Raw genomic sequence first — 113,435 nt, forward strand, 5'->3', positions numbered from 1 at the left:
CCTCGCACTCGCGGTTCTTCTGGGGACTGCGGCTGCATCTGATCTGCACCCCGGCCGGCTTGCCGATCACCTGGGCCCTGGCGACACCGAAGGTCGACGAACGTCAGGTCCTGATGGCTGTCCTTGACCACGACCCCGACCTCATCGCCGAACGCCCGGGCCTGCTGATCGTCGCGGACAAGGGATACGTGTCCGCGGAGCTGGACCGGTGGCTGGCAGAGCGTGGCGTGCGATTGCTCAGACCGTCGTACCGCAACCGCACCCCACGCCCGGACGAGCACCTACTCAAGCCGATCCGCCAGCTCATCGAGTCCGTCAACGACACGCTGAAGGGGCAACTCGACCTCGAACTGCACGGCGGACGCAGCATCGAAGGCGTCGCGGCACGCATCGCGCAACGCCTCCTGGCGATGACCACCGCGATCTGGCACAACCGGGCCACCAACCAACCCGTGACCAGGTCCCTGATCGCCTACGACCACTGACCCAACTTCGGACTTACTCGTCTAGCCCCAACGGCTGGCTCGTCGGTGGTCCCCGGCTCGGCGCAGTGAGGGACAGCGGGGAGCTTCGACTTTCTGGCAGGCTGCGGTGGTGACCATTAGCTCGGACAACGTTGTGCGCATCACAGCCGCAGTGCTCGTCGTTATGCTATGTGGTGCCTGCGGAACAGGTCGCCGAGACGCCATAGCCGAACCTCCACAAGAGGCGACACCGTCCGCGTCAGCCGCATCGCAGCTTGAGAATCGAGCCTCGCCACCGGATGGTTCTGTCGTGCTGCCATGGGTCGCAGCGATCGTCGCTCGCGACGACACCTCGATCACCGTGGCCACCGGCATAGACAGTGCAATCTGCGGAGAGCCCACACGTCCTCCCGAGGCGACGATCACCCATCAGGACGAAACCCAGGTGGTTATTTCGGTGACCACGAGAATCGTGCGAGCAGAAGAGAACGATTGTGCCATCACCGGTGACGCCGCACCCGCTTTCGTATCGCTGCAAGAACCCCTCGGTGACAGAGTTCTGCACGACGCCGCCACCACCAGGCCGCATCCGACCTACTACCTGCGAGATGTACCGGACATCCTTGCAGACAAGCGGTGGGATCCTTCCGGAGAACACCTGAGGCCCGACGAACGCTGGTTTCAGAGCTTCCGCAATCCTGGCGGCACACTGCTGCTCCTCGAGGCGCAGCCCACAACCAGGGCGCAGCGGCCGGCCGCTATCGCCACGATCCCAATCCACTCACAGCAAGGCATCATCACTCGCTACGGCGCAGCAGGCTCTTGGACGGTCTGGTGGGAGGTCGGGCGGGTCGCCTACTCGCTGTCGCTCATACCTTCCGAGAGTCATGGCCTCACGCTGAAACAGTTCAAACAACAACTCGCCGGGCTTAGGTGGGTTTGATCGTGCCACGTTGACAACACCAAGCAGACATCCTCTCCGCCTAACGCCGTCGAACCTGTGCCATCCCGGTGCTCATCTGGAGTCAACTCCGTGACCCCTTCCCCCGGGCAACCAACACAACCGCACGACCTGTTCGGCGGCGACAGACGAGCTGCGAGAAGCGTCCTCCGGCGTCCACGGTTGTCCGCCAACGTCGGTCTCGGTCGTCACTCAGCTAGTCACCCAGTCCCGCTGGGACCTGGTAGTCCCCACCCAAGCCGGTGACCTCGCCATCCTGAGGGTCGTAGACGATCCGGCCGTGCAGCTCCGCCAGGCCCAAGACGACGTCAACCGCGACGCTGCCTCGCGGGAGTAGCTGACTGTCATGCAGGTCCTGAGACCCGACATCGCCGGTAGCCGGCACGCCGGCAGTCGGCCGGTTTCCCTCCGAGCGGGGCACTCCGATGGAGCCCACCAACCTCAGCCGCTCCTTCGCCCGGCTCCGAGAAACCGCCGGCCTGCCTGGTGTCCGCCTGCGCGACCTGCGGCACACGGTCGTGTCCCTGCTGATGGAGTTGGGCGTGCCACCGCACGTCGTCCAGGCCATCGCCCGGCACGCCGACGTGAAGATCACGCTCGAGGTCCACGCTCACGCCAACCTCCACGCGATGCGTCAGGCGCTCGGCAAGCTCGATGGGGAGCTCTCGTGAGTGCCGTTGCTGTCAACGTTGCTGTCACCCGTCGACTTGTGGCAGAGGCCGTCGGGAGACGCCCGGTGGATATGGAGCCCCCGGCCGGGATCGAACCGGCGACATCTCGCTTACAAGGCGAGTGCTCTGGCCAGCTGAGCTACAGGGGCGCGTGTGTCGAGGCCAGCATAGCGACTGACGTCCGGATATCCCGCTCGCGAGGGCTCCCGAGCACGGGAAACGTCAACAACCCGACGGCCGACGCCGCATCGTGATGTCGATTGATGCCTGCCCGTGCCCGACTGCCCGTAATGCGTAGGCATTGGGTCACTTCCGAGGGTCCCTCGCCTTGGCAGCGCGAGCAAAGCCAATTACGGTGCAGTGACACGGACGACGAGCCGGCCGCCCCCGCGACCGACCGCCGTCCGCTGACCGGCGCGGGCTCGCGCCGGTCGCTCCTTCACTCGGATCGTCCGGCACGTTCCTGCCGGTGAAAGGAAGCGCACCACCATGGCTACGGTCACCTATTCCAAGGCGTCCCGGATCTACCCGGGCACCGAGCGTCCCGCCGTCAACGAGCTGAACCTCGAGATCGGCGACGGTGAGTTCCTGGTCCTCGTCGGCCCGTCGGGTTGCGGCAAGTCCACCAGCCTGCGGATGCTCGCCGGCCTTGAGGACGTCGACGCCGGCTCGATCTACATCGACCAGCGCGACGTGACCCACCTTCCCCCGAAGGCCCGCGACATCGCGATGGTCTTCCAGAACTACGCCCTCTACCCGCACATGACGGTGTACGAGAACATGGCGTTCGCCCTGAAGCTCCGCAAGACCTCCAAGTCGGAGATCGACCGGCGGGTCAAGGAGGCGGCCGGGCTGCTCCAGCTCGAGGAGTTCCTCAGCCGCAAGCCGAAGGCGCTCTCCGGTGGTCAGCGTCAGCGTGTCGCCATGGGCCGCGCGATCGTCCGCGAGCCGCAGGTCTTCCTCATGGACGAGCCGCTGTCGAACCTCGACGCCAAGCTCCGCGTGCAGACCCGTACGCAGATCGCGTCGCTCCAGGCCAAGCTGGGCGTCACCACCGTGTACGTCACGCACGACCAGGTCGAGGCCATGACCATGGGTCACCGGGTCGCCGTGCTGCTCGACGGTGTGCTCCAGCAGGTCGACACCCCGCGTGCGCTCTACGACACCCCGGCGAATGTGTTCGTCGCCGGCTTCATGGGCTCCCCCGCCATGAACATCAAGACCGTTCCGCTCAACGAGCAGGGCGCCGAGTTCGCCGAGCTGCGTATCCCGCTGACCCGCGAGCAGGTCGAGGCGGCCCGCGCCGAGGGCGGCGACGGCAAGGTCACCGTCGGCTTCCGTCCGGAGGACTGCGACCTGGTCAGCCCGACCGAGGGTGGCATGCCGGTCGTCGTCGAGCTGGTCGAGGACCTCGGCTCGGACGCCAACGTGTACGGCCACGCCGCCCTGGGCGGCAACTCGGAGCGCTTCGTCGTCCGTACCGACCGGCGCAGCATGCCGAACATGGGCGACACCGTGTTCGTCAAGCCGCGCCCCGGCCGCAGCCACGTCTTCCACGCCGCCACGGGCAGCCGGATCTGACGTAACGCACCACCGGAAAGGGGCGGTCCGCTGCGGCGGGCCGCCCCTTTCGTCGTACTCCTGAGGGGTTGTCATCCCCGGGAGCCAGCGCGAGCGTGGCTCCCCGGGGTGACGCGGCGGGGTGTGCCGTGCGCCTAGCGTTCGCGGCACACCGAGCCCGAGGAGACGCCGTGTCCGCCATCGCCACCGCCACCGCTCACCGGAACCAGATCATCCGCCGGGCCGGCCGTAGCCTCGCCTACTGCGCGACGCTGGTGCCGGTCGCCCTGTTCACGCTGGTGACCGCCCCGGTGGGCGGGGCCGACGCCGCCGCCGCGCGCTGGCGGGGCCTGCGCACCGGCCTGCTCGCCGCGCCCCCGACGGCCACGCCCGGCCGGCGACCCGGCACGTTCGCGGTGCTCGGTCACGCGCTGCTCAGCCTGCTGCTCGGCCTCGTGGCGCTGCTGCCCATCGGCGTCGAGGTGTTGATGGTGCTGCGTGGCGTCCTGTACGGGGTGGTCGATCCCGGCCCGTACGACCATTCCTGGGGCGGTCCGAGCCGGGCCGGCGCGTGGCTGGCGCACTTCCTGGTCGGCCTGCCGATGGCGGCCGCCGGGCTGGCCGCGTTGATCGGCATCGCCGCCGTACACCAGCGACTGACCCGACGTCTCGACGGGGATCGGGGTCCGGCCTGGCTGCTGCCGACCACGCTGCTGATGGCGGTGGCCGGGGCGGTGTTCTTCGTCGCCTGGCTGCACCAGATCTGACGCCTGGTCTCTCCCGAGCTGACGGCGAAGCCCCCTACCGCACCGGGCGGTAGGGGGCCTCGTCGACGTCGTTACAGCTCGACCGAGCGGCGGCGGGCGACCTCGGCCAGGGTGACCGCGGCGGCCACGCTCGCGTTGAGCGACTCGACCTCGGAAATCATCGGGATGCTGACGGTCAGGTCGCAGGTCTCCCCGACCAGCCGGGACAGCCCGCGCCCCTCGGAGCCGACCACCACCACCAGCGGGCCGACGGCGGCTTCCAGGTCGTACAGGTCGGTCTCGCCGTCGGCGTCCAGGCCGATCACCATGAAGCCGGCGTCCCGGCACGCCTTCAGCGACCGGGTCAGGTTGGTGACCTGGGCCACCGGCACCCGCGCGGCCGCGCCGGCGCTGGTCCGCCAGGCGGTCGCGGTGATCCCGGCAGCACGCCGCTCGGGTACGAAGACACCCTGCGCGCCGAACGCGGCGGCCGAACGGATCACCGCGCCCAGGTTGCGCGGATCGGTGACCCCGTCCAGCGCGACCAGCAGCGGGGCCTGCTGCTCCAGCGACGCGGCGACCATGTCCTCGAAGGGCTGGTACGCGAACGGCGGCACCTGCAACCCGACACCCTGGTGCAGCACCCCGCCGGTCATCCGGTCCAGCTCGGCCCGGCTGATCTCCAGGTTGGCGATGCCCCGGTCGGCGGCCGTCCGGATGATCTCCTTGGTCCGCTCGTCCATGTCGATGCCCTGGGCGGTGTAGAGCGCCGTCGCCGGCACCTGGGCGCGCAGCGCCTCCAGCACCGGGTTGCGCCCGACCAGCAGCTCCGGGGAGTCCTTCGACGGGTTGGACTTGCGGCCCGGCGCGACCCGGGTACCGGTCCGGCCGGTGGGCTTGCCACCCCGGCCGGTGGTGGGACCCCGCCCGCCCGGTACGCCCCGACCGCCACCCTTGCCCCAGGTGGTGTCCTTGGTGCCGGGCTGCCCGATCTTCGGGGCGCGCCCCTCCTCGGCCGCCGCGCGGCGCTCCTTGTCCTGCTTCCAGGCGGTGCGCTGCGGCAGCTTCTCGGTGCCCGAGTAACCCTTGTGCCAGGGTCGCTCGTCGGCGGGCAGGGTGCGCCCCCGACCGGCCAGCGAGTCCTTGTTCTTACCGCCGGAGCCCTTGGGGGCGGTCGCCTTCGACGTCAGTCGCCGGCCACGGCGCTGCGAGTTGCCGGGCATCAGTCCTGCTCTCCAATAGTCCAACGGGGGCCCTGGGGGGTGTCCTCGACCACCACGCCGGCCAGCTTGAGCTGGTCACGTACCGCGTCGGCGGCAGCCCAGTCCTTGCGGCCCCGGGCCTGCGCGCGCTGCTCCAGGGCCAGCGCGATCAGGGAGTCAACCACGGCACGCAGATCGTCCGAGAGATCGCCGCCGGTCCACGCCTCGTCGAGGGGGTCGATGCCGAGGATATCCAGCATCGCGCGCACGACGGCCAGGGTGGTGCGGACGGTCACATCGTCGCCCGCGCTCAGCGCGGTGTTGCCGTCCCGCAGGTGCTGTTGCAGCACGGCCAGCGCGGCGGACGTGTTGAGGTCGTCGTCCATCGCCGCGACGAAACCGGCCGGCAGTTCGCCGAGCTGACCGGCGCCCACCCGCTCGACGGCCCGCTGCACGAAACCCTCGATCCGCCGGTACGCGGTGGCCGCCTCACGCAGCGAGTCCTCCGAGTAGTCGATCACCGAGCGGTAGTGCGCGGCGGCGTAGTAGTACCGCAGCTCCACCGGTCGCACCCCGAGCGAGTCGACGTACGCCAGGCCCAGGGCGTTCCCCGCCGACTTGCCCATCTTGGCCCCGCCGATGCTGAGCAGGCCGTGGTGCACCCAGTACCGGGCGAACGGCAGCCCGGCCGCGTTGGACTGGGCGATCTCGTTCTCGTGGTGCGGGAAGGTCAGGTCCAGCCCACCGCCGTGGATGTCGAACTCCGGGCCCAGGTAGCGCCAGCACATCGCGGAGCACTCGATGTGCCAGCCCGGACGGCCCAGCCCCCACGGGGACGGCCAGTACGCGTCCGCCGGCTCGTCGGGCTTGGCACCCTTCCAGAGCGCGAAGTCACGCGGATCCCGCTTGCCCCGGTCCGGCGCGTCGCCGGCCGACTGCATGGCGTCCGGCGACTGACCCGACAGCGACCCGTACGCCGGCCAGGAGGCCACGTCGAAGTAGACGTCGCCGGAGCCGTCGGTGGCGGGGTACGCGTGCCCGTCCGTGATCAGCTTCGTGATCAGCTCGTGCATCTCCGGGATGTGCCCGGTGGCGCGCGGCTCGTAGGTGGGGGGCAGCACGTTCAACGCCCGGTACGACTCGGCAAGGATCAACTCGTTGGCGTACGCGATCGACCAGAACGGTCGGCCCTGCTCACCCGCCTTGACGAGGATCTTGTCGTCGATGTCGGTCAGGTTGCGGATGAACGTGACCTCGTAGCCGGCGGCCAGCAACCAGCGGCGCAGCACGTCGTAGTTGACGCCGGAGCGAAGGTGACCGATGTGCGGCGGCGCCTGGAGGGTGAGACCACACAGGTAGACCCCCACCTTGCCGGCTTCCCGCGGGACGAAGTCCCGCACCGATCGGGTGGCGGTGTCATACAGGCGTAGCGTCACCGTACAAGGGTAGCCGTCCACGCCTGTCCGGGTCCGCCGGTGCCGGGTCGTACGCTGCGTGCTGTGGATGCGACCGCACGCTCCGGTGAGCCAGCCGCCCGCACGAGCGCGATCGTCGGTACGGCCGGCGGCGAGGTGGGGCGGGGCGGCGAGACGTCGCAGACCCTCGACCGCGGACTACGTCTGCTGCACCTCGTCGCCGACGCATCGGGTGGCCTGACCGTCACCGAGGCCGCGACCCGGCTCGGCATCGGCCGGGCGGCCGTATACCGGCTGGTCGGCCCGTTGACCACGCACGGGATGCTGCGTCGCGACGCCGACGGGCGGCTCCGGATCGGCGCCGGGGTCCTGCACCTGGCCCGACGCGCCCAGCCGCTGCTCGCCGAGGGGGCGTTGCCGGCACTGCGCCGGCTCGCCGAGCAGGCCGGTGCGACCGCGCACCTGACGGTGGTGGACGGCGGTGAGGGTGTCGCCCTGGCCGTGGTCGAGCCGAGTTGGACGTCGTTCCACGTCGCGTACCGGACCGGGGCGCGGCATCCGCTGGACCGGGGCGCGGCGGGTCGGGCCATCCTGGCCGGCCGGAGCGGCGCAGCCGAGCCGGTGAGCAGCAGCGGGGAGTTGGAGTCCGGGGCGTACGGGGTGGCCGCGCCGGTGCTGGGCGTACCGGGCCTGGAGGCCAGCGTCGGCGTGGTCGCGCTCGCCCCGCTGGACGTCACCCTGGTCGGCCCCCAGGTGCTGGCCGCCGCGACAGCCGTGGCAGCCACCCTCCGCTGACCTCTCGGCTCGCTTGATCCACTCGGGTTCCCGGAAGTCGGGCTGTCCGGGTCGCCGCGACGCCCCGACTTTCAGGAAACGGAGTCGATCGAGGCACGCCATAGCAAGATCGACGAGCGCGTTCGTGGTTGTCCACAGGCACCGGCGAGGCCCTCGGCGGGGTTGTCCACAGGGGTTTCGGGCGGGTGGCGACGGGCCGCACGCTGCTCGGCATGCCACCACGTCCGTACCGACCAGACGCCCTGACCTGGCAGGTTTTCCGCGGCTCCGATGTCGTTCGGGATGGCCTGCTCACCGAGCATCAGCTACGCAGCAGCGCCTGGGTGCGACTTCGCCACGACATCTACGCCGACGCCCGGTTGGAACGTGACCACGCCCTGGCCTGCCGCGCGGCTCTCCTGCGGCTGCCGTCCGGGGTGGTCCTCGGTGGTCCGTCGGCCGCCTTCCTGCACGGCGTCGAGCACGCCGCTTCCTTCACTGACGACGTGCACATCGTCGCGCCCCGACCGATGCGGGTCGGCGCCCAACGCGGCCTTCAGGTGCATGTCCACACCAGGAGCGCCTTCGCGGAGTCGCCGCGCCTCTCGACCGGCTCGCTCCCCTGCTCGGGCCCCGCGCGGTCCGCCTGGGAGACGGCGGTCTGGCTCGACCCGGTCCGCGCGCTCGCCATCATCGACGCATTACTCGGGCAGGGGCTGACCGATGGTGCCGCGCTGGCCAAGGAGGCTGCCCTCAACACGGACCGACCCGGAGGTCGCCGGGCAGGTTGGCTCTTCGACCTGGCCGACGGTCGGGCCCAGTCCCCGCCGGAGTCCCAGCTACGGGTGCGGTTGGTCCTCGGCGGCCTGCCACGCCCCGAGGTCCAACACCCGGTACGGCTCCCCAACGGCGTGGTCCTGCACCCCGATCTGGCATGGCCGACATATCGGGTGGCGGTGGAGTACGACGGGCACTGGCACTCCGACATCGACCAGTTGCACCGTGATCGCCGACGGCTCAACCTGCTCGTGGGAGCGGGTTGGTTGGTGCTCCACGTGACCAGCCGACGGATGCACGCCGAATTCCCGGCGGTGCTGCGGGAAGTACGCGCCGCCCTGACCGCACGTGGCTGGCGGCGGTAAATGTCCGCGCCGCAGCGGTCAACGCCCACGCCGCAGCGGTCAACGCCCACGCCACGGCGCTGAACGCCCGTGATCCACTCGGCTTCTTGGAAACCGGGCGGTCCCGGGCACCGCGACGCCCCGCCTTCCAAGAAACCGAGTCGATCATGCGGGCACGCGGGCCGGACGCCGCGAGGCCCGGCCGACGGGTGTCGACCGGGCCCCTGGGGCGGTGCGTTACGGGCGGGCGTTGGGCTTGAGCGGAGTGGTCACCGCCGCGTACGCGTCGACGATTCCGTACCCGTAGAAGCCGTTGAAGTTGAGCCCACCGGCGCAGTACGCGTCGTAGGTCTCGTCACGGCCCTCGTTGCGGTACTGCTGGAGGCGCGGCTCCGGGCAGGCGTGCTCGGCGGCCGTGCGGTAGAGGTGCTGCTCGACCTGGTCCGGCGACATGCCGAAGCCGCCCCGGCCCTGCGGCTTGCCGTACCGGCTGACGATCAGCGCGGCCACACCGGCGGCGTGCGGCGACGCCATCGAGGTGCCCTGGAGGTAGGTGTAGTAGCCGCACTCACCGTTGCGCTTGCACTGCTTGAAGACGGACTCCTCGAATCCGGCGACGATGTTGCCGTCGGCGTCGACCGAGCCCTCCTCCTGGAGCACGTGCTTCGGGTAGGACGACAGGATCATGTTGGCGTCGGTGCGGAAGGTGTCCGTGCCGAAGCCGTCGCGGAACCAGCCGCCCGGCGCGGCGACCGAGATCTGCTCGGTGCCGTAGTTGGAGTAGTCCGCCTTCTTGCCGGACGGGCCGACCGACGACACACCGATGACGTGCGGGCCCTCGGTGGGCAGATCCCAGCAGCTGTTGTTGTCGATCGGACGCGGGTACGGGTCGGCGCCGTAGTCCGGGCTGGACGTGTCGGTACGCGGCGCGCCCAGATCCTCGTTGTTGTTGCCGAGTGCGCCGACCAGGGTGACGCCCTTGTTGTGGGCGAAGACCAACGCCCGCTTCATGGCCTTGATGATGGCCCGCTGCTCGGCCTGCGCCTCCGGCGAGTCGGCCGGGTTGGCGGTGCAGTTGTAGAGCCACGGGTCGACGTAGAACGACATGTTGACCACGTCGATCCCGTTCCGGCCGGCGTAGACCAGGGCGTTGACGACCGGGTCGAGGAAGAAGTAGCCGGAGTCCTGGCCGCCCTTGAGCTCGACCAGCGACACGTTCGGGGCGACACCGGAGAGGCCGAAGCCGTTGGCGGCGGCGCCGATGGTGCCGGCCACGTGGGTGCCGTGCCCGCCGTCGTCGGTGCCGACCGGGTCGAGGCAGCTCGGCACCTCGCAGGGGCCGTCCACGTCGGTCAGGTCGGGTGCGAAGTTGCGCGACAACGCCCAGTTGAAGTTGGGCGCGATGTCCGGGTTGCTGGCGTCGACGCCGGTGTCCAGCACGCCGACGGTCACCCGACGGTCACCGGGCTCGACCTTGCGGGCCTTGTCGGCCCGGATCATGTCCAGGCCCCAGAGCTTGTCGTCGAGCGGGTCCATCTTGGCCCCGCGCCGGGCGGCAGCGCCGGCGGCGGCCTTGGTGGCGGCCGTCAGGTGCTCCTGCTCGACCCGGTCCAGCTTCGGCTTGCGGCCGATGGCCTTCTGCTCGGCGGCGCCGACCAGGGTCGGCGCGGCAGCCGCCCGGGCAGCGAAGTCGGCCCGGTCACTGGTGACCTGGAACATGCCGACCTCGTCGGACGAGGACACCACCGTGCCACCGGCGGCCCGGATGGCGGCGACGGCCGTCGCGGCGGCGACCCCGTCCTCGGCCACGACCGTGAAGGTGCGGGACGTGCTCGGCGCGGCGCTGGCCGGTACACCCAGGCTCGCTGCCGTAAGTGCCAGTACCGCCGCGGTCGCGACGGCACCAGCGGTGAAGCGCTTGCTCACCACATCGAATCCTCTCGTTGAGGGACGTGGCGTCATCACACAACACCCGGCGACTTCCCGCCAGGTGAACGTCCGTTATGCCGGTGAATCTCTTCTTCATCCGCCCGGGCCGATGCCCAGATCCACCCGGTCGGACGATGCCGCCGGCAGATCCGACATGACCTTTGGCAGTTCGGCCAGGGTGGACACCTCCGCGTCGGGGACGAGACCGGCCGGCCGGGTCAGCCCGTGCCGGTTCAGCCACACCGAGCGCAGGCCGACCCGCCGAGGTCCCACCACGTCGTGCTCCCACGAGTCGCCGACGTACACGATCTGCTCGGCCGGCACTCCGGCCGCCTCGACCACCGCCGCGTAGAACTCCGGGGCGGGTTTCTTCGGCAGGCCGCCCTCGTGCGCGTACACCTCGAAGGCGAACTCGCCGGCGAGCCCGCAGCGTTCGGCGCGGCTGTTGCCGTTGGTGGCGAAGCCCAGCGTGTACCGGCGGCGCAGCGCCGCCAGCGCCGGAGGGACGTCCGGGAAGGGCCGGGTGAGAGCGAACCGGCGGGCGAAGAAGAGGGCGGCGACCTCGTCGAGGTGGTCGCCGAGGCCGGCGCGGGCCAGCGACCGGGCCAGCGCGGCGCGGCGGATCTCCATGACCGGGGCGGCGCTCAGCTCATCGAAGACCGCGCCCCAGTCGGACTCCAACTCGGCGAGCGTCACGCCGGCCGCCTCGGGTGTGCGACGCCGCATCTCGTCGAGGACGGCCGCCAGCCCGCCGGTCACCGCCGGCCGCAGGTCGAGCAGGGTCTCGTCGGCGTCGAACACCACGGTGGTCAGCACGGCACCCACTCTCTCACCGAGCGGCGACCGCACGGGGGGTGGCGACCTCACCGGCCGGTGGTCGCCAGGGCCGGCTCGGGCGCGGCGGGGGTGGGCACGCCGCGCAGTTCGTCGAGGCGTACCAGGGCGACTCCGGTGACGATCAGCAGACCGCCGAGGAGTTGCCAGGCGGTCGGCAGTTCGTCGAGGAACAGCCAGGCGATGAACACCGCGAACAGCACCTCGGTCAGTCCGACGAACGACGACAGCCGGGGGCCCAGGATCCGGCTGCCGGCGATGCCGGCCAGGTAGGCGATCACGGCGGCGACCAGGGTGAGCCCGACGATGGGCAGCAGCCAGGTGGTGCGGTGCCCGGCGAAGGTGACCTCGCCGAACGTGGCGCGCAGCGGCAGCAGCCCGGTCAGCCCGACGAGCAGCAGCACGGCGGCACCGACGGCCATCCCGCCGCTGGCCATGGCGACCGAGGGCAGGCGGGGGTCGACCCGGCCGGCGAGCACGAAGTAGCCGGCCAGGCCGAACGCGGCGCCCAGCCCCCACAGCACGCCGACCGGGTCGAAGCCGGCGTCACCGGTGAGGTCCAGGACGAACGCCAGCCCGCAGAGCGCGGCGGCGGAGCCGGCCGCGGTGAGCCGTCGGGGGCGCTGGCCGTGCCGCAGCCACATCCAGCCCACCACGAGGATGATGCCCAGGTATTCCAGCAGGAGCGCGATGCCGACCGGCAGGTAGCGCACGGCGTTGAAGAAGCACACCTGCGCCAGGGCCACCCCGAGCAGCCCGAACATCACCACCGCCGCGCTGTTGTCGCGCAGCACGTGCCACCTGCCGCGCAGCGACAGCAGGGCGGGGACCGCGAGCACCAGGGCGGCCACCCCGACCCGGGTGACGACGGCGGCCTCGGCCGACCACCCGGCCTCGATGAGCGAGCGCGCGAAGGTGCCCGAGGTGGCGAACGTGACGGCGGAGAGCAGCGCCAGCGCGGCGCCGACGGCGGGTCGTTGCGGCATCTCGCGCTCCTCGGGGGCGACCTGGGTGTCATGGGCAAACTATCCTTGTGCCCATGACGCTAGGTGGCCACTGTGACAGGAGTCAAGTTGCTATTCGCTCATGACACCGAGTGTTCGCTGACCGCCGCCGCCGCGCTGGTCAACACCGGCGGCAGCGACGGCGAGCTGCTGCCCGACGTCGCCGCGCTGGACGACTTCTTCACCCGGCACGCCTACAGCGGGCGGCACGAACACACCGAAACCGAACTCCGCGCGGTACGACAGTTGCGCCCTCAGCTGCGCCGGATCTGGCACGCCGAAACGCCCGAGGTCGTCGCCATCATCAACGGTCTGCTCCGGGAACACCGAGCGTTGCCGCAGCTCATCGAGCACGACGACGAGCCGTACCACCTGCACGCCGTGCCCCGCGACGCGCCGCTGGCCACCCGGATGGCGGTGGAGGCGGCGATGGCCGTCGCCGACCTGGTCCGGATGGGCGAGCTGAGCCGACTGCGCACCTGCGAGCACCCGGACTGTGACAACGTGCTCGTCGACCTGTCCCGCAACCGGTCGCGGCGGTTCTGCGAGGCCGGCTGCGGCAACCGCGCCGCGGTGACCGCCTACCGGGCCCGCAAGGCCGCCGGCCGGTCCTGAGCGACGTCGGCGGCCCGCAGCTCGTACTCCACCTCGCCGTGCTCGGTCCCCGGAATCGGGTCGTCGAAGTCCAGGTGGAACGTGCGCACGTACCGCAGCCCGGCCTTCTCCATCACCCGCCGGGACCGCTCGTTGACCGCCATCGTCTGCGCCCACACCCGCCGCACGCCGACCACGTCGAGCGCGTACCGGACCAGCGCCCGGGACCCCTCCGTCGCCAGGCCACGCCCCCACGCCGCGCGGCGCAGCCGGTACCCCAACTCGGCCTCCGTGCCGTCCGCCGACGGATCGAGCGCGAACCAGCCCAGGAACTCACCGGACGCCCGGTCGAGCGCCGCCCACCGCCCCAGGCCGGGATGCCGCTCGTACTGCGCGAGCAGCTTCGGCAACTGCTCGTCCCGCACGGTGGCGCGCGGCGTGCCGACCCCGCCGGTGAGGAACCGCATCACCTCGGGATCGCCGTCCAGCTCCACGAACGCGTCCACGTCGGCCATGGTCAACCGGCGCATCCGCAGCCGCTCGGTCGACACGCTCTCGCCATCCCACACGCCCGCATCATCCCGCCGGTCCTCGCCGACCGTCGAGCCGATTACCCGCAAGATCCGCGCAACTTCGGGGAAACTGCTGCCTCAGTCCGCACGGAAGCAGCAGTTTCCCCGAAGTTGCGTATGAGATCCCGCGACCACCGTCGCGGGCCGGGCGGTCGCGTCAGCGCGGGGGCGCGACCACGAAGAGCCGCCAGGAGTACGCGTCGACCACCAACACGGGTCCGTCCGGGTCCTTGCTGTCCCGCACCCCGACCACGCCCCCCAGATCCGTAGCCACCTCGACGCAGTTGCCGTCCTGGTTGCTGCGGCTGCTCTTGCGCCATCGGGCGCCGGTCAACTCCATGATTCGGCCACCTCGCTCATCAACTCGATGGAAGCCTGCGGGGGCAGGGCTTCGCCCAACGTAGCCTCCCAGACCCGTTGGAGCCGCGCCAGATCATGCTCCTGGTCCAACTCCTGGCCGCGAACCTGACTGTCCAGGTAGGCCAGTTTCGTGCCGTCGGGCAGGGCAGCAAGCGCGAACGGCCCGCCGAGTCCCGGGTACTCCTCGGCGGATCGCGGCACGATATGCAGCCGGACGCGAGGGTGCCCAGTGGCGATGCTGGCCAGGTGCAGCGCCTGATCACGCATCACTTTCCGCTCGCCGACCCGCCGCCGCAGCACCGCTTCGTCCAATACGGCCACGATCTGCGGGGTTCGTTCGCTGTGCAGCACGTCTTGGCGGTCCATCCGCTCAGTCACGCGCCGGTCGACCTCGTCGGAGTCGAGCAGGTTGCCCGCCTCGAAGACCGCTCGGGCATAGGCCTCGGTCTGGAAGAGCCCCGGCACGTAGCGGGGTTCATACCAGCGGACCGTGCGCGCCTGTCCCAGGATCGTCTTCCAGCCGCGAAGCCACGGCTGGGTCCGGTCCAGGCTGACCAGTTCGGTGGACATGCGGCTGAACAGGCCGCCGGTGTCCAGGGCGCGGTCGAGGAGTTCCAGGTACTTCGCGGTGGGCGGCTGCTGGCCCAGCTCGACCGCGCTGACCATCGACGGCGAGTAGTTGACCGCCTTGGCCAACTCCTCCTGACTCCAGCCCCGGCGGGCCCGCGCCCGACGCAGCTCCGCGACCAGGAACGCCGCCGCTGTCATCTGCCCATCGGCCATGCCCGACCACTCTCCAACCCGCCGGCGATCAATTCCAGACGGCCACCAGAGCCGGCGCCGCCCGGGAATAGGGCAGCCACGACAGGTCGGCCGAACCCTTCCGACCGTAGTCGCCCGATCACCAGACTGTGAAGTGCGACGCCGCTCCCCGTCCCCCGGGCCAGCGGCATCGCCCGGGACCGCCCGAACCCCCGTGCCGGGCGGTCCCACCCCCTCAAGATCACACTCGAACATGGAAACAGTGGCCTCCGGACGCGCCGAGACCACTACATCCAGGTTCGAGCGCGATCTTGCGGGGTGCGGGAGCGATGTCCCGAACGATTCAGCTCGAAAGGACCCCCACCGCATGTGCCGGACCGTCCCGGATGGCCGCAAACCCGCACCCCGTCGACCGCACCTGCCGCTGCGTCCGCTGTGGCTCTGCCGGGTCTGCGCCGCGCCGTGGCCGTGCCCGGTGGCCCGACTCGCCCTCCGCCAGGAGTACGCGCACGACCGGATCGCCCTGAGCATCTACCTGTGCACGGTCCTGCACGACGCGGCGGCCGACCTGTACCGGCTCAACCCGCACGACGGCCCGGACCCGGCGGCGCTCTACGTCCGCTTCCTCGGCTGGGCGGCGCTGCCGGGACCCTGACGGTCGTCAACGGCAGCCCTGCCGTCGACGGAAGGGTCTAGCGCATGGCGAGCCGTTCCAGCAGGGCGGCGCTGCGGGCCAGCAGCGCCCGCTCCTCGTCCGTGAGTTCCGCCTCGATGGCCTGGGCGAGCCAACCCGCTCTGCGGCTGCGCTCCGCCTCCAGGGCGGCCCGACCCGCGTCCGACAGCTCGACGAGCGACTTGCGGCCGTCCGTGGGGTGCGCCCGTCGCGTGATCAGCTTCTGCTCCATGAGCAGTCCCACCGCCCGCGCCATCGACTGGGGGCGTACGCGCTGGTCGGCGGCGAGGTCGCTGGTGGTCATGGCGCCGTCGCGGTCGAGGGCACCGAGCACGGCGATCTGACCCAGCGGAATGCGGTCCTCGTGCTTGACGCGCCGGGTGAGCTTGCCCATCGCGGTACGTAGTTCGGCGGCGATGGCGGCGGCTTCCGAGGTGGGCACAGGGCACTTTACCCCGCTCGTCAGCGCCGTTGGGCAGCTGACCTGCACAGCAATGCTGTTCAGCGGGGCTGTTCAGCCTAACTGATCAGCATTGCTGTAGGGTTTGCCGCTGTCGGGCCCAGCGCCAGCGTTGTCGCAGCTGGGGCCACGGCAGGCGACAACGAAAGGGACCCTCCATGTCCGCACCGGCAGCCGGAACCGTCACCACCACCACCATCGAGACCGTCACCGCCCGCCGCATCATCGACAGCCGGGGCAACCCCACGGTCGAGGTCGACGTCACGCTGGCGGACGGCTCGTTCGGCCGGGCCGCCGTCCCCTCCGGCGCCTCCACCGGGGCCCGGGAGGCCGTGGAGCTGCGCGACGGAGACCCGACGCGCTGGCACGGCAAGGGCGTCGACCGCGCGGTGGCCAACGTCAACGGGGAGATCGCGGCGGCCGTGCGGGGCAGCGACGCGGCAGACCAGGCGGGTCTGGACGCCGCGCTGATCGCCCTCGACGGCACCGCCACGAAGTCCCGGCTCGGCGCCAACGCGATTCTCGGCGTCTCCCTCGCCGTCGCCAAGGCCGCCGCGGCGGCCCACCGCCAGCCCCTCTACCGCTACCTGGGCGGCGCCGACGCCCACCTACTGCCGCTGCCGATGATGAACATCGTCAACGGCGGCGCCCACGCCGACAACCCGCTCGATTTCCAGGAGTTCATGATCGTGCCCGTGGGCGCGGACACCTTCGCCGAAGCCGTCCGCATGGGCAGCGAGGTCTTCCACACCCTGCGCCGCGATCTGCTGGCCGCCGGGCACTCCACGGGCGTGGGCGACGAGGGTGGCTTCGCGCCCGAGCTGCGTACGGCCGAGGAGGCGCTCGACTTCGTGCTGACCGCGGTCGAGGGCGCGGGCTACCGCCCCGGCACGGACATCGGCCTCGTCATGGACCCGGCGTCATCCGAGTTCTTCCGCGACGGCGTGTACGACTACACGGGCGAGGGAGTACGCCGCACGTCCGCCGAGCACGCCGACTACCTCGCCCGGCTCATCGACGCCTACCCGGTCGTCTCCATCGAGGACCCGATGGCCGAGAACGACCTGGACGGCTGGCGGGAGCTGACCGCCCGCGTCGGTGACCGCTGCCAGCTCACCGGTGACGACGTGTTCTGCACCAACGAGACGCTGCTGAGCGAGGGCATCCGCACCGGCGTCGGCAACTCGGTCCTGGTCAAGGTCAATCAGATCGGCACCCTGACCGAGGCGCTGGCCACGGTGGCCACGGCCCAGCGGGCGGGTTGGACAGTCGTCATGTCGCACCGCTCCGGCGAGACGGAGGACACCACGATCGCGGATCTGGCCGTGGCCACCGGCTGCGGTCAGCTCAAGACCGGCGCGCTCTCCCGCTCGGACCGGACGGCGAAGTACAACCAGCTGATCCGGATCGAGGAGGAGCTGGGCGACTCGGCGCGCTTCGCGGGCCGCTCCGCCCTGCGCCGGGCGTGAGCGGCGCGCGGCGCGGGTCAGGGGTGGGTCATCCGGAGCAGGTCGAGCACCTCGTCGAGCTGGGTCTCGGTGAGCTTGCCGGAGTCGACGTGACCCCGGGAGATGACGACCTCCCGGATGGACGCCTGCTTCGCCAGCGCCTCCTTGGCGATGGAGGCGGCCTCGTCGTACCCGAGGTAGCGGTTCAGCGGGGTGACGATCGACGGTGAGCCCTCGGCGTACGCGAGACAGACCTCGGCGTCCGCGACCAGGCCGGCCACCAGGCGGTCGGCGAACAGCCGACTCGCGGCGGCCAGCAGCCGGATCGACTCCAGCAGGTTGCGGCCCATCACCGGGAGCATGACGTTCAGTTCGAAGTCGCCCTGCGAGCCGGCGAACCCGACTGTCGCGTCGTTGCCGATGACCTGGGCGCAGACCTGCCGCATCGCCTCGGCGACCACCGGGTTGACCTTGCCCGGCATGATCGACGAGCCGGGCTGAAGGTCGGGAATGCGCAGCTCCCGCAGGCCGGCCCGGGGGCCGGAGCCCATCCAGCGGATGTCGTTGGCGACCTTGTAGAGACCCACCGCGATGGTCCGGAGCTGCCCGGAGGTCTCCACCAGGGCGTCGCGGGCGCCCTGCGCCTCGAAGTGGTTGCGGGCCTCGGACAGCGGCAGCCCGGTCGACTCGCGCAGCTTGCCGATCACGGCGGCGGCGAAGCCGAGCGGGGTGTTGATCCCGGTGCCCACGGCGGTACCGCCCAGCGGCAGTTCGGCCAGCCGGGGCAGCGAGCCCTGCAACCGCTCGATGCCGTAGCGGACCTGGGCGGCGTACCCGCCGAACTCCTGCCCGAGGGTGACCGGCGTGGCGTCCATCAGGTGCGTACGCCCCGCCTTCACCACCGTCTCGAACTCGGCCGCCTTGGCCTCCAGCGCCTCGGCGAGGTGGGTCAGCGACGGCAGCAGGTCCTCCGCGATGAACTGGGTGGCGGCCAGGTGGATCGAGGACGGGAACACGTCGTTGCTGGACTGGGAGGCGTTGACGTGGTCGTTCGGGTGCACCGGCGCGCCCAGTTCCCGGCTGGCGAGGGTCGCGATCACCTCGTTGGCGTTCATGTTGGACGACGTCCCCGACCCGGTCTGGAAGACGTCGACCGGGAACTGGTCGTCGTACCCGCCGTCGGCAACGTGCGCGGCAGCGGCGGCGATCGCGGCGGCCACGTTGGCGTCGATCACGCCCAGCTCGCCGTTGACCTCGGCCGCCGCGCCCTTGATCTGGGCCAGGGCCTTGATCTGCGCGGGCTCGATGCCCCGCCCGGAGATCGGAAAGTTCTGCACCGCGCGCTGGGTCTGCGCCCGCCACAGCGCCTCGGCGGGCACCTCCACCTCGCCCATCGAGTCACGTTCGATCCGGTAACCGGTCGCCTCTGGAGTCGTCACGCGTACCATCCTGCCGCGCCCGCCGCCGAAGCGCAGATGATCCGTCAGCCCAACTCGGCCAGCAGCCGCTCCGCCTCGCGCTGGTCCGGCGACTCGATCTGGCGGAACAGGGCCAGGGCCCGGGTCGCGTGCTCACGTGCCACGGTCGGATCGGTGGAAGCCAGGCAGCGCGCGATGCCCTCCAACGCCCGGGCCGTCTCGTAGCGCGTGCTCAGTCTGGTGGCGTCGGCCAGGACGCGGCGGTAGAGATCGAGCGCGCTGGTCGCGTCCCCCTGATCGAGGATCGCTCGGGCCAGCAGGTTGCGCGAGCCGCACTGGCCAGCACGGTCCCCCACCTCGGTCATGGCCACGAGCGCCGCCCGGTGCAGCTCGGCAGCGCGTTCCGGGCGGCCGGCCTCCCGCTCCATCATCCCGATCTCGTTCAACACCTCGCCCTCACCGAACCGGGCTCCCACCTGCCGTTTGACGCGCAGAGCCACCCTCAGCAGCCGACTGGCCGGCCCCACGTCGCCCATCCGGTGACGGATCATTCCGAGGTGCCCGAGCGCGTTGCCGATCCGGCGCAGGTCGCCGACCTCGCGGGCGAGCCCCAGGTGTCGCCGAGCGGTGCGCAGCGCCTCGTCGGGTCGACCCCACAGCAACAGGGTCATCGACAAGTTGTTCAGCTCGTTCGCCAGCGCGCCCACGTCGCGCATCCGCGCCGCCAACTCCCGGGCGGCCTCGTAGCACTCCCGGGCCCGGCGGAACTGGAAGTTGATGGCGTACGCGGTGCCCAGATTGCCCAGGGTGTTGCGGAACTCGCGGCGCAGACCGAGCCTACGGAAGATTTCGAGGGACCTCTCCATCAGCCGGATCGACTCCTTGAAATCCCCAAGTCGGTAGTGGGCCGAGGCGAGGTAGTTCAGCATCGTCGCCACCGCGCTTTCGTCACCCAACTCCTCGGCGGAGCGCAGACCAGCGGAGTGGGTCTCGATCAACTCGTCCAGGCGACCGCCCTCGAACTGCGCGTGCCAGCACGCCCTCGCCAACTGCCAGCAGTAGCGCTGAAATCCCTCAGACTCCGCCAGCCGAACCAGGGCGGGCCACACGGCGAGGTTCTCCTCGAGCCAGGCGTGCCCCTGCTCGGCGACGATCGTGATCAGGTCGGCGCGGATCGGTAGCGCCGCCACGATCAGCGAATGCGCCGAGGAGGGCTCCCTCTTGCGTGCGATGGTCGCGGCCACGTGCAGGTGGTGGTTGAGCAGACGCTCGATGCCGTCCCGCCGCTCAACCGCCCGCTCCGGCTCGGCCACCAGGGTTCGCGCGTACTCGCGGACCAGGTCGTGCAGCCGGTACCGGCCCAGCTCCGCCTCCTCCACCAGGTGCGCGTCGACCAGCTCGTCCACCAGGTCCTGCGCGTCGACCAGGGGCAACTCGGCGATGACGGCCGCGACCGAGCTGTCGAACCGTACCCCCGGGTGCAGACCCAGCAGCCGAAACGCACGCTGCGCCGCCGGCGACACCTGGGCGTACGACAGAGCGAAGGCCCGACCGACGGAGCGATCGCCAGCTTCGAACTCGGCCAACGGATCGCGACGGGAGACCAGGCGCTCGGCGAGGTCGGCGATACGCCAATGAGGTCGGTGCGCCAGCCGGGCACCCGCCAGTCGGATGGCGAGTGGTAGGTGCCCGCAGCGGCGGACGACCTCGGCGGCCGCCTCCGGCTCGGCCGCCACCCGGTCCACACCGACCACGTGCCCCAACAGCTCGACGGCCTCGTCGGTGTCGAGCACGGGCAGCGACGAGGGCCGTCCCTCGTCCACACCGACGAGTCGGCGGCGGCTGGTGATCAGGATCAGGCACTGCGAGCCGTTGGGTAGCAGCGGGATCACCTGATCAGCGGTCGCAGCGTTGTCCAACAGCAGCAACGCACGGCGGCCCGCCAGCTCGCTGCGCCAGAGCGCCAACCTGTCGTCCTGGGTTGCCGGCACCCTCTCCGCAGGCACACCGACCTGCCGCAGCAGCGTGGCCACCGCAGCGGTCGGCGTCAACGGGGTGCGCTCGCTGTGCCCGTGCAGGTCGATGTAGAGCTGGGCGTCCGGATAGTCGCCAGCGAGGGCCGTGGCGATGTGTACCGCCAGGGTCGTCTTCCCGCTGCCGGCCATACCGTCGATGAGTTGGATCCGCGCGCCGGCCTCCACGTCCTTGATCAGGCGAGCCAGGGTCTGTTGCCGGCCGGTGAAGTCGCCGATCGCCCTGGGCAGCGAGCAGACCGGCGGGACCGACCGAGTCTCTCGGCCGCTCAGTGCCAGATCACCGGCGAGCACGCGTTGGTGCAGGTCCTGCAACTCGGTGCCCGGTTCGATGCCCAGCTCGTCGGCGTAGAACCGCCGGCCATCCCGGTAGACGGCAAGCGCGTCGGCCTGCCGTCCGACCGAGGACAGTGCCAGCATCAGTTGACCGCGCAGACGCTCCCGCAACGGATGCCTGTCGACGCTCTCAGTCAGCTCCTCGATCAGGTCGGTGGCCTGCCCGAGGCGCAGCTCGACGTCGACACACTCCTCCAGGGCGGTGAGGCGCTGCTCGTCCAGCGCCTGTGCACGGCGGCGGACGCTGCTGCTCGGGATGCCGCTGAGGGCCGGCCCCCGCCACAGCGCCAAGGCTACGCGGAACTCGCTCCGCGCCTCGACCAGGCGACCGGCCGCGACGGAGCTGCGGGCGACCTCCACACCCCGGGCGAAGACCTCGGCGTCCAGGTCGTCCGGTGCAATACGCACGCCGTACCCCGCCGGGTCGGTGATGATGAGGCCCGGCTCCAGCCCCAGCTCGACGAACCGGCGGCGCAACCGTGAGACGCAGGTCTGCAACTGGGCGCGGGCGGTGGCCGGAGGATTGTTCTCCCAGACCGCGTCGACCAGATCCTCGACGGGCACCAGGCGACCAGAGCGCAACAGCAGGATGGCGAGCACGATCCGGTCCCGGCCGGCGGTGACGGTGGACTCGCCACCGCCGACGCGCAGAGGCCCCAGGATTCCGAACCGCATCTGCTCCCCCGCGACGATGACACAACAAACAGCAGCGTAGTCCGACGGTCACAGCTCGACGTCGTCCGGTGATAGTGATCTGAGAGCGGATCGAGTGTGGCGCGGCGCAGACTCGATCCAGGTTGGCGGTCACGACATCCGACGGGGGCGGTGCGCCCGTCCCACCCCCAGCGGGCGGGCGTACCGATGTCGGTGGAGGTACCGACGCAAGAGGCGCCAGGCGGTATGCCTGGCGCCTCTTGACGTGGCGCAGCGGTCAGCGGCGGCCGATGGTCAGCACCGGCTTGGTGACCTCGGCGAAGAAGTCGTTGCCCTTGTCGTCGACCACGATGAAGGCGGGGAAGTCCTCCACCTCGATCTTCCAGACCGCCTCCATGCCCAGCTCCGGGTATTCGAGCACCTCGACGTGCTTGATGCAGTCCTGGGCGAGGCGGGCCGCGGGGCCGCCGATCGAGCCGAGGTAGAAGCCGCCGTACTGCTGGCAGGAACGGGTCACCTGACCCGACCGGTTGCCCTTGGCCAGCATCACCTGCGAGCCGCCGGCGGCCTGGAACTTCTCCACGTAGGCGTCCATCCGGCCGGCCGTGGTCGGACCGAACGAGCCGGACGCGTACCCCTCGGGGGTCTTCGCGGGGCCGGCGTAGTAGACGGCGTGGTCGCGCAGGTACTGCGGCATCGGCTCACCGGCGTCCAGCCGCTCGGCGATCTTGGCGTGGGCGATGTCCCGGGCCACCACGAGCGGGCCGGACAACGACAGCCGGGTCTTCACCGGGTACTTGGACAGTTCGGCGCGGATCTCGTCCATCGGTCGGTTGAGGTCGACCCGGACGACCATCTCGGCGTCGAGCGCGTCGTCGGTGACCTCGGGCAGGAACCGCGCCGGGTCGGTTTCGAGGCGCTCCAGCCACACGCCCGACGGGGTGATCTTGGCAACGGCCTGCCGGTCCGCCGAGCAGGAGACCGCGATCGCCACCGGGCAGGACGCGCCGTGCCGGGGCAGCCGCACCACCCGCACGTCGTGGCAGAAGTACCGCCCACCGAACTGCGCGCCGATGCCGAAGTTGCGGGTCAGCTCCAACACCTGGGCCTCCAGCTCCAGGTCGCGGAAGCCGTGCGCGCTCATCGAGCCCTGCGTCGGGAGGGCGTCCAGGTACTTCGCGGAGGCGTACTTCGCGGTCTTCAACGCGTACTCGGCCGAGGTGCCGCCGATGACGATGGCCAGGTGGTACGGCGGGCAGGCGGAGGTGCCGATCAGCCGCAGCTTCTCCTCCAGGAACTGCATCATCCGCGTCGGGTTGAGCAGCGCCTTGGTCTCCTGGTAGAGGTACGACTTGTTCGCCGAGCCACCACCCTTGGCCATGAACAGGAACTTGTACGCGTCCGGGTGCCCGTCCGGGTCCTCGGCGTACAGCTCCACCTGGGCCGGCAGGTTGCTGCCGGTGTTCCGCTCGTCCCACATGGTCAGCGGGGCGAGCTGGGAGTAGCGCAGGTTGAGCCGGGTGTACGCCTGGTAGACGCCCCGGGAGATGGCCTCGGCGTCCGCGCCGTCGGTCAGCACGTGCCGGCCACGCTTGCCCATCACGATCGCGGTGCCGGTGTCCTGGCACATCGGCAGCACCCCGCCGGCGGCGATGTTGGCGTTGCGCAGCAGGTCCAGCGCGACGAACCGGTCGTTCGGCGACGCGGCCGGGTCGTCGATGATCGCCCGGAGCTGCGCCAGGTGCGCGGGGCGCAGGAAGTGCGCGATGTCGTGCATCGCCTCGGCGGTCAGCGCGGTCAGCGCGGCCGGCTCCACGGTGAGGAAACGACGACCCCCCGGGCCGTGCACGACGTCCACGCCCTCGTCGGTGACCAGGCGATATTCCGTCTGGTCGGGGCCGGTCGGCAGCAGGGGGGCGTACGAGAATGCGGCGGCACTGCTCATGAGCGGCAAGCCTAGGGCAGACCGGTCGATCATTCCCACCCGCCGGGCTGGGTCTGGGACGCCGCTCTCATCCGCCGAGGTCGACAGCGCTCAGCGCGCCGGAATCCCACCCGTTCAGCCGTCCTTGCCGCCGTCCGGTTCGGTGCACAGTTCACCCTTGGGCCCGCAGTCGCCGGTGCCGTCGCCGCCCGGTCCGGGGCGGGTGCCGCCCGGCCCGGGGTTGCCTCCGTCGCCGGGCTGCGGGACGGGGGCGCCGGGCGTGCCGCCGAAGCGGACGTACCCGATCTCCCGCCCCTCACCGATGATCATGCCTTGCGGGCCGACCGCGAGGGCGTTCGCCGAGGTGCGCAGGACGGCCAGTTCCCGCCCGGTGCGCGGGTCGAGGGCGACCAGCCGCGACGGCTTCTCGTCGGCGAGCACCGCCGCGTACGGGGTGAGCGCCGCGCCCGCCTTGGCGCTGGCCGGCCTGGTCCAGCGCACCTTGTCGGCGCCGAGGTCACGGGAGACCACCGAGCGCTTGTCGGCGGAGCGGAACACCGCGTAGCGGTCGTCGACGGCGACGAGCTTGGTGCCGGGCTCGCCGACCCAGAGCAGCCGCCCGTCGTACCCGTCGATGACCGCCTCGCGGCCGTCCGGGCCGACGCCAATCAGCACGTTCCGCGCGCCCTGCGGGTCCTCGCGCTGCACGCAGCCGGCGGTGTCGGCGGTACGCAGGTTGACCCCGGCCCGCTGCCACGCCTCCTGCCCGGTCGCCGGGTCCCGCGCGGAGATGGCGAAGTAGCAGGTGCCGTCCTGGGAGCGGGCGGCGATCCGCAGCATCCGGCCGCCCACCACGGACAGCCGCTCGTCCCGGCCGGGCTCGACGTTCTGCAACACCCGTCCGGTGGCGGTGTCGACGACGTGCACCCGGCCGTCGACCGGGAAGCCGAGCAGCGGCGGCGCCGCCTCGGGCCCGGCCACCCCGTCGTCGATGCGGGTGGCGGTGAGCCGGCGGGTGCCGCGCAGGCCGGGGTTGTCGGCGAGCAGGCCGCTGTGCACGCCGGGCAGGAAGGCCGTCCACAGTGGCTGGGTGCCGCGCGGGTCCCACGCGCTCAGGGTGCAGTCGGTGGCGTCCGTGCAGCGGGCGTCCAGCAGCAGGTTCCGGTACGTCCACACGGCCACCGCGTCGTCGTCGCGCCGCCGGGTCGCCCCGGTGGTCGGGTCGAGCAGCTCGTACCCCTTGACCAGGAGCTTGCCCACGGCGACGACCGGGTCGCGGTCGCCGCCCGCGACCGCCGACCAGTCCGCCTTGCGTTCCCAGAGCTGGGCGCCGGTTGCCAGGCTGCGGGCCTCCACCCGGGTACGCTGCTCGACCACGACGGTGTCGCCGGCGATGGTCACGCTGCGCGGGGTGCCGCCGACCCGCTGCTGCCAGACCACGTCCGGCTCGGAGATGGGTTCGCTGCGGTCCACCCAGTCCCAGATGCCGGGGAACGGGTTCCACACGCCGGTGGCGGCGAGGGCGACGACCACGGCGAGGCCGGCCAGCAGCCCGACGCGCACGCTCCCCTTCGCCACCCGCACACCGTAGCCACGATCACGGATCTTCCGTACGCCCGCGCCGCCGTGTCGCCGCGCTTTCTGCGCCGGAAGGTGTTACGGCGCTGCGGACCAGTGGCAGCGTGCGGTAGGGAATCTGCTCCGCCAACGCGATGATCGTCGACGCGCGGGTGATGCCGGCGAACGAGACGATCTGGTCGATGACCCGTTGCAGATCCGTGTTGGAGCGGGCCACGATCCGGCAGAGCAGGTCGCTGGAGCCGGTGATGGTGTGCGCCTCCAACACCTCGGGGATCGCCGCCAGGTGCGCGGTGACCGGGTCGTGGCCCTGCCGTTGGCTGATCTCCAGGGTGACGAAGCTGGTCACCCCGAACCCGATCGCGGCCGGCGCGATCTCCGGGCCGAAGCCCCGGATGACCCCCCGCTCGATGAGCTTGTCCAGCCGCGCCTGCACGGTGCCCCGGGCCACGCCGAGTCGCCGGGAGCACTCCAGCACCCCGATCCGCGGCTCCTCGGCGAGCAGTTCGACCAAGCGGACATCGAGCGCGTCGAGCTGTACAGCCTGCTCACCTCTCACGGGTTCAGACCATACCGAATGCGCAACCTGACCAGCATTTACGTCGACAGTTGCCCACTCGACGCCCGCACGACGATCCTTCGGTCAAGAACCGGCCCACGAGGCCGGCCGGTACGCGAGGGAGGCCACCATGACCCAGGCGATCGACCGACCCCAGTCGACCGAGGACGTCGACGTCGACCGGCTCGTCGGCGCTGTCGACCACGACATCAGCCACGACCCGTTCCCCGTCCGTGGGCTCGACCACGTGCACTTCCTGGTCGGCAACGCCAAGCAGGCGGCGCACTACTACTCCACCGCGTTCGGCATGACCTGCGTGGCGTACCGGGGCCCGGAGCAGGGCTACCGGGACCACGCCCAGTACGTGCTCACCAGCGGCTCGGCCCGGTTCGTGCTGACCGGCGCGGTGCGTCCGGACGCCGACGGCGCGGAGCACGTGGCGAAGCACAGCGACGGCATCAGCGACATCGCGCTCGAGGTGCCGAACGTCGACGCCGCGTACGCGCACGCCGTCGGCCAGGGCGCCACCGGCGTGGTCGAGCCGCACGACGTGACCGACGAGCACGGCACCGTCCGGATGGCCGCCATCGCCGCGTACGGCGACACCCGGCACGCCCTGGTCGACCGGTCCCGCTACCGCGGCCCGTTCCTGCCCGGCTTCGTGGCCCGCGGCCCGATCGTCGACCGGCAGCCCATGATCGACGCCGGCCTCCAGCCGAAGCGGTTCTTCCAGGCCGTCGACCACGTGGTCGGCAACGTCGAGCTGGGCCGGATGGACGAGTGGGTGGAGTTCTACAAGCGGGTGATGGGCTTCTCCAACATGGCGGAGTTCGTCGGCGACGACATCGCCACCGACTACTCGGCGCTGATGAGCAAGGTCGTCGCCAACGGCACCCGCAAGGTGAAGTTCCCGCTCAACGAGCCGGCCATCGCCCGCAAGAAGTCGCAGATCGACGAGTACCTGGAGTTCTACCAGGGCCCGGGCGCCCAGCACATCGCCGTCGCCACCAACGACATCGTGGCCAGCGTCGACGCCATGCGCGCCGCCGGCGTGGAGTTCCTGGACACCCCGGACTCGTACTACGACGACCCGGAGCTGCGGGAGCGGATCGGCAAGGTCCGCGTGCCGATCGAGCAGCTCAAGGAGCGCAAGATCCTGGTCGACCGGGACGAGGACGGCTACCTGCTCCAGATCTTCACCAAGCCGGTGCAGGACCGCCCGACCGTCTTCTTCGAGCTGATCGAGCGGCACGGCTCGCTGGGCTTCGGCAAGGGCAACTTCAAGGCGCTCTTCCAGGCCATCGAGCGGGAGCAGGAAGCGCGCGGCAACCTGTAACACTGTCGAGCGTGACGCAGCCTCCGTCGTACCCGACGCCGCCGGCCGGTGGGCCTCCGCCCGCCGCCGGCGGCGTCGCGCCATCGCCCGGCCCACACCCCCAGGGGTACGCCGTGCCGCCGCAGTACGGTCCACCCGGATACCCTCCGCCGCACTGGTCGACCGCACCGCCCGCGCCCAGTCCGCCCGCACTCAGCCCGGCCGGGCAGCCGCTGGCCGGTTTCGGTGACCGGCTGCTGGCCTGGCTCATCGACACGGCCCTGGCGAGCATCGTGGCGATGGTGCTGTTCATGCCGATCTTCCTGGTCCTGTGGTGGCGCATGTTCCGCGAGATGACCCGGACCAACCCGGACGGCACGTTCGTGGAGCCCGACCCGGCCACCTTCCTCACCGACTTCTTCCTGCCGCTGGTACTGGTCGAGATCGGCATCTTCGTCGTGCTGCTCGGGCTCTACTGGCTGTACCACGTCGAATACCTCAAGCGTGGCGGCCAGACGCTCGGCAAGAAGATCATGAAGCTGCGCGTGGTGCCGCTCGATCCCAGCCGTACGCTCGACCGGCGGATGGCCGGTCGCCGCTGGCTCGTGCAGTACCTGGCCTGCTCGCTGGTCCCCGGCCTGAGCTACGCCGACGGGTTCTGGCAGCTCTGGGACAAGCCCTGGCAGCAGTGCCTCCACGACAAGTTCGCCGCGACGGTCGTCGTTAAGGTTGCCTCGTGAGCGAGCGAACCAGCAGGTACGACAGCGGAGCGTCAGCGTGAGTGTGGAGCCCGGCTGGTACGTGGACCCTGCCGATCGTGACACCCGCCGGTACTGGGACGGCGAGGGTTGGCTCGGCGCGCCCATCCCCGTCGACGCGACCCCGCCCGACGGCCCACCACCGCCCGAGCCGCCACCCGTACCGGTAGCCCCGGCCGCGCCGGCCGGCGCCCCGTCGGCGGAGACCGCGCCGGGCTGGCCGCCGCACCCCGGCCAGCCGGCGCAACCGGGACACGGCCCGGGCCCGGGCTGGGGCTCGCCGGGCACCCCACCCGGCTGGACGCCGCAGGGCACTCCGCCCGGTTACGGCCCGCCGGGCACTCCGCCGGGTTACGGCGCGCCTGGCACTCCGCCGGGCTGGGCACCGCAGGGCGTGCCGCCCGGGTGGGCCCCCGGCTGGGCCGGACGGCCACCCGAGCCGCGCCCGCACGGGCTGCGGCTGGCCGGTTACGGCCGACGGCTCGTCGCCCGGCTGATCGACATCGCCCTGGTGCTCGCGCTGAACGTGCTCGTCAACGGCTGGTTCGTCTGGCGGTGGCTGCAGGAGCTGGCGCCGTACTGGCGGGTGGCGTATCCGCGTGCGCTGGAGGGCAACACCTCCAGCGAGGGACTGCCGCAGATCGGCGAGCAGGCCGGGCTCCTCCAGGTGGCGATCCTGGTGATCGCCACCGCGCTCTGGCTGGCGTACGAGGTGCCCGCCATGGCCGGCAACGGGCAGACCATCGGCAAGCGGGTGATGCGGATCCGCGCCGTCCCCGTCGAGGCCGACCAGCCGTTGGGCTTCGGCCGGGCGCTGCGCCGATGGAGCACGCTGGGCATGCCCACCCTGCTGTGGCCCTGCTTCGGGATCGGCCTGCTGATTCAGTTCATCGACTCCGTGTCCCCGCTCGTCGACCACCCACTGCGCCGAGCACTGCACGACAGGCGTGCGCTGACGGTGGTCGTCGAGGTCCCCGCCACCACCGATCCCCCCGTCACCGACGATCACCCTCAGCCCTCGGGAGACACCCCATGACCGACTCCGGACGCCACCAGCCGACGGTGCGACTGACCCGCGCCGACCTGGACGCGCTGCCCAGCTACGTGCCCGGGCGCAGCCCCGCCGACCTGGCCCGCGAGCTGGGTCTGCCGGAGGCCATCAAGCTCGCCAGCAACGAGGTGCCGTACGGGCCGCTGCCGGGCGTGGTCGAGGCGGTCACCGAGGCGGTCAGCGGCTCGCACCGGTACCCCGACATGGGCGTGGTCGCGCTGCGCGAGACGTTGGCGCAGCGGTACGGCGTGGACGCGGACCGGATCGCCACCGGCTGCGGGTCGGTGGCGCTCGCCGAGCATCTGGTGCGGGCCACCTGCCTGCCGGGTGACGAGGTGCTGTACGCGTGGCGGTCGTTCGAGGCGTACCCGATCATCGCGGCGACCAGCGGCGCGACAAGCGTGCGGGTCGCCAACGACGCCGGGCACGGCCACGACCTGGCGGCCATGGCGGCGGCGGTGACCGACCGGACCCGGATGATCCTGGTCTGCAACCCGAACAACCCCACCGGCACGGCCGTCCGCCGGGCCGAGTTGGACCGGTTCCTCGATTCCGTGCCGGACGACGTGCTGGTGGTCATCGACGAGGCGTACCGGGAGTTCGTCACCGACCCCGAGGTGCCGGACGGCCTGGACTACCTCGGCCGGCCGAACGTCGCGGTGCTGCGCACGCTGTCCAAGGCGTGGGGCCTGGCCGGGCTGCGGATCGGCTGGCTGGTCGCGCAGCCCGCGGTGGCGGCGGCGGTCCGCAAGGTGGTGACGCCGTTCTCGACGAGCACGGCCGCCCAGGCCGGCGCGCTCGCGGCGCTGGCCCAGGCCGACGAGATGGAGCGTCGGTGCGCGCTCGTCGTCGCCGAGCGGGAGCGGGTCACCGAGGCGCTGCGCAAGTTCGTGCCCGACGTGCCGACCAGCCAGGCGAACTTCGTCTGGCTGCCGCTCGGCGAGCAGGCCGTGGCGTTCGGCAAGGCGTGCGAGTCGCGCGGGGTGATCGTCCGGCCGTTCGCCGGGGACGGCGTCCGGGTCACCATCGGCACCCCGGCCGAGAACGACGCGTTCCTCGCGGCCGCGGAGTCGGCGCTCGGCTGAGCGAGGTGTGCTGCCGGGGCCGGTCCGTCAACCCCCTACGGACCGGCCCCGGGCGTCTCAGCCGGCGGTTGCCGGTTGCCGGAACCGTCGGCGGTAGGTGTAGACCCCGAACAGCAGCAGGATCAGCACCGATCCGGCCACGCCGGAGCCGAGCACGAGTGCCCCGGTGTCGACCTTCCGCTCGGTGGTCGCGGCCGTGGCGGGACCGAAGTCGACCGAGCCGGTGGCGCTCCGCTTGGTCCACCCGCTGGCCAGGTCCAGCCGGGCCTTCCACGGCCCGTCCGGTAGCTGCCGGTCCAGTCGGACCCGGATGGTCGTCCGCCCGTTCAGCGGCAGCGTCCGGGCCTCGGCCCGCAGCGGACCGGCCGAGAGTCCGCTCGGTCCGTCGGTGAGCCGCAGCTCGCCGGCCAGGTCGAGCGCGCGTTGGCCGGTGTTGCGCACCTCGGTCGTGACGAACGGGGTGCCGTCCGTCTCCCGACCGCCGCTGAGCGGGCCCACCTCGAACCCGGAGGGTGGTTCCCCGCCCGGCCCGACCGACAGGTAGACGCGGATGCCCGCCCGTGCGATCTGCTCGACCATCCGCTCGTCGCCGCTTGTGGACTGGGCCCACACCACCGCGTACCGTTCGCCGGCCTCGGCCTTCTTCGGCACCCGGATGGTCACCCAGACGGTCGCCTCGTCCTCCGAGGCCAGCTTGACCTGCGTCGTGTCGACCTCGATCCAGCTGCTTAGCTCGTTCTGTGTCCGCTCGGGCGCGAGCACGAAGCCCTTCTCGGTCACGTCCGCCGCCGCCGGGTAGACGTCGACGGTCCGCTTCACCGGCGAGACGTTCTCCACCACGATGCGCCGCCGGATGGTGGTGCCGGGGTGCACGTGGTCGACGATGTACTTGTGCGCACGGGTGTCGTCGCGCCGGTTGACCGGCGCGTCGAGCAGCCGTACGCCGACCGCGGCCGGTGCGCCCTCGGGGCTGGCTGACGGCTTGGGCGTCCCCGCAGCCCGGTCCAGGCCCGGGACGTCCGCCTCCTCCACCATGTTCGGGTCCTCGGGCGCCGCGCCCGCGAAGGAGTGCACGCCGGCCGCCCTCGCGGGCAAGGCCGGCGCCCCGGCGGCGACCACGAGGGTCACCGCCAGGGCGAGGGTACGAGAAACGTCATGCCACCGAATGGGTGATCACCCCCGTGTAGGTGCCGCCGACCGCGCTGGGCGGGATCGTGATGCGGATGGTCGGGTTCCAGGTCGCGGAGTTGTTGCCGCTGCCGGAGGTCTTGCTGAACGCCACCCGGGGCAGGTTCAGGGTCACCGCGTCGGCGGAGGTCAGCTGCCCCGGGACGAAGGTGCCGGTACCGGTCGTGGAGATCGCCGGGCCGGACCAGTACTCGACCAGGTTCGGCAGGATCGTCTCGGAGCCGGTGCCGCCGCCGGTGGTGAACGCGGTGCTGCTGACCGTGGCGGTCCAGGTGGCGCTGAGCGCGGCCCGGCTGTCCGTGACGGTGACGTTGCCGAGTTGCCCCTGGATGGTGCTGCCGGCGAAGACCGCGCCCAGGTTGACCGACGGCGGCACCGAGATGTCCAGGTTCGCGGTCGAGATGGTGAACGTGACGACGGTGTCGCCGGACGGCGCTGCCGCGGCGGGCGCCGCCAGAGCGAGCACTGCGGCCCCGGCGGCAAACAGGGTAAGAAGTGGCTTCCTCATGGCAGCGACGCTACGGGCGCAGATGGGCACGAATAGCGTGATATCGGACGAATCACCCATTAGGCGACGGAGTGGGTGATAGTTCCGCTGTATACGCCGGCCACCACAGTGGACGGAACAGCGATGCGGATCGTCGGGATCCACGACACCCGGTTGTTGCCGTTACCGGCGGTCTTGCGGAACGCCTCGCGCGTCACGTTCAGGGTGACGGCCTGCGCCGCGGTGAGCTGCCCCGGGACGAGGGTGCCGCCGCCGGTGCTTTGGACGGCCGGGCCGGACCAGTACGAGATCTGCCCGTTCGAGATGGTCCGGTTGGTGCCACCACCTCCGGTGATGAAGACCGTCGCGCTCACCGTGGCGACCCAGAGGTTCGGATTCACGTTACCGCGCTGGTCACGCACCTCCACCGTGCCCAACTGCCCGGTCAGCACACCACCGACGAAGCCGGTGCCGAGATTCACGGCGGCGGGCACGGTGATGTCGACACCCGGCGTCAGGGCCAGCTCGACGGTACGAGTGGCCGGCGCCGCCTCGACGGGCAGCGCTCCACCGAGCGCCAGAAGCAGGCTGAGCGGGACAACGATCGCACGCACGACGGAGACTATATTACTCTTTGTCCGTTTTGTCGAATACTAAGCGTCTCAACTCACGTCGGTTCCCGCCAGCTCAGCCGGCGGCGCGTCAGCCTGGTTGGCGGCGCGTCAGCTCGGTCGGCGGCGCGTCAGCTCGGTCGGCGGCGGCGGGCGGCGAGCCAACCGATGGCCACCAGGGTCACGCCCAGCGCGAGGAGGAACAGCACCGACCCGCCGTCCGAGCCGGTGACCGGCAGCTTGCCACCGTGACTGGGTGTCGGCGTGTGCGGGCTGGGCTGCGGGGTCGACGGGGTGGGCTGGGGCGTCGCAGTGGCGGTCGGCGAGGCCGGCACCACCTCGAAGATCACCCGCGTGCCGTCCGACGGCGCGACCCGCACAGCGGCGGACGCGGTCGGCGGCGTCTCACCCGAGGCGAGAATCGGTGGCACCGTGATCACCAGGCCGGCGGTGGCGGCGGCCAACCACCTGGCTGCTCTGTTGCCCACGCGACGACCCCTTCCACCGGAACCTGAACCATGAAAAACCTACCCATTGCGGTCAGACCTGGTGGAAGTTTCAGGGTCGGGTGACCCGATCAGGTGGCGGCCAGGATCACCGCCTCCGAGGTCAGGTAGTAGCGCTGGTCGTCGCCGTCCGGATCGACCGGCACGCGCAGCCGTTCCACCGCGACGTAGCCCGCCTCGGCCCAGACCGCTCCGGGGGCCCAGCCCGTACCGTCCGAGCCGACGTTGAGCGTGCTGCGGGACAACAGACGCCCGGTCGCCGGGTCCAGCGTCACCAGGTCGTTCGCCTCGGTCAGCAGATGCACCCGGCCGGGCTGGGCGGCGAGCACCCGCGCCGGACCCAGGCCGGGGTAGCGCCACAGTTCGACGCCCGTACGCGCCGACCGGCCCACCGCCACCCCGTCGACGACATCGACGGCCTGTTCCCCGACCACGACGACACCGGCCGGGTCCAACGCGGGCGCGGCCACCGGCTCACCGCCACCCAGCACCCACCCCCGGCCACCGGCGTCACCCGGACCGGCCGTGCGCAGGGCCAGGCACCCCGACCGGCCGGTACGACATCCGAGCGGCGTGATTACCAGGTCGTCCGGGCCACCCGGTGGGCGCCAGCGCTCGCCCACCCGGCCCGTCGCGGCGTCCCGGAACTCGATCATGGCCGGCCCGGCACAGGTGTCCAGACCGATCACCTGCCCGGTCGCCGTGGTGCCGACGTCGCTGTGGCAGTCGCCGAGCAGATCGGTCCGCCACAACTCCCGGCCGCTGGCCACCTCCACCCCGCTGGCCTGCGTCTTCCCGCTGACGGTCAGCACGGTCCGGCCGTCCGGCAGGTCGGCGAGGAGGAGTCCGCTCGGGTTCCAGACGACGGCGGCGCCGGTGCGCCGGACCACCGCCGTGTCGGGGACGGGCTTCGGACCGTCGGCCCGCCAGCGCACCCGCCCGGTGGACGCGTCGAGCGCGACCAGCCGGCCGTCCGACCACTGGCTGACCACGACGGCGCCGCTCGCCACCACCCCGGTCAGCTCCGCCGGCCAGCGCCGGTACGACCAGTAAGGGCTGGTCCGGTAGCGCCAGTCGACCGGCCGATCGGCGTAGACCTGGCGGTGGGCGGCGTACACCCGGAGCCTCCCGTCCACGATCAACGGGGCGACCGGGAGGCGGCCGATCACACCGGGCGCGGGTCGGGGCGCGGCCGGATAGGCCGCTCGCGCCGGCGTACTCACCTCGGCCGGCGCGAGCACCCGGTGGACGACGACCGCGACGGCCGCCACGGCGAGTAGCACCGCCACCGCCAGCACGAGCCGTCGTCGGCCCCTCGGGAACCCCATGCCGCACCTCCGCCCGGCACCCTACCCAGCGCGGCGGGTCGGAGCCGGGTCAGGTTGTCCGGGCCGGTCTCCGGGCGGTGCGCTCAGGCCGCTTCGAGCGAGCCGGCGGCGCCGGCCAGGTCGGCGAGGTCACGCCGGAGCGCCACCTCGACCGCCCGGGCGGCGAGGCCGCCGAGCAGCAGCGCCACCACCCGGCCGTACGGATCGGTGGGCACCGCCTCCTGCGTGACGGTCACCGCGGTGCGTGGGCGACGGCGGCGTCGGTCCGGGCGCAGATGCCAGGTGATCCGGTAGTCCGCACCGGCGCCGGAGGAGCAGAGCACCAGCCGCTGCGGCGCGACCGCCTCCACCACCAGGAACTCCTCGGTGAGGGTGTCGCCGCCCGGCTGGGCGCGCGCCTCACGCCAGGCGGTGCCCGGTCCGAACGCGCCCGGGGTCAGCACGTCGACCGGGCCGGCTCCGGTCATCCGGGTGGCCCGGCCGGACAGGTCGGTCAGCAGGCACCAGACATCGACGGCGTCCGCCTCGATGAAACCGGTAACCGCGACCGTCGACATGCCACCCTCCCGTGCCACCGACGGTACGCGCGGTGCGGGCCGGACGAGGCCCCCGGACGGAATTTCCACCACCCGGAGGCCACGTTGTCCGTTTCGGCGGCTCGGTCGCACCGTTTCGCCGGTGCGACACCGCTCAGCGTTCGAAGCGACCGGACCTGATCGCGCCGACGAACGCTGTCCATCCCGGCGGGCTGACGGCCAGTGTGGGGCCGCTCTGGTCCTTGGAATCGCGGACCGCGACCAGGCCGATCACGTCGACCAGGTTGTCCGCCACCTCCACGCAGAGCCCTTGGTCGTTGGACCGGCTGCTGGTGCGCCAGAGCGCTCCGGTGAGATCGTGCATAGTTGTTACCTCCGTGTACGTCGGAATGCCCCACCACTCCCCAGGGGGGTGGCGGGGCGACTGATCCGCGTGATCAACGGGGAAACGGGGTGTGGTGATCGCACAGACGGTGCGACCAAGAGTCTCGTCGATGGGACGGCCGGACGGGCAGGCGTTCAGGCGGCTCCGAAGCGGGCCGAGGTGGACCCGGCGGGCCCTTTGCTCTGCTTCAACGGACGCAACAACGAGCGGCCCCAGGTGTTGCGTGGGGTGAAGCAGAGCAAAGGAAGCCGACGTCGGGCCAGGTGCCCGGCGGGCCGGGCGTGGGCACGCGCGATTGGCCTGCTCAGCGGGCCGGCTGGACCGTTCCGGTGACCTCGCCCAGGGCGATGGTGGTGCCGTCCGGCCCGGGCGCGGTGGCGGTGATGGTGACGGTGTCGCCGTCGGCGAGGAAGGTACGGCTCTCGGTGCCGACCTTCGCCGGCTCGGCCCCGCCCCACGTCAGCTCCAGGAACGAACCGACCTGGGAGCGGTCCGGGCCGGAGACGGTGCCCGAGGCGTACAGGTCGCCGGTGCGCAGGGACGCGCCGTTGACGGTCAGGTGCGCCAACTGCTGGGCCGGCGTCCAGTACATGCCGGCGAACGGCGGCTCGCTGACCCGCTCGCCGTTCCACTCGACCGCCAGCCGAAGGTCGAGCCCCAGGTGCGGTACGTCGCGCAGGTAGTCGACGACCGGTGGGTCCTGGTCCGGGGCCGGCACGAAGGCCGCGGCCAACGCTTCGAGGGGCGTCACCCAGGCCGAGATCGAGGTGGCGAAGGACTTGCCGAGGAACGGGCCGAGCGGCTGGTACTCCCAGGCCTGGATGTCGCGGGCCGACCAGTCGTTGACCAGCACCACTCCGAAGACGTGGTCGGCGAAGTCGTCCACCGCGACCCGGTCGCCCAACGCGCTGGGCACCCCCACCACGAAGCCCACCTCGGCCTCGATGTCCAGGCGTACCGACGGGCCGGTCACCGGACCCTCGGCGGACGCCCGCTGTCCGGTGGGCCGGACCACCGGCGTGCCGGAGACCACGACGGTCCCGGCGCGGCCGTGGTAGCCGATCGGCAGGTGCTTCCAGTTGGGCAGCAGCGGCGGCTGGCCCGGGCGGAAGATCTGCCCGACGTTCGACGCGTGGTGCTCCGAGGAGTAGAAGTCGACGTAGTCGGCCACCTCGAACGGCAGCAGCAGCTCCACGTCGGCCAGGGGCACCAGCAGCGGTTCGACCGCCGGCCGGTGCGCCGGGTCGGTGAGCAGCTCCACGATCCGCTGGCGAACCGCAGTCCACTGCGGACGCCCGAGCGCCATGAAGTCGTTGAGGGTGGGTCGGCCCAGCGCGCCGGCGGCGAGCACCAGGCCGGCGGCCTCCGCCCCGGCCAGGTCGAGAATCCAGGACCCGATGCGTACGCCGATCCGCGGCTCGTCCCCACCGGCGGAGAACACCCCGTACGGCAGGTTCGTCACGCCGTACGGCGAACCGTCAACGCCGCTCACCCAGGTCATCCGTCGTAGCCCCCGTTCACCAGCCCCAGCCGGATCAGATCGGTAAGTGGTTCCAGGATGCTGCACGAGCCGAAGCCGACCCAGAGTGGGCGCGGCGCGTCCAGCCGTCCGTTGATGCGTTCGAGCAGCGGACGTGGGTCGAGCGCGGCCAGCAGCTCGGCGACGACCCGCACGCTCTCCCCGTCGGCGGCGGCGAGTGTCGCGGCCAGCACGTTGGCGTAGCCGTGGTGGGTGAACCCGGTCTCCGGGTCGAGATGCCGCACCGCCTGGTGCAGTCCGGCGGTGAGCTTGAACGGCAGGGCGCGGTCGCGGCAGGCGCAGAGCACCGCCGCCAGCTCGGCCGGCGTGGGGAACAGCTCGGCGGCGAGGCCGCCGGTGCGGAACTTGGCGGCGATCGGCACCCCGTCGGCCCGGGCGGCGGCGAGCGCGTCCAGCGCGCCCATCAGTCCGAAGGTCAGCGGCAGTTCGGCGTAGACAGCCTCGACGCCCGGCATGGCCTCGGTCAGCCGCAGCAGCTCGGCGACGCCGGGGAGCGGGTCCTCGCCCCGCTTGGCGACGGCCACCTCGACCTGCCGGGCCGTGATGCCGTCCGGCGGCAGGAACGAGAGCGCGAACGGCAGCTGGCCGATCCCGGTGTTCCCGATCAGCCCGGTCACGAGGCCCTCAGCCGGGTCGACGAGGCCGCTCAGCTCGCCGCTCACGACGGTCGAGGCGGGGACGAGCAGCGGCCCGACCAGGTCGGCGTACCAGGCGACGCGATGTTGACGGTGGGCGGTCAGGGCGTCGGGCAGCGTGGCACTGCCCGGCGGGAAGACGGCGGCGTCGTCCACCAGGCTGTGAAGGAGCGCGGGCACCTGCGTTGACACGGAACAAGAATCTACGGGACGCTACGAGGAACGGACAACAGCGTCCGATTATCGGACGCCTTCGGCCGGTGAACGAGATATATCGGGAGGCGAGATGCCGTACTACCGCAGCGTCGGCGAGGTGCCGCGCAAGCGCCACACCCAGTTCCGCCAGCCCGACGGCAGCCTGTACGCCGAGGAGCTGATGGGCCAGGAGGGCTTCTCCTCCGACTCCTCCCTGCTCTACCACCGGCACGCACCCACCGCGATCCTGGCCGCCGACGAGTTCACCCCGCCCGCCTTCACCCGGACGCCGAACCTGCCGCTCAAGCCCCGCCACCTGCGCACCCACAAGCTCGACGCCGGCGCCGCCGACCCGATCCTCGGCCGGCAGTACCTGCTCGCCAACGACGACGTCCGCATCGGCTACGTGCTCGCCGACCGGCCCTCCCCGCTGTTCCGCGACGCCACCGGCGACCACTGCCTCTACGTCGAGGCGGGCACCCTGCGGGTCGAGTCGCCGTTCGGGGAGCTGGACGCGGTCGCCGGCGACTACGTGGTCATCCCCACCTCGACCATCCACCGCCTCGTTCCCACCGGCGACCAGCCGGTACGCCTGCTCACCGTCGAAGCGTCCGGGCACATCGGCCCGCCCAAGCGCTACCTCTCCGTACGCGGGCAGTTCCTGGAGCACTCGCCGTACTGCGAGCGCGACGTCCGCGGCCCGGACACACCCCTGCTCGTGGACGGCGAGGAGGTCGAGGTGCTGGTGAGACACCGGCGCGGCTGGACGAGGTACGTCTACGCGAACCATCCGTTCGACGTGGTGGGCTGGGACGGACACCTCTACCCGTGGGCGTTCTCCATCCACGACTTCGAGCCGATCACCGGCCGCATCCACCAGCCCCCGCCGGTGCACCAGACCTTCCAGGGGCCCAACTTCGTCATTTGCTCCTTCGTGCCCCGCAAGGTCGACTACCACCCGCAGTCGATCCCGGTGCCGTACAACCACCACAACGTCGACTCCGACGAGATGCTCTTCTACACCGGCGGCAACTACGAGGCCCGGCGCGGCTCCGGCATCGAGCAGGGCTCGATCTCGCTGCACCCCTCCGGGTTCACCCACGGCCCCCAGCCGGGCGCCGCCGAACGCTCCATCGGCGCGGACTACTTCGACGAGTTGGCCGTCATGGTCGACACCTTCCGCCCCCTCGACCTCTGCGACGCGGCACCCGCCTGCGAGGACGACGCGTACGCCTGGACGTGGGCGCGCCGCCCCTAGCGGAAAACCGTTCTTCTGAGGGCGGCGAACTCGGCTACCACCGTGGTGACGATGGCGAGCACCAGCGGCCACGGTGAGCCGACCACCGCGTACACCAGCAGCAGCAGCGGAGCGGCCGCCACCGCGTAGACCGCCAGGGCCATCGTCCGGTCGGCGTGCAGCATGGTGGGCAGGACGGTCCGGGTGAACCCGGGCAGCCGTGCCGCGAGCTGCCAGACCAGGACACCGCCGGTCAGGGCGGCGAGCACCGCCAGGACCCGGGAGAACCCGCCGCTCGTCGACGCCGCGAACGCCACCACCACCGCGGCGACCAGCGACCAGCCCGCGCCGTAGTGCACCAGCCGGTGCAGGCCGTCCACGAGCGTGCGTGGGGAGTCGATCCGGCTCGGACCGAACGTCACCGCCTCGGCCATCTGCTCCAGCGCCGCCGACCAGCGGCGCTGCTCCAGACGCAGCACGCCCACGTCGTGCCCGACCTCGGCGAGGCGGGGGTCGAGCCGCAGCGCCTCCCGGTAGGCCCGCTCGGCCAGGTCGAACAACTCCAGCCGAGCCGCGACCAGGCTGAGCACCAGATGCGCCTGCGGCTCCTGGGGAGCCAGCTCGACCCCGCGCCAGGCCGCGTTCAGCGCCGGCTGGCCGTTGCGCGCGTCAGCCAGGATCGCCGCCGCGCTGCGCTGGGCGTACGCGTCGGCCGGCCCGAGCGCCAGCAGCCGGTCGGCGGTGGCGGCCGCTTCGTCGTACCGACCCAGGTCGACCAGAGCCATCGCCCGTACGACGAGCGCCGGCAGGGCGTCCGGTGCGGCCGCCACGGCCGAATCGGCGGCGGTGAGCGCGTCGACCGGCCGGTCGGCGGCGAGCTGCACCCGGGCCAGCATGGTGAGGGCTTCCGGGTCGGCGGGCTTCAGCGCGAGCCCCTCGGTCAACTCGCCGGCGGCCTCGTCGTGGCGGCCCAACTCGGCGAGGAGTTGCGCGCGTTCGAGGTAACCGTCGGCGGCGAACCGGTCGGGGGCGGGATCGGTGGACATCGCGGCGAGCCTAGGCGGCCGGGGCGTCGTACACCAGCGCCACGGCGACGCCCGCCAGACCCTCCTCGCGGCCGGCGAAACCGAGCCCGTCGGTGGTCGCGGCGGAGACGGTCACGGGTGCGCCGACGGCCTCGGAGAGCACCCGCTGCGCCTCCTCCCGACGGCGGCCGATCTTGGGCCGGTTGCCGATGACCTGCACCGACACGTTGCCGATCGCCAGGCCGGCAGCGCGTACCCGGCGGGCCGTCTCGGTCAGCAACGCCACGCCGGACGCCCCGGCCCACTCCGGCTGGTCCACCCCGAACGCGGAGCCGAGATCACCGAGACCGGCGGCGGAGAGCAGCGCGTTGCAGGCGGCGTGTGCGACGACGTCGGCGTCCGAATGCCCGGCGAGACCATCCTGGTCCGGCCAGAGCAGGCCGGCCACCCAGCAGGGTCGGCCGGGCTCGAACGCATGCACGTCGGTGCCGATGGCCACCCGAGGAACGATCATGATCCGAGCGTACGCGTAACCGACCTCACGGTCCCGCCCGCGCCGAAGGTGCCGGCGCGTCAGTCGGCGGCGGCGAGCAGGTGCTCCGCCAGGGCCAGGTCGAACGGACGGGTGATCTTCAGCGCGTACTCCGAACCGGGCACACAGGCCACCGCCACGCCCTGCTTCTCGACCAGGCCGGCATCGTCGGTGAGCGGATCTCCCGCGGCGGCGTGCGCGGCGGCCAGTACGGACCGGCGGAAGCCCTGCGGGGTCTGCACCGCACGCAGGGCGGACCGGTCGACGGTGCCCAACACCACCTCGTCGGCGTCGACCTCCTTGATCGTGTCGACGACCGGCAGGACCGGGATCACCGCCGGCTGGCCGCCCCGGACCGCGGCGGCGACCGACTCGACCAGTTCGGGTGGGGTCAGCGCGCGGGCGGCGTCGTGCACCAGGATGATCGTCGGGCCTTCCGGCACGGCCGCGAGCGCGGCGGCGACCGACGCCTGACGCTCGGCGCCACCGGCCACCACGGTCACCGGCGCCACCGGGGCCAGCAGCGCACGGACGCCCGTCACCTCGGCCGCGGGCGCGGCCACCACGATCGTGTGGACCGACGCGGCGGCGGCGAGCCGGCGCACGGCGTGCACCAGCAGCGGTTCGCCGGCGAGCAGGCGCAGCGCCTTGGGTCGGCCGGGACCGAGACGTACGCCGGCACCGGCCGCAGGCACGAGGACCGCGACGTCACCGCGCGGGTTGAGCTGCGCGGTCACGTCGCGGTCCTCGGTGGTTTCTTCGCTACGAAGTGGGTACGACGATGCTGTGCGGACTAGGCCTCGGTGAGGACCTTGTCGAGCAGCGTCTCCGCCTCGTCCTTGGTGCTCTTCTCAGCCAGCGCGACCTCGCCGACGAGAATGTCGCGGGCCTTGGCCAGCATCCGCTTCTCGCCTGCGGACAGGCCCCGCTCCCGCTCACGACGCCAGAGGTCACGCACGACCTCGGCGACCTTCAATGGGTTGCCGGAGGCCAACTTTTCCAGGTTGGCCTTGTAACGCCGCGACCAGTTGGTCGGCTCCTCGGTGTGCGGAGCCCGGAGAACGTCGAAGACCTTACCGAGGCCCTCTTCGCCGACCACCTCACGAACGCCCACGATCTCGGCATTCTCAGCCGGCACCCGGACCGTCAGGTCACCCTGCGCGACCCTCAGGACGAGATATTGCTTAGGCTCGCCCTTGATGACCCGAGTCTCGATTGCCTCGATGAGTGCGGCCCCGTGGTGGGGGTAAACAACGGTCTCGCCGACACTGAAAACCATAGGTTCGAAACCCCTTTCGCTGTGTCTAGGGTAACACGCTCAGGCAACGATGTCTCACCGATGTCCTGACCGTTGGCGCAGCTCAGGGGCCCTGTGAGAGGTCTTTCTTCAGCTTGACAGGCGGTCAAACCGATGGTTCGAACACGCTCCGTGACGATCGGATGACTTCCCGATACGGGTGAACAGAACGTCGAGATCAAGGGCTATGCGCTCCTCCCATGGTATCCCGGCGTGCGGGACCGCGCCCAGATGTAGCGGGAGGTGCCCCCGGTGCGGGACCCTGGAGTCCGAGCCACACTCCGCTCTCGAGACGCTTCCTGGGGGGTCCGATGGGCAAGCCGGACGCAGAGGGCCACGGGCCACCCGACGGCCTGCCCGACCTACCGCCCGAGTGGGGCCGCATCGTCATCCCCGACGATGCCTCCGCCCTCGCCGGCGAGGCCGCCCAGGTGCGCCGTGAGCTACGCCGGGCCAACGGCCGGCAGCCCGCGCGCCGGGTGCTCGCGCTGCCGCTGCTCGTCCTGCTGGTGGCGGTGCTCACCACCCTGACCGGCCTGCTCGCCGTGACCTGGCCCCGCGCCGGCCGGAGCACCGACCGACCGACTCCGGCGCCCTCCCCGCCACCGGTGTCCCTGACCGGCCAGGCGCTGCCCGCGCTGGACCTGGTCGACGCCGAGCAGGCGCCCGTGCCGCTGCGCGGCCTGCTGCCCGCCATGATCATCCTGGTGGACGACTGCGGCTGCCCCGACGTCGTCGTCGAGGCCGTGACGGCGGCACCCGTCGGCGTCACGGTGGTCACCGTGACCGAAGGCCGAGCCGTCGCAACCGCACCGCCGGTCGCCGGCGTCCGTGCGCTGGCGGACCCCGCCGGCGGTCTGCGCTCGTTCCTGGGCCCGGGCGCTGCGAACGCGCTGCTGGTCGACCGCACCGGCGTGGTGACCCGGGTGCTGCCCGGTGTCGGGCCGGTCGACGCGTACCAGGACGACCTGACCGCCCTGGCCCGCTGAGCGGGCCGCCCTTACGACGGGGGCAGCGCGACGAGCTGCGCCGCCACGTCGATCGGCTGGTCGCCGACGGCCGACAGCGACACCCGGAACGGTCCGCCGCCGGGCAACACCCGGGCGGAGGCGAGCGTGCCGTCACAGTCGATGCGCGGTGGGCCGGCGATTTCGGCCCCGGTGCTCGTCACCGCCAGCGCGCCCGGTCGGGTGCACCGGTACTGGAGCAGAAAGCGCGAGCCGTCGTCGGACGCCTGCCGGGTCCGCTCCTCGCCGGGTGCCAGTTCCCGCTCCTCCCGCCAGATGGTGCCGCGGAACGAGGGCAGGTCGCTTCCGGGGACGAGAACCCCCACGTCGGCGTCGAGGTCGGCGACCGCGCCCCGCTCCGGGTCGGTGGCTGTCCGCGGATCGCTGTCCACCCGGACGGCCTCGCCCGTCTCCGAGTCGATCCGCACCGTCACCCGCGCCTCGGGCTCGAGACGGGCCAGGACGCGATCCAGTTCGGTGCTGACGCTGGGCGTGCTGGCGGGCGGGCTCACCGGCCCGGCCACCGGGGCGGGTGCGGCGGCATGCCACCACCAGCCGCCGACCGCCAGCGCGGCCAGGGCCGTACCGATCAGCACCACCGACCGCGCCCGGTCGTCCGCCGCCCTGTCCATGACAGGAGGATACCGGCCGGCTCGTATTCGTTTAATCCTGTCGATCGAGCAGGACCGCGTACAGGGTGAGGCCCGGACCGAACGCCAGCATGACCACCCGCCGGGGCGACGGCGTCGAACGAGCCAGCCGGTCCAGGATCAACAGCACCGTCGGCGACGAGCAGTTGCCGTGCTCGTCGAGCGTCGCCCGGGACGCGGCCAACGCCTGCGGCGGCAGGGCCAACTCCCGCTCCACCACGTTGAGGATCCGTGGCCCACCCGGGTGCACGGCCCAACCGTCCACCTCGGAGACGGTGCCGCCGTGCCGGGCCAACAGGTCGTCGACCAGACCGCGTACGTGCCGGGACAGCACCTGCGGGACCTTCGACGACAGCCCCATCCGGAACCCGGCGTCGGTGACGTCCCAGGTCATGTGGTCGGCCGTCGAGGTGTCGGTGACCGAGGCGACCTCGCGCAGCGCGTACCCCCGGCCGCCGGGCACCACCACGGCGGCGACGGCGGCGTCCGAGAAGAGCGCGTGCGAGATGATCTGCTGGGTGTCGACCCGGGCCGTGGACGGCTGGATGTGCAGGCTGGTCAGCTCCGCGCAGAGCAGCAACGCCGGCCGCCCCCGGGCGGTGACGAAGTCACTCGCCGCGCCCAGCCCGGGCAGCGCCGCGTAGCAGCCCATGTGGCCGACGAACATGCGCTGGGTGTCCGCCGCCATGCCCAGGTCGCGCGCGAGCAGGATGTCCAGCCCCGGGGTGGCGTACCCGGTGCAGGAACAGACGATGAACATCCCGACGTCGCCGGCGTCCAGACCGGCAGCGGTCAACGCGCGCCCCACCGCCTCCTTGCCCAGCGGCAGCGCCTCCACCTGGTACCGACGCATCCGGCGCTCGGTCGGCCAGTCCGAGACGTCCTCGAGCAACGGGTTGACCGCGGCCTGTCGTCGGGTCACCCCCGAGTTCGCGAAGATCCGCTCCGCCAACGCCCGGGTGCTGCCGGTGAAGTGCCGGGAGAAGAAGCCCTCCCACAACTCGTCCTGCGAAGCGGCCGGCGGCTGTGCTGTCCCGAGCCCCGCGATCACTGGTACGGACACGATCCCCACCTCTCGTCAGACGCTGTCCTCCCCCTGGCCGTCCCACCGGCCGGCTCGGCCGGCCCCTGCACCGTGCGCGTACCGCGACACCGGCTCACCAACGCGGTACCGATCCGTCGCGGTCCGGGTCCCCGCCCAGCGCGGCGATGCCCAGCCAGTCCGCGCAGACGTCCGAGGTCGCCGGGTGCAGTGAGCCGCACCGGGCATCCCGGTAGAGCCGTTCCAACGGATGGCCACGCCGGGTCGCCGACGTGCCCGCCGCCTCCAGCATCGACGCCGCCACCTCGGCGGCGGTCGTCCCGGCCAGCAGCTTCGCCCGCCACACCCAGCGGTTGGTCTCCGCGTCACCCGGCGCGTCGTCGACCCGGCGGGCCGCCTCGGCCACCGCCAGCTCGGCCGCCGCCGTCGCCGCGTCGGCCCGGCCCAGCCGCGAGCGCACCGCCGGCAGGCCGGCCAGGTTACGGGCGTTGAGATGCTCGGCCGCCGCGTCGATGGCCGCCCGGGCCACCCCCACGTAGACGGCCGCGTAGCTGGCCACCAGCCAGTGCGGCATGAGTTGGGCGATCACGAGCGCCAGTCCCTCGACCCCGCCGAGCAGGCGGTCGCCCGGCACGGTGACGTCCAGGTGCAGGTCGTGCGACGAGGTGGCGCGCATGCCGAGGGCGTCCCAGGTCGGCTCGACACTCAGACCGGCACCGGCCGGCACCAGGAACTGCGACACCACCGACTGGTCGGTGGAGCTGCGCGCGGCCACCAGGTAGCCGTCGGCGTGCCCGGCCCCGGAGCAGAAGGTCTTGCTGCCCTTGAGGTGCCAACCGTCGTCGGTCGGCTGGTAGACGGTGCTCAACTGCGACAGCCGGGCGCCGGTGCCCCGCTCGCTCATCGCCACGCCGTACCAGGCGCCCTGGGCGGCGGCGATGAGCAGCCGGTCCCGGGCGGCCAGCGCCTCCTCCGACACGCCCAGCGCCTCGGCCAACTCCTCGGTGACCGCGCCCAGCGCGCCGGTCACCGAGGCGTGCATGTTGAACACCAGCGCCGTCGCGCCGTTGCCCCGGGCCAGCTCGGTGGCGACCGCGGTGTACTCCGCGAAGCTCGCCCCGAGGCCACCGAGTTCGCGCGGGACCATCAGCCCGAACAGGCCGGCCTCCCGCAGGTCCCGGAAGTCGTCGGCCGGGAAGGAGCCGTCCCGGTCGTGCTCGGCCGCCCGCGCGGCGAACCGCGGCGTCAATCGGCGGGCCGCCGCAAGCGCGTGCACCGTCATATCGCTCCCTCCTCGGCGTCCCATACCCCGCCACGAGCCGACTATCCTCTGCGGACCCCCCGGCCCTGGTAGAGCACGGCGGTGGACCGGGTCGGCACGATGCGCGGCGCGCGGCCGGTCGACGGCGTACCGGGCGTCCGGGCCCCGCGGGCCCGCCGCACCAGCCAGGCGAGCAACCCGCCGACCTGCGGCCGTATCCCACGCAGGCGCAGCTCGACACCGTGCCGGGCGCACTCGGCCACCAGCGCCCGGGCGTCCACGAACAACCGTGGATCGTGGATGCCGCGCGGCACGGTCGGCAGCCGTTCGGCGATCCGCACCGCGACCAGCCGAGCCAGCGCCGTGTCGTTGAGCGTGTCCAGCACCAGCAGCCCGCCGGGGCGCAGCAGGCGACACGCCTCGGCCACCGCGCGCGGCCAGTCCGGCACATGTTCGAGCAGTTCACCGGCGGAGACCACGTCGGCGCACCCATCGGGCAGCGGCACCGCCGTGGCATCGCCCTGCACCACGCGTACGCCGTGCCCGGCGGCCTGGACCAGCGCCGACCGGGTCAGGTCCACCCCGACGTGCCGGTAGCCCTTGCCGGCCAGGTGCGGCGCGAGCAGCCCGGCGCCGCAGCCCAGATCGACCAGGACCGCGCCCGGACTCCTCGCCGGCGGTACGAGTGCCGCGCGGGCCTCGGCCAGCCAGTGCAGCATCGCGAACGCGCCGTCGGGTCGCCACCACTCGCCGGCCAGGTCGTCGTACTGGCGCGGGTCGTTGCGCGGCAGCACCCGCTGAGCGGTCGACGCCACGTCTCGCATGGCTCCGAGCGTGGCACGACTGCTCGGTAACGACCAGACTTCCCTTATGTCGTCGAGGGTGTTAGGGCTGGTCAGGGCGAGCCATCCGGAACCGGCCGCCGCGGTGACCACAGTGTCCGGTCTGCTGGCCTGGGGAGTGGGGCACCCACCGACGGGAATTGCCTCGGTGGTGCTCGCGGTGCTCGCCAGCCAGCTCGCGGTGGGCTGGACCAACGACGCGCTGGACGCCGAGCGGGACGCCACGGTGGGGCGTACCGACAAACCGGTCGCCGCCGGCGCGGTGGGCCGGCGCGGCACGGCCTGGGCCGCGGCGGTGGCCGCGCTGGCCTGCCCGCTGCTGGCGCTGACCACGAACCCCCGGGCGGCCCTCTGGCTCACGGTCGCCCTGGTCTCCGCGCTGCTCTACGACTGGCCGCTCAAGGCCACCGTGCTCTCGGTGGTGCCGTACGCCGTCTCCTTCGGCGCGCTGCCGGGCTTCATCGTGCTGGCGCTGCCCGGCGAGCCGACCCCGCCGCTCTGGCTGCTGACGGCGGCGGCCTGCCTCGGGGCCGGCGCGCACTTCGCCAACGTGCTGCCCGATCTCGCCGACGACGCCCGCACCGGCGTACGCGGCCTGCCGCACCGCCTCGGCGCGGCGGGCAGCCGGGCCGCCGCGGCCGGACTGCTACTCGCCGCGACCGCCGTCCTGGTGCTGGGACCGCCCGGGCCGCCGTCGATCCTCGGGCTCGCGGCGGTCGGCACGGCCGCGGTAGTGCCAGCGCTGAGCTGGTACGCCGGGCGCTCGGCGGCCCGGGCGGGCCGGCGGCCGGTGGCTGCCTTCCGGGCGGTGATGCTGGTGGCGCTCATCGACGTCGCGCTGCTGGTGGCGAGCGGTCGGGTGGTGTGAGGGCACCCCGGCGGGTGGCATTGCCGGGTCCCCGTGCGGGCCTCGATCAGCTCCAACTACCCTGGAGCGCGGTCTGCGCGGGTATGGCCACCTCGCCCGGCGTGCGCCCGGGTGGGGATCGTAACGAGGAGGACCGACGTGACGCGCTCGATCAGGGGATCCCGGCGGGCAGCCCTGCTGCTGTCCGGGATCGCGGCGGCCACCAGCCTGCTTGCCTCAGGCTGCGGCGCCGGTCAGGTCGCCGAGACCGCCGAGAAGGAGCCGTCGGTCCAGGGCGTCAACCTCACGACCCCCAACGGCGCCTACTCGGTGCGGGGCCTGCTGGTGGCCTACCCCGGCACCGAGGGATACCGGGCCGGTCAGGACGCCCCGCTCAACGCGGTGATCTACAACGACTCGAAGAGCACCGTGACGGTCACCGTCACCACCCAGAGCGCCCGCGAGGTGCTGATCTCGGGTGGCTCGGCCAGCCCGACGCCGTCGGAGTCGGCCTCGGAGTCGGCGTCCGCGACCCCGTCGGGTTCGGCCAGCCCGTCGACCCGCGAGTCCGGCTCGGCCAGCCCGTCGGCGACCCCGTCCGAGACCGGCTCGTCGTCGGCGACCCCGTCCGCCCCGGAGTCGGCGCGGGCCTCCGGTTCCGCCAGCCCGGCCGCGCCGGGTCAGCCCGCCCGCATCGAGCTGGCCCCGCTGAGCTACCTCCAGCTCAACTCGGAGGCCACCTCGCAGCTGCGGCTCGTCGGTCTGACCGAGGCGCTGCGTTCCGGCCAGAACGTCATGGTGACCTTCGACTTCGGCAACGGCAACACGGTCACCGGCCCGGCGCCGATCGCGGTGCCGCTCACCCCGGCGGCCCCCGCGTCGCCGATCATCGAGCGCGAGGGCGGCCACGAGGGCGACGAGGGCGGCACCACCCACGAGTGAGCCGATCCTGAGTACCGCGAACACCCCGGCGTGGGAACCACCACGCCGGGGTGTTTTCGTCGTACGAGAGGGCTAGCGTCCTGATGTGACCACCTCCCGATCGACCTCCGGCCGTGGCGGCGCGGCCGGTGCACCCCGTGCCCGGTCCGCCACCCGAGAGCCACGCCCGGCGTACGAGTGCGACGCCTGCGGGCACCAGCCGCCCAAGTGGGTGGGTCGCTGCCCGGAGTGCGGCGAGTGGGGTTCGGTGGTGGAGTCGACGCTGACCGGGCCGACCGTCTCCGGTCGGGTGGTCAGCTCGCGGATGCCGGCCGAACCGGCCCGACCGATCGCCACCATCAGCGCCGCCCCGGCCCGCGCCCGGCCGACCGGCGTGAGCGAACTGGACCGGGTGCTCGGTGGCGGCCTGGTGCCCGGGGCGGTCGTGCTGCTCGCCGGCGAGCCCGGCGTGGGCAAGTCGACCCTCCTGCTCGACGTGGCGCAGCAGTGGGCGGTGGGCGCCGGCAGCCCGTCCCTGGTCGTCAGCGGGGAAGAGTCAGTCAGTCAGGTCCGGCTGCGCGCCGAGCGGATGGGCACCCTGCACGACCAGCTCTACCTGGCGGCCGAGAGCGACCTGGCGGCGGTGCTCGGGCACCTCGACGCGGTCAAGCCGGGCCTGCTGGTCCTCGACTCGGTGCAGACCATCTCGACCACCGGCACCGAGGGGGTGCCGGGCGGCGTGACCCAGGTACGCGCGGTCACCGCCGCGCTGGTGTCGGTCGCCAAGGAGCGGGGCATCGCCACCGTGCTGGTCGGGCACGTCACCAAGGACGGCCAGGTCGCCGGGCCCCGCGTGCTGGAGCACCTGGTCGACGTGGTGCTGCACTTCGAGGGCGACAAGCACTCCTCGCTGCGGCTGGTACGCGGCGTCAAGAACCGGTTCGGGGCCGCCGACGAGGTGGGCTGCTTCGAGATGCACGAGGGCGGCATCAGCAGTCTGGCCGACCCGTCCGGGCTCTTCCTCACCCGCTACTCCGAACCCGTGCCCGGCACCTGCGTGACGGTGGCGATGGAGGGGCGACGGGCTCTGGTCACCGAGGTGCAGGCGCTGATCGGTGCGACGGTTGCCGGCTCGCCCCGCCGGACGGTCTCGGGCCTGGACTCGGCCCGCCTGGCCATGGTGCTCGCCGTCCTGCAACGGCGTACCGAGCGGTTGACCCTGCACGACCGGGAGGTCTTCGCGGCCACCGTGGGCGGCATCCGGGTGGTGGAGCCGGCGGCCGACCTGGCCGTCGCGCTGGCGGTCGCCTCGGGTGGGCTCAACCTGGCGATCGCGCCGCATCTCGTGGCGATCGGCGAGGTGGGGCTGACCGGCGAGGTGCGCCGGGTCGGGGCGGTGCCGCGACGGCTGGCCGAGGCCGCCCGCCTCGGGTTCAAGGTGGCACTGGTGCCGCCGGGTTGTGGCCCGGCCAGCACCGGCGCCGGGCCCGACCAGATGCGGGTGACGGAGGTCACTGACGTGCGCTCGGCCCTGCAACACGCGGCTCGCGCGTCCGCCGAGTGACTCAGCGTGCCGACGCCAACGGCGATAACGGACAGCATCGGCGCAAGTGGAAACGGTTCGAAGGGCGGCATCGTGACACATCACAGTAACCACGACAGCACCCACCGCACGGCAGTCCGTAGACTGTGCCCGTGCCGATCGACCGCGATACCACCAAGCCTGCCGGAGCGCCGCCCCAGGCCCGCACCGGCGCCGTGGGCTCGCCGGCCCGCCCGATCAGCGTGAGCGTAACCGCCGCTGCCGGGGGCGCCGGCGATCCGCTGCGGGCGAATCTCGCCCTGATGGCACCCGGCACCGCGCTCCGCGACGGTCTGGAGCGCATCCTGCGGGGCCGCACCGGCGCGCTCATCGTGCTCGGCTACGACAAGGTGGTCGAGGGGCTCTGCACCGGCGGCTTCCCGCTGGACGTCGAGTTCTCCGCAACCCGGGTCCGGGAGCTGTGCAAGATGGACGGCGCCGTGGTGCTGTCCAGCGACGGCACCCGCATCGTCCGGGCGGCCGTGCACCTGATGCCCGATCCGTCCATTCCGACGGAGGAGTCGGGCACCCGGCACCGCACCGCCGAGCGGGTCGCCCGGCAGACCGGCTACCCGGTGATCTCGGTCAGCCAGTCGATGCGGATCATCAGCCTCTACGTCAACGGTCAGCGACACGTCCTGGACGACTCGGCGGCGATCCTCTCCCGGGCCAACCAGGCGCTGGCCACCCTCGAGCGCTACAAGCTCCGGCTGGACGAGGTCTCCGGCACGCTCTCCGCGCTCGAGATCGAAGACCTGGTCACCGTGCGGGACGCGGTGGCGGTGGTGCAGCGACTGGAGATGGTCCGCCGGATCGCCGACGAGATCGCCGGCTACGTCGTGGAGCTGGGCACCGACGGTCGGCTGCTCGCTCTCCAACTCGACGAGCTGATGGCCGGCGTCGACGCCGACCGCACCCTCGTCATCCGGGACTACCTGCCCGTCGGCCGTAAGTCCCGCACGCTCGACGAGGCGCTGGTGGAGCTGGATCTGCTGGGTGCCACCGAGCTGATCGACCTGGTGTCGGTCGCCAAGGCGATCGGCTACCCGTCCGCGTCGGACGCGCTGGACGCCGCCGTCAGCCCGCGTGGCTTCCGGCTGCTGGCCAAGGTTCCGCGCCTGCCGGTGGCCGTGGTCGACCGCCTGGTGCTGCACTTCGGCAGCCTCCAGCGGCTGCTGGGCGCGACAGTGGAGGACCTGCAGGCCGTCGAGGGCGTGGGCGACGCCCGGGCCCGCGGCGTCCGCGAGGGCCTGTCCCGGCTCGCCGAGGCTTCCATCCTCGAGCGGTACGTCTGATCCGCCGCCGCCCCGGCGGCGTGAAGGGCCGACTCAGCCGGTGATGGTGATCTTCGCGGGCGCGCTGTACTTGGTGCCGACCCGGGCGAACACCTGGTACGTCCCCGCCGGCGCGAACGGCCCCGCCGCCAACCCCGCGCCATCGCACCGGCTGGTGTCCCGCCCGTTCCAGCCGACGGTGTAGGAGCGCTCGAACCCGGGTGTGAACGACTGCACGTCCGAGCCCTGGACCTTGCCGCAGGTGTCGGACGACCACACCTTCTCGGCACCGGCCTTGACGAAGATCTCCTGGAGGTCGGCACCGACGTTACGGCTGCACGTCCGGTCCGAGGTGTTCTTGATCTTCAGTTGCAGGTCGACCACCGCGCCGCGCTGCACCGAGGTGGGCCGCGCCACCGACGTCACGCTGATCTCCGCGTCGGTGCAGGTGCCGTCGTCGACCGAGCCCGCGGCCGAACCCGGCGGGGGGTCGTCGGTGGTGGCCCCGGACCCCGGATTCGTGTCGTTCGTACCCGTGGCATCCGGACCGCCGGACTCGGTGGCATTCGGTTCCGCGGACCCGGACGCTGGCGGGGCCCCCGACTGCGGGGTCAGGACCGGCCCCACCGCTCCCGGGCTCGCCGTCGAAGTGGGGGTCGACGTCGCCCCGGCCCGCGGTTGACCGCCGGAGCGATTCGAGCCGGTGCAGGAGTAGAGCAGGACAATCAGGAAAAGAAGCCCCGCTCCGAATACGACGGCGCGACGCCGCCAGTACACGGCGGGTGGCAGGGGGCCGACCGTCAGACGCATGATGCCCCCCACCGTAGTCGCGCCGCACCCACCGACGGGTCACGACGCGCCGGAGCGTCAGCGGGGCAGCGCGTCAGCCGTCCACTGAGGACTGACGGCCACCCGCTCAGAGATAGACCTTGCGCTGGTAGACCGCGTGCGCGCCGGCCACCCGGTCCAGGAAGAGCAGCCCCTCGCAGTGGTCGATCTCGTGCTGCAACGCCCGCGCCTCGAAACCGTCCGTCACCAACCGGACCGCCGCGCCCGTGCCCGGCAGGTCACCCTCCACCACGAGCCGACTCGCCCGCTTCACGTCGCCGGTCAGGTCCGGCACCGACATGCACCCCTCCCGGCCCGGCTTCCACCGGGTCGCCTCGACCACCCGGGCATTGCACAGCACGAACGTGCCGTGCACGGTGACCGCCTTCGGATGACCGGTCACGTCGACAGCGAAGACCCGGGCGCCCACGCCGACCTGCGGCGCCGCCAGACCCACACAGCCCGGCGACACCCGCATCGTGGCGACCAGGTCGGCGGCCAGCCGGACGGTCTCCTCGGCGGTGGGATCGACATCGCCGCCGGCCCGGCTCAGCACCGGGTGCGGGGCGGACACGACGGCCCGTACCTCACCCACCACCGCCAGCGAATCCGGCGTCCAGTCCCCCAGACCGGCGTACGCCTCGCCCCGCCCGTCGCTCACAGCAGATCCGGGTCTGCCGGCCGGAGGGTGACCTCGACCCCCACCTCGGTGGCCGTCCGGTGCAACCGTTCGGTCAGCGACTCGACGACCCCCGCCGGCAGCTCGACCTCGGCCAACACCACGTAGAGTGAACCGGCCAACCGCGTGCTCAGGTCGGTGACGTTGCCACCGGCGTCCACCAGCACCCGGGTCATCGCCGCCACGATGCCCATCCGGTCCGACCCGTGCACCGCCAGCACGTACGGCTCGCCGGCCGGCGTCACCGCACCGTCCGGCGTCACCGCGCGTACGGTCGCCAGCAGTTGCCCCTCGGCCGCGAGCGGCGCCAACGCCGCCTCCACCTCGGAGGCGGCCGGGCCGGTGCAGATGAGGGTCATCGCGAAATGCCCCCGCAGCCGCGTCATCGTGCTGTCGGTGAGGTTCGCGCCCAGCCGGGCCAGCACCTCGGCGACGTCGGCCACGATGCCCGGCCGGTCCCGGCCGATGACGGTGATCGCGAGCTCGTTCATCCGCGCATTCTGCCCGATCCGGCCACCGCCGCCACCACACCCCGCCCGAGCCGCCCAACCAGCGGGACCGGACCGCGTGACATCATCGACGACGCCATGACTCAACCCGATTTCGCCGCGCTGATCAGCCGATGGTTCCAGCAGCACGCCCGTGACCTGCCGTGGCGGGGACCCGACGTGAGCCCGTGGGCCATCCTGGTCAGCGAGGTCATGCTCCAGCAGACGCCGGTGGTCCGGGTGGTGCCGGCCTGGCACGCCTGGCTGGACCGCTGGCCCGACCCGGCGGCCCTGGCGGCCGACACCCCGGCCGAGGCGATCCGCATGTGGGGGCGTCTCGGCTATCCCCGCCGCGCCGTCCGGCTGCGGGAGTGCGCGTTGGCCATCGTGGACCGGCACGGCGGCCAGGTGCCCGACCGGCTGGAGCAGCTACTGGCGCTGCCCGGCGTGGGCACGTACACCGCGCGTGCGGTGGCGGCGTTCGCGTTCGGGCAGCGGCACCCGGTGGTCGACACCAACGTACGACGGGTGGTCTGTCGCGCCGTGGCCGGTGAGCCGGACGCCGGACCCGTCACCCGCCCCGCCGACCTGGTCGCCACCGAGGAGCTGCTGCCCCCGGAGCCGGCGGCCGCGGCGCTGGCCAGCGCCGCGTTCATGGAGTTGGGGGCGGTGCTCTGCACGGCCCGTACGCCGCGCTGCACGGCCTGCCCGGTCGAGTCGGTCTGCGCCTGGCGGGCCTCCGGGCAGGAGCCGCCGACCGGCCCGACCCGCCGACCGCAGCGGTACGCGGGCACCGACCGGCAGGTACGTGGACTGCTGCTCGGCGTGCTCCGGGAAAGCACCGGCCCGGTCCCGCACCAGCGACTCGACCAGGTGTGGACCGACGACGTACAGCGCGCCCGCGCCCTGGCCGGCCTGGTACAGGACGGCCTGGTGGAACCCGTCGGCGCCGACTCGTTCCGGCTGGCCGGCGACGGCCCGGCCACCCCCACCGCCGACCTCACCCACTGACCCGCCGGGTCTTTGGGCGGCCACGCGCTCTGCGCCCACGCGTTCGGGGCTCGGCGCTCGGCGCTCGGCGCTAGATCACGCTCGATCCTGGATGTAGTGGTCTCGGACGCGCCGGATGCCACTACATCCAGGATGCTGCGCGATCTTGCCAGCGTTCCCGGCCGGACCGCCGCACAACATCAGGGAAACTGCTGCCTCCGACCGCCGGGAGGCAGCAGTTTCCCTGATGTTGCGGGATAGGGATCGGGGGATACGCCGCTGAGGCAGCGCAGGCGTGGCGTTTGGCGCACGGCTGGACAGGCACGCCGGACCACCGGACGCCACTCCCGGAACCGGCAGCGCCGGACCACCGGACGCCACTCCCGGAACCGGCAGCGCCGGACCACCGGACGGCACCCCCGGGCAGGCACGCAGGACCGCCGAACGCCCCACCCCTGGGCAGGCAGCGCCGGGACGGCGGGCGCAGCCGCTGGGCGGGTGCGCAGAAAGAGGCGGGGCCCCGGTGGCTTGCGCCGCCGGAGCCCCGCCCCTTGTGCTGCTGGTTATGCCACCTCGTCCGTCGCCGCTGCCGCGGTGCCGGCGGCGGTGCCACCGAGGTCGGCCGGAACGGCGTCCGGAACCTCGACAGGCTTCTCCGCGCCCCGGAAGACGAGCTTGGACTTGTCGATGTCGTTCGGGTCGCCCTCGCAGTCCACCACGACGATCTGACCGGGGGTCAGCTCGTTGAACAGGATCCGCTCGGAGAGGTTGTCCTCGATGTCGCGCTGGATCGTGCGACGCAGCGGACGGGCACCGAGCACCGGGTCGAAGCCCTTCGCGGCCAGGTACTTCTTGGCGTTGTCGGTCAGCTCCAGACCCATGTCCTTGTTGCGCAGCTGCGTCTCGATCCGCTGGATCATGATGTCCACGATCGAGAGGATCTCGGTCTGGCGCAGCTGGTGGAAGACGATGGTGTCGTCGATCCGGTTGAGGAACTCAGGCCGGAAGTGCTGCTTGAGCTCGTCGTTGACCTTCTGCTTCATCCGGTCGTAGTTGGACTCGGAGTCCTCCGACGCCTGGAAGCCCAGCGACACCGCCTTGGCCACGTCGCGGGTGCCCAGGTTGGTGGTCAGGATGATGACCGTGTTCTTGAAGTCCACGATCCGGCCCTGACCGTCGGTGAGCCGACCGTCCTCGAGGATCTGCAGGAGCGTGTTGAACACGTCCGGGTGGGCCTTCTCGATCTCGTCGAAGAGGACCACCGAGAACGGACGACGACGCACCTTCTCGGTCAGCTGCCCGCCCTCGTCGTAACCGACGTAACCGGGAGGGGCACCCACGAGGCGGGACACCGTGTACCGGTCGTGGAACTCGGACATGTCCAGCTGGATGAGGGCGTCCTCGCTGCCGAAGAGGAACTCGGCGAGCGCCTTGGACAGCTCGGTCTTACCGACACCGGACGGACCGGCGAAGATGAACGAGCCGGACGGCCGCTTCGGGTCTTTCAGGCCGGCCCGGGTACGCCGGATCGCCTTCGAGACCGCCTTGACCGCGTCCTCCTGGCCGATGACGCGCTTGTGCAGCTCGTCCTCCATGCGCAGCAGGCGCGAGGTCTCCTCCTCGGTCAGCTTGTAGACCGGGATGCCGGTCCAGTTGCCGAGCACCTCGGCGATCTGCTCGTCGTCGACCTCGCTGACGACGTCCAGGTCACCGGCCTTCCACTCCTTCTCCCGCTGCGCCTTCTGACCGAGGAGCTGCTTCTCCTTGTCACGCAGCTGGGCGGCGCGCTCGAAGTCCTGCGCGTCGATCGCGGACTCCTTGTCGCGGCGCACCTGGGCGATGCGCTCGTCGAAGTCACGCAGGTCTGGCGGCGCGGTCATCCGACGGATACGCATCCGGGCACCGGCCTCGTCGATCAGGTCGATCGCCTTGTCCGGCAGGAAGCGGTCCGAGATGTACCGGTCGGCGAGCGTCGCGGCAGCCACCAGGGCGGCGTCCGTGATGCTGACCCGGTGGTGCGCCTCGTAACGGTCCCGCAGGCCCTTGAGGATCTCGATGGTGTGCGCCAGCGACGGCTCACCCACCTGGATCGGCTGGAAACGACGCTCGAGCGCGGCGTCCTTCTCCAGGTGCTTGCGGTACTCGTCGAGCGTGGTGGCGCCGATGGTCTGGAGCTCACCACGGGCCAGCATCGGCTTGAGGATGCTGGCGGCGTCGATCGCGCCCTCGGCGGCACCCGCACCCACCAGGGTGTGGATCTCGTCGATGAACAGGATGATGTCGCCCCGGGTGCGGATCTCCTTGAGCACCTTCTTGAGGCGCTCCTCGAAGTCACCGCGGTAGCGGGAGCCCGCGACCAGCGCACCGAGGTCGAGCGTGTAGAGCTGCTTGTCCTTCAGAGTCTCGGGCACCTCGCCCTTGATGATCTTCTGGGACAGCCCCTCCACCACGGCGGTCTTACCGACGCCGGGCTCACCGATCAGGACCGGGTTGTTCTTGGTACGGCGGGAGAGCACCTGCATGACCCGCTCGATTTCCTTCTCGCGCCCGATGACCGGGTCGAGCTTGCCCTCGCGGGCGGCCTGGGTCAGGTTACGGCCGAACTGGTCCAGCACCAGGCTGGTCGACGGCGCGGCCTCACCCGGCGCGGCACCCGCCGCGGCGGGCTCCTTGCCCTGGTAGCCGGAGAGGAGCTGGATCACCTGCTGGCGGACCCGGTTGAGGTCGGCGCCGAGCTTGACCAGCACCTGGGCGGCGACGCCCTCACCCTCGCGGATCAGCCCGAGCAGGATGTGCTCCGTGCCGATGTAGTTGTGGCCGAGCTGCAGCGCCTCGCGCAGCGACAGCTCCAGCACCTTCTTGGCCCGCGGCGTGAACGGGATGTGCCCGCTCGGCGCCTGCTGGCCCTGGCCGATGATCTCCTCGACCTGCTGGCGCACGCCCTCCAGGGAGATGCCGAGGCTCTCCAGAGCCTTGGCGGCGACACCCTCACCCTCGTGGATGAGGCCCAGCAGGATGTGCTCCGTACCGATGTAGTTGTGGTTGAGCATCCGGGCCTCTTCTTGGGCCAGGACGACAACCCGTCGCGCTCGGTCGGTGAACCGCTCGAACATGCCCTCGTGCTCCTCACGTGCCGTGCGCCTTGATGGTCAAGATCTTGGCGGGGCCGGTGCACGAACGTCCGGGACGGGCGTCCGTGCCTCCTTACTCTATCGTCGCTGACCGACTCAGCTGAGGTCGTGTCTCTCCGGTCCGGGTCGGTTCCACGTCGTTTTGCACAACCGTCCGCGCTCAGGAGGTGTTCCGGTACCCCTGTCGCTACGCGTAGAGCGAAATCCGGTCGACCATGCGGAAGCCCTCCGCCGCCCTCGAATGGGCCCGGCGGGGGTCTGGGACGGTCATCCACAGGTTGTGGAAAACTTCTCCACCGCCTGTGGACAACGTCGGTCGGGCCGTCCGACATTCCCGCCTCCGACCGGGCCGCCGCAGCCGGCCGGACCGCCGACGCCGGCCGGACCGCCGACGCCGGCCCGACGGGGCACGAAGACGGCGACGCCGGCCCGGAGGAAGCTCCGGCCCGGCGTCGGTGTCGCCCTGCGGTGGCCGCCGCCACCGGTCAGCTGAGGGGATCAGCGCTTGGCGTGGTACTCGTCGACGATCTCCTGCGGAATACGACCGCGGTCCGAGATGTCCTTGCCGGCCTTCTTGGCCCACTCCCGGATCGCCCTGTTCTGCTCCCGGTCGGCGGTGGCGCCACCGCGACCGCGGGCGGCCCGCCCACCGATCACCACGCCACCGCGACCCACCTTGGTGCCGGCCCCGACGTACGGCGCGAATACGTCGCGCAATTTCGCGGCGTTGGCGCCGGACAGGTCGATCTCGTACTGAACGCCGTCGAGCGCGAACTTGACGGTCTCGTCCGCGTCCCCGCCGTCCAGGTCATCGACCAGCTTGTGAATGATCTGCTTGGCCACGTCCCACATTCCTTTCGAGCAGGGCGCTCCTGCTAATGAGAGCACAATAACCCGCGCGCTGCTCGCCTCGTCAATAGGATGCCGTTACGACTCGCAGGGAGTCGGCGGACGACTACTCCGGGCGGACCAACGGGAAGAGGATCGTTTCCCGAATTCCGAGGCCGGTCAGGGCCATCAACAGCCGGTCGATTCCCATTCCCATACCCCCGGCCGGCGGCATTCCGTACTCCATGGCCCGGAGAAAGTCCTCGTCGAGACGCATCGCCTCGTCATCGCCCCGGGCCGCGAGCTGCGCCTGGGCCACCAGCCGTTCCCGCTGCACCACGGGGTCGACCAGCTCGGAGTACGCGGTGCCCAGCTCGAAGCCGAGCACGTAGAGGTCCCACTTCTCGGCCAGCCCCGGCTCGCTGCGGTGCGCCCGGGTCAGCGGGCTGGTCTCCTCCGGGTAGTCGCGCACGAAGGTGGGCGCCTGCAGGCCGGGGACGACCAGTTCCTCGAACAGTTCCTCGGCGAGCTTGCCCGGGCCCCACTTCGGGTCCACGGCCAATCCCACCTTGTCCGCGTACTCGACCAGCCGGGAGCGTTCGGTGCGGACCGTGACCTCCTCGCCGAGCGCCTCGGAAAGGACCCCGAACAGGGTCACCGATCGCCACTCGCCGCCCAGGTCGAACTCCCGCCCGTCGGCGTGGGTCACCACCGTCGAGCCGCCGACCGCGATGGCGGCCTGTTGCACGAGATTGCGGGTCAACTCGGCCATCGTGTCGTAGTCGCCGTACGCCTGGTAGGTCTCCAGCATCGCGAACTCCGGCGAGTGCGAAGAGTCGACACCCTCATTACGGAAGTTGCGGTTGATCTCGAAGACGCGGTCCACACCACCTACGACGGCGCGCTTCAAAAACAGTTCCGGCGCGATTCGCAGATACAGATCGGTGCTCAACGCATTGCTGTGGGTCACGAACGGTCGGGCCGCCGCACCGCCGTGCAGGAGTTGCAGCATCGGAGTTTCCACCTCGATGAAACCCTGACCGTGCAGTGAATCGCGCAAGCTCCGCACCGCCGCCGCGCGGGTACGGACCATCTGCCGGGCCTGCGGGCGGACGATCAGGTCCACGTAGCGCTGCCGGACCCGGGCCTCCTCGGAGAGCGGCTTGTGCGCCACCGGCAACGGTCGCAACGCCTTGGCGGTCATCTCCCACCGCTGCGCCAGAACGGACAACTCGCCCCGGCGGCTGGTGATCACCTCGCCGGTCACGCCGACGTGGTCACCCAGGTCGACCAGGCGCTTCCAGGCCTCCAGCCGCTCCGGGCCGACCCGGTCGAGGGAGAGCATGGCCTGCAACTCGGTGCCGTCGCCGTCGCGCAGGGTCGCGAAGCAGAGCTTCCCGGTGTTGCGTACGAAGATCACCCGGCCGGTGACCGAGACCTCGTCGCCGGTGGCGGTGTCCGTCTCCAGGTCGGCGTAGCGCTCCCGGATCTCGGCCAGGGTGGTGGTCCGGGGGAAGCCGACCGGATAGGGCTCGACGCCCTCGGCGAGCATCCGGTCCCGCTTCTCCCGGCGGACCTTCATCTGCTCCGGAAGGTCGTCGGCGGGGTCCACTGGCACGGCGTTCTGCTCGCTCACGGCACGCTTCCTCGTCACGGGAGATTCAGGGGGTCAGGCCCGAGCGTACTCAAGCGCTCCGGAGGCTGTTACGGGATAACCTGCCCGTCATGGTCGATCACACTCAGGCGCTCTCGTTCGGCGTCGCGGCGAGCGATTACGACCGGTTCCGACCCCGCTATCCCGAAGCGGCGTTGCGCTGGGCACTCGACGGGTTGCGCGACGCCCGGGTGGTCGACCTCGGCGCGGGCACCGGCATCCTCACCCGCCAGGTGCTCGCCCTCGGGCACCACGTGACGCCGGTGGAGCCGGACCCGGGGATGCGCGCCCAACTCGACGCCGTCACTCCGGGAAGCAGCGCGCTGGCCGGCAGCGCGGAGGCCGTCCCGCTGCCCGACGGCGCCGCGGACGCCGTGGTGGTGGGCCAGGCGTACCACTGGTTCGACCGGGACCGGGCTCACGCCGAGATCGCACGGATGCTGCGGGCCGGCGGGACGTTCGCCCCGATCTGGAACCTGCGGGACGATCGGGTCGGATGGGTGGCCGAGCTGGGACGGATCGCCCACCTGGGTGACAACGCCGGCGACGTGCTCGGCCGATACGACGACTTCGGCCCCGGGTTCACGCCGATCGAACCCGGCGAGTTTGCGCACCACACCACCCTCACGCCGGCCGAGGTGGTGGCGATGCTGCACACCCGCTCGTACTGGCTCACCGCCCCGGCCGACCGTCGCGCCCGCATCGACCGGGAACTGCGCGACCTGTTCGCGGGCCATCCCGATCTCGTCGGACGGGAGACCGTCGACCTGCCGTACCGGACGATCGTGCTGCGGGCCCGGCGGCGCTGAGGCCGGCGCGGCGGCCGACCGCGACGGCGGCCGGGTCAGACGTTGCGGTCGTAGACCATCCGCAGGCCGATCAGCGTGATCATCGGCTCGTGGTGGGTGATGCTCCGGCACTCGTTCATGACCAGCGAGGCGAGGCCGCCGGTGGCGATCACCGCCTTCACCTCGCCCAACTCCTCGGTCATCCGCTCGACGATCCGGTCCACCTGCCCGGCGAAGCCGAAGTACAGGCCGGACTGGAGGCACTCCACGGTGTTCTTGCCGATCACCGAACGGGGCCTGGTGGCCTCGACCTTGCGCAGCTGGGCGGCGCGGGCCGCGAGCGCGTCGAAGGAGATCTCGATGCCCGGGGCGAACGCGCCGCCGAGGAATTCGCCGCGACCGCTGATCACGTCGAAGTTGGTGGTGGTGCCGAAGTCCACGACGATCGACGGCCCGCCGTAGAGCGTGTACGCGGCCAGGGTGTTCACCACCCGGTCGGCGCCCACCTCCTTCGGGTTGTCGATGGCGAGCTGCACCCCGGTCCGCACTCCCGGCTCGACGATCACGCTCGGCAGGTCGGCGTAGTAGCGGCTGAGCATGGTGCGCAACGACCGCAGTGCGGCCGGCACCGTCGAGCAGGCGGCCACGCCGGTGATCTCGACGTTGTCCCCGGCGAGCAGACCCCGGAACATCAGACCCAGCTCGTCCGCCGTGGAGCGGGCATCGGTCTTGATCCGCCAGGAGTGCACCAGCTTGTCGCCGTCGAAGGTCGCCAGCACGGTGTTGGTGTTTCCGATGTCGATGCAGAGCAGCACGCTCGAAGCCTAGACAACTACCTCGTGCGCAGGTCCAGCGCGATGTCCAGGATCGGCGACGAGTGGGTCAACGCGCCCACCGAGAGGAAGTCGACGCCGGTGGCGGCGTAGCGGGCCGCCACCTCCAGGGTCAGCCCGCCGGTGGCCTCCAGCTCCGCCCGGTCACCCACCGCGGCGACCGCCTCGGCCAGCAGCTCCGGCGTCATGTTGTCGCAGAGCAGGAAGTCCGCGCCGGCCTCCACCGCCTCCACGGCCTCGGCGACAGTGGTGACCTCGACCTGCACCGGGACCTCCGGGAACGACTCCCGGACCCGCCGGTACGCCGCCGTGATGCCCCCCGCCGCCAGCTTGTGGTTGTCCTTGATCATGGCCACGTCGTAGAGGCCCATCCGCTTGTTGGTGCCGCCCCCGGCCCGGACCGCGTACTTCTCCAGCGCCCGCAGCCCCGGCGTGGTCTTGCGGGTGTCCAGCACCATCGCCTTCGTGCCGGCCAGGGCGTCCGCCCAGGCCCGGGTGTGGGTGGCCACCCCGGACATCCGGCAGAGCAGGTTCAGCGCCGTCCGCTCGGCCGTGAGCAACAGCCGGGTCGGGCCGGTCACCGTCGCCAGCACGTCGCCGCGGGCCACCCGCTCGCCGTCGCGGGCCGACACCGACACCTCGACGGTACGACCGAAGTCCGTCACCTCGCCCACCAGTTCGAACACGGCGGCGGCCACGGCCAGCCCGGCCACCACGCCGTCCGCGCGGGCCACCAGGTCGGCGCTGTCGGTCTGTTCGACCGGGATGGTGGCCACGCTTGTGACGTCCAGGAAATCCGGCCCCAGATCCTCGACCAGCGCCGTCTCGACCACCCGTCGTACCTGTTCCGGGTCCAGTCCGGCCGCCCGCAGCGCCGTCCGGGTCGACTCGATCATGAATTTGCCTCCCACTGCTGCGTCACCGCGCCCTGTGCCCCGACCGACCCGACGAAATGGCCCCGCCACCGCTCGTCGGCCGTCGGGAAGTCCTCCCGCCAGTGGCAACCCCGCGTCTCGGCGCGCGCGTACGCCGCCGCGACGAGCGTCGACGCCACCGTGAGCAGGTTCGTCGCCTCCCAGTCGGCGGTCCGGGGTCGGCCCCGCGCCGCGCCCAGCTCGGTCAGCGTCGCCGCCGTGCCGGCCAACGTCGCGGCCGACCGCAGCACCCCGGCGCCCCGGGTCATCGCCCGCTGCAACGTCGACGTCGCCTCGGCCGGCACCACCCAGCCCGCGCCGCCGCGCCACGCGCCGACGTCCGCGGGCTGCGCCTGCTCGGGCAGGCCGGCCGCGATGTCCTCGGCGATGCGCCGGGAGAACACCAGCCCCTCCAGCAGCGAGTTGCTGGCCAACCGGTTCGCGCCGTGCACGCCCGTACAGGCGACCTCGCCGCAGGCGTACAGGCCGGGGATCGACGTACGGCCGCGCAGGTCGGTGCGCACGCCGCCGGAGGCGTAGTGCGCGGCCGGTGCGACCGGGATCAGGTCGGTGGCCGGGTCCACGCCGATCGCCAGGCAGGACGCCACGATGGTGGGGAACCGCGCGGCCAGGAAGTCGCCGCCCAGGTGCCGGGCGTCGAGGAAGACGTGGTCCGCGCCGCTGGCCAGCAGCACCCGGTGGATGCCCTTGGCCACCACGTCGCGGGGGGCCAGCTCGGCCAGCTCGTGCTGGCCCACCATGAACCGCTTGCCGTCGCCGTCCACCAGGTACGCGCCCTCACCGCGCAGCGCCTCGCTGACGAGCGGCTGCTGCGCGTGGCCCGCGCCGGGCACCCCGACGCCGGACGGGGTGATCAGCGCGGTCGGGTGGAACTGGACGAACTCGACGTCGGTCACCGCCGCGCCGGCCCGCAGCGCCAACGCCACCCCGTCGCCGGTGGAGACCGCCGGGTTGGTGGTGGCCGCGAAGACCTGCCCCATCCCGCCGGTGGCCAGCACCACCGCCCGGGCCAGCAGCGCGCCCACGCCGTCCGCACTGCCCTCACCGAGTACGTGCAGGGTGATCCCGCAGGCCGGGCCGAGGCCGTCCGGGCCATCACCGGGCGCGCGCAGCAGGTCCAGCACGAGAGCGTGCTCGACCAGCCGGATCCACGGGTCGCGTTGCACCGCGGCGTGCAGCGCCCGCTGCACCTCGGCACCCGTCGCGTCGCCGCCCGCGTGCACGATCCGGTCCGCCCGGTGCCCACCCTCGCGGGTCAACATCAGCGAGCCGTCCGGATGGCGGTCGAACTCCGCGCCGATCCGCATCAGCTCCCGCAGCCGGGCCGGGCCCTCCTCGACGAGGACCCGTACCGCCGCCGGGTCGCAGAGCCCCACCCCGGCGATCTCGGTGTCCCGCGCGTGCGCCGCCGGAGTGTCCGCCGGGTCGAGCACTGCGGCGATGCCGCCCTGCGCCCACCGGGTCGAACCGTCGTCGATGTTGACCTTGGTGACGACGGTGACGTGCAGACCGGCCTCCCGCAGGTGCAGCGCTGCGGTCAGGCCCGCCACCCCGGACCCCACCACGATCACGTCGGTGGTCTCGACCCAGCCGGGCTCGGGCGCGGCCAGCAGACTGGGCAGGGCCGGCAGGTCCACGGTCGGAAGGTCCATCCCCCCAGTCAACCCGAACGATCCTCGGCGGGGGCGGCGGGGGCTCAACGAGTGGTTTGGGCTACCCCGTCCGGCCCGGACCGCGCCCCGCCGACCTCACTTCGTCCGTACCGGCAGGCCGGTCGGACCCGCGCCCTTCAACGACGCGGTGACCGTACGGTCGCTCAGCCACAGGTAACAGCGGACCCCCCGGTCACCCACCCGCCAGCGCCCCGCGCCGGGCGGGCGTACCACCACGCCGCTGCGGAACCGCAGGTCGGAATCGTCCGGCACGCCCACGTACCGGCCGAGGACGCTGCGGCAGCCGTCGTAGAGGGGCGCCCAGTCGGCGTTCTTGGCCGGGTACGGCGTGTCCGGCGCGCGCCACACCCCGACGAACTCGGCGTCGTGCCGACCACCGCACTCCACCGGGACCAGCGTCTGTACGCCCCGCCCCGCCCCGCCACGGGTCTGCTGGCAGCCCAGCCGCAGCCCGGTGGCCCCCTTCAAGGCGTTCCGCAGGCTGCCCGAGCGGACCACCACCGTGGCCGCAGTCTCGACCGTGGTCAGCTCGGTCAGGTCGCACCGGTACCAGCGGGCGCCGGCCGTCCAGCCCGGCCCGGAGGGCAGCGCCACCGACAGTCGCAGACGCCCCGCCCGCCAGTCGTCGCCCACGTACGCGCCGGCCTTGGTGTCGCACTCGGCGAACGCGCCACGCAGCTCCACCGAGCCGGTGGCCGGGGCGGCGGGCCGCTCGGCGGGGAACGCCCCGACGTGCACGGTCTCCACCCGGTGCGGACCGGCGCAGTCGATCGGCTGGTAGGCGGCCAGCGTGACCACCTCGGTGAAGTCGGCGGCCTGGCACACCCCGGCCGCCGGCGTGAAGGCCGTGGCCAGCGGCAGGGCCGCCCAGTCGTCGGTCAGGTCGCCGTCGAGACCACCGGACCCGGCGCAGCCCACCAGCACCACTGCCGTGACGGCAGTGACGAACAGGGTCGTCATGGCACGGCGCATCGCGGCCTCCCCCAGCCACCTACCGGCTTCCGCCAGCGTGCCCAGGGTAACCGGAAATGACCTTCCGGTGACAGACCGGAATCGCCGCGCGCGAGATCAGACTCCGGACGCCGCGAACGGGTTGGGCACCGGGTCACCCGCCGTGCCCGGCGCCGCCGTGGCCGGATCGGCACCCAGCTCGACCACCCGGTTGTCGGCGTCCACGTGCACCACCCGCGGCCGGTACGTCCGGGCCTCGGCGTCGTCCAACTGCCCGTACGAGATCAGGATGACCAGGTCACCGGGGTGGACGAGGTGCGCGGCGGCACCGTTGATGCCGATCACGCCGCTGCCCCGCGCACCCGGGATGACGTACGTCTCCAGCCGGGCCCCGTTGGTGATGTCCACGATCGCGACCTGCTCACCGGGGAGCAGGTCGGCGGCGTCGAGCAGGTCCTCGTCCACCGTCACCGAACCGACGTAGTGCAGGTCGGCCTGGGTCACCGTGGCGCGGTGGATCTTCGACTTGAGCATGGTCCGCAGCATCGGACTGGCCTTTCGGAAGGTGGTGGTGGCGGGGTACGGCCGAGGTCAGGGGCGGAGGGCGAGGTGGATCGCCGCGTTGTCGATCAACCGGGTGGTGCCCACCCAGGCGGCGATCACCAGCCGGGCCGGCCCGGAGACCGGGCCCGGCTCCAGCTCGGGATCGGTGAGCACCAGGTAGTCGAGCTGAGCGCCGGGCGTACCGGCACCGAACGCGGCGTGCGCGGCGGACAGCACCTCGCCGGCGTCCAGTCCGTCGTCGGAGGCCCGGGCCCCGGCCCGCAGCGCGGCGGACAGGCTGAGCGCCGCGGCCCGCTCGGGCTCGCTCAGGTAACGGTTCCGGCTGGACAGCGCCAACCCGTCCGGCTCCCGGACCGTCGGTACGCCGACCACCTCGACCGGCACGTCCAGGTCCCGGGTCATCCGGCGGACCAGGGTGAGCTGCTGGTAGTCCTTCTCGCCGAAGAACGCCAGGTCGGGGCGGGTGAGTTGGAGCAGCTTCAGGACCACGGTGAGGACGCCGTGGAAGAAGCCGGGACGGCTTGCGCCCTCCAACTCCGCGCCGAGCGGCCCCGGGTCGAGGCGTACCCGGGGCTGACCGTCCGGATACATGTCGGCCACCGAGGGAGCGAAGACCAGGTCGGCACCGGCCCGGCGGCACACCTCCAGGTCCGCGTCGAGGGTGCGCGGATAGCGATCGAAGTCCTCGTTCGGCCCGAACTGCAACGGGTTCACGAAGATCGTCACCAGCACATGGTCGGCCTGTTCCCGGGCTGCGCGCAGCAGGGTCTCGTGCCCCTCGTGCAGGGCGCCCATGGTCATCACCACGCCCACGGTGCCCTTCAACGCGCCCCGGGCCTCGTCCAACTCGGCACGGGTGTGCACCACCTGGGTCATGCCGCCACCTCCCGATCCGTCCGGGCGAGCACGCCGAGCAGCGACTGCGCGTCCACCGGCCGGAGCCGACCGGCGGCGATCGCCCGGTCGGCGGTGCGCCGGGCCAGCGCCAGGTAGGCGGGGACCGACTCCGGCGCGGTGGCGGCCAGTCGGGCCAGGTGCCGCTCCACCGTGCCCGCGTCGCCCCGGGAGACCGGGCCGGTCAGCGCGTCGTCGCCGAGCCGGAGCGCGTTCTCCAGGGCGGCCCGCAGCAGTGGGGCGAGCACCTTCTCCGGGCGGGCCACCCCGGCGTCCCGCAGCCGGTCGGTCGCCTCGTTCACCAGCGTCACCAGGTGGTTCGCACCGTGGGCGAGCGCGGCGTGGTAGAGCGGACGGTCCGCCTCGGCCACCCACTCGGGCACACCGCCGAGGTCGGTGACGAGCCGGGCGGCCAACGGGCGCAGGTCAGCCGGGGCCGTGATCCCGTACGAGATGCCGTCGAGGCGGGCCAGGTCGTCCGGCGTACCGGTGAAGGTCATGGCGGGGTGCAGGGCCAGCGGTCGGGCCCCGAGCGCGGCGGCCGGCGCCAGCACGGACAGCCCGTGCGCGCCGGAGGTGTGCGCGACCACCTGACCCGGGTGCAGGGCGCCCCGCTGGGCGAGATCGGCGATCACCCCGGCCAGCGCGTCGTCCGGCACGGCGATCAGCAGCAGGTCGGCGGCGGCGCGGGCGACGGAGGCGGCGGAACGGCGGGGCACCTCGGGCAGCAGCAGGGCGAGACGGGCGCGGCTGGCCCCGGAGTCACCGGCGACGGCGGCCACCCGATGCCCGGCGGCGGCGAGCGCCGCGCCCAGCACCGCCCCGACGCGGCCCGCGCCGACGACACCGATGGTGAGCGGGCGGGAGGTGGCGCGGGCGCCGGTGTCGGCGCGATCCCACGACCCGGCGGGCCCGCGTGGGGCGGCCGGGCGCGGGCGCAACGGTGCGCTCATGGTGACGATCCAGTCCTCGAGAAGGGGTACCGGTCGATGGCAAGTATGCGCCCGCGTGACAGACCCGAAACAGGACATGTGAAAACCTTCACCACGAACCAGAACCCACCCCAGCCCGCCCTGAAAGCCCCCGCACCCGCCCCCGCGATCTTGCACTTCCGGTGGCGACATAAGGTGCATGTCACGCATAAAGGCAACTCAAAGTGCAAGATCGGCGTGATCTTGGCATGCCTTCTAGGGGCGGGCGGTGCCAGAATCCTGCTGATGCCTGTCGGCTGGCGAGACGCCATGAGTCGGGCCCTCTACGGGCCGGACGGCTTCTTCGTGGCCGGTGCCGGTCCGGCCGACCACTTCCGGACCAGCGTGCACGCCTCCCCGGCCTTCGCCACCGCTCTTCTGCGCTTGATCGCCGAGGTGGACTCCGCCCTGGGCCACCCGTCGCGGCTCGACGTGGTCGACGTCGGGGCTGGGCGGGGGGAACTCCTGATGTCCCTGCTGGTTGCGGTGGGGGTTTCCGGGGAGCCCGCCCACTCCGGGCGGTCAGGCTTGATCCCTGCGTGGTCGGGCCCCCCGGAAACCCCGACTCCTGCGGCTGCCGTCCGTCGGTCGTCCGACGAGCCGTCGCCGGTCGCCCGCCGTCGGTCACTCGCGGAACGACTCCGCTTCACCGCAGTGGAGTACGCCCAACGTCCGGAGAACCTGCCCGAGGAGATCCACTGGACCACCGAGGTCCCCGACGGGATCACCGGTCTCTTGATCGCCACCGAGTGGTTGGACAACGTCCCGTTGGACGTGGCGGTGCAGACCTCCGATGGCTGGCGGTACCTACTGGTCGAACCCTCGACCGGGGTGGAAACGGTCGGCGGGCCGGTCAGCGGTGCCGACCTCGACTGGCTGACCACCTGGTGGCCCGGCCCTGCAAGCTCTCGGGGCGCGGACCGTGGGGAGACCGGTGGTCCCACCTCGACTGACGGTACGGCCGGAAGCGGGTCGGGTTTCCGGGCAACCCACAGCAGTGACTACCGACGGGCGGAGATCGGCAGACCGCGGGACGAAGCCTGGGCCGACGCCGTCCGGAAGATCAGCCGAGGGTTGGCGGTGGCGGTCGACTATGGGCACCTGCGCGACGGCAGACCGGTGGACGGGACGTTGACCGGTTACCGGGGTGGGCGACAGGTGCCTCCGGTGCCGGACGGGTCGAGCGATGTCACCGCGCACGTGGCCATGGACTCGGTCGCCTCCGCCGGCGCGACGGTCGCCCGGTGCTCGTACTCCCTGAGCTCGCAGCGGGAGGCGCTGCGGGCGCTCGGGGCCGACGGCGGGCGACCGCCGCTGAGCCTGGCCGGCACCGACCCGGCCGGTTACGTGCGGGCGCTGGCCGCCGCATCGGCGGTGGCCGAGCTGACCGACCCGGCCGGACTCGGCGGGCACCTGTGGCTGCGCCAACCGGTCGGCATCGCCGAGGTCGTTCAGTCCAGCCCGACGAGTTCGGAGCGGCGGTAACGCAGGGCGGCCGGGACCGCCGCGTCGACCGCGCGGACCGCCCGCTCGGCGCCCCGGAACATGTCCGGATCGACCGGAATGTGACACCCGTTACGGCCGAAGACGGTACGAGCGGCGCCGTCCTCCTCGACACCGACCACCTCGTCGAAGCGGACCAGGTGCACGTCACCGTCCGGGTCACGGAGCGCGACCCCGTCGTCGGTGAGGATCAGCCGGAGGCCACGCGCCGCACGGGCGAGCACCTTCGCCAGCATCGGCGGCTGGAACACGCGACCCGCGGGCTGCTCGCGGAGGCGGGGGCAGCCGCCCTCGGTCAGCCCGGGAAGCGCGAGGGTCACCCCGCACGGTACGACGAGGTGGGCGCTCGGCAGTGCGGCCTGGAACCGCGTGCGGACGTCCTCCGGCGTGACCGCCAGGAACTCGGCCAGCCGGTCCTCGGGGGTGATCTGCGGCAGGCCCAGCAGTTCCCGGAAGCCGGACCGGTGCAGGGAAGCCTCGACGGCGCGCGGATCCTCGATCATCTCGCGTGCGGCTACGCACTCCTCGGCCAGTTCGGCAGCCGTCGGTCCCTCGCTGGCCAGGCGGTTCAGCTCCTCCCAGAGCAGGGCGGCCACCTGCGGTTCCTGGCCCTCACGGGCGTCCACCGTGACCGTCACCAACTCCTGTCCGTCGCCCAGCAGGGCGACATCACCGCCCACCTCGTAGCTCAGGCCGTGCGTGCGCCGGGCGATCTGCTCGAGTCGCTGGGAGAGAACCTGGGAGCCCAGCGCCATCGCGGCGTCGTCGCCGGCGAGCAGGGAGACCCCGACCGACGGCACCAGGTGCTCGCACCAGATCGGCTCGTCGGTCGGCAGGGGCGTCGGCACGACATGAGACGGTCGGGGCCCGGTCGGCAGCGGCAGCCGCAAATCCTCCGGCGGCGGGCCGGTGAGCAGCAGCACCGCGTTGCCGGTGACGAACCATCGGGCGGCGTACTCGCGCACCTGTTCCGGTGTCAGCCGGTCGTAGCCCGGCCCGTTCCAGGGAGCGAGCCCCGCACCCTGCACGCCGAGCCGCTGGGTCAGCAGCGCCGCCGTCGTCGGATCGGTGCAGTAACCGCCCTCCGCGGCGAGCACGCCCGCCTCCTTCTCCAGGCGGTCCAGCGGAAGGTCCCGAAGGCCGGCGCAGACGGCCGCGAGGAAGGCCACGATCTGCTCCGGCCGACCGGTCGCCGTGAACTCGGTGACGTGCAGATCCACCGAGGCGTTGTGTTCGTGGTGCAGGCGGGGCAGGGTGCTCATCACCAGGTGCTCCACCAGGTGGGTGACCCCGATGGTGCGGAACGTCTCGTCCCGCGCGCCGCAGCCGAACAGCAGGGTGGCGCTCAGTGGCCCCGGCCCCTCCTGCCACCGAACCGGCACTCCGTCGATCTCCGTCCGCTCCATGGATCGGGATGCTACGGCCGGGGTCCGACGACCACATGAGCCGATTGGCCGAGGCGATGGCACTGAGCGGTCGCCATGACCCCCGGGCGCGGTCGCCGTGGCACGATGACGGGCATGAGCACCGACGCCGGGGACCTCCGTGAATTGACCGTCGGCACCGGGGCCGGGCTGGTCGCCGGCACCGGCGGTCAGCAGCTCGGCACCGACATGGTGCTCAACATCGGCCCGCAGCACCCGTCGACGCACGGGGTGCTGCGGTTGAAGCTGGTCCTCGACGGCGAGCGGGTGATCGCCTGCGAACCGATCGTCGGCTACATGCACCGGGGCGCGGAGAAGCTCTTCGAGGTACGCGACTACCGGCAGATCATCGTGCTGGCCAACCGGCACGACTGGCTGTCGGCGTTCTCCAACGAGCTGGGCGTGGTGCTCGCCGTGGAACGCCTGATGGGCATGGAGGTGCCCGAGCGGGCGACCTGGCTGCGGATGGCCCTCGCGGAGTTGAACCGGGTGCTCAACCACCTGATGTTCCTCGGCTCGTACCCGCTGGAGATCGGCGCGATCACCCCGGTCTTCTACGCGTTCCGGGAACGGGAGACCATCCAGGCGGTGATGGAGGAGGTCTCCGGAGGCCGGATCCACTACATGTTCAACCGGGTGGGCGGCCTCAAGGAGGAGGTGCCGTACGGCTGGACGGGACGGGCCCGCGCGGCCATCGGCGAGGTCCGTCGGCGACTGCCCGACCTGGACCACCTGATCCGGCGCAACGAGATCTTCCTGGCCCGGACCGTCGGCGTGGGCGTGCTCTCCGCCGCCGACGCCGCCGCGTTCGGCGCGTCCGGACCCGTCGCCCGGGCCTCCGGGCTCGACCTGGACCTGCGCCGGGACGACCCCTACCTGGCGTACGACGAACTGGATGTCCCGGTGGTCACCAAGACCGCCGGCGACTGCCACGCCCGCTTCGAGGTGCTGCTCCACCAGGTGTACGCGTCACTGGACCTCGCCGAGCAGTGCCTGGACCGGGTGGACCGACTCACCGGTCCGATCAACACCCGCCTGCCGAAGGTGCTCAAGGCGCCGGAGGGGCACACGTACGCCTGGACGGAGAACCCACTCGGCATCAACGGCTACTACCTGGTGTCGCGGGGTGAGAAGACGCCCTGGCGGTTGAAGCTGCGCACCGCGTCGTACGCCAACGTGCAGGCGCTGGCCACCCTGCTGCCCGGCTGCCTCGTGCCGGACCTGATCGCCATCCTCGGCTCGATGTTCTTCGTGGTCGGCGACATCGACAAGTGACCGGGGTCACCCCGTCCGTCAGCGCCAGCGGTCGGTGACCGGGGCGCCACCGGCGCGGGGCGCGTCGTCCTGCGGCGGGTAGCCGTACCGTTCCTCGACGCGCCGGCGGCCACCCCGTTCGGGGGCGGGTTCCGGCTCGTGGCCGCGCTGACGCGGCGGACGCCACTCGTCCGGTACGGGCACCCCGCCGACCGGCAACGCCGGCCGGCGTTCGTCCTGCCAACGCGGATCCTCCTCGCGGCGTGCGTCCTCGTGGCGGCCTGCGTCCTCGTGGCGGCGGGCGTCCTCGTGGCGGCGGGCCTCTTCGTGGCGGACGGACGCCCAGCGGTCCTGCATCCGGTACTCGGTGCCGGTGGCGTCGGCGTGCACCTCGGCGCGGCGTTCCCCGACGTGCAGCTCACGGCCGTTGTCGTCGGCGCGGGCGGCCGCCCACCGGTCACCGGCACGCAGCTGCGACCAGTACTCGCCGGTGTCGTCCGCGCGCAGGGCGGGACCGGGCTGCGGGGCACCCGCACGCTCCGGCTCGACCTGCTCCGACCAGCCGCGGCGCTGCGCCCGACCGTCCCACTCGTCGGCCGGCGCGTACGCGTCGCGCTGGTCGGTCCACTCCGGCTCGTCGCCGCGAGCCGTCCAGCGCGGCTCCTCGGCGCCGCGCGCTGCCCCACCCCAACCGGCGCCGTCGCGCGCCGGCGGCTCGTCCCGAGAGGTCGGCTGGGCGCCCCAGGAACGGTCGTGGTCGTCGTCGGCGTACCCGGACCGGGGCTCCTGCGCGTCATCCCAGGAACGGGCACGTCCCTGCGCGCCACCGCCCCGGGTCCACTCCTGGGCCGGCGGGGTCCACTGGCCGGCGTACCCGCCGCCGTAGCGTCCAGCCGACTCGGCCGGAGCGCCGTCGACGATGGTGTGCCGGGTCGTGACGTGCACGGTCTCGGTGTGCCGGACCACGCCCACCGGCCGGGCCGTCGGCTCCGGACGGTCGCGCTCACGCGGACGGTCGTACTCGCGCGGCGGGTTGTACTCCCGCGCGCGGTCGTGCTCGGGTGTACGGCCAGTGGCGCCGTACACGTTGCCGGCGGGGGCCTCGGGAGCGTCGGCGGCCCGGTGGCGGTACGCCGGTTCGTCGTCGGCGTGCTCGTCGCGCCCCCACCGACCGGCCGCCGCGTCGGCGGCCGGCACCCGCACGCGCGGGGCCTGGTCGTCGGCACCCGGACCCGGGACCCGACCGGCGACCTCGCTGGGCGCCGGTACGCGGACCCGGGCGGCCGGGGTGTCGCCGGGGGCCGGTACCCGACTGCGGGCGGGCGGGGTGTCGTCCGCCGCCTCGACGGCCGGCACCCGGGCCCGGCTGGCCGCCGCCGGCTCGGCCGCCGGGGCACCGCCGGCGAGGGCCGCACCGGTGGCGTCGAGGCGACGACGGATCGCGGCGATCCCCTCCTGGGCGCGCTGCGCCTGGTCGAGCGCCTGGTTGCCGCGCTGCGCGGCGGCCACGATCTCGGCGCGCAACTCCCGGCGCAGCTCCTCGATCTCGTCCAGCAGCTCGTCGACCCGCGCCGAACCGCCGTCCCCGTCGGAGCGCAGCGCGATGGAGAGACCGATCAGCACCACCGCCACGATGGCGAGCACCGCCGCCAGGCGCAGTGGACCGTTACCGTCGGCCACCAGGAGGATCAGCGCCGCGACGGGCGCCAGCGCCACGCCGCCCCAGAAGAGCACGGTCAGCAGGAGCGGTTGACGCCGGGCGTCAGAGGTGACCGGGGCTGGCATGGAAGTGCAGCCTACCGACGATCCGCACCGGAGGGAACGGGTCCGGCGGACGCACGAACGCCCCCACCCCGAGCGGGGAAAGGGGCGTCCGTGCTACGCCGGTAGGGGGTCAGCTCGTGGCGAAGGCGCTGTCCGAGGAGAACACCAGGCCCACGCTGATCTTGCCCTCACGCAGGCCGTTCTTGGTCAACGGTCCGCCCTGGTCGAGGGAGGAGAACGAGCCCACCGAGAGGCCGTAGGTCTTCTCCAGGCCCGGCTTGCAGAACGGCCGCTGCTGGCACTCCGGCGGGCCGCCCAGCACCGTGGCGCTGCCGGAGCACTTCGCGGCCAACTCGGAGAGGGTCCGCACGCCGTACTTGTCGGCGAACTCCTGGGTCACCGCGAAAGCGTTCTGGTCCTGCGCGGCGGCCGGAGCGCCGAAGGTGATGTCGACCTTCTCGCCCTCGGCCTTGAGCGCGGTCACCGTGGTGTTGATGTCGGGCGAGGAGACCGGCTGGGCGTTCTGGCCGTTGGCCTTGGTGTTCAGGAACTCGGCCATGGTCGACGCGTACTCCGGGACGACCTGGACCTCGCCCTTCTCCAGCGCCGGCTCGTACAGCTCCCGGTTGCCGATCTGCTGCACCTTGACCTGGTAGCCGGCCGCGGTGAGCGCGATGCGGTACAGCTCGCCCAGGATCTGGCTCTCGCTGAAGTTGGCGGCACCCACCACGATCTCGCCGCCCGGGCCCTTGGCGATGCCCGCGGTGAGGTTGTTGGCGCCGGCGAACTCCTCGGCCGCGACCTTGGGGGTCTTGCGGTCGACGTCGACGGCCTTGTTGAGCTGGACCAGCTTCGGCGTGTCGAGCGCCCCGGAGACCTTGTCCAGCGCGGCGATCAGCTGCGGGTTCGCCACCTTGCTGTTGACCGCCGGGATGACGTTGTCGGAGTTCTGGAGCTTCTTGTCGTCGGTCAGCGCGATGAGCTGCTTGCCGGCGACCGGTGCGCAGCCGGCGCCCGAGGCGCTGGTCTGCGGGGCGTCGGTGCCGGACGAGCCGGCGTCGCCACACCCGGTGAGTAGTGCTGCCCCGGCCACGACGCCGACGGCGCCGATCGCGAGACGTGTACGTGCGCGCATGTGCCGCCCGCCTTCCGTGTCCCGGCGCGACCCGTCCCGGGCCGGCCGCGTGTCCGACGGGCGATCCAGGTTGTCGGCCGCCCGCAATTCCCACCCAACATGGTCCGCGACCGACCGACAACTCGGGATGGGCTTCGTCACCGCATCGTCACCGACGGGCCCGCCGCTGGTCGCCGCTTCGGCGTCCACTCACCCGGACGGACCACGCCCGGTGACGGGTCAGGCGCGGCCGGTAGCGTCCGCGGGTCGCGGACGGCCCACGCGCTGCCGACCTCGGCGCAGTGGACGCGGGGTGACCACGCGTTCGACGATCCCGAGCAGCAGCTCGGCCAGCAACGCCAGCCCGGCCACCAGCACACCGCCGGCCACGATCTGCCCACCGCCGACGGCGATGCTCAGACCGAATCCGGTGCGGATGATCTCGCCCAGCCCACCGCCGTTGACGAACGAGGCCAGCGCGGCCGTGGCGATGACCTGCACGGCCGCGGTCCGGAAACCGGCGGCCAGGTACGGCACCGCCAGCGGCAACTCCACCCGCCGCAGCAGCTGCCCGCCGGACAGGCCCATGCCGAGGGCCGCGTCGCGTGCCTCCGGGTCGACCTGCCGTACGCCGGTGTAGGCGTTGGCCAGCAGCGGGGGTACGGCGAAGACGGCGAGCGCCACCACCACGGGCGTACGCCCGAAGCCGAGGAACGTCAGCGGCAGGATGGTCAGCAGCGCCAGGGTGGGGATGGCCAGCGTGGCGTTGGAAACCAGCACCACCAGGCCGCCGCCCCGACCGGCGTGCCCGAGCCAGAGCCCGATCGGCCAGGCCACCAGGCAGCCGAGCGCCACCGCCAGGGCGGAGATGGTCAGGTGCTCGCCGAGACGGTCCAGGATGCCGCCGGGGTTGGTCCAGTTCAGCGGGTCGTTGAGCCAGAGCACCCCCTGCTGTACGGGGTTCGCGGCGGCGCTCACCGCACGCCCCGGGCGGCCCAGGGGGTGACCAACCGGCCGACGAGGACCAGCAGCAGATCCAGCAGCACCGCCAACGCCACGCAGAGCACCGTCCCGGTCATGATCTCGGCCTTGTAGAGGTTGTTCTGGAAGCCCGCGAAGATCAGTTGCCCGAGGCCGCCGTGCCCGACCAGCACACCGACCGTGACCAGCGCCACGGTCGACACGGTGGCCAGCCGCAACCCGGTCAGGATGCCGGGGATGGCCAGCGGCAGGTCGATCCGGAACAGCCGCCGCCACCGGCCGTAGCCCATGCCCTCGGCGGCCTCGCCGACCTCCGGCGGCACCTGGTTGAGCCCCGCCACCACGTTGCGGACGATCAGCAGCAGGGCGTACAGGACCAACCCGACGAGTACGGTGGTGGCGCCGGTACCCAGGTACGGCGCGATGAACGCGAACAACGCCAGCGACGGGATGGTGTAGATCACTCCGGTGACGCCGAGGATCGGGCCGGCCAGCGGGCGGACCCAGTACGCGAGCACGGACAACGGCAGGGCGATCAGCACCGCGATCAGCACCGCGCGTCCGGTGAGGGAGGCGTGTTCACGCATGGCGGCGAGGATCGTGTCAGAGTTGTCCCGCACGTACTGCCAGGAGAACCAGGGATTACCCGGGTCGGCCCGGTAGCTCAGGCGGAAGGACATACGTGGACGTTACCCCGGAGGCCTCCGGCGCGACCGGATCCCCTCGTGCGGCGTCGATCTCCCTGCAGGGCATCCAGAAGCGCTACCCGAACGGCACCGAGGCCGTCCGGGAGCTGAGCCTGGACGTCAGGGCCGGCGAGTTGGTGGTGCTGATCGGTCCGTCCGGCTGTGGCAAGTCGACGGTCCTGCGCATGATCAACCGGCTGATCGAGCCGACCGCCGGCCGGATCCTGCTCGGCGACGAGGACGTCACGGACGCCGACCCGGTGCGGCTACGCCGCCGGATCGGGTACGTGATCCAGAACGTCGGTCTCTTCCCGCACCAGACGATCCGGGCGAACGTGGCCACCGTCCCGAGTCTGCTGCGCTGGTCCCGCCAGCGGACCCGCGCCCGGGTCGACGAACTGCTCGACCTGGTGGGTCTGGACCCGAACCAGTTCGGCAGCCGCTATCCGCACGAGCTGTCGGGCGGTCAGCGGCAACGGGTCGGCGTGGCCCGCGCGCTCGCCGCCGACCCGGTGGTGCTGCTGATGGACGAACCGTTCTCGGCCGTGGACCCGATCGTCCGGGCACGCCTGCAGGAGGAGTTCCTCCGCCTCCAGGCCGAGGTGCGCAAGACGATCGTGCTGGTCACCCACGACCTCGACGAGGCCGTCCGACTCGGCGACCGGATCGCGGTGCTCTCCGAGGGCGGGCACCTCGAGCAGTACGACACGCCGGCGGCGCTGCTGGGCGCTCCCGCCACCGCGTTCGTCCGGGAGTTCGTCGGCGCCGACCGGGGCATCCGCCGGCTGGCGGTCACCCCGCTCGACCGGGAGTCCCTGGAGCCCGTCCCCGGCGACGCCCCCGCGGACCTACCCACCGTGGGACTGGACGGCACGGCGTACGACGCCCTGGCTGCCCTGTTGACCTCGGGACAGGACCGGCTCCTGGTGACCGACGACGGCCGCCCGGTGGGCGCGCTCACCCGGCAGAGCCTGCTCGGCCTGGGCCGCTAGGCACCGGCGGGCTCGGCGTCGGTGGGCTCGGCATCGGCGGGCTCGGCTCCGGCCGGCTCGGCCGGGCTCGGCTAGGCGCGGCCGCCGAGGCTCGCGGTGCCGATGATCCAGCCGGTGAGGAACCCGTAGCCGGCGCCGCTGCTCGCATCCTGTAGCGCCTTGAGCAGCGACGGGTCCGGACCGAGCAGCGCCGCCAACACGGCGGCGAGCCCGCCGGCCAGCACGTACGCGGCCCAGCCGGAGAAGAACTGGCTGACCGGCCCGGGCACCCGGGCCACCTGCGCGGCCGGCAGCAGATAGAGCAGCGCCACCGCCAGGACCACCAGCGCGACGGCGCGCAGGTCGGCGGCGAACAGGCCACCGGCCTGCCCGTCCGCGTCCAGTCGCCAGGCCGGCCAGGCGAGCAGGCGCAGGTAGAAGCCGCCCGCCGAGGCCGGATCGGTGAGCGTCGCGGCGGCCCAACCGGTGTACGCCGGGCTGCCACAGATGCCGACCAGCAGCAGCACGGCGAGCGCACCGGTGCCGGCGGCCGTCCCGTAGCCACGGACCGGGCCCGGACGGACGAGTCCCAGGATCCGCCCGGGTCCGCTGCCGGCCGACCGGGCGGACCTGGGCTGCGTCGGGCGGCTCAGTGCTTCAGCAGGTAGTCGATGAACGCGGCCCGCAGCAGCGGCGCCGACTCCTCGTAGCCGTGCCCGGTCAGCTCCCGCCACAACGCGTTCGCCTCGTCGATCGTCGGGCCGATCGAGTTCGGCGCGCCGTCCAGCACCGTGGCCTCGTCCGCGTTCGGCAGGTGTCGCAGCACCGACCAGTAGAAACCCACGTCGCGGCGCTCCCGGGCCCGGGCGAACGCCCGCTCCCGCAGTTCCTCGGTGGACAGCGCGTCGAGTTCCTCGAACGAGGTTCCGCCGGGGGCGGCGGCTGGTGTGTCGGTCATGCGGCGAGCCTAACGGTCGAGATCAGCGTCGGCTCGCGGACGCGACACGGCTCACCGGTCGCCGGCATCCCAACGTCGTGGACCGTCCTCCCAGCGGGGATCACGCCACGGGTCGGCCGGTTCCGGCGCGGGCGGGGTCGGCAACGTCGGCGGCCAGTTGTCGGCCGGCTGGGGCCGGGGCACGCTCCAACCCGAGCTGATCGTGCCGTCGGCCACCGGCTCGGGCTTCTCCACGCTGCCGGGCCGGGGTCGCCCGAACGTCTCGACCAGCCGGGTCACCAACAGCCCGACACCGAGCGCCACCCCGCCCACCGCCCAGCGGCTCACCGACCAGTCGCGCTCCGGCGCGTACGCCTCGAAGACGGTGACCAGACCGACCGCCAGCACCGTGCCGAAGACCCCACCGCGCCGGCCGTACGCGCTGGTGCCGCCGAGCAGGGACACGCCGATGGCCAGCACGGTCCAGTCCAGCCCGGAGGTGGGTACGACGACGCCGGGCGGGTTCGCGGCGAGCAGCACCCCGGCGAGCGCGGCCAGCACGGTGGAGCCGACCAGCGCCAGCGCGGCGACCACCGCCGCCAGCGCGCCCCGGCGGCGGGCCGGATCGGCGACCGGCCGGTACCGGCCCACCAGCCGGCGGATCGCCCGGATCGCGCCGAACAGACCACCGAGGACGGCGACGGCGGCGAACCCGGCGAAGAGGTAACCGGCGCTACGCCCCGGGTTGTAGTCCCCCTGCACCAGCACCGGCGCCGACCGGCGTTCGATGTACACCACCACCCCGGCGGCGCCGGCCAGGCTCGCGGCCCAGGCGGGCACCTGCAACGCCACCACGGCCAGCGCCAGCACGAGACCACCCAGCGCGGCGACCAGCACCGCCGACCCGACGGACGCGGCCAGCCCCCGGTCGCCCTGTTCCGCGTAGTGCAGCGCGGCGGCGACCGCCACCGGTCCGACGGCCAGGTTGGGGACGGCGGTGCGCAGGCTCAGCCCGGCGGCGAGGGCGAGCAGCCCCAGGCCGACCGCGTCGACAAGCAACGTGCGCAGGTCGGCACCGCGCAGCGCGCCCGGGTCGGCCCGCCAGAGCAGCCAGCCCAGGGCGGCCAGACCGGCCAACAGCAGGAGTTCCCAGAAGACGTGCACGCCGACGCGGTCGCGGCCCGGCTCGCCATGGGTGGGATCGTCGAAGACGTTCTCCAGGACGGCAGCGGAAACCGCGGACGAGGCGTCGACCGACCGCTCCCGGCCCGTGTCTTCGTACCCCATGGCACCGCCTCCCCAGTGGCCGGCCGCTTCCGTCCCGGCACACGGACGGACCGGGGCGGCCGTTGCTCTCCGATCGGAGGCACCGTACCTGCGGCCGGAGCCGGACGTAACCCCCTGCTCAGCGCTGGCCGGGGCGGCTCTCGCGCTGGTCCTGCTCGCGCTCGTCGTCCGGACGCTCCGGGACACGGCAGGAACGCTCCAGCCACAGCGCGGCGCCCACCAGCGCCAGCGACGCCAACAACCCGCCCCCGGCGGCCGGCCGGTCCTCGGTGGCGGCGCGGGTGGTCTCCACGAAGAGCCATCCGCTGAGCCCGGCGTAGAAACCGGCGAAGATGGACCCGGCCAGCGCCGACGCCTTGGCCAACACCACGAACCGGGCGACCAGCAGCGGATTGACCGGATCCCGACCGGGCTTGCGCTCGATGCGGCCGCGCGTGTTGACGGCCGCGTACGCCTCCAGCACGGCGAGCGCGGCCAGCGTCACCACCGGCAGCCACGGCAGCCGGGGGATGCCGCTGTAGTAGAACGCACTGATCAGCAGCCAGGCCACCGCCGCCGCGGCCAGCGCGGCCACGATCAGCGTCGAGATCCGGGTTGGGCCCATCCGCGACCCGTCCGGGCCCGGCGGTGGGGACTTCGCCTGGCTCATGCCGGCCGGCTCCACTGGGTCATGCCGTCGACTCTAACCTCAGTTCCGGCCGGGGACGCAGTTCCAGCGCGTCGTCGGCGGCCGGGCCGGAGGTGAGCAGATCGGTCAGCCAGCCGTGGCCGGGCAACCGCCCGTACGGTTGGATGTCGATCCACGGTCGCAGCACGAACGCGCGCAGGTGCGCCCGGGGGTGCGGCAGCGTCAACTCCTCCGCAGCGCTGAGCACCGGCTCGTCGTCGTCGCCCCAGACCGCGATCACGTCCACGTCGAGGGTGCGCGGCCCGAACCGCCGCTGCGGGTCCCGGACCCGACCGGCCGCGCGCTCCGCGTCGTGGGCCCGTGCCAGCCAGTCGCGCGGGGTCGCGCTGTCGTCCTGGGCGAGCACCACCGCATTGAGGTACGCGGGCTGGTCGGCGTCCCCCCACGGTGGAGTCTCGTACACGCCGGAGACCACCAGCACGGCGTCACCCAGCGTCGCGACGGCGGTCCGGAGGTGGTCCAGGCGGTCACCGAGGTTGCTGCCGAGCGACAACACGGCCCGGGTCATCGGGTACGCGTCCGGGTCATCGTGACGGCCACGTCGGTGAACGTGTGCGGCACCGGCGCCTCCGGCTTGTGCACGGTGACCGTCGCGGTGACGACCCGCTCGTCGGCCAGGCAGACCGCGAGCAGCCGGTCGGCCAGGGTCTCGATCAGGTTGACCGGCTCTCCGGTCACCACCGCCACCAGCCGCTCGGCCAGCTCGCCGTAGTGGACCGTTGCGGTGACGTCGTCGCTGGCGGCGGCCGGGGCGAGGTCCAGCTCCAGGACGGCGTCGACCACGAAGTCCTGCCCCTGTTCCCGCTCGAAGTCGTACACCCCGTGCCGGCCGTGGGCGCGCAGGCCGGTCAGCTGGATCCGGTCACTCATCGGTTCGCCTCCTCCCGATCGTTCGCCTCTTCCCGGTCGACAGGCCGACCATCGGGACGGACGGGCGTGAGGCGCGGCCTACCGGTGGCGGTCCAGACGGCGAGCGCGTCCGCGGTGGCCCGCACGTCGTGCACGCGTACGCCCCAGGCGCCGGCCGCGACGGCCAGCACGCTGGTGGCCACGGTGGCGGCCTCCCGTTGGGCGGTTGGTCGCGGTGTGCCGTCGGCGGCGACCAGCAGGCGACCGAGGTAGGACTTGCGGCTGGCGCCGAAGAGCAGCGGGTAGCCGAGGTCCAGCAGCTCCGGCAGGCGCGCGCTGAGCTCCCAGTTGTGGGCGGCCGTCTTGGCGAAACCCAGGCCGGGGTCGACGACGATGCGGTCGGCGGACACCCCGGCGGCCAGCGCCGCGTCGACCCGTTGCCCGAGTTCCGCGCGTACCTCGGTCACCACGTCGGTGTAGCTGGCCAGGTCACGCATCTGCCGGGAGTGGCCACGCCAGTGCATCAGCACCCAGGGGCAGCCGGCGTCCCGCACGACGCGGGCCATGTCCGGGTCGGCCAGTCCGCCGGAGACGTCGTTGACCACCACGGCGCCGGCGCCCAGCGCCGCCTCGGCCACCCGCGCGCGGCTGGTGTCGATGCTGACCGGCACCCCGGCGGCGCTCAGCTCGCGGATGACCGGCAGCACCCGCTCAGCCTCGGTCGCCGCGTCCACCCGGTCGGCGCCCGGGCGGGTCGACTCGCCGCCGATGTCGACCAGGTCCGCCCCGGCCTCCCGCAGACGGACGCCGTGTGCGACAGCCGCGTCGAGGTCGGCGTACCGTCCGCCGTCGGAGAAGGAGTCCGGCGTGACGTTGAGGACGCCCATCACCACCGGGCCCGGAGCCCGTACCAGATCGGTCACGACTAGACGGTACCGGTCGTGGCGACGGAGCTCGGCGACCCGGGTCGACCATCCCTGACGTGCGCATTAGAACAGGTGTACTATCGGTCGTCCGGGCAGCAGCGGGCAGTCCCTTCGCGGCTTGTCGCAATCCGGGGCGGCCCGTACGCTTTGGAATTGGCCAGCATGGAGATGGCGAAGCCTGGAGGGAGGGCCGAAGCGGGGAAAAACCGCCCAAAGCTCGCCACCCTCCGTGGTGAGTAACGAACACAGGGTCGAAATCGCTGCGCCCTGTCCGCAGATTTCCCGCCAGGCTTGCCTACTGCACCGCCGCGGCTCCGCCGGCCGCGATATGGGGAGGTTCCAGTGATCGCCTTCGAGCTCATGGAGACGGCGTCGTCCGGCGTCGCCCACGCGCTCTCCACCCTGGCGTCGGCTCCGCTCGCCGAACCGGCGCCGAAGGGGATCGACACCAACGGTGTGGTCACCTTCTTCGCCAGCAAGATCGCCCCGATCCTGCTCGCGGTCCTGGGCGTCATCTTCATCGGTCGCGCCAGCCGGGGTGAGATTTCCAAGGTCCTGACGAGTTCGGCGATCGCCATCGTCGGACTGGCCTTCATCGCCGGCGCGGCAACACTCTTCTTCGTCGGCGATTACCTGATCGACCTGATCTTCGAATAGGCGCGGTCACCAGATGCGGCTGCGCACCGACGACGACATCTACCGGGCCCGCCTGGTCTACCTCGGGCCGCCCGGCTACACCCTTCCGGTCCACCTGCCCTACGCCCAGTACGGGCTCTTCATCCTGCTCGTCCCCCTCTACATGTTCATCCACTGGCTGTTCACGTTGACGGTCGACCTCTTCCCTGCCTGGGAGATCGCGCTGGCCATCGTGACCACGTCGTTCATCTTCCGGCACGTCGATCCGGACCGGCCGGCGCGGGTGGTCATCCGTACCGCGCTGACCGACTGGCGACGTACCCGGGAGCCGGCGGTCGAGCAGCGCGATCCGCGCCTGGTCGGCAGCCGGATCAGGATTCGGGAGGAGCTGGCATGACCGGGGGCACGTCGAACGGTCTGTTTCACGCGGGTGAGGCGGTCGCATGAGTCGCTCTTCCACGCCGGGTTCCCCGGCCGGCCGCCCGGCCGTGCCGGCCAGTCACCGTGCGCAGTCGTTCGACTACCCCGAGGCCGAGGACGAGGTCGCGCTCGATCCCGCGCTGGTGACCTCGCCCGGCCACGGCGCGGTCGGCGTGTTCCAGGCGCCCCGGCCGGTCACCCGCCGGACGCCTCCCGCCGAGCCGAGCACGGTCTCGGCCGGGGAGAACGCCGACATCGACTCGCCCTTCCTGGACCTGTTCGGTGGCGCGCGGCCCGCCGGCCCCCGGGCCGTGACCGCCGCGCCCGCCAGCCGCCGTCAGCCGGCGCTCCCGCAGCAGCCGTCGACACCGGTCCGGCCGGCTCCCGAGTTGGAGCCACCGTGGACGCCGGACGACCCCGCCAACGGCGGCCACCGGGCGGACACCCATCCGACCGGTCCCACCCGGGTGCCCCACCAGGCGGGCGACCGACGGCCGACTCCACCGCCCACGACCGAGGTGGAGCAGGCCACCGCGTCCGCGCCGACGGTCACCGGCCCGGCATCCCGGGTGTCCAGCGCCGCTTCGGCCGGGCCGACCGCAGCGCCGGTCGAGCGTCCGAGCGCCCCGGCGGAGCAGCCGGCCGCGCCGGCGGCACGAGCCGGCGGCACCACCCCGGTCGACCGACCGGCTCTGGAACGCGGACCGCGCGGGTCGGAGCGGCCCAAGGGCGCCGGTACGGAGGTCGCCCCGCCCCGCCAGCGGGCCACGAACCGTCAGGACCGGCCGATCAAGCCGGTCCGGGTCCGCGCCCCGAAGATCAAGTTCGGCGACCGGGACCCGTCGGTCGAGCTGGCCATCACCGAGATCGCCGGCCACCTGACCTTCACGCCGAACACGGTGACCGCCTGGTACTGGCTGCCCGAGGTGCGCTGGGCCTTCCGGCCGGACGCCGAACGCGAGGCGCTGCTGTCGGCGATCTCCGAGCAGTACGCGGGCCTCGCCGGTTTCCGGCTGCACCTGCGCCGGACCACCCGGCCGTTCCCGGCCGACGAGTGGGCCCGCACCATCGACACCCACACCGCCGCGCCGCTGCCCGACGTCCCCGGCACTACCGGCTGGGCGGACCACCTGGTCGCCGCGCAACGGCACCTGATGGCGGTCAACCACGCCGAAGGGCAGACCTACCTGGGCGTCACCTTCGCCCGTCGTTCCCTCGGCGACTCCATGACCGAACGGCTGCTGCGCACTTTCGGCCGGGGCACCGCGGAGAACGAACGCCGCAAGCTCGGTCGCACGGTCGAGCAGTTCGACGAGGTGCTCGGGGCGTTCGGTATGCGCGGCCGACGGGTCACCGCGCAGGAGTTGGAGTGGCTGCTCTACCGCTCGGTCGCGCTGTGCATGGCGCCCCCGGGCCGGCTCTCACCGGTGACCGACGGGCACTGGGAACGCGGTGACCTGCTCGCCCTCACCGAACAGGTCGAGCGCTACCGCACCCCGTACGGCTCGACGGTCAAGCTGGTCAACCGGATGACCGGCGAGGAACGACACGTGGCCGTGCTCGCCGTCGGCCGGATGGAACCGCTGGAGATCCCGGAACGGCACGAGCCGTGGCTGCACTTCCACGAACGACTGCCATGGCCCATGGAGATCTCCACCCGGGTCGACATCCTCGGCTCCGGCGACTCGTTCCGTAACCTCGAACACCGGCTGCGCATGATCCGCTCCCAGCAGCTCGACTACGCCGAGCACGGCATCGACGCGCCCCCGGAGCTGGAACGCCTCGCCAAGCGGGCGCTGGTGATCGGCGACGAGATGACCACCGGGCTCCCTGTCGACTCGGCGCGCGCACACGGCTGGCACCGCATCGCGGTCGGCGGCCGGACCAGGGAGGAGTGCCTGGAGCGGGCCCGCCGGCTCATCCAGCTCTACTCGCGGGAGCTGCGCATCTCGCTGCAGCACCCGAAGAACCAGGACTGGCTCGCCCGCGAGTTCATCCCCGGCGAACCGATCGCCAACACCGGCTACGTCCGCCGGATGCCCGTCCCGCTGCTCGCCGCCGCGCTCCCCCAGGCCGCCTCCACCGTCGGCGACCGCCGGGGCGACCTCATCGGTCGTACCGCCGGCACCTGCCGCCGACCGGTCTTCCTCGACCTGCACTTCCCCATGGAGGTACGGGAACGCTCCGGGCTCGCGGTGTTCGTGGCCGAGCCGGGCGGTGGCAAGTCGACCCTGCTCGGCGCGCTGGGCTACCTCGCCGCCCGACGGGGTGTGCAGGTGACGCTCCTCGACCCGTCCGGGCCGCTGGCCCGGCTCTGCGCCATGCCCGAACTGCGCCCGTACTCCCGGGTGTTGAACCTGACCGGGTCCGAGCACGGCACCCTGGCGCCCTACTCGCTGATCCCCACGCCCCTACGCAGCGAGTTCGCCAGCGGGGCGGCCGGCGACCGCGAGTTCGAGATCGCCGTCTCCAACGCGCGGGCCGAGCGCCGGATGCTGGTTCAGGACATCTGCATGATGCTCGTGCCGCCACAGGTGGCCCGGGAGGCGTCGACCGCCACCCTGTTCCGGCACGCCGTCCGGCAGGTACCCGCCGAGGAGACGTCCACCCTGGACGACGTGGTGAGCTGCCTCGGGCGGCTCGACGACGACGCCGGCAAGGAGCTGGCGAACCTCCTCCTGGACACCGCCGAGATGCCGCTCGCCATGCTGTTCTTCGGCCGGCCGCCCGAGGGGCTGCTCGGTGCCGACGCGGCGCTCACCGTGATCACCATGGCCGGGCTCCGGCTGCCCGACCTCAAGATCGAACGTGAGTACTGGTCGGCAGAGGAGGCCCTCGCCCTGCCGATGCTGCACACCGCGCACCGGCTCGCCGTCCGTCGCTGCTACGGCGGGTCGATGTCGTCCCGCAAACTCGTCGGCCTCGACGAGGCGCACTTCATGGAGGGCTGGCGGTCCGGGCGTTCGTTCCTGGTCCGGCTCGCCCGCGACTCCCGCAAGTGGAACCTCGCCGCGCTCGTCGCCTCGCAGAACCCCCGCGACATCCTCGGCCTCGACGTGCAGAACCTGGTCTCCACCGTCTTCGTCGGCCGGATCGCCGAAGACGCCGAGATCGCCTCCGAGGCGCTGCGTCTGCTGCGGGTACCGGTCAATGACGGGTACGAGGCCACCCTGGCCTCGCTCTCCGCCGCCGACAGCAACTCGGCCTCCCGCCTCGGCTTCCGGGAGTTCGTGATGCGCGACGTCGACGGCCGGGTGCAGAAGGTCCGGGTCGACGTCTCGTACGTCGACGGCCTGCTGGACCACCTCGACACGACGCCCGCCGCGATCGCAGCGGCGGCCGGAGTCCTACCGAGCATCTCCCTGCCCGATCTGGAGGCGTGACATGGCTGGGGCCCGGGTTCGGATCGCGTCGTTCCTGCTCGTGCTCGGCGTCCTGGCGATGGCCACCCTCAGTTGGCCGCTGCTCGGCGCGGAAGCGGCCGCAGCCGCCCCACCCGTCACCCAGGCCCGGGCCGATCTCTGCACCACCGCCGAATGGCAGGCCGACTTCCGGGCCTGCGTAGGGAAGCTCCAGGAGGTCAGTGAGGACGAGGTCAAGTGCCGCAACGCGCCGACCCCGGGCACCCCCGACTCCGGCCTCGCCGGCTGGTTCGCCGCGGCACCACCGGCTGAGGCGGCGAACGGCATAGCCGGTCGGTACAGCCTCTATGGATACGCGGGCTACAGCTACAACACTTACGACATCGACGGCGGCTGCGCATCGAGCGTGCTGCACCCGGACTACAAGTTCACCACGACGATCGCCAACGGCGAGTTCATGGCTGCCACCGCGATCATCGGTGCATCGAACGCTCTCAGGGAACGTGCCTGGGACCCGGGCTCGATGTGGGGTTGGGCGGACCCGCTGGTAGAGAAGGCGACGAAGGCCGTCTACGAGAAGGTGTTCAGCGTCTTCGGGATCGTCACGCTGTGCGTGGTGGGGCTCTACCTGCTCTGGCGTTCCCGTCAGTCGGACATGAGCAACGCGATGACCACCGCGGGCTGGGCCCTCCTCGTGATGGTCGCGGTCACGGCGCTGGCCGCCTGGCCGGTCAAGTCGGCGAACATTGCCGACGGCGCGCTCGTCACCAGCCTCGGAGTGGTTCACGACGCGGTAGGCCCCCAGGCGAAGGAACCAGACCCCGGGCGATGCATTGATCCCGACCGCTGCAAGGACCTGCGCACTCCGGCCGTCCGTGCGAGCGACACCGCTACTGAGACCATGCTCTATCGAAACTGGGTCCGGGGCGTCCTCGGATCGGCCGACAGCGAGACGGCCCGCAAGTACGGGCCGGCGCTGTACGACGCGCGATCTCTCACATGGGGCGAAGCCCAGTCAATGCGCGCCAACCCGGCCACCCGGGAGGCGACGATCAAGGCGAAGCAGCAGCAGTGGGCGCGGGTGGCACAGCAGATCCAGACCGAGGACCCGGAGGCGTACGAGTACCTCCAGGGTGTCCGGGACATGGACCGGGTCGGGGCGGGGTTCATCGCGGTGCTGGCCTCGGTGCTGTTCGCCATGTTCGACCTGACGGCGTCGCTGCTGGTCCTGCTGGGCTTCCTCATCTTCAGGTGGGCGGTGATCGCGGCGCCCATCCTGGGCACCGTCGGGCTGCTCCGACCGGCGAGCGCCGGACTGCGACGGCTGGCGAACGCCGTCGTCGCCGCGATCTTCAACATCGCCATCTTCGGCACCGGGGCCGCCATCTACCTGTTCGCGGTCGACCTGATCATGAGTACCCCCACCCTCCCCGGATGGCTCCAGGTGGTGCTGGTGTGGCTGTGCGGCGTGGTCGGTTGGCTACTGCTACGGCCGTACCGGCGGATCACCCAGCTCGGCGGTAAGGACAGCAGCGAGGCCGTCAGCTCGGCCGGCTCCTGGCACCGCCGGTTCTTCCGGGACATGCGCGTAGCGGCGCGACTCGACATCGTGGAGCCCGGCGGCACGGTGGAACCGGTGGGCGGGCGTCGCCGGTCACCGGACGCCGAACAGACCCGGCTGCGTCCGGAGGCGCGCCGGGAAGACCCGGCCCCGACGCCGACGCCCAACCCGGCGGGCAGCCGACGCGCCGACGACGCCCGGCCGGATGGTCAGGAACGCGCCGACGAGGCGCCGACCACAGACACCGGTGGCCGGGATCGTCCCGTGCCGCCGCAGCCCCGTCGCCGCCAGCCGGCGACCTGGACCGAACCGGATGTCCCGGCGGAGAACCCGTCGTTCGTGGTCTACCGGCCGGGCTCCACCGAGCGTGCGCCGGACCGCACCGGACCGCGGGTGCGTTCCGAGGCTCGGTGACAGCGATGCGACGGGCATTGGAGTTCCTTTTCAGCCGGGCGCTACGGTCCCGGCTGGGGGTGGCCGCGGTGATCGCGGTCCTCATCCTCGGGGTGATCGGAGCGGCCCGCCTGGCGGCCGGTGGGACCGCCCCGGCGGACGGGTTGAGCAACCGGCCGAACCGGCCGATCACCACCGTCGACCCGACGGCCGGTGACGACGGCGTCGTCGCCACCGAAGCCCCACCGTCGCCGGTCACTCCGCGCGGAGCCCGCACACCGGAGCAGGTCGCGGACCGGTTCGCCTCGGCCTGGCTCGGCGGGCCCGGCATGACGGCCGAACAGTGGCAGGCCGGTCTGCGGCCGATGTCGACACCGGCGCTGACCGAGAAGTTGGCCGGCGCCGAGCCGGGCGGGGTGCCGGCGGAGAAACTGACTGGGCCGCCGACGGTGCGGTCGCGCACCGAGACCTTCGTCGAGGTGCTGCTACCGCTCGACACCGGTCGTCTCCGGTTGGAGCTGGTGATGGCGGACAAGAGTTGGCTGGTCGACGTGGTCGATTGGGAGCGACAGTGACCGCCGGCCGAACCGGCCGCGCCCTGCGTCGGCCGATCCGCGCCGGTGTGATCGCTTCGGTGGTCACCGGGATTTTGCTCCTGCTCTGCTGCACCGGAGGGACCGCGGCGTTCTTCCTCAGCGGTCTCGGGGGCGACGCGGAGAACGGGGACACCCTGGCCGGCTGGGGCTGCGGGCCGGTACGTCCCGTCGACATCACCGGCGAACTGCCCCGGTTCAGCGAGTACGGCGACGCGCAGGTACGCAACGCGGCGATCATCATCAAGGTCGGTCAGGACATGGGTGTCCCCTCGCGTGGTTGGGTGATCGCCCTCGCCACGGCGATGCAGGAGTCCGCCCTGCGCAACCTGGCCAACAGTGGTGTACCCGAGTCGCTGTCCCTGCCACACGAGGGCGTCGGCGCCGACCACGACTCGTTGGGCCTCTTCCAGCAGCGTCCGGGGTGGGGCTCGATCGCCGAGCGGATGACACCCGCGTACACCGCCCGGAAGTTCTACGAGAAGCTCGTGAAGGTTCGCAGCTGGCAGCACCGACCGCTGACCGTCGTGGCGCAGCAGGTCCAGGTCAGCGCCTATCCGGACGCGTATGCCAAGCACGAGGAGTTGGCCAGCACGATCGTGGACGCCCTCGCTGGTGGTGCGGCCCGCACCGTTCAGATCAATGGCAAGGCGGTGTGCGACGCGGCCGAGCGCGGCCAGATCGCCGCCTCCGGCTGGACGGCGCCGATTTCCGGCGACGTCGGCTCCGGCTTCCGGACCGCCGATCGGCCCAGCCACAACGGTGTCGACATCGGGGCGGCGAAGGGCACCGAGATCCGCGCTGCGGCCGCTGGCCGAGTGCTTGTTGCCCGCTGCGACCCGGACCACAAGGGACGCCGGAGCTGCGACGTGGACGGCTATCCGGGCAAGGGCGGCTGCGGCTGGTTCGTCGACATCCTGCACGCCGGTGGATACATCACCCGCTACTGCCACATGGTGGTTCAGCCCCGGGTCTCGCCGGACCAGATCGTCCCGGCCGGCGAGGTGATCGGGCAGGTCGGCAGCAGCGGCAATTCCTCGGGACCGCACCTGCACTTCGAGGTGCACCTGCGCGGCGACCGGTCCAGCCGGGGCGCGACCAACCCGATCCCCTTCATGCGCGAGCGGGGTGCTCCGCTGCGCGCCGCGGAGTGAGGCCCTCACTGGCATGACCGGACCGCTGCCGGACCCGTTCGCCGACCAGCCCGACTGGGCGCCCCGACCACCCCGCCCCCTGACCATCGTGCCCGCCACCGGGCGCGTCGAACTGCGCGGGCAGCGGGTGCTCGTGGGTCTGCCTGGGCTCGGCTGGCGGGGAGACCTACGCGCGGACGACCGGGTGGTGCAGGGTGCCCGAACCTACGTGCCGGTCATCCCCGAGCACGAGTGGTACCGGGCCGAGGCCGACCAGGTCGAGGTGTTCGCGCCGCTGGTGCCGGTGGAGCGGGTGTGGGTGGAGACGGTTGGTGATCGGCCCACGACGAAGGGCGCACGCGACACCGGCATCCGGTTGGTCTCGCTGGACGGCCCCTCCCACCGCACCCCCACCCCGGTGTTCGAAGCGGACGCGGTCACCGGACGCCGGGTGGTGCACGTCGAGGACGGACGCGAGCATCGGGACCTACGGGCGGTGACCGAGACCTACTCGGGGGCCGAGGGCGACATCTGCGTGCGGATCACGCCCGAGGTGGAGTGGTACCGCTGGGCTTGGCGCGGTCAGTCACCCACCACGCTGGAGGTACCCGTCCATCTGCTGTGGATCGAGTGACATCTAGCGGACCTTCGTGCCGGTGCACACACGCCAACCACCCCTGTCCTGGACATCGAATTGCCAGGCGTCGGCCAGACTCTGTTGGATTCCATCGACCGATGCGCTACGGCGGATTACAGCGACGACCGAGGCAGTACTCGAATTGATCTTGGTTACGCTAACGCCCTCAATATTGATTGAGAACGAAACGCCTAGTTCTTGTTCACGACGGACTGCTTGCGCGTTGAACTCGTCCAGCGCCGGGACCGACCCATCGCAGGTAAAGAGCTTGGCCCTGTTGGGATCGCGAGACACAAGCGCTGCCTGCAGATAGTTGACGACGACCACGTCGGGGGCGCTGCGGTCCGGGGCGGCGGCGCGGTTGTACAGCACCAAGCCCGTCGCCACCCCGCCGACCAGCAGCAGGGCGAGCACGCCCCCGACAACGATGAGCACGGTGCGCAGGCGACGGCGTCGTGGCTGTGGAGCCGGCGTTGGCGGGGCCGGCGGCAGCTGTTCGGACGGAGTCCGTTGGGCCGGTACGCGGGAGACCTGGGAACCGGCGGGGGGCTGCACTGATTCCACCTCCTGACGTTAACGGCTGGACGGCTCGGAGCCAATGCCTCAGATCCAGCGGATCGTGACGGACCCCTCCCCACCGGTGACATCCGCGACAACACCGGCGCACCGCCGCGGTACCTCCCGGAGGTGGGGCTGTGGCTGGGATACCGTCACTGTTCGGGGAGGGGTTGCCGACCTCGGGTGAGGGGGTGGACACGGTGGCCGGTCCGAAGCGCACCAACCGCGCCGCCGCGCTGCACCGCCGGGCTGCCGCTGTCGTCACCGCTGCCGCCGGGATCCTCGACGAGGTGCGACCAGCCCCTGCTGATCAACGCCGGCAGTACGAGTTGGCCGAGCGACTTCGGGTTGTTGCCGCGCGGCTGGCCCCGGGCTGGTCGGGGGCCGCCCTGGATGCACTCGGCGTGGAGTCTCCGGCGGGTGACGGTCCACCACCCTTCGTACGGGTCGGCACGGCGGCACCGTTGGACGACGCCCGCTTCCCCGCTCTGGTACCGCTGGTCGGTACCGGGCATCTGAGCGTGGACGCCGACGGGCGGGAGCCTCGGGTGGCGGGCCTGTTGCGGGCCGTGGTGCTACGGCTGCTGGGGGCGGCGCCCGCGGGCGCGCTGCTGGTCCGCGCGGTGGATGCCACGGGTGCCGTGCTGACGCCGTTCGGCGCGCTGGCCGATGCCGGGCTGCTGCCTCCGCCGGCGGTGGACGTGGCGGGTCTGCGCGCGGTGCTGACGGAGGCGGAGCAGTGGGTGACTCCGGGAGCGAGCGGACGCCGTCGTCACGACCGGACGCTGCTGCTGGTGGTCGCCGCGCTGCCGGAGTTGACGGGTCCGACCGACCTGACGCGGATCGAGGCGCTGGCCGAGCAGGGGCCGGCGGCGGGGCTGCACCTGGTGGTGGCCGGGTGGCCGCCGCCCGGCCCGTACGCGCCCCGCGCCCCGCTGCCGAGGGCCACCTCGCTGGTGTTGCGCAACGCGTACGCGCTGCTCGGCGATCCACCGGGGGCATCGTTCGCGAGCCCCGGGGCCACGGCGCCGGGTGGGATGAACTCCCCGGTCTTCGTGGAGACGGATCCACCGGCGGACCTCGTCGACGGGGTCTGTCGGCGACTCGCGGCCCAGGTGGAGGCGGGCTCCCGGTTGGCGTTGGCGGATCTGCTGCCGGGGACCGGTGACGGTCGGTGGACCGGGGATTCCTCGGACAGCCTCACCACGATGGTGGGTGACGCGGGGGGGCGGCCGGTGCCGTTGGGTTTCACCGAGCTGACGCCGCACTGGCTGGTGAGCGGCCGGTCCGGCGCGGGCCGTGCCGCGTTCCTGACCACCGCCCTGTTGGGACTGGTCGCCCGGTACGGGCCGGACGACCTGGCGCTCTACCTGGCGGACCTGGGCGACGGCGAGTCGTTCGTGGAGTTTCTGCAGACCGAGCGGGACCGTTCCTGGGTACCGCAGGTGCGGGCGGCTGCCATGGCGGCCGACCGGGAGTACGTCCGGGACCTGTTCGACCAGTTGACGGCCGAGGTGCAGCGCCGCGCGGAGGCGGCGGAGCGGGCCGGTGGGCAGCGCTTCGCGGAGCTGCGCCAGCATCGTCCGCTGCCGCGCATCGTCTGTGTGGTGGACAATGTGCCGCTGCTCTTCGCCGAGCGGGATCGGCTGGCCGTCGAGTTGGCCGCGCAGGTGGACGGGTTGGCCCGCGCCGGTCGGGCGTACGGCGTGCACCTGGTGCTGGCCGGTGCGGGCGAGTTGGGGTTGGGCGCCCCCACCGATACAAGACCCCGGGATTCGGTGCTCGGGCAGTTCCCGGTGCGGGTGGCGTTGCCGGGTGGTGGCCCGGTCTTGGAACCGACGAACGATTCGGCGGCCGGCCTGCCGGTGGGCAGCGCGGTGGTGAACACCGCCGGCGGTTTGGGCGGTCCACGGGGTGCGATCCGTGGTCACGAGCGCTTGATCCGCCACCCCGATCCGCTCGACGATCCGGAGGTGGTCGAGCGGCTGCGACACGAGCTGTGGGCGGCCCGACCGGCCGACGCGCTCCCGCCGGTGGTGTTCGCCGGGTACGCCCGTCCGCTGCTGGGCAACGATCCGCGGCACCGGGCGGCCCTGGCGGGGCAGGCTCGTGGCCCGGCGGCTCTGCTCGGCCGTGCGGTGGACGTGGCCCGTACGACGGTCGCTGTCCCGATGGGGCCCGCGCCCGGACGCAACCTCGCGGTGCTGGGGTCGGGTGCGGCGGCGGCTGGTCTGCTGGCGACGGCGGCCCGGAGCACCGCGGCCCACCACGTCCCGGGCACCGCCCGTTTCCTGGTGGCCGCGCCCGACCTGGGGGCTAGCCCGCTCGCGGAGGCGTTGGCGGCCGAGCTGGCCGCCCGTCATCCGGCCCGGCTGGTGGACCTGCCGACGCTGTTGGCGGATGCCGACGACGAGTTGCCGACGTACCTGGTGGTCTTCGGGTTGGATCGGCCCGGGCCCCGGGATCTGCCGGCGGATCGGCTGCGGGCGTTGCTGCGGGACGGGCCACCGGCGGGCCGGCACCTGCTGGGGTGGTGGCGGGCGGTGCCGCCCTTCGCCGCGCTGCTGGAGCCGGACGGCGAGGTCGACAAGCTGGCCGCCGTGGTGGCGCTGGACGTGCCGGCCACGCAGCTCACCGCCGTGTTCGGCCGGCCGGTCCAGTGGCGGGCGCACCCGGACCGGGCGGCGCTGTGGGACGGTCCCGACGAGCGGGGCACGGTCCTGGTGCCCTTCGCGGACGAGACAAGACACGCGGACGACACAGGGCACGCGGACGACACAGGGCACGCGGACGACACAGGGCACGCGGACGACACAGGGCACGCGGGCGAGACGGGGCGCGCGGGCGATGCGGGGTGAGCCGGCGATGCGTACCGAAGGTGTCGAGGTGACGGCGGCGGTGACCGGGCCGGGCCCGCAGCGGACCGCCGGTCCGGACGCCGACGCGGCGCCTGTCGACGCGTGGGCCGAGTACCTGGCGGCGGCCCGTCAGCTCGATGCGGTCCGTCGCAGCGCGGCGACCGCCGCCGGCGAACAGGCCCGCTCGGCGGAAGCCGCCCGGGAGGAACTGACGCTGGTACGCGCCCGCTTGGCGAACCAGCAGGAGCGGTTGCGGGAGCGGGGCGTACCGGCGATTTCGCTGGTGCCGTCGCCGCCGGAGCTGACGGAGGCCACCCGGTCGATGGCCGGCGGCCCGGCCGCCGTGCTGGCGGCGCTGCGGACCGCGCGGGGTCGGGCCGAGGCGGCGGACGCGGCGCTGGCCGCGCGCCGCGGCCTCCGACCGACCTCCTGGTCCGCGCGGGCCCGCAACCTCCTGGTGTACGGGCCGCTGGCACTGCTGGTACCGCTGATCCAGGTCATCGTGTACCTGACGACCGGGTCGGGTCCGGCAAGCGTGACGGCCCTGGTCGGCGGGCTGCCGATGCCGGCGGCCGCCTTCGTGGTCGGCTGGGTGGGTGTCGGCCGTGTGTTCCGGTCCGGCCCCGACGATCAGGTGGACCGCACGGTGCGCTTCGGGGTGCTGATCTGCCTGGTGCCGGCGGTGCTGGTCACGGCCGGCCTGCTGCTGGCACTGCTGGCCGGCTGACCCGCCGAGGCGGGCACAGCCAGGCCGAGAGGCGGATCAGCGGGGCAGGATCAGGGCCATCGCCTCGGCCCGCGACTTCGAGTCCGTCTGCAGGATGCCGCGCACCGCCGAGGTGATGGTCTTGGCGCCGGACTTCTGGATGCCGCGCATCGCCATGCACATGTGCTCGCATTCGAGCACGACCACGACGCCGCGCGGAGCCAGCTTGCTCATCAGCAGGTCGGCGACCTGCGAGGTGAGCCGCTCCTGCACCTGGGGACGGCGGGCGAACACCTCGACGAGGCGGGCCAGCTTGGACAGGCCGGTGATCCGCCCGTCCGGGCCGGGGATGTAGCCGATGTGCGCGCTGCCCCGGAAGGGGAGCAGGTGGTGCTCGCAGAGGCTCATCACGTCGATGTCCCGGACGATCACCAGCTCTTCGTGGTTGGCCTCGAAGGTGGTGCTGAGGACCTGCCCCGGGTCGACGCGCAGACCGGCGAAGAGTTCGGCGTACGCGCGGGCGACCCGTGCCGGGGTCTGCTGGAGGCCGTCCCGGTCCGGGTCCTCGCCGACCGCGATCAGGATCTCGCGGACGGCTCGTTCGATGCGGCCGAGGTCGACCGCGTCCTCGACGGGACGGCCGGTCAGCTTGCCGCTGATCAGCCGGGCGGCGACGTAGTCGAGCTCGTCGTCGCCGTCGGGTTCGGTCGCGGAAACGGCCAGCTCCCGGTGGGGGGAGCTGGCCGTCGGGTCGTTGCTCAGTGCGTACCGTCCGAGTTGTTGCTGGACGGCGACCCGCCACCGACGGACGCCTGCGCGCCGTCGGCCTGGGCCTGCGCCTTGAGCGCGTCCTTCTCCGCGGGGGTGAGCACGGGCGGCTCGGTGGACGGCTGGCGCTTGCCGAAGCCGTTGTACGGGGCAAGCGGCGGGCGCTTGACCACCCGGGAGCAGATCCGCGCCATGTCGGCCGTGGAGAGGGTCTCCTTCTCCATCAGCTCGAGCACGATGTTGTCCAGAACGTCCCGGTACTCGACCAGGATCTCCCAGGCCTCGTCGTGCGCCAGCTCGATCAGGGCCCGCATCTCGCCGTCGATCTCGGCGGCCACCGAGTCCGAGTAGTCCCGCTCGTGGCCCATGTTGCGGCCGAGGAACGGCTCGTCCCCGCTGGTGCCGTACTTGATCGCGCCGAGCTTGGAGCTCATGCCGTACTGGGTGATCATCGCGCGGGCCAGCTGGGTGGCCTTCTCGATGTCGTTGCCGGCGCCGGTGGTCGGCTCGTGGAAGACGAGTTCCTCGGCGGCCCGGCCGCCCAGCGCGTACGCCAGGGTGTCGATCATTTCGGCGCGGGTCTGGGTGTACTTGTCCTCGGTGGGGAGCACCAGGGTGTGGCCCAGCGAGCGACCACGGGACAGGATCGTCACCTTGTGCACCGGCGCGGCGTGCGGCAGCGCCCAGGCGACCAGCGCGTGCCCACCCTCGTGGTACGCGGTGATCTTCTTTTCCTGGTCGCTCATCACCCGGGTCCGGCGCTGCGGACCGGCGATCACCCGGTCGATCGACTCTTCCAGCGAGTCGTTGGTGATCGCCCGCTGGTCCTTGCGGGCGGTGAGCAGGGCCGACTCGTTGATCACGTTGGCCAGGTCGGCGCCGCTGAAGCCGGGGGTACGCCGGGCCACCGAGTCGAGGTCGACGTCGGGGGTGAACGGCTTGCCCTTGGCGTGCACCCGCAGGATGGCCTTGCGGCCCTCCATGTCGGGGGCGTCCACCGGGATCTGGCGGTCGAACCGGCCCGGGCGCAGCAGCGCCGGGTCGAGGATGTCCGGCCGGTTGGTGGCGGCGATCAGGATCACGCCGCCCTTGGTGTCGAAGCCGTCCATCTCGACGAGCAGCTGGTTGAGCGTCTGCTCGCGCTCGTCGTGGCCGCCGCCCATGCCGGCGCCGCGGTGCCGACCGACGGCGTCGATCTCGTCGACGAAGACGATCGCGGGGGCGTTCGCCTTGGCCTGCTCGAACAGGTCGCGGACCCGACTCGCGCCGACACCCACGAACATCTCCACGAAGTCGGAGCCGGAGATGGAGTAGAAGGGCACCCCGGCCTCGCCGGCGACCGCGCGGGCCAGCAGCGTCTTACCGGTTCCGGGCGGGCCGAACAGCAGCACGCCCTTCGGGATCTTGGCACCGAGCGCCTGGTACTTCGCGGGGTTCTGCAGGAAGTCCTTGATCTCGTGCAGCTCCTCGACGGCCTCCTCGGCACCCGCGACGTCCGCGAAGGTCGTCTTCGGGGTGTCTTTGGTGATCATCTTCGCCTTGGACTTGCCGAAGTTGAGCACCCGGGAGCCGCCGCCCTGCATCTGCGACATGAAGAACAGCAGCAGGAGCACGAGCAGCGCGATCGGCAGCAGGTTGACCAGCAGGCTCACCCAGATGCTGTCCGAGGAGACCTTGGCGTCGGCCGGGCCGGTGACCCGGTTGGCCGCCTTGGCTGCCAGCACCTCGTTCCAGATCTCGTCGCCCACCTGGTACGGGAACTGGGCCTCGATCCGGTCGGTGGTGGTCTCACCGAACTTGGTCTTGTTCTTCAGGTCGAGCTGGAGCGTCTGCTCCTTGTCCTGGAAGATGACCTTGTTGATCTGTGCGGTGTGGAGCTGGTCGAGCGCAACGGAAGTGTCCACGCGGTGGTAGCTGGGACCAGCGGTGAACAGCTGACTGAGCACAACGGCGCCGAGGATGACCAGGATGATCCAGACCACCGGTCGGCGGAAGAAACGCGTACGTTCCATACTGTTGTCGAGCGCCGGAGCGCCCGCATCCTCCTGATCGACGTCCTGACCGTCTGATGGTGTCGCCGCGGTGAGCGGCGGCCGCAGCCGCCGTGCGGGCCGGCTTCGACCCCGAGGCGCCGAAACTGCCGCGCCGCGGTCATTCGACGGTACACCGTGTACGCGAGGAGTGAGCTTGCGAGCCCCGCAGTCGTACACAATGACTGCGGTGTACGCGAGGAGCGCTTGCGAGCCCCGCAGTCGTGCACCGTCGAATCGGTCCGGGAAGGTGCCGGCGTGACGGGGAGTCCGGCCCGGCCACCCGAACGCCCGGTCACGCGGTCGAGGGGTCGGGCGCGGAGTTGCCTCCACGCCACCGGGGTCCACCGTAACCGCAACAGCTGAGAGCCCGCTGAACGTCGGCTTGACGAACGCCGATACGAGTCGCCCTCACGACGGTCCGCGGCGGGCCGGCGGGCGGTTCAGGAGCGGGCGTAGACCTCGGGCTTGAGCACCCCGACGTAGGGCAGTTCCCGGTAGCGCTCGCCGAAGTCGAGGCCGTAGCCGACCACGAACTCGGTGGGGATGTCGAAGCCGACGTACTTCACCGGCACCGGCACCTTGACCGCCTCCGGCTTGCGGAAGAGCGCGACCACCTCGACGCTCGCCGCCGAGCGGGACTCCAGGTAGCGCAGCAGCCAGGAGAGCGTCAGCCCGGAGTCGACGATGTCCTCGACGACCACGACGTGCCGACCGGCGATGTCGCGGTCCAGGTCCTTGAGGATGCGGACCACCCCGGAGGAGGTGGTGCCCTGGCCGTACGAGGAGATGGCCATGAAGTCGAGTTCGGCCGGGGGGCCGTTGCGACCCAGAGCCCGGGCGAAGTCCGCCATGAACATCACCGCGCCCTTGAGCACGCAGACCAGCAGCAGTCCGTCGCCCACGTGGGCGTAGTCGGCGGAGACCTGCTTGGCCAGTTCCGCTGTCTTCTCGCGGATCTGCGCCTCGGAGATGATCACGTGGTCGATGTCGGCGTCGTACCAGGAGCCGTCAGCCATGACTCCTAGCCTGCCGTACGTCGGATGGCCTCCGTCGGCGGGGCCGCACCTTTCGGCACGGTCCCGCCCGGGATTTTTGCCGCAAAGGGGCATCAAAGGCATCAGCTGGTACGGGACCGCCAGCGGCGGCCGTCCTCGCTGGGCTTCCAGTCGGCCGAGTCGTGGCTGTCCGCGGTGAGGCCGGCCGCCGAGGCGGCGACGAGCAGGACGAGGAACAGGAGGAAGAACAGGAACTCCATGGCGGCGCTCGCTTTCGCATGATTGCTGTCGGTTTCGCCGCCGGTGCGCACCGGACTGAGACCAGTCTGCGCCGACTCGCGCCGCCCGGACAGTGGCAGTGATGCCACTGGGCATCGATTTACTGCCACCTCTCGGGTTACCCTCGTCACATGCTCCGATCGGTTGCCGTGCTCGCCCTGGACCAGGTCGCTCCCTTCGAGCTCGGGGTGCTCGCCGAGGTGTTCGGTACCGACCGGACGGCCGACGGCTTCCCCGCGTACCGCTTCGACGTGTGCAGCCCCGACGGCGCGGTCGTACGCACCTCGGCCGGCTTCCACCTCACCCCGAGCGCCGACCTGACCCCACTCGACGAGGCCGACCTGGTGGCCGTTCCCGCGCACGGTCAGGGCACCGTCGTGCCGGACTGTGTACTCGACGCGCTGCGCCGCGCCGACGCGCGCGGCGCCCACCTGATCAGCGTCTGCTCCGGAGCCTTCCTGCTCGGCGAGGCCGGGCTGCTCGACGACCGGGAGTGCACCACCCACTGGCGGTACACCGACGAGCTGCAACGCCGGCACCCCCGCGCCCGGGTGCGCTGCAACTCGCTGTACGTCCAGGACGGTCGGCTGCTCACCAGCGCCGGCACCGCAGCCGGCATCGACGCCTGCCTGCACCTGGTCCGCCAGGTGCACGGCTCGGCCACCGCGACCCGGCTCGCCCGGCGGATGGTGGTCCCCCCGCACCGCGACGGCGGCCAGTCGCAGTACGTCGAGGCACCGATCCCGAAGGCCCCGGAGGCACCCACCCTGGAACCGGTGCTGGAGTGGCTGATGGGGCACCTGGACCGGACGATCACGGTGGACGAGTTGGCCGCCCGCGCCGGCATGGCCCCCCGGACGTTCGCCCGGCGGTTCCGGGCCGAGACCGGCACCACCCCGCACGACTGGCTCACCAACCAGCGGGTCCTGCTCGCCCGGCGGCTGCTGGAGGAGACGCCGTTGAGCGTGGAGGCCGTCGCCGACCAGGCCGGTTTCGGCGACGCCGCCGCGCTGCGCCACCACTTCACCCGCCGGGTCGGCGCCACCCCGCACAGCTACCGGACCACCTTCCGGGACCGAACCGACGGCGTGGCAGCGCTCAGCGCGGGCTGAGGACCGCCAGCCGGTCGTCGCGACGGAGCACCCGGATGCCCCCGGGCAGGTCCGTCGGCCCCTGACCGTGCCAGTCGGTGACCAGGGCGTCCAGCGCGGCGACGTGCCGGTGCGACAGCGCGCCCCCGACCGCGCCCAACTCCCGGGCCCAGGCGTGCAGCACCCGGCCACGTACGGCGGCGGGCAGGCCGGCCAACTCCGCCACCGCGAGCCCACCGGCGGGATGCCGGGCCGCCGCCAGCGCCGCCGCCGCGATCTCGTCGAGAGCGGCGTTGTCCGCCGCCACCAGCCGGGCGGTACGCGCCAGGTTGTCCACCACACCCGGCCCGAGCGCCCGTACCAACGCCGGCAGCACGTCGGCCCGCACCCGCGAGCGGGCGTACGACGGGTCGGTGTTGTGCGGGTCCTGCCACGGGCTGAGCCCCAGGACGACGCAGGCGGCACGGGTCTGCTCCCGGCCGATCTCCAGCAGCGGGCGCAGCAGCGGCACCCCGGCCAACTCCCGCCGGACGGGCATCCCGGCCAGCCCGCGCGGGCCGGCGCCCCGGGCGAGCGCGAGCAGCACCGTCTCCGCCTGGTCGTCGCGGGTGTGGCCGGTGAGCACGGCGACCGCCCCGTGCTGCCGGGCGGCCTCGGTCAACGCCTCGTAGCGGGCCTCGCGGGCCGCCGCCTCCGGCCCGCCGGGACGTCCGGCCACCTCCACCCGCACCGTCGTGACCGGCGCGAACCCGGCCTTGCGGGCCCAGTCGGCCACCGCCTCGGCGCGGCCCGCCGAACCGTCCTGCAGGCCGTGGTCGACGGTCACCAGGCCGGCGGGCCGACCCAGCCGGGGCGCCACGAACACGGTCGCCGCCGCCAGGGCCAGCGAGTCGGCCCCGCCGGAACAGGCGACCAGCACCGGACCACCGGACGGCAGGTGCGTCAGCGCGCGCCGGACCGCCACCCGGATCGCGGCCACCGGTGGGGCGAGCGCGGCCACCGGCGGACGGTCAGCCGGCGGACGGGACGGTGCCGGCCGGCCCGTGCACGCGTGCCACCCAGGCGTCCGGGTCGCCCAACTCGGACAGCCGGGGCAGGGTGAGCGGCGAGCTGAAGATCTGGTTGAAGCCGTCCATGCCGACCCGCTCGACCACCCCGTGCACGAACTTGCGGCCCTCGGCGTACTGGCGCATCTTGACGTCCACGCCGAGCAGCCGGCGGATCGCCTTCTCCAGCGGGTTGCCCGCCTCGCGGCGGCGGTTGAACGAGGCCCGAATCCGCTCCACGCTCGGGATCACCTGCGGGCCGACGCCGTCCATCACGAACTCGGCGTGCCCCTCCAGCAAGGTCATCAGCGCGGTGAGCCGGTCCAGGACGGCCCGCTGCGCCGGGGTCTGCACGATGTCCAGCACGCTCGTCCGGCTGTCCGGGTCGCGGACCGCCTCGGACAGCGTCGCGACTCCGCGCCGCAGCCGCTCGACGAGATGTTCGCCGCCGCTGGACGACGCGTCGACGAACGCCTGCACCTCGCCGAGGAAGTAGGCCCGCATCCACGGCACGGCGGTGAACTGGGTGCGGTGGGTGACCTCGTGCAGGCAGACCCAGAGCCGGAAGTCCCGGGAGTCGGCCTCGAGCTTGCGCTCCACCTCGACGATGTTCGGCGCCACCAGCAGCAGTTGCCCGGGATCGGCGGAGAAGACCTCGTACTGGCCGAGCACCCGGCCGGACAGGTAGGCCAGCACCGTACCGGCCTGCACCCCGGTCAGCCGCGAACCGATAGCCTCGGTGAGCGCGCCGGGCTGCTTGTCGCCGGAGAGCCGGCTGACCAGTGGGGTGATCACCTCACGCAGTCCGGCGATGTTGGTGGCCGCCCAGTCCCGCCGGTCGACGACCCGCACCGGCGGGTGCGCCACCTGCGCCCGCAGGCCGGTGTAGTCGGCCACGTGTCCGGCCGCCTCGTCGGTGAGCCGACGCAGGTCGCCGACCACGTCGGTGGCCTCGGCGTACGACACCCGGGGGCCCGACTTGCTCAAGGCCCCCGCGGTGGCGGCGGCCAGATCCCAGTCCACGAACTGCGCCATGAACCCACCGTACCCGCGCCGGGACACCCCGGCCCGGGCTCGCGTCGGCGATCGACGCCGGTCGCGGCCGTGGGCGCCCACCCGAACGCCACCCCGACGCTGGTCAGCGGCGGTCGCACCCACCGGCGCGGACGGTCAGCGGCAGCCGCACCCGGCCAGCGCGGAGGCGATGCGGTCCAGTGCCGGTTGGGCGGTGTCCGTCCCGCCGGGCACCTTGTCGGTGAGCACCGCGAAGGTGAGCAGCCGGCCGTCCGCCGTGGTGACCAGGCCGGCGATGGCGTGGACGCCGGTCAGGGTGCCGGTCTTCGCGCGTACGGCCCCGGCGCCGGCGGCGGTCCCCGGCGCGCCCCGGTAACGCTCGCCCAGCGTTCCGGACCAGCCGCCCACCGGCAGCCCGCCGAAGACGCCGGCCAACTCCGGATGGTCCGGACTCGCGGCCAGCCGGATCAGATCGGTGAGCAGCGACGGGCTGATCCGGTTACGGCGCGACAGCCCACTGCCGTCCGAGAGGGTGATCTCCTCGGCGGGCAGGCCCAGCGCCGCCACCTCGGCGTCCATCGCGGCGGCGGCCCCGTCGAACGACGCCTTCTGGTTGCGCGCCAGCGCCACCTGACGGGCCAGCGCCTCGGCCAGCAGGTTGTCGCTCTCGCTGATCATGATGTCGACCAGCCGGATCAGCGGTGGCGACTGCACCACGCCCAGCTCGGTCCCCGCCGGCGGGGTGCCACCGGCGGCGGTCGCCAGGGCTGGTGCGGTACCCCGCTTGACCGCGCTGGTCGGCACGCCGAGCAGCCGGGCGAACGACCGGCCGGCGGCCAGGTCGGGCTCGGCGACCCGCTCGGCCCCGCCGGGCTCGGCGCCCGGGTCCTTGCGCGCGCCGTCGGTCATCAGCGCGGTCACCGCGCCGCCGTACCCGCCGGTCGGGATGTCGTCGTCCCAGCCGGGGCCGTACAGCGGGCCGGAGTAGACCGTGCCGTCGACGGTGACGCTGGTCGGGGCGGTGCCGCCGAGAGCGGTACGCACCTGCGCGGCCAGGTCGTCCAGGCGTGCCGCGTCGGGGTAGTAGCCCTTCTTGTTCACCGCGAGCGTGGGGTCACCGCCGCCGATGATCACCACCTCGCCCGGCTTGGTGCCGGCCACCGCCCGGGTCGGGATGCGGAATCCGGGGCCGCGGGCGGCCAGCACGGTCACCGCGGTCGCCAGTTTGGTCACCGAGGCGGGCACGGTCCCGTCGTCCGCCCCCTTGGCGTACAGCGTCTGGCCGGTGGTCACGTCGGCCACCGAGACGTTCACCCGGTCACCCAGGGCGGGTACGCCGACCAGCGGGTCGAGTGCGGCCCGCACCGCGTCGGCGGCGGGCAGCGGAGCGTTCGGGTCGGGGCCGTTCAACACGTCCGACGGGTCGGGTTCGGCGCTGGGACCGGCGGCGGTCGGGGCGGACGCGTCGTCCTCGCCCAGCCAGCCCGCGACCGGGCCGGGCCGGGTCACCACGACGCCCACACCGGCCAGCACCAGCAGCACCACGACGGCCAGCACGGTCACCAGTCGCCCGCGACGGCGCGGCGGGGGCGGTGGTGTCACCGGCGGCTCACCGTCGGCCGTCGAGGGCAGCGCGGAGATCGGCGGACCCAGCGGTGGTACGCCGTTGCGATCGTGGCCGGTCGGCCCGGCACCGGACGTCGGGCCGCCCCAGGTCGGGCCGCTCGGGGCGTTCGGGGCGGGGTGGACCGACGCGCGACCCGAGGGCTGTGCGCCGCCCCCGGAGCGGTCCGGGCCGAGGGCCGGGAAGCGACCGTTGTTCGGGGCCGCCGGGGCCGCGCCGGACGGATGCCACGGCAGCGGCGGTGGCCGCTCGGGGACGGACTCCTCCGGCGTCCGGGGAAGGTGTGCGTCGGGCACCGGGACCCGCCCGGTCGCCCCACCGGGGCCGGATCGTCCGTTACCGCGCGCGACGCCCCCGTCCGGGCGGTAGTGTGAATCTTCCCTCCCCACGACCCCCTCCTCCCCCAACGAAAATCGGCTTGGGTGACACTACTTCGGTCCGAAGACTATGCGGCGGCCGGAGTCGGCGGGTGGGCATTCACCTGTCCGGAGGGCCGCCAGTGGTTCCGTTAGCCAGCGTGGGCAGACGAGGGAGCGTGCAGATGGATTTCGACGTGACGGTTGAGATCCCGAAAGGTCACCGAAACAAGTACGAGGTGGACCACAAAACCGGCCGGATCCGGCTGGACCGCACCCTGTTCACGTCCACCCAGTACCCGGCCGACTACGGCTTCATCGAGGACACGCTCGGTGAGGACGGCGACCCGCTGGACGCGCTGGTGCTGGTCCCCGAGCCGACCTTCCCGGGCTGCCTGATCCGCTGCCGGACCATCGGCATGTTCCGGATGACCGACGAGAAGGGCGGCGACGACAAGGTCCTCTGCGTGCCCTACGAGGACCCCCGCCAGGAGCACCTGCGCGACATCCACCACCTGGGCGAGTTCGACCGCCTGGAGATCCAGCACTTCTTCGAGGTGTACAAGGACCTGGAGCCCGGCAAGTCGGTCGAGGGCGCGACCTGGGTCGGCCGCACCGAGGCCGAGGCCGAGATCCGCGCCTCCTACCAGCGGGCGCGCGACGCCGAGGCGCGCGGCGAGTCCACCCACTGACGTACGACCACCGACCGGGCCCGAGGGCTGCTCACCCGAGCAGCCCTCGGGCCCGGTCGTACAGGTCGAGCACCGCGCAGGCCACCGGCACCACGGCGACCACCAGGGCCGTGTCGGTCAGGTCCGCCACCCGTCCGAGGTACGGCGAGACCGGCCGCCGGGCGTAGCCGGTGCCCGCGGTCACGGTCAGCAGGCCCAGCGCCGCCCCGCCGAGGACCAGCGCCAGGCGACCGGCGTCGTCGGCCCGGGCGGCCAGCACCGCCCCCAGCACGGCGTAGCCGGCCAGCCCGGCGAGCACCGTCGGCACCCGGTGCCGGAGCGCCACGAAGAGCCGCGACCGCAGCAGCAGCACGGCCGAGACCACCGCCACCAGCACCAGGCCGGCCGTCCCCCCGGCGAGCCCGAGGACGACCGCGGCGCCGACCGCCAGCACGGCGTGCCCGAGCAGCATCCCGGTGAGCATCTCCTCGGTACGGGTGACCGCCGCCTGCACCCGACCGGAGTCCGGTAGGTCCCCGGGCCGTTCCGGGTCGGCGGCGGGCGGGGTGGCCGGTAGTGTGATCGGCGGGAGCGGCAGCTTGCCGAGCCGGATGGCCAGCAGCGGGATCGCCCCGATGGCGAAGACCAGCGCGCTCAGCAGCACCGCCGCCGTGCCGGCCGGGGTCAGCGGCAGCGCGGCGAGCGCCGCCCCGGCGCCGAGCAGGCCGACCGTGCCGCCGGCCACGAAGATCCGCTGTCGGCTCGCCACCCCGAGCAGCCCGACCAGGGCCACGAGCAGCAGCGCCACCGAGCCGACCAGCAGTTCGGGCGCGCCGATCCAGCGCACCGGCCCGAGCGGCCCGACCGGATCACCCGAGCCGACCGCGAGGGCGCCGGCCACGAAGGCGTACGGGAGGGCGTACCCGCCGAGCGTCGCCCCGGCAGCGCCGTCGCCGTTGGCCCGGCTGGCGACCGCGCCGGCGACGGTGAGCAGCAGTGCCACCACCGCCGCCGCGACCCAGCCACCGCTCGCCGTCGGACCGCTGGCGAGCAGGGCGAGCAGCCCGACGGCGAGTGGCACGGCGGCGCCGGCCAGACCGGCGACCCGGGTGGCGGCCGGTGACCAGGCCCCGCCACGGCGGCGGGCCCCGTCGGCGATCGCCTCCACGACGTCGTCGTACTCCAGTTCGGGCCAGTGGGCGCGGGCCGGCACCAGGTGCAGCACCTCGCCGTCGCGGACCCCCTGCGGCAGCAGCGCCTGCGCGGTCGCCAGCAACGCCCCGTCGGTGCGGCGGAGCACCCAGCCGCCGTGCCGTTCACCGTCGTCGGCCAGTCCCTCGCCGGCGTGCCGGAGCACGTCGGGCAGCAGCTCGGCCAGGGGAACCTGCTCCGGCAGGGCGACGTCCACCCGCCGTTGGGGCGCGCTGATGGTGACGCGGGCCAGTCCGGTCGTCATCGACTGGTCTCCATATCGAGCGGTGTCGGAGGCTGCGGGGACGACAGGACTTTACCTACCATGAGCCAGGCTCGGGTCACCCAGCGCAGTCAGGAGGCCGAGTGTCCACAGTCGTCATCAAGCGCCCACCGCGTCGGCCGGCGCCGGAGATCCCGGTGGGCGAACTGCCCGTGGAGGCACCGCCGGAGATCCCGGCGGTGGCCGGCGGCCGGTGGCAGCAGGCACTGATGGTCCTGCCCATGCTCGGCGGCACGGTGGCGATGGCGATGATGTTCGGGCGGGGCGGCGGCGCGTACTCGTACGTGGTGGGCGGCATGTTCGGGCTCTCGTCGCTGGCGATGCTGGTCACCACGTGGGGCAGCGCCTCGGGCACCCCGAAGAAGTCCGAGATGATGGCGGCCCGCCGCGAGTACCTGCGCCACCTGGCGACGTTGCGGCGTCGGGTCCGGCAGACCGCCGGACAGCAGCGCGCCGGGCTCTACTATCGACACCCCGACCCGGCCCGACTGTGGTCGACGGTAGACAGCGGTCGGGTCTGGGAACGTCGTCCCGGCGATCCGGACTTCGCGGTGGTACGCGTCGCCGTCGGGCCACAGACGCTGGCCACCCCGCTGGTGCCGCCGGTCACCCGGCCACTCGAGGAGCTGGAGCCGATGACGGCCGGCGCGCTGCGCCGCTTCCTGGACGCGTACTCGGTGGTGCCGGAGCTGCCGGTGGCCCTGTCCCTGCGCAGCTTCGCCCGGGTGCACGTACGCACCGCCCGCGGCGGCCCGGCCGGCGGCGGGCCGCCCACGCCGACCGGTGACCCGGCGGCGCAGGCCCTGACCCGGGCCATGGTGATCCAGCTCGCCGTGTTCCACGCGCCCGACGAACTGCTGATCGCGGTCTGCGCCGGCCCGGAACGCCGCGCCGCCTGGGAGTGGGTCAAGTGGCTGCCGCACGCGCACCACCCCGCTCGCGTCGACGCGCTCGGGCCGCTCCGGCTGGTGACCTCGTCGGTCGCGGAGCTGGAACGGCTGCTCGCGGACGTGGTGGCCAGCCGCTCCCGGTTCAGCCCGACCGGGCCGGCCACCGACGGCCCGCACGTGGTGGTGGTCCTCGACGGTGGTGACCTGACCGGCGCCACCGACCTGACCGGCGACGGCGGCATCGACGCGGTCACCGTACTGGACCTGGACACGCCGCCGCCGCGCCTGCTCGACCGGTACGCGCTGCTGCTGGAGCTGCGTGGCCGGCGGCTGCACTCGTGGTCGGTCGACGGGCACGCCGAGGTGGGCACGGCCGACCACCTCGACCTGGCCGACGCCGAGGCGGTGGCCCGACGGCTGGCGCCACTGCGGCTGGCGGGTACGGCCCGCGGCCCGGACGCCCCGCTGGAGGTCGAGCTGGGCCTGCCGGAGCTGCTCGGTCTCGGCGACCCGGAGAGCTTCACCGCCGAGCAGGGTTGGACGCCGCGCTCGTCCCGGGACCGGCTGCGGGTGCCGATCGGGGTGGGCGTCGACGGTGGCGCCATCGAGCTGGACCTCAAGGAGTCCGCGCAGGACGGGATGGGCCCGCACGGCCTGCTCATCGGGGCCACCGGCTCGGGCAAGTCCGAACTGCTCCGCACGCTCGTGCTGGGGCTGGCCGCGACGCACAGCTCCGAGCAGCTCAACTTCGTCCTGGTCGACTTCAAGGGCGGTGCCACCTTCGCGCCGTTCGACCGGCTGCCGCACACCGCCGCTGTGATCACCAACCTGGCCGACGCGTTGCCGCTGGTGGACCGGATGGTCGACGCGATCAACGGGGAGCTGGTCCGCCGGCAGGAGCTGCTGCGCCGGGCCGGCAACTTCGCCAGCGTGCGCGACTACGAGCGGGCCCGGGCGGCCGGCAGCCCGCTCGCCCCACTGCCGTCGTTGCTGCTGATCTGCGACGAGTTCTCCGAACTACTCTCCGCCAAGCCGGACTTCATCGACCTGTTCGTGCAGATCGGCCGGCTTGGCCGGTCGCTCGGCGTGCACCTGCTGCTCGCCAGCCAGCGCCTGGAGGAGGGCCGGCTGCGCGGGTTGGACACGCACCTGTCGTACCGGATCGGGTTGCGTACCTTCTCCGCGCTGGAGTCCCGCACGGTGCTCGGCGTGCCCGACGCCCACGAGCTGCCCCGCTCGCCGGGCCACGGCTACCTGCGTGCCGGCACCGACCCGCTGGCCCGGTTCAAGGCCGCCTACGTCTCCGGCACCGTACGTCGGCGGACCGCCACGGCCGGCGCGGCGGACGGCGACGAGGCCCGCCTGCTCACGTTCACCACCCACGCCGTACCGCTGCCCGAGCCGGCCACCCCGGCCCTGCCCATGGTGGCCGAGGACGAGACCGCCCGGGAGACCCTGCTGGACCTGCTGGTCGGACGGCTCGTCGGGCAGGGTCCACCCGCCCACCAGGTGTGGCTGCCGCCGCTCGGCGACCCGCCAGCCCTGGACGAGTTGGTCGGCGCGGTCGAGGTGGACCCGACGCGCGGGCTCACCGTGGCCAACCCCGAGCTGCACGGGGCGCTCGGCGTACCGGTGGCCGTGGTGGACCGGCCGTTGGAGCAGCGCCGGGACCTGCTCTGGCTGACCCTGGACGGCGCGGCCGGGCACGTGGCGGTGGTCGGCGCTCCACAGAGCGGCAAGTCCACCGCGCTGCGGACGCTGATCTGCGCGTTGGCGCTCACCCACACCCCGGCCGAGGCGCAGGTCTACTGTCTCGACTTCGGCGGCGGCGGCCTCACCGCGCTGCGCGACCTGCCGCACGTGGGCGGGGTGACCGGCCGCGCCGACCCGACCGCGGTACGACGCACCGTCGGCGAGCTGACCACCCTCCTGGTCGACCGGGAGCGCCGCTTCGCCGAGCTGGGCGTCGAGTCGATGGCGAGTTACCGGGACCGCCGGGCCGCGTCGGCGACGACCGACCAGCCGGACGACGACCCGTTCGGCGATGTCTTCCTGGTGGTGGACGGGTGGAGCACGCTGCGCAGCGAGTACGACGACCTGGAACCGCTGGTCACCGACCTGGCCACCCGTGGTCTGTCGTACGGGCTGCACGTCGTCGCCACGGCCGTGCGCTGGCTGGACTTCCGCCCGGCGATCCGGGACCTGTTCGGCTCCCGGCTGGAGCTGCGCCTCGGCGACCCGGCCGACTCGCTTGTCGCCCGGCGGGCGGCGGCGAACGTGCCGGAGCGCCCCGGCCGGGGGGTGACGGCCCAGAGCCTGCACTTCCTGACCGCGCTCCCGCGACTCGCCGACCCCGACGGTGGCACCGCCGAACTCGTCCAGCGGATCGCCGACAACTGGGCCGGGCCGGTGGTGCCTCCGGTCCGGCTGCTGCCACCGGTGCTGCCGTACTCCGATCTGGATCTGACCGCCGCGAGCGGGCTGCGACTGCCGATCGGGGTCGCCGAGGCCGACCTGCGGCCGGTCCAGCTCGATTTCGCCGCCGAGCCGCACTTCGTGGTCTTCGGGGACGCCGAGTGCGGCAAGTCCTCGTTCCTGCGGGCGCTGGCCGCGTCGATCACCGCGCGGTTCACGCCGGAGGAGGCCCGGGTGATCCTCGTCGACTACCGGCGCAGCCTGCTCGGCGCCATCGAGACGCCGCACCTCATCGGCTACGGCACCGCCGCCGCGCACACCGCCGACCTGGTGGAGTCGGCCGCCGGTTACCTCCAGCGACGGGCGCCCGGTCCGGAGGTCACGCCGCAGCAGTTGCGCGACCGCTCGTGGTGGTCGGGGCCGGAACTGTTCGTGCTCGTCGACGACTACGACCTGGTGGCCACCGGTCCGGCGAACCCGCTGCACGCGCTGGAGGAGCATCTGCCGCACGCCCGCGACGTCGGCCTGCACCTGGTGCTGGCCCGCCGCTCCGGGGGCGCGGGCCGGGCCCAGTACGAGCCGATCGTGCAGCGGCTGCGGGAACTCTCCACCGCCGGGCTGGTGATGGCGGGCAGCCCCGAGGAGGGCGCGCTCGTCGGCCCGGTACGCCCCGGGCCGTTGCCGCCGGGCCGTGGTCGGCTGGTCACCCGGCGGGAGGGCGTACGCCTCGTGCAACTGGCACATTTGCCGCCACCGTGACCTGTCTTCGCGGTTCCTCCCGTGACGCGTGAGGAAACCGGTAATCTCCGATCGTCATGGTTCCGTCGGGATGAATGGCAGAGGATGTGACTGGGGTTCGGCACAGCGCTCCGGCAGTGGCCCGGCGGGCCGGCCGGGCGCTGCTCGGCGTGGTGGCGCTGGCCGCCGTCGCGGTGCCGACCGCCGCGCCCGTCGCCGCCCCGAGCAGCGGTGGGCAACTCGCCGGCGCGCCGGCCGCGTTCGCTCCCGGTGACAGCGTCTCCCGCACCGACCAGGTCCGTGACGAGCAGTGGCAGCTCGACGAGTTGCGGGCCGACACGGCCTGGCGCACCTCCACCGGCCGCGGCGTGACCGTCGCGGTGGTCGACTCCGGTGTGGACGGCAACCATCCCGACCTGGCCGGTCAGGTGCTGCCCGGCCTCGACCTGGTCGGGCCGGCCGGCGGCGCCGGCCCGGATCCGGTGGGCCACGGCACCACGGTCGCCGGCCTGATCGCCGGCCGCAACGACGACAAGCGGGGCGTGGTCGGCCTGGCGCCGGACGCCCGGATCCTCCCGGTCCGAGTGCTGGACGAGCGCAACAAGTACGACGACGCCCTGATCGTCGCGAAGGGCGTCCGGTGGGCGGTCGACCACGGTGCCCGGGTGATCAACCTGTCGCTCGGCGGCAGCGGCGACAGCCCGGCTCTGGCCGCTGCGCTGGACTACGCGTTCGCCCGCGACGTGGTGGTGGTCGCCTGCACCGGCAACCTGGCCACGTCGCCCGACACCAAGGTCTGGTACCCGGCCCGCGAGCCGGGCGTGATCGCGGTTTCCGGGTTGGAGCGCAGCAGCGACAACCTCTGGTCCGGGGCGATCACCGGCCGGGCGACGGTGCTCACCGCCCCGGCCACCGGCCTGGTGGGTGCCCGTCCGGCCGACGGGTACTGGCGGGTGCAGGGCACCAGCTTCGCCGCGCCCCTGGTGGCCGCCACCGCCGCGCTGGTCCGCTCCCGCTACCCGGACATGCCCGCGGGTCAGGTGGTCAACCGACTCCTGGCCACCGCCCGGGACATCGGCCCGACCGGCCGGGACGACCGCTTCGGGTACGGGGTGGTCGACCCGGTGGCCGCGCTGACGGCGGACGTCCCCGCTGTCGCGGGCAACCCGCTGGACGACCAGACCTCGCCGGGCGTGGTCGGCTTCGGACCGGCCCCCGGTTCGGGCGACGACGACCCGGTGAGCGGCGCCGGCAGCGACCCGCTCGGGTTCACCGCGCCCCGGCAGCAGACCGGCTGGACGGCCCGCCCGGCGGGCGTACCGGCCGAGTCCGCGTCGGAGCAACTGTGGACGGGGGCCGCGGTCTTCGCCGCTCTGGTGACCGGCGCGGCGCTGATGGTGCGCCGGTTCCGTCAGCGCGCCCGCTGACCGTCGCGCGGCAGGCCTGATTGCCGGGTGGTTGGGGTAGAACCGACCGCATGAGCACGCCCGCCACCCGTACCCGCGACACCACCCGGCACCCGTCCTGGCGGCGGCGTCGCCTCGACCCGGACCACTCGCTGGGTCTGCGGCTGACCCTGGCGGCGACGGCGGCGTTCCTGGTGCTGGTGCCGTTCGCCCTGCTCGCTCTGCTGGTGCTCGGAGCGTGGGCGCCGCTGCACCGGCTGGACGCGACGATCACCGACGCGCTGCACGGGCACGCGGTGGACCACCCGGCCTGGGTGCTGCTGATGCGGGTGTGGAGCGAGGTGTTCGCGCCGATGCCGTTGCGCGCCGTCGTGCTGCTGGTGGTGATCTGGCTGCTGCGCCGACGGGCCCGCCGGTTGGCGCTCTGGGCGGCCGCCACCATGGTCGTCGGCGGACTGCTGGGGCCGCTGCTCAAGTTGCTTGTCGGCCGGGACCGGCCGGAACTGCTCGACCCCGTGGCGCGGGCCGCCGGCTACTCGTTCCCCTCCGGGCACGCGCTGAACGCCACCCTGGCCGCCGGCGTGCTGCTGTTGGTGTTCCTGCCGTACGTCCGGCGCTGGGCGTCGCGGGTCGCGCTCTGGGTCGCCGCGGTGCTGATCACGCTGGTCACCGGGCTGAGCAGAGTGGTGCTCGGCGTCCACTTCACCAGTGACGTGCTCGGCGGCTGGCTGCTCGGCGTGGCGGTGGTCGCGGCGACCACCGCCGCGTTCACCAGTTGGCGGGCGCACACCGGTCTGCGGCCGGTCCGACCGGTCCGCGAGGGTGTCGCGCCCGAGGTCGAGCGGCGGCCCGACGCGACCTGAGGCGTGACGACGACGCCGAGGGGGTACTGGCCGGCTCATGTCCGACACCGTGGTCCAGATCGTCCGGCGGGTGCTGCTGCCGGTGTCCCTCCTTTTCGGCGTCATGGTGCTGCTCGGGGTGCTGATCACCCGGGTGTTCGCGCACACCTGGCCGTTCACCGTCGAGGACTCCGTCAACCGGGAGTTCGCCGGTGACCGCACCGGCGGCTGGAACGACGTCTCGCTGGTGTTCAGCACGTTGGCCAGCACCCAGATGATCGTCGTGGTCACCGTGCTGGTGGCCCTGGCGCTGCGACTCTGGCTGAAGCGCTGGCGGGAGCCCCTGTTCCTGTGCGCGGCGGTGACCGCCCAGGCGCTGGTGTTCCTGTTCACCACGATGGTGATCGACCGGCAGCGGCCGGCGGTGGAGCACATGGACACCTCGCCGCCCACGTCGAGTTTCCCGTCCGGGCACACCTCGGCCGCGGTGGCCCTCTACGTCGGTATCGCGGTGCTGATGGCCCTGCGGGCGCGCAGCACCGGCGCGAAGGTCGCCTGGTGGACGCTGTTGCTGCTGGTGCCGGTGGGCGTGGCGCTGACCCGCATGTACCGGGGAATGCACCACCCGAGCGACGTGGCGGCGTCCTTCCTGAACGGCGGCACCTGCGTCGCGATCATGGCGCGGGCGGTCCTGGACCGGGGCGTGCGCTGGGGACACGCGAAGCTGCCGACCGCAGAACCGGCCCGGACCTGATCGGTACGGCTCTCAGGTGCACTCGCCGGTGGCGACCGCCCGGTTCCGCTCGGCCCCGGCCAACGCCACCGGGCGGGCCTCGGCGGCGGTCACCGCGAAGCCGGTGTTGGGGTCGTCGGCCGCCGCCGCGAAGATGACGCCGAGCACCAGGCCGTTGGCCGACAGCAGCGGACCACCGGAGTTGCCGCTGCGCACCAGGGCCCGGATCGTGTAGATCTCCCGGGTGACGTCGCCGGAGGAGTAGATGTCCGGCCCCTTGATCCGGTCGACGTCACGCACCCGGGCCGACTGCGCGTTGTACGGGCCGTCGAGCGGGAAGCCGAGCACGATGGCGTCCGAGCCGCTGCCCGCGTTGCCGGCGGCGAACCGCAGCGACGGGCCGGGGAGCCCCGGCACCAGCAG

At 72.5% G+C, this 113,435-nt stretch carries 105 protein-coding genes, 1 tRNA gene and 1 pseudogene (2 of these 107 only partly in view); 40 read left to right on the forward strand and 67 right to left on the reverse strand.

Annotated elements, in window-relative coordinates:
- From ACN263_RS27920 to ACN263_RS27930, 3 genes and pseudogenes are all read left to right on the forward strand, one after another.
- A protein-coding gene (locus ACN263_RS27920) for an IS982 family transposase (RefSeq protein WP_422736979.1) crosses the window boundary here: on the forward strand, window positions 1-485 show its 3' portion. 409 nt of this gene lie to the left of the window's left edge; only the last 485 of its 894 coding nucleotides appear in the window; the start codon falls outside the window, past its left edge; it ends in the stop codon at window positions 483-485.
- A gap of 289 nt (window positions 486-774) precedes the next feature.
- A complete protein-coding gene (locus ACN263_RS27925) occupies window positions 775-1,407 on the forward strand; it encodes a hypothetical protein (RefSeq protein ID WP_422737215.1) in 633 nt (210 codons plus the stop codon).
- 431 nt (window positions 1,408-1,838) lie between these two features.
- Window positions 1,839-2,096: pseudogene (locus tag ACN263_RS27930) on the forward strand (tyrosine-type recombinase/integrase); the annotation flags it as partial.
- Window positions 2,097-2,168: 72 nt separating this feature from the next.
- On the opposite strand, the gene ACN263_RS27935 reads toward ACN263_RS27930, so the two are convergent.
- Window positions 2,169-2,245: transfer RNA gene (locus ACN263_RS27935), tRNA-Thr, on the reverse strand.
- Between the two features lie 340 nt (window positions 2,246-2,585).
- On the opposite strand from ACN263_RS27935, the gene ACN263_RS27940 reads away from it, so the two are divergent.
- Together ACN263_RS27940 and ACN263_RS27945 are read left to right on the forward strand one after the other, a co-directional pair.
- Window positions 2,586-3,677: an ABC transporter ATP-binding protein gene (locus tag ACN263_RS27940; protein ID WP_422737216.1), complete on the forward strand. Its 1,092-nt coding sequence runs from the start codon at window positions 2,586-2,588 to the stop codon at window positions 3,675-3,677.
- Window positions 3,678-3,847: 170 nt separating this feature from the next.
- Window positions 3,848-4,423 (forward strand): hypothetical protein, encoded by a 576-nt coding sequence (locus ACN263_RS27945; RefSeq protein WP_422737217.1) that lies wholly within the window; start codon window positions 3,848-3,850, stop codon window positions 4,421-4,423.
- 71 nt (window positions 4,424-4,494) lie between these two features.
- Here ACN263_RS27945 and rlmB read toward each other — a convergent pair whose 3' ends face one another.
- Window positions 4,495-5,625 carry a 23S rRNA (guanosine(2251)-2'-O)-methyltransferase RlmB gene (gene rlmB, locus ACN263_RS27950; RefSeq protein ID WP_422737218.1) on the reverse strand — a complete coding sequence of 377 codons (1,131 nt, stop codon included), beginning with the start codon at window positions 5,623-5,625 and terminating at the stop codon, window positions 4,495-4,497.
- Window positions 5,625-7,040, reverse strand: a complete 1,416-nt coding sequence (gene cysS, locus ACN263_RS27955; protein WP_422737219.1) for a cysteine--tRNA ligase — start codon at window positions 7,038-7,040, stop codon at window positions 5,625-5,627. Before cysS ends, rlmB begins: the two co-directional genes overlap by 1 nt.
- A gap of 111 nt (window positions 7,041-7,151) precedes the next feature.
- On the opposite strand from cysS, the gene ACN263_RS27960 reads away from it, so the two are divergent.
- Together ACN263_RS27960 and ACN263_RS27965 are read left to right on the forward strand one after the other, a co-directional pair.
- Complete coding sequence (locus tag ACN263_RS27960; RefSeq protein ID WP_422740845.1) at window positions 7,152-7,814, forward strand: IclR family transcriptional regulator; 663 nt, start codon at window positions 7,152-7,154, stop codon at window positions 7,812-7,814.
- A 212-nt stretch (window positions 7,815-8,026) separates the two neighbouring features.
- The gene (locus ACN263_RS27965; RefSeq protein ID WP_422737220.1) at window positions 8,027-8,935 is read left to right on the forward strand and encodes a hypothetical protein; all 909 of its coding nucleotides are present in this window, start codon (window positions 8,027-8,029) and stop codon (window positions 8,933-8,935) included.
- A gap of 216 nt (window positions 8,936-9,151) precedes the next feature.
- Here ACN263_RS27965 and ACN263_RS27970 read toward each other — a convergent pair whose 3' ends face one another.
- From ACN263_RS27970 to ACN263_RS27980, 3 genes are all read right to left on the reverse strand, one after another.
- Window positions 9,152-10,840, reverse strand: coding sequence for a S8 family serine peptidase (locus tag ACN263_RS27970; RefSeq protein WP_422737221.1), 1,689 nt, complete (start codon window positions 10,838-10,840; stop codon window positions 9,152-9,154).
- A gap of 96 nt (window positions 10,841-10,936) precedes the next feature.
- Complete coding sequence (locus tag ACN263_RS27975) at window positions 10,937-11,659, reverse strand: HAD family hydrolase (RefSeq protein ID WP_422737222.1); 723 nt, start codon at window positions 11,657-11,659, stop codon at window positions 10,937-10,939.
- A gap of 47 nt (window positions 11,660-11,706) precedes the next feature.
- On the reverse strand, window positions 11,707-12,663 hold the full coding sequence (locus ACN263_RS27980; RefSeq protein ID WP_422737223.1) for an EamA family transporter: 957 nt from the start codon (window positions 12,661-12,663) through the stop codon (window positions 11,707-11,709).
- An 87-nt stretch (window positions 12,664-12,750) separates the two neighbouring features.
- Here ACN263_RS27980 and ACN263_RS27985 point away from each other — a divergent pair, with 87 nt between their 5' ends.
- Window positions 12,751-13,296 (forward strand): CGNR zinc finger domain-containing protein, encoded by a 546-nt coding sequence (locus ACN263_RS27985; RefSeq protein ID WP_422737224.1) that lies wholly within the window; start codon window positions 12,751-12,753, stop codon window positions 13,294-13,296.
- On the opposite strand, the gene ACN263_RS27990 is transcribed toward ACN263_RS27985, so the two are convergent.
- From ACN263_RS27990 to ACN263_RS28000, 3 genes are all read right to left on the reverse strand, one after another.
- Complete coding sequence (locus tag ACN263_RS27990; protein ID WP_422740846.1) at window positions 13,263-13,805, reverse strand: GNAT family N-acetyltransferase; 543 nt, start codon at window positions 13,803-13,805, stop codon at window positions 13,263-13,265. The genes ACN263_RS27985 and ACN263_RS27990 overlap by 34 nt on opposite strands.
- A 199-nt stretch (window positions 13,806-14,004) precedes the next feature.
- On the reverse strand, window positions 14,005-14,187 hold the full coding sequence (locus ACN263_RS27995; RefSeq protein WP_278142938.1) for a DUF397 domain-containing protein: 183 nt from the start codon (window positions 14,185-14,187) through the stop codon (window positions 14,005-14,007).
- Window positions 14,178-14,990: a helix-turn-helix domain-containing protein gene (locus ACN263_RS28000; RefSeq protein ID WP_422737226.1), complete on the reverse strand. Its 813-nt coding sequence runs from the start codon at window positions 14,988-14,990 to the stop codon at window positions 14,178-14,180. Before ACN263_RS28000 ends, ACN263_RS27995 begins: the two co-directional genes overlap by 10 nt.
- Window positions 14,991-15,336: 346 nt before the next feature.
- Between ACN263_RS28000 and ACN263_RS28005 the strand changes: the two genes are divergently transcribed.
- A complete protein-coding gene (locus tag ACN263_RS28005) occupies window positions 15,337-15,624 on the forward strand; it encodes a hypothetical protein (protein ID WP_422737227.1) in 288 nt (95 codons plus the stop codon).
- A 37-nt stretch (window positions 15,625-15,661) separates the two neighbouring features.
- Here the strand turns inward: ACN263_RS28005 and ACN263_RS28010 are convergent, their stop codons facing one another.
- Window positions 15,662-16,084 (reverse strand): MarR family winged helix-turn-helix transcriptional regulator, encoded by a 423-nt coding sequence (locus ACN263_RS28010; RefSeq protein ID WP_234583379.1) that lies wholly within the window; start codon window positions 16,082-16,084, stop codon window positions 15,662-15,664.
- A gap of 176 nt (window positions 16,085-16,260) precedes the next feature.
- Between ACN263_RS28010 and eno the strand changes: the two genes are divergently transcribed.
- Window positions 16,261-17,571, forward strand: coding sequence for a phosphopyruvate hydratase (gene eno / locus ACN263_RS28015; protein WP_422737228.1), 1,311 nt, complete (start codon window positions 16,261-16,263; stop codon window positions 17,569-17,571).
- Between the two features lie 17 nt (window positions 17,572-17,588).
- Here eno and ACN263_RS28020 read toward each other — a convergent pair whose 3' ends face one another.
- From ACN263_RS28020 to ACN263_RS28040, 5 genes are all read right to left on the reverse strand, one after another.
- Window positions 17,589-18,998 (reverse strand): class II fumarate hydratase, encoded by a 1,410-nt coding sequence (locus ACN263_RS28020; RefSeq protein WP_422737229.1) that lies wholly within the window; start codon window positions 18,996-18,998, stop codon window positions 17,589-17,591.
- Between the two features lie 35 nt (window positions 18,999-19,033).
- Window positions 19,034-22,012 carry a BTAD domain-containing putative transcriptional regulator gene (locus tag ACN263_RS28025; RefSeq protein WP_422737230.1) on the reverse strand — a complete coding sequence of 993 codons (2,979 nt, stop codon included), beginning with the start codon at window positions 22,010-22,012 and terminating at the stop codon, window positions 19,034-19,036.
- A gap of 256 nt (window positions 22,013-22,268) precedes the next feature.
- On the reverse strand, window positions 22,269-23,936 hold the full coding sequence (locus tag ACN263_RS28030) for a fumarate hydratase (protein WP_421473503.1): 1,668 nt from the start codon (window positions 23,934-23,936) through the stop codon (window positions 22,269-22,271).
- A 114-nt stretch (window positions 23,937-24,050) separates the two neighbouring features.
- Window positions 24,051-25,466, reverse strand: a complete 1,416-nt coding sequence (locus tag ACN263_RS28035) for a PQQ-binding-like beta-propeller repeat protein (RefSeq protein ID WP_422740847.1) — start codon at window positions 25,464-25,466, stop codon at window positions 24,051-24,053.
- 46 nt (window positions 25,467-25,512) lie between these two features.
- The gene (locus ACN263_RS28040; RefSeq protein WP_422737231.1) at window positions 25,513-26,052 is read right to left on the reverse strand and encodes an Lrp/AsnC family transcriptional regulator; all 540 of its coding nucleotides are present in this window, start codon (window positions 26,050-26,052) and stop codon (window positions 25,513-25,515) included.
- Between the two features lie 130 nt (window positions 26,053-26,182).
- Here ACN263_RS28040 and hppD point away from each other — a divergent pair, with 130 nt between their 5' ends.
- From hppD to hisC, 4 genes are read left to right on the forward strand one after another with little or no spacing between them, the layout of a single operon-like run.
- On the forward strand, window positions 26,183-27,388 hold the full coding sequence (hppD, locus tag ACN263_RS28045; RefSeq protein WP_422737232.1) for a 4-hydroxyphenylpyruvate dioxygenase: 1,206 nt from the start codon (window positions 26,183-26,185) through the stop codon (window positions 27,386-27,388).
- An 11-nt stretch (window positions 27,389-27,399) separates the two neighbouring features.
- A complete protein-coding gene (locus ACN263_RS28050; RefSeq protein WP_422737233.1) occupies window positions 27,400-28,107 on the forward strand; it encodes an RDD family protein in 708 nt (235 codons plus the stop codon).
- 37 nt (window positions 28,108-28,144) lie between these two features.
- Entirely contained in the window at window positions 28,145-29,161 is a 1,017-nt protein-coding gene (locus ACN263_RS28055) for an RDD family protein (protein ID WP_422737234.1), read from the forward strand.
- Complete coding sequence (gene hisC, locus ACN263_RS28060) at window positions 29,158-30,261, forward strand: histidinol-phosphate transaminase (protein WP_422737235.1); 1,104 nt, start codon at window positions 29,158-29,160, stop codon at window positions 30,259-30,261. The genes ACN263_RS28055 and hisC overlap by 4 nt, the downstream gene beginning before the upstream one ends.
- A gap of 57 nt (window positions 30,262-30,318) precedes the next feature.
- On the opposite strand, the gene ACN263_RS28065 is transcribed toward hisC, so the two are convergent.
- The 9 genes from ACN263_RS28065 to ACN263_RS28105 all read right to left on the reverse strand — a co-directional run bounded on the left by ACN263_RS28065 (window position 30,319) and on the right by ACN263_RS28105 (window position 37,669).
- Window positions 30,319-31,389: a hypothetical protein gene (locus tag ACN263_RS28065; protein WP_422737236.1), complete on the reverse strand. Its 1,071-nt coding sequence runs from the start codon at window positions 31,387-31,389 to the stop codon at window positions 30,319-30,321.
- Window positions 31,390-31,414: 25 nt separating this feature from the next.
- Window positions 31,415-31,957: a hypothetical protein gene (locus ACN263_RS28070; RefSeq protein WP_422737237.1), complete on the reverse strand. Its 543-nt coding sequence runs from the start codon at window positions 31,955-31,957 to the stop codon at window positions 31,415-31,417.
- A gap of 59 nt (window positions 31,958-32,016) precedes the next feature.
- Window positions 32,017-32,550 carry a hypothetical protein gene (locus ACN263_RS28075; protein WP_422737238.1) on the reverse strand — a complete coding sequence of 178 codons (534 nt, stop codon included), beginning with the start codon at window positions 32,548-32,550 and terminating at the stop codon, window positions 32,017-32,019.
- 128 nt (window positions 32,551-32,678) lie between these two features.
- Window positions 32,679-33,035, reverse strand: a complete 357-nt coding sequence (locus tag ACN263_RS28080; RefSeq protein WP_422737239.1) for an LPXTG cell wall anchor domain-containing protein — start codon at window positions 33,033-33,035, stop codon at window positions 32,679-32,681.
- A gap of 89 nt (window positions 33,036-33,124) precedes the next feature.
- Window positions 33,125-34,381, reverse strand: a complete 1,257-nt coding sequence (locus ACN263_RS28085) for a PQQ-binding-like beta-propeller repeat protein (RefSeq protein ID WP_422737240.1) — start codon at window positions 34,379-34,381, stop codon at window positions 33,125-33,127.
- Window positions 34,382-34,464: 83 nt separating this feature from the next.
- A complete protein-coding gene (locus ACN263_RS28090) occupies window positions 34,465-34,938 on the reverse strand; it encodes an SRPBCC family protein (RefSeq protein ID WP_422737241.1) in 474 nt (157 codons plus the stop codon).
- Between the two features lie 133 nt (window positions 34,939-35,071).
- Window positions 35,072-35,281, reverse strand: coding sequence for a DUF397 domain-containing protein (locus tag ACN263_RS28095; protein ID WP_355050986.1), 210 nt, complete (start codon window positions 35,279-35,281; stop codon window positions 35,072-35,074).
- Between the two features lie 325 nt (window positions 35,282-35,606).
- The gene (fahA, locus tag ACN263_RS28100) at window positions 35,607-36,803 is read right to left on the reverse strand and encodes a fumarylacetoacetase (protein ID WP_422737242.1); all 1,197 of its coding nucleotides are present in this window, start codon (window positions 36,801-36,803) and stop codon (window positions 35,607-35,609) included.
- The gene (locus ACN263_RS28105) at window positions 36,800-37,669 is read right to left on the reverse strand and encodes a hypothetical protein (RefSeq protein ID WP_422737243.1); all 870 of its coding nucleotides are present in this window, start codon (window positions 37,667-37,669) and stop codon (window positions 36,800-36,802) included. The genes fahA and ACN263_RS28105 overlap by 4 nt, the downstream gene beginning before the upstream one ends.
- Window positions 37,670-37,763: 94 nt before the next feature.
- On the opposite strand from ACN263_RS28105, the gene ACN263_RS28110 reads away from it, so the two are divergent.
- Window positions 37,764-38,930 (forward strand): homogentisate 1,2-dioxygenase, encoded by a 1,167-nt coding sequence (locus tag ACN263_RS28110; RefSeq protein ID WP_422737244.1) that lies wholly within the window; start codon window positions 37,764-37,766, stop codon window positions 38,928-38,930.
- Here the strand turns inward: ACN263_RS28110 and ACN263_RS28115 are convergent.
- From ACN263_RS28115 to ACN263_RS28130, 4 genes are read right to left on the reverse strand one after another with little or no spacing between them, the layout of a single operon-like run.
- Window positions 38,927-39,955 (reverse strand): tetratricopeptide repeat protein, encoded by a 1,029-nt coding sequence (locus ACN263_RS28115; RefSeq protein ID WP_422737245.1) that lies wholly within the window; start codon window positions 39,953-39,955, stop codon window positions 38,927-38,929. The genes ACN263_RS28110 and ACN263_RS28115 overlap by 4 nt on opposite strands.
- 10 nt (window positions 39,956-39,965) lie before the next feature.
- A complete protein-coding gene (ispF, locus tag ACN263_RS28120; RefSeq protein WP_422740848.1) occupies window positions 39,966-40,451 on the reverse strand; it encodes a 2-C-methyl-D-erythritol 2,4-cyclodiphosphate synthase in 486 nt (161 codons plus the stop codon).
- 56 nt (window positions 40,452-40,507) lie between these two features.
- Window positions 40,508-41,203 (reverse strand): 2-C-methyl-D-erythritol 4-phosphate cytidylyltransferase, encoded by a 696-nt coding sequence (gene ispD, locus ACN263_RS28125; protein ID WP_422737246.1) that lies wholly within the window; start codon window positions 41,201-41,203, stop codon window positions 40,508-40,510.
- 56 nt (window positions 41,204-41,259) lie between these two features.
- Complete coding sequence (locus ACN263_RS28130) at window positions 41,260-41,745, reverse strand: CarD family transcriptional regulator (protein WP_007073334.1); 486 nt, start codon at window positions 41,743-41,745, stop codon at window positions 41,260-41,262.
- A 329-nt stretch (window positions 41,746-42,074) separates the two neighbouring features.
- On the opposite strand from ACN263_RS28130, the gene ACN263_RS28135 reads away from it, so the two are divergent.
- The gene (locus ACN263_RS28135) at window positions 42,075-42,752 is read left to right on the forward strand and encodes a hypothetical protein (RefSeq protein ID WP_422737247.1); all 678 of its coding nucleotides are present in this window, start codon (window positions 42,075-42,077) and stop codon (window positions 42,750-42,752) included.
- 11 nt (window positions 42,753-42,763) lie between these two features.
- On the opposite strand, the gene ACN263_RS28140 is transcribed toward ACN263_RS28135, so the two are convergent.
- From ACN263_RS28140 to ACN263_RS28155, 4 genes are all read right to left on the reverse strand, one after another.
- The gene (locus ACN263_RS28140; RefSeq protein WP_422737248.1) at window positions 42,764-43,402 is read right to left on the reverse strand and encodes a hypothetical protein; all 639 of its coding nucleotides are present in this window, start codon (window positions 43,400-43,402) and stop codon (window positions 42,764-42,766) included.
- Window positions 43,403-43,433: 31 nt separating this feature from the next.
- Entirely contained in the window at window positions 43,434-44,492 is a 1,059-nt protein-coding gene (locus tag ACN263_RS28145) for a type III polyketide synthase (protein ID WP_422737249.1), read from the reverse strand.
- Between the two features lie 85 nt (window positions 44,493-44,577).
- On the reverse strand, window positions 44,578-45,744 hold the full coding sequence (locus tag ACN263_RS28150; protein WP_422737250.1) for an acyl-CoA dehydrogenase family protein: 1,167 nt from the start codon (window positions 45,742-45,744) through the stop codon (window positions 44,578-44,580).
- A gap of 41 nt (window positions 45,745-45,785) precedes the next feature.
- Window positions 45,786-46,547, reverse strand: a complete 762-nt coding sequence (locus ACN263_RS28155; RefSeq protein ID WP_422737251.1) for a class I SAM-dependent methyltransferase — start codon at window positions 46,545-46,547, stop codon at window positions 45,786-45,788.
- Window positions 46,548-46,593: 46 nt separating this feature from the next.
- Here ACN263_RS28155 and ACN263_RS28160 point away from each other — a divergent pair, with 46 nt between their 5' ends.
- From ACN263_RS28160 to disA, 4 genes are all read left to right on the forward strand, one after another.
- Window positions 46,594-47,433 (forward strand): UbiA family prenyltransferase, encoded by an 840-nt coding sequence (locus tag ACN263_RS28160; protein WP_422737252.1) that lies wholly within the window; start codon window positions 46,594-46,596, stop codon window positions 47,431-47,433.
- Window positions 47,434-47,571: 138 nt separating this feature from the next.
- Window positions 47,572-48,354: a hypothetical protein gene (locus tag ACN263_RS28165; protein WP_422737253.1), complete on the forward strand. Its 783-nt coding sequence runs from the start codon at window positions 47,572-47,574 to the stop codon at window positions 48,352-48,354.
- 85 nt (window positions 48,355-48,439) lie between these two features.
- Complete coding sequence (radA, locus tag ACN263_RS28170; RefSeq protein WP_422737254.1) at window positions 48,440-49,897, forward strand: DNA repair protein RadA; 1,458 nt, start codon at window positions 48,440-48,442, stop codon at window positions 49,895-49,897.
- A gap of 131 nt (window positions 49,898-50,028) precedes the next feature.
- Window positions 50,029-51,210: a DNA integrity scanning diadenylate cyclase DisA gene (gene disA / locus ACN263_RS28175; protein WP_422737255.1), complete on the forward strand. Its 1,182-nt coding sequence runs from the start codon at window positions 50,029-50,031 to the stop codon at window positions 51,208-51,210.
- Window positions 51,211-51,243: 33 nt separating this feature from the next.
- Here disA and ACN263_RS28180 read toward each other — a convergent pair whose 3' ends face one another.
- The 3 genes from ACN263_RS28180 to ACN263_RS28190 all read right to left on the reverse strand — a co-directional run bounded on the left by ACN263_RS28180 (window position 51,244) and on the right by ACN263_RS28190 (window position 53,187).
- Complete coding sequence (locus ACN263_RS28180; protein ID WP_422737256.1) at window positions 51,244-51,999, reverse strand: hypothetical protein; 756 nt, start codon at window positions 51,997-51,999, stop codon at window positions 51,244-51,246.
- Window positions 52,000-52,105: 106 nt separating this feature from the next.
- Entirely contained in the window at window positions 52,106-52,678 is a 573-nt protein-coding gene (locus tag ACN263_RS28185; RefSeq protein WP_422737257.1) for a peptide deformylase, read from the reverse strand.
- A complete protein-coding gene (locus ACN263_RS28190) occupies window positions 52,675-53,187 on the reverse strand; it encodes a glycine cleavage system protein R (RefSeq protein WP_422737258.1) in 513 nt (170 codons plus the stop codon). Before ACN263_RS28190 ends, ACN263_RS28185 begins: the two co-directional genes overlap by 4 nt.
- Before the next feature lie 96 nt (window positions 53,188-53,283).
- Here ACN263_RS28190 and ACN263_RS28195 point away from each other — a divergent pair, with 96 nt between their 5' ends.
- Window positions 53,284-54,195, forward strand: a complete 912-nt coding sequence (locus tag ACN263_RS28195; protein WP_422737259.1) for an A/G-specific adenine glycosylase — start codon at window positions 53,284-53,286, stop codon at window positions 54,193-54,195.
- Between the two features lie 542 nt (window positions 54,196-54,737).
- Here the strand turns inward: ACN263_RS28195 and ACN263_RS28200 are convergent.
- From ACN263_RS28200 to lysS, 3 genes are all read right to left on the reverse strand, one after another.
- Window positions 54,738-57,287: an ATP-dependent Clp protease ATP-binding subunit gene (locus ACN263_RS28200; RefSeq protein ID WP_422737260.1), complete on the reverse strand. Its 2,550-nt coding sequence runs from the start codon at window positions 57,285-57,287 to the stop codon at window positions 54,738-54,740.
- 516 nt (window positions 57,288-57,803) lie between these two features.
- Window positions 57,804-58,148: a histone-like nucleoid-structuring protein Lsr2 gene (locus ACN263_RS28205; protein WP_422737261.1), complete on the reverse strand. Its 345-nt coding sequence runs from the start codon at window positions 58,146-58,148 to the stop codon at window positions 57,804-57,806.
- A 112-nt stretch (window positions 58,149-58,260) separates the two neighbouring features.
- A complete protein-coding gene (gene lysS, locus ACN263_RS28210; protein WP_422737262.1) occupies window positions 58,261-59,769 on the reverse strand; it encodes a lysine--tRNA ligase in 1,509 nt (502 codons plus the stop codon).
- Window positions 59,770-59,858: 89 nt separating this feature from the next.
- On the opposite strand from lysS, the gene ACN263_RS28215 reads away from it, so the two are divergent.
- The gene (locus tag ACN263_RS28215) at window positions 59,859-60,596 is read left to right on the forward strand and encodes a class I SAM-dependent methyltransferase (protein WP_422737263.1); all 738 of its coding nucleotides are present in this window, start codon (window positions 59,859-59,861) and stop codon (window positions 60,594-60,596) included.
- Between the two features lie 35 nt (window positions 60,597-60,631).
- Here ACN263_RS28215 and ACN263_RS28220 read toward each other — a convergent pair whose 3' ends face one another.
- The 7 genes from ACN263_RS28220 to ACN263_RS28250 form a co-directional block, all read right to left on the reverse strand.
- The gene (locus ACN263_RS28220; protein ID WP_422737264.1) at window positions 60,632-61,390 is read right to left on the reverse strand and encodes a type III pantothenate kinase; all 759 of its coding nucleotides are present in this window, start codon (window positions 61,388-61,390) and stop codon (window positions 60,632-60,634) included.
- 17 nt (window positions 61,391-61,407) lie between these two features.
- Complete coding sequence (gene nadC / locus ACN263_RS28225) at window positions 61,408-62,304, reverse strand: carboxylating nicotinate-nucleotide diphosphorylase (protein WP_422737265.1); 897 nt, start codon at window positions 62,302-62,304, stop codon at window positions 61,408-61,410.
- Window positions 62,301-63,995: an L-aspartate oxidase gene (locus ACN263_RS28230; RefSeq protein WP_422737266.1), complete on the reverse strand. Its 1,695-nt coding sequence runs from the start codon at window positions 63,993-63,995 to the stop codon at window positions 62,301-62,303. Before ACN263_RS28230 ends, nadC begins: the two co-directional genes overlap by 4 nt.
- A 96-nt stretch (window positions 63,996-64,091) precedes the next feature.
- A complete protein-coding gene (locus tag ACN263_RS28235) occupies window positions 64,092-64,988 on the reverse strand; it encodes a septum formation family protein (protein WP_422737267.1) in 897 nt (298 codons plus the stop codon).
- 96 nt (window positions 64,989-65,084) lie between these two features.
- Window positions 65,085-65,513: an aspartate 1-decarboxylase gene (gene panD / locus ACN263_RS28240; protein WP_422737268.1), complete on the reverse strand. Its 429-nt coding sequence runs from the start codon at window positions 65,511-65,513 to the stop codon at window positions 65,085-65,087.
- A gap of 45 nt (window positions 65,514-65,558) precedes the next feature.
- Window positions 65,559-66,407 (reverse strand): pantoate--beta-alanine ligase, encoded by an 849-nt coding sequence (gene panC / locus ACN263_RS28245; protein ID WP_422737269.1) that lies wholly within the window; start codon window positions 66,405-66,407, stop codon window positions 65,559-65,561.
- Window positions 66,404-67,378: a Rossmann-like and DUF2520 domain-containing protein gene (locus ACN263_RS28250; protein WP_422737270.1), complete on the reverse strand. Its 975-nt coding sequence runs from the start codon at window positions 67,376-67,378 to the stop codon at window positions 66,404-66,406. The genes panC and ACN263_RS28250 overlap by 4 nt, the downstream gene beginning before the upstream one ends.
- Before the next feature lie 264 nt (window positions 67,379-67,642).
- Between ACN263_RS28250 and ACN263_RS28255 the strand changes: the two genes are divergently transcribed.
- Window positions 67,643-68,881, forward strand: coding sequence for an SAM-dependent methyltransferase (locus ACN263_RS28255; protein ID WP_422737271.1), 1,239 nt, complete (start codon window positions 67,643-67,645; stop codon window positions 68,879-68,881).
- Here the strand turns inward: ACN263_RS28255 and ACN263_RS28260 are convergent.
- The gene (locus tag ACN263_RS28260; RefSeq protein ID WP_422737272.1) at window positions 68,848-70,305 is read right to left on the reverse strand and encodes a M16 family metallopeptidase; all 1,458 of its coding nucleotides are present in this window, start codon (window positions 70,303-70,305) and stop codon (window positions 68,848-68,850) included. The two genes, ACN263_RS28255 and ACN263_RS28260, sit on opposite strands and share 34 nt — an antisense overlap.
- Window positions 70,306-70,410: 105 nt before the next feature.
- On the opposite strand from ACN263_RS28260, the gene ACN263_RS28265 reads away from it, so the two are divergent.
- Window positions 70,411-71,598, forward strand: coding sequence for an NADH-quinone oxidoreductase subunit D (locus tag ACN263_RS28265; protein WP_422737273.1), 1,188 nt, complete (start codon window positions 70,411-70,413; stop codon window positions 71,596-71,598).
- An 18-nt stretch (window positions 71,599-71,616) separates the two neighbouring features.
- Here ACN263_RS28265 and ACN263_RS28270 read toward each other — a convergent pair whose 3' ends face one another.
- From ACN263_RS28270 to ACN263_RS28285, 4 genes are all read right to left on the reverse strand, one after another.
- Window positions 71,617-73,362 carry a hypothetical protein gene (locus ACN263_RS28270; RefSeq protein WP_422737274.1) on the reverse strand — a complete coding sequence of 582 codons (1,746 nt, stop codon included), beginning with the start codon at window positions 73,360-73,362 and terminating at the stop codon, window positions 71,617-71,619.
- 109 nt (window positions 73,363-73,471) lie between these two features.
- Window positions 73,472-74,476, reverse strand: coding sequence for a glycine betaine ABC transporter substrate-binding protein (locus tag ACN263_RS28275; RefSeq protein ID WP_422737275.1), 1,005 nt, complete (start codon window positions 74,474-74,476; stop codon window positions 73,472-73,474).
- Window positions 74,477-74,695: 219 nt separating this feature from the next.
- On the reverse strand, window positions 74,696-75,433 hold the full coding sequence (locus ACN263_RS28280) for an ABC transporter permease (protein ID WP_422737276.1): 738 nt from the start codon (window positions 75,431-75,433) through the stop codon (window positions 74,696-74,698).
- Window positions 75,430-76,116 (reverse strand): ABC transporter permease, encoded by a 687-nt coding sequence (locus ACN263_RS28285; protein ID WP_422737277.1) that lies wholly within the window; start codon window positions 76,114-76,116, stop codon window positions 75,430-75,432. The genes ACN263_RS28280 and ACN263_RS28285 overlap by 4 nt, the downstream gene beginning before the upstream one ends.
- A 2-nt stretch (window positions 76,117-76,118) precedes the next feature.
- On the opposite strand from ACN263_RS28285, the gene ACN263_RS28290 reads away from it, so the two are divergent.
- A complete protein-coding gene (locus ACN263_RS28290; protein WP_422737278.1) occupies window positions 76,119-77,114 on the forward strand; it encodes an ABC transporter ATP-binding protein in 996 nt (331 codons plus the stop codon).
- A 71-nt stretch (window positions 77,115-77,185) separates the two neighbouring features.
- On the opposite strand, the gene ACN263_RS28295 is transcribed toward ACN263_RS28290, so the two are convergent.
- The 7 genes from ACN263_RS28295 to folP all read right to left on the reverse strand — a co-directional run bounded on the left by ACN263_RS28295 (window position 77,186) and on the right by folP (window position 81,777).
- Window positions 77,186-77,620 carry a hypothetical protein gene (locus ACN263_RS28295; protein ID WP_422737279.1) on the reverse strand — a complete coding sequence of 145 codons (435 nt, stop codon included), beginning with the start codon at window positions 77,618-77,620 and terminating at the stop codon, window positions 77,186-77,188.
- A 122-nt stretch (window positions 77,621-77,742) separates the two neighbouring features.
- On the reverse strand, window positions 77,743-78,051 hold the full coding sequence (locus ACN263_RS28300) for a hypothetical protein (protein WP_355238523.1): 309 nt from the start codon (window positions 78,049-78,051) through the stop codon (window positions 77,743-77,745).
- A gap of 51 nt (window positions 78,052-78,102) precedes the next feature.
- Window positions 78,103-79,317, reverse strand: a complete 1,215-nt coding sequence (locus ACN263_RS28305) for an ABC transporter permease (RefSeq protein WP_422737280.1) — start codon at window positions 79,315-79,317, stop codon at window positions 78,103-78,105.
- 118 nt (window positions 79,318-79,435) lie between these two features.
- Window positions 79,436-79,966 carry a DUF3180 domain-containing protein gene (locus tag ACN263_RS28310; protein ID WP_422737281.1) on the reverse strand — a complete coding sequence of 177 codons (531 nt, stop codon included), beginning with the start codon at window positions 79,964-79,966 and terminating at the stop codon, window positions 79,436-79,438.
- Window positions 79,967-79,985: 19 nt separating this feature from the next.
- Window positions 79,986-80,513 carry a 2-amino-4-hydroxy-6-hydroxymethyldihydropteridine diphosphokinase gene (gene folK / locus ACN263_RS28315; RefSeq protein WP_422737282.1) on the reverse strand — a complete coding sequence of 176 codons (528 nt, stop codon included), beginning with the start codon at window positions 80,511-80,513 and terminating at the stop codon, window positions 79,986-79,988.
- The gene (gene folB, locus ACN263_RS28320) at window positions 80,510-80,875 is read right to left on the reverse strand and encodes a dihydroneopterin aldolase (RefSeq protein WP_422737283.1); all 366 of its coding nucleotides are present in this window, start codon (window positions 80,873-80,875) and stop codon (window positions 80,510-80,512) included. Before folB ends, folK begins: the two co-directional genes overlap by 4 nt.
- On the reverse strand, window positions 80,872-81,777 hold the full coding sequence (gene folP / locus ACN263_RS28325; RefSeq protein ID WP_422737284.1) for a dihydropteroate synthase: 906 nt from the start codon (window positions 81,775-81,777) through the stop codon (window positions 80,872-80,874). Before folP ends, folB begins: the two co-directional genes overlap by 4 nt.
- 345 nt (window positions 81,778-82,122) lie before the next feature.
- Between folP and ACN263_RS28330 the strand changes: the two genes are divergently transcribed.
- The 7 genes from ACN263_RS28330 to ACN263_RS28360 are packed head-to-tail and all read left to right on the forward strand — an operon-like array spanning window position 82,123 to window position 90,512.
- Entirely contained in the window at window positions 82,123-82,437 is a 315-nt protein-coding gene (locus ACN263_RS28330) for a hypothetical protein (RefSeq protein ID WP_053654780.1), read from the forward strand.
- Window positions 82,438-82,450: 13 nt separating this feature from the next.
- Window positions 82,451-82,813 carry a hypothetical protein gene (locus tag ACN263_RS28335; protein ID WP_393221499.1) on the forward strand — a complete coding sequence of 121 codons (363 nt, stop codon included), beginning with the start codon at window positions 82,451-82,453 and terminating at the stop codon, window positions 82,811-82,813.
- Window positions 82,814-82,859: 46 nt separating this feature from the next.
- Complete coding sequence (locus tag ACN263_RS28340) at window positions 82,860-86,219, forward strand: ATP-binding protein (protein ID WP_422737285.1); 3,360 nt, start codon at window positions 82,860-82,862, stop codon at window positions 86,217-86,219.
- Between the two features lies 1 nt (window position 86,220).
- Window positions 86,221-88,173: an MFS transporter gene (locus tag ACN263_RS28345; RefSeq protein WP_422737286.1), complete on the forward strand. Its 1,953-nt coding sequence runs from the start codon at window positions 86,221-86,223 to the stop codon at window positions 88,171-88,173.
- Entirely contained in the window at window positions 88,170-88,727 is a 558-nt protein-coding gene (locus ACN263_RS28350; RefSeq protein ID WP_422737287.1) for a hypothetical protein, read from the forward strand. The genes ACN263_RS28345 and ACN263_RS28350 overlap by 4 nt, the downstream gene beginning before the upstream one ends.
- On the forward strand, window positions 88,724-89,899 hold the full coding sequence (locus ACN263_RS28355; RefSeq protein ID WP_422737288.1) for a M23 family metallopeptidase: 1,176 nt from the start codon (window positions 88,724-88,726) through the stop codon (window positions 89,897-89,899). The genes ACN263_RS28350 and ACN263_RS28355 overlap by 4 nt, the downstream gene beginning before the upstream one ends.
- 13 nt (window positions 89,900-89,912) lie before the next feature.
- Window positions 89,913-90,512 carry a hypothetical protein gene (locus ACN263_RS28360; protein WP_422737289.1) on the forward strand — a complete coding sequence of 200 codons (600 nt, stop codon included), beginning with the start codon at window positions 89,913-89,915 and terminating at the stop codon, window positions 90,510-90,512.
- Between the two features lie 3 nt (window positions 90,513-90,515).
- Here the strand turns inward: ACN263_RS28360 and ACN263_RS28365 are convergent, their stop codons facing one another.
- Window positions 90,516-90,950, reverse strand: a complete 435-nt coding sequence (locus ACN263_RS28365; protein ID WP_422737290.1) for a hypothetical protein — start codon at window positions 90,948-90,950, stop codon at window positions 90,516-90,518.
- 314 nt (window positions 90,951-91,264) lie between these two features.
- On the opposite strand from ACN263_RS28365, the gene ACN263_RS28370 reads away from it, so the two are divergent.
- Window positions 91,265-93,931 (forward strand): FtsK/SpoIIIE domain-containing protein, encoded by a 2,667-nt coding sequence (locus ACN263_RS28370; RefSeq protein WP_422740849.1) that lies wholly within the window; start codon window positions 91,265-91,267, stop codon window positions 93,929-93,931.
- A 7-nt stretch (window positions 93,932-93,938) separates the two neighbouring features.
- Window positions 93,939-94,658, forward strand: coding sequence for a hypothetical protein (locus ACN263_RS28375; RefSeq protein ID WP_422737291.1), 720 nt, complete (start codon window positions 93,939-93,941; stop codon window positions 94,656-94,658).
- Window positions 94,659-94,694: 36 nt separating this feature from the next.
- Here the strand turns inward: ACN263_RS28375 and folE are convergent, their stop codons facing one another.
- From folE to ACN263_RS28395, 4 genes are all read right to left on the reverse strand, one after another.
- Window positions 94,695-95,360 (reverse strand): GTP cyclohydrolase I FolE, encoded by a 666-nt coding sequence (folE, locus tag ACN263_RS28380; RefSeq protein ID WP_422740850.1) that lies wholly within the window; start codon window positions 95,358-95,360, stop codon window positions 94,695-94,697.
- A gap of 35 nt (window positions 95,361-95,395) precedes the next feature.
- The gene (ftsH, locus tag ACN263_RS28385) at window positions 95,396-97,417 is read right to left on the reverse strand and encodes an ATP-dependent zinc metalloprotease FtsH (RefSeq protein ID WP_422737292.1); all 2,022 of its coding nucleotides are present in this window, start codon (window positions 97,415-97,417) and stop codon (window positions 95,396-95,398) included.
- 461 nt (window positions 97,418-97,878) lie between these two features.
- A complete protein-coding gene (gene hpt, locus ACN263_RS28390) occupies window positions 97,879-98,454 on the reverse strand; it encodes a hypoxanthine phosphoribosyltransferase (RefSeq protein WP_421473568.1) in 576 nt (191 codons plus the stop codon).
- Window positions 98,455-98,555: 101 nt separating this feature from the next.
- Window positions 98,556-98,693, reverse strand: coding sequence for a hypothetical protein (locus tag ACN263_RS28395; RefSeq protein ID WP_422737293.1), 138 nt, complete (start codon window positions 98,691-98,693; stop codon window positions 98,556-98,558).
- Between the two features lie 150 nt (window positions 98,694-98,843).
- Here ACN263_RS28395 and ACN263_RS28400 point away from each other — a divergent pair, with 150 nt between their 5' ends.
- Complete coding sequence (locus tag ACN263_RS28400) at window positions 98,844-99,824, forward strand: GlxA family transcriptional regulator (RefSeq protein ID WP_422737294.1); 981 nt, start codon at window positions 98,844-98,846, stop codon at window positions 99,822-99,824.
- Here the strand turns inward: ACN263_RS28400 and tilS are convergent.
- The 3 genes from tilS to dacB all read right to left on the reverse strand — a co-directional run bounded on the left by tilS (window position 99,811) and on the right by dacB (window position 103,465).
- Window positions 99,811-100,803: a tRNA lysidine(34) synthetase TilS gene (gene tilS, locus ACN263_RS28405; protein ID WP_422737295.1), complete on the reverse strand. Its 993-nt coding sequence runs from the start codon at window positions 100,801-100,803 to the stop codon at window positions 99,811-99,813. The genes ACN263_RS28400 and tilS overlap by 14 nt on opposite strands.
- Window positions 100,804-100,813: 10 nt before the next feature.
- The gene (locus ACN263_RS28410; RefSeq protein WP_422737296.1) at window positions 100,814-101,884 is read right to left on the reverse strand and encodes a zinc-dependent metalloprotease; all 1,071 of its coding nucleotides are present in this window, start codon (window positions 101,882-101,884) and stop codon (window positions 100,814-100,816) included.
- 135 nt (window positions 101,885-102,019) lie between these two features.
- Window positions 102,020-103,465: a D-alanyl-D-alanine carboxypeptidase/D-alanyl-D-alanine endopeptidase gene (dacB, locus tag ACN263_RS28415; protein ID WP_422740851.1), complete on the reverse strand. Its 1,446-nt coding sequence runs from the start codon at window positions 103,463-103,465 to the stop codon at window positions 102,020-102,022.
- 563 nt (window positions 103,466-104,028) lie between these two features.
- Here dacB and ACN263_RS28420 point away from each other — a divergent pair.
- Window positions 104,029-104,535: an inorganic diphosphatase gene (locus ACN263_RS28420; RefSeq protein WP_355052506.1), complete on the forward strand. Its 507-nt coding sequence runs from the start codon at window positions 104,029-104,031 to the stop codon at window positions 104,533-104,535.
- Between the two features lie 31 nt (window positions 104,536-104,566).
- Here the strand turns inward: ACN263_RS28420 and eccD are convergent, their stop codons facing one another.
- Window positions 104,567-105,970, reverse strand: coding sequence for a type VII secretion integral membrane protein EccD (gene eccD / locus ACN263_RS28425; protein ID WP_422737297.1), 1,404 nt, complete (start codon window positions 105,968-105,970; stop codon window positions 104,567-104,569).
- A gap of 101 nt (window positions 105,971-106,071) precedes the next feature.
- Between eccD and eccCa the strand changes: the two genes are divergently transcribed.
- From eccCa to ACN263_RS28445, 4 genes are all read left to right on the forward strand, one after another.
- The gene (eccCa, locus tag ACN263_RS28430) at window positions 106,072-110,052 is read left to right on the forward strand and encodes a type VII secretion protein EccCa (RefSeq protein WP_422737298.1); all 3,981 of its coding nucleotides are present in this window, start codon (window positions 106,072-106,074) and stop codon (window positions 110,050-110,052) included.
- A gap of 74 nt (window positions 110,053-110,126) precedes the next feature.
- Window positions 110,127-111,458 carry a type VII secretion-associated serine protease mycosin gene (gene mycP, locus ACN263_RS28435; protein WP_422737299.1) on the forward strand — a complete coding sequence of 444 codons (1,332 nt, stop codon included), beginning with the start codon at window positions 110,127-110,129 and terminating at the stop codon, window positions 111,456-111,458.
- A gap of 50 nt (window positions 111,459-111,508) precedes the next feature.
- Window positions 111,509-112,300 (forward strand): phosphatase PAP2 family protein, encoded by a 792-nt coding sequence (locus ACN263_RS28440; protein ID WP_422737300.1) that lies wholly within the window; start codon window positions 111,509-111,511, stop codon window positions 112,298-112,300.
- Window positions 112,301-112,337: 37 nt separating this feature from the next.
- The gene (locus ACN263_RS28445) at window positions 112,338-113,033 is read left to right on the forward strand and encodes a phosphatase PAP2 family protein (protein WP_422737301.1); all 696 of its coding nucleotides are present in this window, start codon (window positions 112,338-112,340) and stop codon (window positions 113,031-113,033) included.
- Between the two features lie 12 nt (window positions 113,034-113,045).
- Here ACN263_RS28445 and ACN263_RS28450 read toward each other — a convergent pair whose 3' ends face one another.
- On the reverse strand, window positions 113,046-113,435 hold the 3' portion of the coding sequence (locus ACN263_RS28450; RefSeq protein ID WP_422737302.1) for a MarP family serine protease. The gene runs 789 nt beyond the window's last position; 390 of the gene's 1,179 nt are visible here — the last part of the coding sequence; its start codon lies off the right edge, out of view — the gene reads right to left on this strand; it ends in the stop codon at window positions 113,046-113,048.

The organism is Micromonospora sp. WMMD729 (assembly GCF_049315225.1).
In the GTDB taxonomy this organism is placed as follows: Bacteria; Actinomycetota; Actinomycetes; order Mycobacteriales; family Micromonosporaceae; genus Micromonospora.

Coding starts and splice junctions, on each gene's coding strand:
- ACN263_RS27940 (WP_422737216.1), top strand. CDS start 2,586: ATGGCTACGGTCACCTATTCCAAGGCGTCCCGGATCTACCCGGGCACC.
- rlmB (WP_422737218.1), bottom strand. CDS start 5,625: ATGCCCGGCAACTCGCAGCGCCGTGGCCGGCGACTGACGTCGAAGGCG.
- ACN263_RS27965 (WP_422737220.1), top strand. CDS start 8,027: ATGCCACCACGTCCGTACCGACCAGACGCCCTGACCTGGCAGGTTTTC.
- ACN263_RS27980 (WP_422737223.1), bottom strand. CDS start 12,663: ATGCCGCAACGACCCGCCGTCGGCGCCGCGCTGGCGCTGCTCTCCGCC.
- ACN263_RS27990 (WP_422740846.1), bottom strand. CDS start 13,805: ATGCGCCGGTTGACCATGGCCGACGTGGACGCGTTCGTGGAGCTGGAC.
- ACN263_RS27995 (WP_278142938.1), bottom strand. CDS start 14,187: ATGGAGTTGACCGGCGCCCGATGGCGCAAGAGCAGCCGCAGCAACCAG.
- ACN263_RS28000 (WP_422737226.1), bottom strand. CDS start 14,990: ATGGCCGATGGGCAGATGACAGCGGCGGCGTTCCTGGTCGCGGAGCTG.
- ACN263_RS28005 (WP_422737227.1), top strand. CDS start 15,337: ATGTGCCGGACCGTCCCGGATGGCCGCAAACCCGCACCCCGTCGACCG.
- eno (WP_422737228.1), top strand. CDS start 16,261: ATGTCCGCACCGGCAGCCGGAACCGTCACCACCACCACCATCGAGACC.
- ACN263_RS28020 (WP_422737229.1), bottom strand. CDS start 18,998: ATGGTACGCGTGACGACTCCAGAGGCGACCGGTTACCGGATCGAACGT.
- ACN263_RS28025 (WP_422737230.1), bottom strand. CDS start 22,012: ATGCGGTTCGGAATCCTGGGGCCTCTGCGCGTCGGCGGTGGCGAGTCC.
- ACN263_RS28030 (WP_421473503.1), bottom strand. CDS start 23,936: ATGAGCAGTGCCGCCGCATTCTCGTACGCCCCCCTGCTGCCGACCGGC.
- hppD (WP_422737232.1), top strand. CDS start 26,183: ATGACCCAGGCGATCGACCGACCCCAGTCGACCGAGGACGTCGACGTC.
- hisC (WP_422737235.1), top strand. CDS start 29,158: ATGACCGACTCCGGACGCCACCAGCCGACGGTGCGACTGACCCGCGCC.
- ACN263_RS28070 (WP_422737237.1), bottom strand. CDS start 31,957: ATGAGGAAGCCACTTCTTACCCTGTTTGCCGCCGGGGCCGCAGTGCTC.
- ACN263_RS28085 (WP_422737240.1), bottom strand. CDS start 34,381: ATGGGGTTCCCGAGGGGCCGACGACGGCTCGTGCTGGCGGTGGCGGTG.
- ACN263_RS28090 (WP_422737241.1), bottom strand. CDS start 34,938: ATGTCGACGGTCGCGGTTACCGGTTTCATCGAGGCGGACGCCGTCGAT.
- ACN263_RS28095 (WP_355050986.1), bottom strand. CDS start 35,281: ATGCACGATCTCACCGGAGCGCTCTGGCGCACCAGCAGCCGGTCCAAC.
- fahA (WP_422737242.1), bottom strand. CDS start 36,803: ATGACCTGGGTGAGCGGCGTTGACGGTTCGCCGTACGGCGTGACGAAC.
- ACN263_RS28110 (WP_422737244.1), top strand. CDS start 37,764: ATGCCGTACTACCGCAGCGTCGGCGAGGTGCCGCGCAAGCGCCACACC.
- ACN263_RS28115 (WP_422737245.1), bottom strand. CDS start 39,955: ATGTCCACCGATCCCGCCCCCGACCGGTTCGCCGCCGACGGTTACCTC.
- ACN263_RS28130 (WP_007073334.1), bottom strand. CDS start 41,745: ATGGTTTTCAGTGTCGGCGAGACCGTTGTTTACCCCCACCACGGGGCC.
- ACN263_RS28135 (WP_422737247.1), top strand. CDS start 42,075: ATGGGCAAGCCGGACGCAGAGGGCCACGGGCCACCCGACGGCCTGCCC.
- ACN263_RS28140 (WP_422737248.1), bottom strand. CDS start 43,402: ATGGACAGGGCGGCGGACGACCGGGCGCGGTCGGTGGTGCTGATCGGT.
- ACN263_RS28150 (WP_422737250.1), bottom strand. CDS start 45,744: ATGACGGTGCACGCGCTTGCGGCGGCCCGCCGATTGACGCCGCGGTTC.
- ACN263_RS28155 (WP_422737251.1), bottom strand. CDS start 46,547: ATGCGAGACGTGGCGTCGACCGCTCAGCGGGTGCTGCCGCGCAACGAC.
- ACN263_RS28160 (WP_422737252.1), top strand. CDS start 46,594: ATGTCGTCGAGGGTGTTAGGGCTGGTCAGGGCGAGCCATCCGGAACCG.
- ACN263_RS28180 (WP_422737256.1), bottom strand. CDS start 51,999: ATGCGTCTGACGGTCGGCCCCCTGCCACCCGCCGTGTACTGGCGGCGT.
- ACN263_RS28190 (WP_422737258.1), bottom strand. CDS start 53,187: ATGAACGAGCTCGCGATCACCGTCATCGGCCGGGACCGGCCGGGCATC.
- ACN263_RS28195 (WP_422737259.1), top strand. CDS start 53,284: ATGACTCAACCCGATTTCGCCGCGCTGATCAGCCGATGGTTCCAGCAG.
- ACN263_RS28200 (WP_422737260.1), bottom strand. CDS start 57,287: ATGTTCGAGCGGTTCACCGACCGAGCGCGACGGGTTGTCGTCCTGGCC.
- ACN263_RS28215 (WP_422737263.1), top strand. CDS start 59,859: ATGGTCGATCACACTCAGGCGCTCTCGTTCGGCGTCGCGGCGAGCGAT.
- nadC (WP_422737265.1), bottom strand. CDS start 62,304: ATGATCGAGTCGACCCGGACGGCGCTGCGGGCGGCCGGACTGGACCCG.
- ACN263_RS28230 (WP_422737266.1), bottom strand. CDS start 63,995: ATGGACCTTCCGACCGTGGACCTGCCGGCCCTGCCCAGTCTGCTGGCC.
- ACN263_RS28235 (WP_422737267.1), bottom strand. CDS start 64,988: ATGCGCCGTGCCATGACGACCCTGTTCGTCACTGCCGTCACGGCAGTG.
- panD (WP_422737268.1), bottom strand. CDS start 65,513: ATGCTGCGGACCATGCTCAAGTCGAAGATCCACCGCGCCACGGTGACC.
- panC (WP_422737269.1), bottom strand. CDS start 66,407: ATGACCCAGGTGGTGCACACCCGTGCCGAGTTGGACGAGGCCCGGGGC.
- ACN263_RS28250 (WP_422737270.1), bottom strand. CDS start 67,378: ATGAGCGCACCGTTGCGCCCGCGCCCGGCCGCCCCACGCGGGCCCGCC.
- ACN263_RS28255 (WP_422737271.1), top strand. CDS start 67,643: ATGCCTGTCGGCTGGCGAGACGCCATGAGTCGGGCCCTCTACGGGCCG.
- ACN263_RS28260 (WP_422737272.1), bottom strand. CDS start 70,305: ATGGAGCGGACGGAGATCGACGGAGTGCCGGTTCGGTGGCAGGAGGGG.
- ACN263_RS28265 (WP_422737273.1), top strand. CDS start 70,411: ATGACGGGCATGAGCACCGACGCCGGGGACCTCCGTGAATTGACCGTC.
- ACN263_RS28270 (WP_422737274.1), bottom strand. CDS start 73,362: ATGCCAGCCCCGGTCACCTCTGACGCCCGGCGTCAACCGCTCCTGCTG.
- ACN263_RS28275 (WP_422737275.1), bottom strand. CDS start 74,476: ATGCGCGCACGTACACGTCTCGCGATCGGCGCCGTCGGCGTCGTGGCC.
- ACN263_RS28285 (WP_422737277.1), bottom strand. CDS start 76,116: ATGTCCTTCCGCCTGAGCTACCGGGCCGACCCGGGTAATCCCTGGTTC.
- ACN263_RS28300 (WP_355238523.1), bottom strand. CDS start 78,051: ATGACCGACACACCAGCCGCCGCCCCCGGCGGAACCTCGTTCGAGGAA.
- ACN263_RS28305 (WP_422737280.1), bottom strand. CDS start 79,317: ATGGGGTACGAAGACACGGGCCGGGAGCGGTCGGTCGACGCCTCGTCC.
- ACN263_RS28310 (WP_422737281.1), bottom strand. CDS start 79,966: ATGAGCCAGGCGAAGTCCCCACCGCCGGGCCCGGACGGGTCGCGGATG.
- folK (WP_422737282.1), bottom strand. CDS start 80,513: ATGACCCGGGCCGTGTTGTCGCTCGGCAGCAACCTCGGTGACCGCCTG.
- folB (WP_422737283.1), bottom strand. CDS start 80,875: ATGAGTGACCGGATCCAGCTGACCGGCCTGCGCGCCCACGGCCGGCAC.
- ACN263_RS28335 (WP_393221499.1), top strand. CDS start 82,451: ATGCGGCTGCGCACCGACGACGACATCTACCGGGCCCGCCTGGTCTAC.
- ACN263_RS28340 (WP_422737285.1), top strand. CDS start 82,860: ATGAGTCGCTCTTCCACGCCGGGTTCCCCGGCCGGCCGCCCGGCCGTG.
- ACN263_RS28345 (WP_422737286.1), top strand. CDS start 86,221: ATGGCTGGGGCCCGGGTTCGGATCGCGTCGTTCCTGCTCGTGCTCGGC.
- ACN263_RS28360 (WP_422737289.1), top strand. CDS start 89,913: ATGACCGGACCGCTGCCGGACCCGTTCGCCGACCAGCCCGACTGGGCG.
- ACN263_RS28375 (WP_422737291.1), top strand. CDS start 93,939: ATGCGTACCGAAGGTGTCGAGGTGACGGCGGCGGTGACCGGGCCGGGC.
- ftsH (WP_422737292.1), bottom strand. CDS start 97,417: ATGGAACGTACGCGTTTCTTCCGCCGACCGGTGGTCTGGATCATCCTG.
- hpt (WP_421473568.1), bottom strand. CDS start 98,454: ATGGCTGACGGCTCCTGGTACGACGCCGACATCGACCACGTGATCATC.
- ACN263_RS28395 (WP_422737293.1), bottom strand. CDS start 98,693: ATGGAGTTCCTGTTCTTCCTCCTGTTCCTCGTCCTGCTCGTCGCCGCC.
- ACN263_RS28400 (WP_422737294.1), top strand. CDS start 98,844: ATGCTCCGATCGGTTGCCGTGCTCGCCCTGGACCAGGTCGCTCCCTTC.
- ACN263_RS28410 (WP_422737296.1), bottom strand. CDS start 101,884: ATGGCGCAGTTCGTGGACTGGGATCTGGCCGCCGCCACCGCGGGGGCC.
- ACN263_RS28420 (WP_355052506.1), top strand. CDS start 104,029: ATGGATTTCGACGTGACGGTTGAGATCCCGAAAGGTCACCGAAACAAG.
- eccD (WP_422737297.1), bottom strand. CDS start 105,970: ATGACGACCGGACTGGCCCGCGTCACCATCAGCGCGCCCCAACGGCGG.
- mycP (WP_422737299.1), top strand. CDS start 110,127: ATGGCAGAGGATGTGACTGGGGTTCGGCACAGCGCTCCGGCAGTGGCC.
- ACN263_RS28440 (WP_422737300.1), top strand. CDS start 111,509: ATGAGCACGCCCGCCACCCGTACCCGCGACACCACCCGGCACCCGTCC.
- ACN263_RS28445 (WP_422737301.1), top strand. CDS start 112,338: ATGTCCGACACCGTGGTCCAGATCGTCCGGCGGGTGCTGCTGCCGGTG.